Raw genomic sequence first — 115343 nt, 5'->3', positions numbered from 1 at the left:
ATTCAAGCAGGACGAACAGGTTGAGCTTGTCATCAAGACCTTTCCCAACCCGGACAATATTCTGTCCTCTGTCATGGATAAATTCAGCGAGCGATTGCCCGCCGCCGCACCGATAACAATCCTTGACGATCATTATACTTCCGAACAAATGCTGGCGCTTTATCGCACAGCTTCGCTGGTTGCCGCACCCAGCAGAGGGGAAGGCTTCGGCCTGCCTCTGGCCGAGGCGATGCGGCTTGATATACCGGTCGTTACCACTGCCTATAGTGGACAGGTGGACTTTTGTACGCCGGAGACCGCCTGGATGGTAGACTACCAGATGGCGCCCTCACAGACCCATGTCTCCGGACCCTTAAGCATTTGGGCTGACCCTTCAGTTGAACATCTTGGCGCACAGATGCGTGCAGCCCTGACAAACAGGGAAGAGGCGCGTTCGCGCAGTAAAACCGCACAGAGGCTTCTGGTTGATCACCTGAGCTGGGATGCCGTTGCGGGACGCGTGCTAGCATCCATCGCCAAAGCCAGGAAGACGACTGCCACAGCACGTAAACCATGGAGCCTTGATCTGGTTTCATCCTGGCACCAGCAGTGCGGTATCGCCACCTATTCCGAGCATCTCTATTCCACCCCGGCCTTTGCCGACAGATTTTCACACATCTATGCAAGGCGCCTGCTCAATGATGAATTGCCGCCTTCTGCGCAGGCAAAACAGGCTTCTTTGGCCGATGTTGTTTCCCGTTCCTGGGGCTATGATCTGACCTCACTGACAAGGTTTGTCTCGGAGATCGAAAGTGCCCGCGGCGATGTATTGTGGATACAGCATCATCCCGGACATTTCTCCACACCGGATATGGAACTCATCAACAATACGCTGGCCAATACCCGGCACAAGCTGCGCGTCATCACGATGCATAGTGTCAAGGAAGTTCTTCGGCACGGTCATCTCGAATGGACCAAGCTGTTCGATATTGTATTCGTGCACTCTGCCGAGGATGCGGGCCTGCTGGCAAAAGCCGGACATCCCAACCCTGTGGTCATGCCCCATGGCGTGATCCCGATACCGGAAGACGGCATCCGGCCGGATCCATCGGTCTTTACCATCGGATCATTCGGCTTTCTGACACGGCACAAGAATATTGACCTGCTGACACAGGCCTTTGCACGGGCGCGGGTCTTTGAACCGCGCCTGCGCCTGAAGCTTCTCAATTGCATGCTTCCCAATGATGAATCGCGCGAGGTCAGGGTCATCGTTGAGAATCTGCTCTCCCACTTCGATCTGCATGATGTCGCTTCTGCACGATTTGATTTCGTGGAACAGGATGAGCTTACCCAGGAACTGGCGCAGTCCGATCTTCTGGCCTTCCTTTATGGTCACTCGAATGAAACGGCGACGGGGGCGGCCCGTATCGCAATGAGCGCAGACCGGCCATTGCTGTGCTCACGCTCGCCGGTTCTGCGCGACATGTGGCCGATAAGCCATGTCGTTCGCTCCGTGGATATTGATTGCGTGGCCGAGGCCATGATCAGCCTTGCACAAAATCCTGTTCTGCTTGGGCTTAGAGATCCCGACAGGCGACAGGCGGTGCAATGGAACTCCTACCCGCGCGTAGCAGCAAGACACGCTGCCCTTATCGAACAGATGCTGGATCAGAAACATGACAATCGCCGAGCTGCATAAAATCCCGCTTCAGTCCGTACCGAAGGATGTCTTTTCCCTGTCCGGCGAAGCCTTCGTCGATGCCTGGGCAACGGCTTTCAACCTATCTGTTGATGAACTGAGCGATGAAGAAAGGCAAAATCTCGTGAAAGCCATTCGCAATGGTACGAACCGCCTCAAGGTCGTTGACGCCTTGCGCGCTGCCTCATCTGATGGTGGTGAGAAACCAGTCGACTATGAGGCACAGGTACTGCGTCGCACACCGGACCAGTTTGCCATCATCGAAAGTTTTACACGCTTCGCACCGGATAATAACGTCGCCTTCCTGCGCTATACGTTTGACAAGATCTGCGGTCGCGACCCGACCGACAAGGAACGCCTGACCATGGAGTTCGATCTGCGGCGCAATGTGACGACGCGCGAAGATATCGTCAAACGGGTGGTCTCAATCGCACGCCGCGATGGGCATGTTTCGCTTTGGGATACATTGGAACAACCGATGGCTCAACAGCAAGACAAAAAGCCGGTTGATCCAAGCTCCGCCCGCTCCCTGCCGGCTGGCCTCTCCTATGACATGGATGGCAACCAGACATTGATCTTTGTTCGCGAAGTGCCAGGCGAAGGCTGGATGATCGGTCCGGACCTGCTTCACCAGCCTGTCAATGTTGTTGATGGCGGATGGAGTGTTTCGCCAGGCTGGTTGATCACCGGCCCCAAACGCAGCCTTGAAGCTGGCAGCTGGATGGTTTGCCTTGATCTGGTGCAAGATCCCGCAGCCAGAATTGCTGTACAGATCAGCGCCAATTCCGGACTGGACACATTGCAGGAATTGATCATTGCCGGCTCGTTCGTCGGAAGCCTGTGCGTGGATATCCGCAACGAGCACAGATTTGTTGAGCTCCGGCTCAAAATACTCGATACGCTCGATACAACGCCCTGGATCAAACTGCGTGATGTCTCCATGATCCGGAGCAAGCAGCGGATGGAAAACGCATGATCAAGTTGCCTTTCTCTAACCGCACGCGGCGTATGGCAGTACAGCTTGCTGCGGTGACAGACAGCTCGACCAGCCCCAGAAGCCTCTCCCAGCAGGCCGACGCCGCGCGCGACAAAGGCGACTGGGCAGAAGCTGCGGCGCTCTACACCAAAGCTATTGCCGCCGACCCCGCACGCACGGGGTTGCTTGTGCAATTGGGACATGCCGAAAAGGAACTCGGCAATTATGACCGTGCCGAAACAGCATACCGGAAGTTTGTCGGCATGAACCCTGACAATGCGGATGTGCACTTACAGCTTGGACATCTTTTCAGCCGGATGGGGGAACCCCTGAAGGCTCTCGAATGGTACGAGAAGGGGTTGGAACGGGCACCTGCCGATGAGGAACTGATCCGCCACACAAATATGGCCCGCAACCGCTCCGGCAAGCCGGGTGTCGAGCTCAAGCGCGTCGAAGCAATGAAATGTGTCGAAAACCAGGACTGGTCTCGCGCACGCCATCTGCTGCGCGAACTTGTTACCGAGGACAATGAGCGGGACATGATTGCCGTCTACGCGAATATAACCAAAGAGGATGGTGATTTTGACGAAGCCAAGAAACTCTATGGCGAGTACCGTGACTATGCAGAAGCCTTTGACCAGAACAGTCTGGAAGACGTAGAGCTCCAGCTCGGACATCTGCATAAATTGACCGGTGATTACAAAACAGCGCTGTCCCACTATATCCTGGCACGTAATGTGAGAGCGCAACGGTCCGGATATATTGACCGGACAGGGTCGATAGAGAACGAAATTCAAGCTTGCATCAGCGAGATTTACACCTGCTTTGCTACTGCCTGAGCGATTTGTAAAACTCAACTGTCATGATCACGGATCGCGGTCAGAAGTAGCCAGCCAAGCAAATATCCGACCGACGTAACAAGGAAGACGATCGCGATATTCTTCAAGGCAAGCGGAAGCTCGGCCTGATCAGGCAAGTTGGGTGTGACGACCACTTCCAGATAAAGCTGCTGCCGGCGAGCATCGGCGCGTGCCGTTTTTAAAGAATCCAATGCCGACAGGAGTGCCTTGTTGGAAAACTCCCTTTGCAGCATCAAGGCTTCATAATCTGCTATTCGCGGTGCAATCGAACCATCCTCACCTGCCACTTTGCTCCGCTCCATGACCAACTGCTTTTCCAGCGCATCAATGCGGCTGGTCATGAAAGGAATTGAACTTGAATCGGGAGCCGTGGATCTTGTTTCTGCAAGATTGGCGCGGGAAACAGCCAGTTCCGAACTGATCCGGCTCATAAGTTCTACCATGGAGACAGAGTTCAGCTTGGGATCAATCATAAGCTCCTTGTTGCGAAAGAGCGTTATGTTCTTCTGAGCCTCGATCATCCGTTGCTCTGCGCTCTCAACTTCCGCAGTAGCAAAACGGACCGCATCTCCCCTCGCGCGTTCATTCATCTTGATCAAACGCGCATTACCGATATCCAGCAATTTCTTGTTCAGGGCAAGAGCGTCCTGCGGCAAGAAGGCCGAGGTTCGCAGAACTGTTATGCCTGTTGTGTCATTATGCACGATCTGCACACGTTTGCTGTAATAGCGGAAGAGTTCCTCGAACAGACCGCTCTCCCAAGGAGCCGGGAAACGTGCCAGCACATCTCCGTGCTCACTGTCAAAGTAGCTTCGCAACGGCAAAGCATCCTGCACGACGGTGAGCGCGTCACGGGAGCGGATATATTCCTGAACGGAAAAAGTATCATCCTGGGATCGCGTGATACCGCTGTTCTGCAGCATGGAGCCAAAGCTTGATGAGGATGGCGGTGCAGCCATGCGCACCACAAAGGACGACTCCGACACAAACATGGGCGATGCGATGAAAATATAATAGAGGCTGACCAGCAAAGTGGGCAAGCCAATGAAAAGAATGGCAATCAAGCGCGGCACAAATTTTGCGCGCGCATAGATGGGCCGGGGCGCAGCTGCTGGCGTAAACAGACCTGGAGCAAGACTATTAATGGCACTATCCCTTCATGCACGCGACAATACAATACTAGATTTAACTATTATTGCACGATTTGAGCTTATCTATAGTTAATAGATAAGTTTTTACTCTAAGCTCTATTGTATAATACTTTATTGCGTATATATTCGTCAATGAACTCCTCTTGTTAATACCAAGGCGACAGAATGGAAGCTGCTCCGGCAAAACCCACTACGAAAACGACCGTCCTGACGGGCATACGCGCGCAATTGCGCGTCATCGGTGCCCTTGTCATGCGTGAGATGATTACGCGTTACGGCCGCGAGAATGTCGGGTTTTTGTGGCTGATCCTCGAACCCATGATCCTGACGCTCGGCGTCATGACAATGTGGACGCTGCTGCAACACGAGTCGCATGGTCTTGGCATTATCGCATTCGTTTTGAGCGGATATATGCCACTGACCCTTTGGCGTCACGTTTCGTCCCAGCTGGTTTCCTGCCTGAAGCATAATCTGCCCCTGATGTATCATCGCCAAATCCGTATGGCGGATACGCTGATGGCACGCGCCTTGCTGGAGATTGGCGGCACCACACTCGCTTTGGTTATCGTTTACACCGGCACACGTTTGGCGGGCCTCATGGAGCCCTATCACGATCTCGGACTGGTAATGGCAGGCTGGTTTTTCATGGCATGGTTTGCCTTCGGCGTCGGCCTGATACTGGCGGCATTGGCGGAGTTCTTCGAATTTGTCGAGAAGCTCATTGCGCCTTTGCAATATCTGACTCTGCCCATCTCCGGCATGTTCTTCATGGTTTCGTGGTTGCCTTCCGACATCCAGAAACTGGCGCTTTATGTGCCGCTCGTCCATTGTTTCGAGATGTTCCGGTCCGGAACGTTCGGCGATACAATCGTCGCTCATTACGACATATCGTATATTTTCTCCTGCTGCCTGATCACCACCGCCATAGGCTTTTACCTCATCGAACGGGTGCGCGATCACATCAAGTTCGAATAGCATTGTCTTCCGAATCTTTGATAGTGTCAGTTGCATCCCATCTCCTACAATGACGCGTAGATGTCGAAGGCAAACTTTACATCACTGAACACCTTGCCCCGCCCATTCTTGAGCACGAGCGCGGATGAACAATGTTCGGCAATAATATCCAGGCTGTGGCCGACAATGATCATTGCCCGATCCCGGCGCTTCACGAACAGCTCTTCGAACGATTTGCGCTGAAACCGCTGATCGCCCACCGCCACAACCTCATCAATCAGATAGCAATCAAAATCGATGGCAAGCGAGAGCCCGAACGCCAGACGTGCGCGCATGCCTGAGGAATAGGTTTTGATGGGCATGCGCAGATATTTGCCCAGATCACTGAATGTCTCCACACAATCGCGGATTTCGTCGACGGGCCTGTTATAGACACGCGACAGAAACCGCATGCAGTCTATGCCGGTCATGGACCCGCCAAATCCGCCGCTCAATGCGATGGGCCAGGACAGGGACATGGTTCTGGTAATTTCACCGGAGGTCGGAGGCTCCATCCCCGCAATGAGCCTGACAAGCGTCGATTTCCCGGCACCATTGTGCCCAAGAACAGCAATTTTCTCGCCCGCCTTCACCTCAAAACTGATGTCATCAAGCACACGGCGTGTGCCGCCATTCATTGGGTAATCCTTGATGACATTGCGCACCGAGACAGCACCTGTCTTGGCAGGTCCGCCCGCGACCAATGAGGGCGGAAGTCCGCCCTTTCCACCCTCGAACTTGATTGTGCCGTCGATGCTCATGTCTCTGAATGATCGTAAATCTGGTTGCGGAAAAAACGAACAATCCAGAATGCAGCGAAACACAGGGCAAATATCATCAGGATTGACTTAATGCGCTTGGGATACATCGCGTAATCCGGGCGGTTTGGATTGACGATGCGCTCGAGATAAAGTTGCTGTCTCTGCGCCTCGAGTTTGGCGTTCTCAAGCGAGGTTGCTGAAGATTCCAGCATCCGCATTCCCAGCTCGCGTTGCAACAGCAATTGCTCATACTCGGCAATAAGCGGGGCCATGGAAGCGTCGTCGCCAACGATCCTGGAGCGTTCCTCAATGATCTGCTGTTCCTTGGCATCAATGGAACTGCGCATCGCCTGTATCTGAGGACTCTGCGGCGTCTGCTGCAACAGTGATGCAAGCTGCGCCTTGCTTTGCGCAACGTCATCCGACAGCTTTGCAATCATCTCAAACATGGCAGTGGATTGCTTGCTCGGATCCACCATCGCGACCTTGTTGCGGAAATCCGTCAGGGATTTTTGCAGATCGCCAAGCCGCCTCTCACTGTCAGCAACCTCAATTTGCGCGAAGCGCACAGCATCCTTGCGCGCACGATCATTAAGCCGGTTAATAAGAGTTTCAGCGCGATCCAGCAGCGCTTGCGCCAACATTTGCGCATCTTCAGGCCGGAATGCACGGACCCGCAATGTCGTGACCCCGCCACCAGAATCTGTCTCGATGGTCACGAAATCAAGATAGTGCTCGTAAAGCGCCTCATCGGTCGGTTGACCCCAGAGCGAAGGAAAACGGGCAAGAAAGTCAGCTTCCGGGCGCGCCAATATTTCCCGCAATCCGTTGTGCTGTGCCAGATCACCTGAAGCTGCACGCGATTCAATAAATTCCATGACGACATAGCTGTCATCCTGAGCACGCACAAAGCCAGTGCTTTGAAGGAAGCCGCTGAGTAGCCCGGCTGCATTTCTATTAGGACTGCGCACGACGAACCGTGTTTCGGAAACATATTGCTCAGATGCAATCGCACCATAATAAATGGTTGCCAGGCCGGTCGGCAGCGCAACCATGATCAGAACAAGAATGTGATTTCGAACCCAAAAAAGTGCACGCTCAGCGACAGACTTCTTTTCAGGCAGGACGTTGCCAGCATGAATATCCACCAACGTCAGATAGTCGGTAAACTCATCATTTGTACTAACGCGTGTCATACCGCGTAGAACCGCTGTCTAGAGGATATCCAAGCCAAATTACGCTCCAACATATGCACTAAAGACGTGCGTCATCGGCACTAAACCAAAGTGCAGCATATAATGAAAAAACATTAGTCGCAATTATAAACCACTGTAAACACTTATATAAAGATAAATAAGTAAATAGATTTGAGAATAAAAACCATACTAGATAATTTTAATGGGTAATTGGCGTTTTTTTACTTGTTCTGGCGTAATTAGTATGGCGCGCAATGGTTCTGGATGAAATAACTCTCTGAAAATGCATCATTTTTATGCTCTGAGTAGAGTTTTGACCCAGAGTAAGCGTTGTAAAGGGGCTTGAAGACCTGTGGGGCATAGAATCGGACGCCATGAATCCGACCGGTTGGGTATGATCGTTTCATTTCCGGAGCGCACAGGCCACGCACAGCCCGCACAAAAACCTCTTATTCTTCTTCTGCAAGGTCCTGTTGGTCCCTTTTTCCGCGTTCTTTCCACGGAACTCGAAGCCGAGGGGTATGACGTTCTCAAAGTCAATTTCAACGGCGGGGACTGGTCCTATTTCCGCGGATCGCAAACGCTGCATTTTTCGGGCACGACCGAGGCATGGAGCGATTGGCTCGGTGATTTTATCCGCGGCCGGAAACCGGAAGCAATTGTTCTTTTCGGCGACAGCCGTCCCTATCACCGCCAGGCAATCAGGGTCGCCCAGCAGGCAGGCATTCCGGTCGCTTCATTTGAGGAGGGATATGTTCGCCCCAACTTCATCACGCTGGAGTGGGGTGGCAACAATGCAATGTCGCCGCTGCGCGCACACACGCCGCGTCTTCTTGCGCGTGGCCCCGCCATGCCTCCAGAGCCAGTCAAAGGCAACCTCTTCCGGGCGATGACCTTCCTTGCCATCCGTTATTATTTGGCAAAGACAGCGGGAGCCGTATTCTTCCGGGGCAATGCGCACCACCGCAGCCGCGGCATCATTTCCGAATCCATTCTATGGACACGCAACTTCTATCGAAAGCTCCGTTATTACCCGGCAAATAATGAACTGATGCTCAACCTCATCGAGAACCTTGAGGGTCAGTATTTTGTCGTCGCACTTCAGGTTCATGACGACCAGCAACTGCTCCGGCACGGTCGCGGCTGGACCATGGAAAGGTTGATCACTGAAAGCCTGCGCTCGTTCGAGCGTCATGCGCCAAGCAATCATCACCTTGTTATCAAGATTCATCCTATGGACCGCGGCCACAAGAGCTACCGGCCCTTTGCGATGGCCCTTGCCCGCATTGCCGGTTGCCAAGACCGTGTTCACATCGTCGATGACGGGTCCATTGGCCTGCTTATCCGCCATTCGCTTGGGCTGGTAACTGTCAACAGCACATCGGGTCTTCTGGCGCTGAACCACGGCAAGCCGCTTTTGGCATTGGGAGACGCCGTTTATAGCGGACAGGGACTGTCATTGGTACATGACCCCCAAAAGAGTGCTGCCGAGAGCAGCCTGGATGCATTCTGGACATCGCCGGAAGCTCCGGACAAAACGACGGTAAATGCTTTCAACGCAAGAATGCACGATGAAAGTCTCGTCAATGGCAGCTTCTATCTCCGCAATCTGCTGGAGGCGACCGCCAAAAGAGTTGTGAAACGAATCCAGCTGGAACTGAAGATCGTCCCCATCGATGAAGCTTCCTCTCTGGTGAACATGTCTTCCACCGCACATGACAAGTCCACTGCGAAATCAGAAGCAGAAACCGTCGGCGCTTCGCTTTCGGCAGATGCGGTCAATTGATGCCATGAGCGTAATCCCGCCACCTCCAATTGCACATTCTGCTCCGGTGGCTCTGGATGACTTTCGAATGCCCGAAGTGAGGCCGCAATGGCTGCCGGGGGAAAATGCACGGCTTTTGGCTTTCGCGCCGACGCGATTGCGGTTTCCCTTGATCGGCGCTGCATTGAACACATCCCGCATGCGCAGTGCCGAGTTTGCGGCCAGAGCGGCTGATGGCGTTGTTGGCTGGGGGGAGAAGCCCTTGGCACGCGCGGCCCAGCGGTTGGCAAGGTTGCGTGGACTGCCCTATTGGACGCTTGAAGATGGTTTTCTGCGCTCTGTTGGACTTGGCAAAGCGGGCGCACCGGGGGTCGCGATCGTCGCTGATGACATGGGCATATATTTCAACGCCGCAAAGCCATCCCGGCTGGAGCTTCTGATACAGGCCGGTATCGGAGATAATGACCGTTGCAGAAGCCGCGCCATACAACAGCAAATTATTGAACACAGGCTGACCAAATATAACCATCTCCCCGATTATCCATATTCCCTTGCGCCAACCGTCGGCCGGAGAATTCTGCTGATCGATCAGGTCAGGGGAGATCATTCGGTTGCCGGTGCCGGCGCGGATGAACACACTTTCCACCAGATGTTGCAGGAGGCACTGGCTGTTCCGGGTGCGACCGTTCTGATCAAAAGCCACCCGGACATTGTTGGAGGATTCGCCAGCGGCTATCTTACGCATCTGGCCGGTGACGCCAATGTGCACGTCATCAGCGATAATATTTCTCCCCACGCCCTGCTTGATGTCGTCGATGAGGTCTGGACGGTTTCGAGTCAGTTCGGCTTCGATGCATTGATCCGTTCTGTTCCCGTCAAGACATTTGGCGTTCCCTTCTATGCAGGGTGGGGGCTGACCACCGATTGGGCTGATGGGCCGGTTGCGCGCGCAGCCTTCTCGCGCCGGACAAGTCGGCCGGATCGCGATAGCTTTATTGCAGCAGCATTGCTGCATTATTCCCGTTACGTCGACCCGGTCAGCGAGAAAGCAACAACAGCGGAGAACGCAATCGAGCGGCTTGTCGCCTGGCGACACCATGCTTTGGCGCGACGTGGCAACTATCTCTGCGTCGGTTTTTCCAAACACAAGCACCGCAGCGTGAGACGCTTTCTTTCCGGCCCTTGGTCGACCGTCCGGTTCGCCAATTCACAGCCAGATGCCAAAGAGCTTGCGCGGGCAGACTATATCGTATGCTGGGGCCAACAGGATCAAGCTCCTCCTATCCCTAACGAGATTGCCCGGTCGGTACCTGTCCTGCGGATGGAAGACGGCTTCATCCGTTCCGTCGGGCTTGGTTCGCATCTGGTCCCGGCCTCATCGCTTTGCCTTGACAAAGACGGCATTTATTTCGATGCAACGCGGGAAAGCGGCCTTGAACGGTTGCTGCTGAATACCGATTTCACACCGGCCTTGCTTGGTCGCGCTGCCCGGCTGCGCCAGAGTATCGTGCAGCACAACATCACCAAGTATAATCTTCACAATACACCCGCTCCGAACTACCGTCATCTGGCGGCTGGCAGACCTGTCGTCCTCGTCGCGGGACAGGTTCCGGGCGATGCATCGCTGCGGTTTGGTTTAGCCAACAACATCTCCAGCATTGATCTGCTTAAAGCTGTTCGCGCCCAGCGTCCGGATGCTTTCATCATATTCAAGGAGCATCCAGACATGCTTGCGGGAAAGCGCGGCATGGCCTCAGACCCTGCTCTGCTTGCACAGTTCTCGGATCTGGTCGTCGGCAATGTATCGGTTGATCATTTGCTTTACGCCTGTGACGAGGTCCACGTTGCCACATCCCTGATAGGATTTGAAGCACTGATGCGGGGGCGTCAGGTCTGGTGCCACGGGCTGCCTTTTTATGCCGGCTGGGGCCTGACACATGATTGTGTGTCACCCTTGCGGCCGCGCAAACACCTGACACTTGATGCTTTGATTGCCGCTGCCCTGATCCTTTACCCGCTTTATTTTTCCGCTCGCACGAACCTGCTTTGCGAGGTGGAGGACGTGATTGAAGAACTACATGGCGAGACGCCAACAGAGCCGTCTTTATTGAAGACTGCTCTGCGCATGATGGGATGGTCATGATGAATGCAATTGCGATGGATATTTCCCGGCTGATCGACAGATCGCATTTTTCGACCCCCACCGGCATTGATCGATTCGAGCTTCAATATGCCAACTGGGCGAAGGCTCGCAGTTCCTATTTCATTGAAATGGGAAGGACAAAGCCGATCGAGATAAACCGGGGTCGCGCGAGTGGACTGATTTCCGAGTTAGAGCAGAGGTGGTCAACAACCGCTTTGAGCCAATCGCAATCTGCCGAACTGGAACGGATCTATGCCGCAATAGATGGCCGCTTATCCTGGTCACAGATAAGAAGCGTGGCACCGCCCAGGAACAAATCCAAACTGCAACAGTGGAGTATGAATGCAGGCAAAGTGTTGCGCACCATACTACCTATGAGCCGCATGGCTACCAACGCCCCTTTTGTGCATGTGTCACACACCAATCTGCATCGTCCTGCTGCCTTCTCCTGGCTTGATGCCCAACGCAGCAACGGCATATTCTATGTTCACGATCTTATCCCGCTCACCCATCCGGAGTTTGTGCGCAAGAGCGAGCCGCAGCGGCACTTACGGCGCATGGAGACAGTGCTGAAACATGCAGGGCTGGTCCTTTGCAACTCGCAGACCACCGCCCGTTCCTTCGAAGCCTTTGCCGAAGAGAAAGGCCACACAGTTCCCCCGATTGCCATTCTCCCGCCCGGTGTAGAGCACAGCTTCAACGTTGCCAGCAAGGCCGCACCCCGTTCGAAACGTCCTTACTTTTTGATGGTCGGGACCATCGAGCCGCGCAAAAACCACGTCATGATCCTGCAACTTTGGCGCACATTGGTCGAAAAATACGGCAAGGATACACCGCGCCTGGTCATCGCCGGGAAACGCGGCTGGGAGAACGCGCAAGTCTTCGCCACGCTCGAACGTTGCCCTCAATTGCGCGATATCGTCATCGAGGCCCCAGATCTTGGAGATGCAGCACTTGCCGATCTTATGGCAGGCGCGACCGCCCTGCTCGCCCCCTCATTCGCAGAAGGCTATGGAATGCCCTTGGCGGAAGCCATGGCGACAGGCACAACCATCATCGCTTCCAATATTCCATCGCATAAGGAAATTGCCGGGGAGCACGCAATCTTCCTCGACCCCCTGGACGGCCCCGGATGGCGCGAGGCGATTGAGACACATGCCGCAGAGCATCGTCGTCGCATACCGCTTACCCTGCAAAAGTGGGACAATCATTTTGATCAACTTGATACGTTGCTCAATGCGGCAGCGAAAAAACAATCCGACAACAAGCCGATACCAGCTATTCCGTGAAATGAGTGAAAGCGTAATGACGAGCTATAACGACATTCTTAATTCGTACAAATATATCCTCGGGCGTGACGTCAACGTCGAGGAAACCCGTATCATTTCTGAAAACCTGTTCAGCATTTCAGAAATGCCGCTGACAGAGCATCGAAGACGATTCATGAGTTCGGCCGAATTTCACCAGAGGCACGCCGAACTTCTCTTCAATAATTTCGTGCCCAAGAGCATTGAGGTTCTGTACGAGACCAAGGATGGATTCAAAATCTATCTTGATCTGCGCCAGTACCACATGACATTCGGTATTTTCAGCGGCGGCTATGAGAAGTTTGATATTGATATCATCAAGGCAATCACACCGGACAATGGCACGTTCTTCGACGTCGGCGGCAATGTAGGCTACTATTCGCTTTCGGTTGCTACAAAGCCAGGTTTTTCCGGCAAGGTCGTGGCATTCGAGCCTCTCCCCCATTTGTGGACGCTTTTCAGCAAATCGATCAAAGAGAACAAGCTTTCAAAAACAATCACCGTTCACCAGCTTGCCCTCGCAGACGTTCCGGGCACGATGGAGCTCAACAAAGCGGACGAAACCGTCAATGCGGGTGCAACCAGTCTCGTCGCCGGATCACAAAACAGGCATTCAGACCGCAGTGTCAGGGTTGAAACGCTCGATGCCATCGCCAAACGTATCAAACCGGATACGATAAAGGTTGATATTGAAGGGGCGGAAGGCATGTTCTTCATGGGCGCTGCCCACACGATCCAATCGTCCCACCCGACAATGCTTGTTGAGATTAACCGGGACGTGCTCTGGAATCTGTCTCGCGTTACACCAGGTAAAATTTGCGACGTTCTGACGAACTGGGGCTATGGGGTGTGGGAGGTGGACACCGATTCTATCGCGCCTCTCAAAAATGCTGCTGAAGTCGACGCCGCCTTTCCTTCAGGCAGAGTGGCCAATATTCTCGCGGTTCACCCGGACCGCAAGAAAGATGTGCAGAAAAGGCTGAAAACCATCGGCCTTTCACTCTAAAGGAAAAAGCCGGCGCTGAGCACCGGCTTTTTTTCTGATCAATCAAGGTAGCCCTTGTTTTTCAGCCAGGCTTTGAACCCTTCCTTGCTGTCGGGCTGGACCTGGCGGGCAAAGCCATCATTGCGCATCGTGTGGCCTGCCGCCGGATCATACCATAATATATGATAAGTCATGGGCGCATTGGGATCGACCCTCTTCGGCGGAGCCCACCACTTGTTCCCGTCCCAGTACATGGAAGTCTGCGAGTCTTCGTAGCGCTTTTCCTGAGCGTCGTATTTTATATTCGGATACTTCGCCAGATCTACCTTTGCCGGATCGAAAGGCAATTGCAGATATTGAAGATCGTCTTGCGTATCCTTCAGCTTGTGGTCGTCATTGGTCGTCATGTTGCGAATGGTCTCGGACACTTCTTTGGCCTGTTCCGGTGTCCAACTATTGAACAACTGGCCAAGCCGGGCCCGATTGTAATCAAGATCGCCATAGGTGCTGGTCAGGACATTATTTGCACTGCGCGTGCCTTCATCTCCACCCATCAAATGTTCATCGCCCGGGAATACGGTCTGAAGGATGCCCATAAGACCTTCGTCCAGAAGATCATTATGCTCGGCCAGCATTTCCGCTGTCTTGCGATCCTTGACGCCATAGAGAACCTGAATGGCATCGGCGTCCGCCTTGTCATAGGTATGGGCCGCATTGTAAGCGCCGCGACCGCCAACGATACCGGCACCGGCAACCTGCAGCACAGCAGCGATGCCCGAGATTTTAAGCGGGCCGAGCTTGACAAGAAGCCGGGACAGTCCGGTCTCACTTCTGGCAAGGAGTGCTGCATCGGCACCGCGCGCAGTCACAGTGGCAAACAATGCATCGCTGATCGTTGCCGTGCCGTAGCCGAAAGCTTTGACACCATCCTGCTTGGTACCGAGTATCCCGAAGCCATTCATGACCGCATTGCTGAGGTCAGCAGCAACATAGGCGGAATCAATCCCGCCTCCCCGAATGCCATCGAGTAAATTGAGACTGCTCTTCCATTTTGTTTTCTGAGCGTCCGACAATGTATCGTTTGCAGCTACCCTCTTTTGAACGTCCTCAATCTTCAACCGGGCTGGAGTATTGTGTTCCGCGCCCTTGTTCAGGAATATCTGCCCTGACTGCGGTAACAGGGCCGTTTGTGCAGCACTGAGCATCATGAGGGTGTGCGGCACATAGTAAACGAGATCGGCAGGCGAACCATCAAGAGCACCGATATTGCGACCGAAGAGGACGGCGCTTCCACCACCTGAAATCCTGTTTACAGCGTTCAGACCAAAGCGCAGCCCACTCAGATTTGAAAGCTGCTTTCTTTCGGCATCGGTAGGCGTGGACTTTCCGTCAACAATGTCATTGAACCTTGCCTCGCCAAGGGCGGCTTTCGCATTGCGGATATAGGTATCAGCATCGGGACTGAGAGTTTTGACGTCCTTCATGGCCTTGCGCTCGGCATTTGTCGCGATAGCCCCGTCGGTCAGGATAGCCTGATAGCGCTGCTCGCCAAGAGCAACATTGATATCCTTGATCCCGCCCTTGAGGCTTTCAGTTACCGCTTGCGTTGCAAGGGCGCGCGTGGCTCTTTGAACCCAAATTGTACCCGGCGTTGCCGGCTGACCATTCCCATCGACACCCGTATAGGGATCTTCGGACTTCGGCCGCTCCGGCAGGTCCGACATCGCTTCCTTGATCGACTTGGATTCGGTCATCATGATGCCCGTGCCGAACAACATCGGTATGGGCGCTTCTGTATCCTGCCCGTCCACCTTCTTGTTGTCATTGCTGTACAGCTTGACGCCAAGCTCAATGCTTTCCTGCAGTTCCCACTGGTCCTGCTTTGTATTGCCCAGCTTGACCAGCTCTTCGGACTTCTGCTTGTTTTCCGGCGACATATTGTCGATTGCTTCCATGTCCCGGGCAAGCTGTGCTGCGGCAGGAACGCCGGTGTCGGCTTTAACATTGGCGCCCCAGCCTTCGAGACCGTGGTAGAGCTCATTGTATTTTACATTCAGGTCTTCATCGAGCGCTTTGGAGGCCGTGCCAAAGTTCTCAATGCTGCGTCGGGTCGCCCATTGCGCATTGGAATTGATCCCCTGAAAGCTATTATCGTAGTCTTTGAGTGATTCAGTCTTGTCCTTCTGCTTGTCAGCTTCAACGGCGGTATATGCCGAGGTCGCCGAAAGCAGCGATGTGCCGCGTCCTTGCAAATCCTCGCGGCTGGCAATGCTGAAAAACTTATTCTGGCTGAAAACGTTCAAATGATCGCCCGGCAAGTCCGTGCGCATTTTATCGATCACATATTTCGCAACGTGATCGACGACTTCCTTGCCTTTGCCGGGTTTGTCGCCATCATTGTAAAGAATATTCTGGCTGGCCTCCGCCAGATCAACAACAGCCTCTGTTTTTGCCTTCATGTCACCGTCGCGCGGGCCGGCACCGGCGATCGCATCGATTGACTTATCGATCATGGATATGACCCGGGGATCCGAAGCCAGAAGCGAGCCGCTTCCCGGAAGCGTATTCTTCGTGCCGGTTTGCTCGTTCAGTTTGGCCATGAATGCCTGAGCGCCGCCAAGGTCACCCTTGCCGAATGCCTTGGTCAATTCATCGACCTTACGGTCAACGCGAATTTCCTTGATCGCCTGTTCTGCACCAGTCTGGAGTGCTGCCTGATATTTTTCAGGATCGCCTGCACTGAAATTCATGTAAATATTGGCGCGGTTGGACAGGGCCGTTATCTGTTCGGCCTCGGTGGGGCCAGCCGCGAGTGCAAGGTCAACCAATTGCTTCTTGGTTTCGCTCGTTACCTTGTCATAATCCTTGGCATCGCCTGCTTTGGCAATGGCGCCGATCTGATCATCCGTCCGACCGTCTGCCTTCCATTTCGTTTCCTTCAGTTCCTTGGCCTGATTGAAAGCCTCAACGAAGACCGGATCATTTGGCGCGCGTTCAAGGATTGGCTTGGTAACATCGCTTGCTTCAGTAACATCGACTTTCTTGTCATTGTTCTTGTCAGTGCCGAGCTTGGGTGCGCCTTGTCCCACCGTAGCCAGCTCTATTTCATCTGCGATTGCGACCGTAAGATCATCTTTTGCTTTGTCGCGCTCGATCTGCGTTTTTGATGGATCACTCGCAGTCGCCAAAGCTGTACGCTGTGCTTCCAACAGTTTCAGCCGCTCGGGGCTCAGAACATTGATCGTATCGCAATTCTCCAAGGCTCTGTCTGCATCGGCCGGTGCGGCAGGCCGATTGCCGAAGGCTTTGGGGTCCAGTTGCGGCGTTGCAACCAGTTGGTCGTGCAACGCCTTGTTGTTTGTCGGATCAATGCCCGCCCTGTCATAGATGCGAAACGGCCAAAGACCGGGTTCAGTACGGTGCTGGGAAATCCCTGCGGGCGCCTCATTCCACCCGTGCGGTGCAACAGGTGGTTTTGGCGCTACTGCAGGAGCAGGAGCTGCCTTGGCGCTTTGGGTAAGCGCAGTATCAAACTTGTTGTCGCCATTGACAGGCTGGGGCCGCCAGCGCTGAAAAATATTATTCGCACCAAAAGACATCTCATTTCCTCCCGAAATCGGACATTGCAGCCCGTTGTCTTCAACGAATAGTTGTAAGATTACGCCCGCTAACTGGGTCGGACCTCAACGATTCCACTTCGTTGGATCAACATCGATATTGTACTTGTTCTTCGCGTGCTCGCCGATCACCTTGTCCATGCTCTTGTCGTTAAATCTCTCGGAAACCCAATGGTGTTCGACCAGGCTGTCAAAGATTTTTTTCTTGGTATCATTGTCCTTGGAAGGCTCCACGAGAACATCAAGAATCTCCTGACGTTTGGCTGTCCTCACTTTTTCTTCGCCATAGTCCTGATTTGGATCGAGCAGCTCAATTGCCGCCTTGGTGCGGTCCTCTACACTGCCACTATGCCCATCCAGATAGGTTGCTATTGCCGCCTTCCGTTGCTCTGAACTCGCACTGGGGTTTTTCAGCGTATCGATGGCGTTCTGCTTTTTGACACTATCTGTTTGACCCGCTGGTTCATCCGATGGAGGAACTGGCCCATCCGGGTTTTTGTTCGAAATGGGCTTATCAACTTTAGGCTCGACAGGAACCGTGACAAAATCAGGGTTGAGATCGCCTTCGTGATAGGTGTGTATCAGATCAGGATTAGCAAACTGCACATTGCCTTTGACCATCACCTGTGCGCCTTCGGGACCGATGCCAAACTGTTCCGCAATCTTGTACTGTGAATCACCAGCGTTTGGCACTGTCACCACATAGGTTTCCAGTAGTTCAGACGTGTTTTTGAAGCCCTGCATTTTGGCTTGCTTGTCCAGGGCTACCTGCCAGGATTGCGACTGCGCAGGAGTAACATTATAGGTTTGAGAGCCATCTGCACTTTTCAGGCTAAAACCTTTTCCATCCAGTTTCACGACAAATGCCATTGTATTGCCTCCTTACAAAACAACTACTTTTGTTCCAATTTTGACACGGCGATAGAGATCGACGACGTCTTCGTTCGTCATGCGAAAGCATCCTGACGAGGATGATTGACCGACACTTTCAGGCTCGTTCGAGCCATGTATCCGGTAAAGCGTATCCCCCAGATAAAGCGCGCGTGCGCCAAGCGGATTGTCTGGTCCACCAGCCATATGGCGCGGCAGGTCCGGCCGCCGGGCAAGCATGTCGGATGGGGGGCGCCAGTCCGGCCACTCTTTTTTGCTCGATACAAGCTCGGTACCGCGCCAGCCATAACCTTCCCGGCCCACACCGACAGAGTAACGCAATGCCCGGCCATCGCCCTGCACCAGATAAAGCGAGCGGTTTTCTGTCTCTATAATGATTGTGCCGGGCTTTTCATGTGTCTCGTAGCGCACAAGGCTGCGCGGCACGGCAGGCTGGAGCCTGTCAATCACCACAGCGCCGTGACGGGTGCGCTGCGGTGGATAGCTTTCCGGTTCCATCAGGAAATCCAGATAGCCTTGCTGAACCCAAACCTTGTGGTTCTTCTTGTCGAGCACAGGGGGCGATGGTTCGGTTGACACTATTCTCTCTCCGGCAGAGACGCTGCCCAGACAAGCCAGAATGAGTATCAATGCTCCGATGCCGGACTTCAGGGTTACCATGAAAAACATACCTCCATTGAGAGCAGCCTGTGCTTTGGCTGCGCAATATCCTGAACCATTCAAATCAACCCCGCTGCGACAAGAGCATTGGCGACAGGCTGGAAGGCGCGTTCGGGAACCGGATTGCCTATGCTGGCGGTCTTGGCGATCTGACGGGCAAGGTCGCCATCCAACGATACAGGAATCCCGAGATCACCTGCCTGCTGGCTCATCTGCATGGCGCTGGCGCCAGACGAGCGGCAAACGACGATGGGAACGGGGGTTTCACCGCGCACATAGCGGATACCCACAATTGTATCGCCGGGGTCGCCAATGAGCAGGACCGCGCTTTTCAGTCCGCTCTTGCCACCGGTTACAGCCTGACGCTGGCGGTGGCGCTCCTGCTTGATCAGTGGATCACCTTCCATATCCTTATGCTCGCGCTTGCTCTCCGTCTTCGTCATCCGCATTTCGCGCAAGAACAGCCAGCGTTGCAGGAAGATGTCGCAAAACCCGAGGATCAGGAATGCACCCACGGCAATTGCGGCCAATGGCTTCAACATGGCAAAGAAGGTCGCCTGCATGCATAGGCCGCCACAGGATGGCGACTCGAACAATGCCTTCAGCCCGGCATGAAAGACGAAGACAAAAGCTGTCGTCACGGCAATAATCTTGAACAGCGCCTTGCAGAACTCCACGACGCTTTTGAGTGAGAATATGCGCTTCAGGCCCGTCATGGGATTGATACGTTCAAAGTCTGGCTCAATAGGCTTGGCGGAAAAGACAAATCCGCGCGTAACCGCAACGTTGGTAATCAGAATTGCAAACATGGTGATGACGAGAATGGGAATCGTTGCCGTCAGCAGGCTTTGAACAGAAATCGTCATCAACCGGTACCAGACTTCGGCAAAGGGACGGTCGTAAATATGCGAGGCTTCTTCGAGCAGCGCACCAACCTTCACGCGCAGAACCGGAGCGATGTAGATGAGGAATAAAGTGCACGAGAGAATGATCACGCCGGAAACCATGTCAGGGCTATGCAGCACCTGACCCTTCTTGCGTGCGTCCTCTATCTTCTTGTCTGACGCTGGAAGTGTTTTTTCTTCGCTGGTCTGGCTCACATCTTTCGTCCTTGATTACGCCGAAGCGAGCAGGCCAATTGCCTGTGCCCGTTTCGCCGGATCCTCAATCGAACGTAGTTTCGCGGCTTTCGCCAAAATCTGATTCTTCTGGTTTGCAGGCAGGTCAGGCACGTCGATTGCACGCGCCCCGGCAGAATCGCCCGACATGCTGAGAATAATCATGTAGTTGATAAAGTGACGCTTTTCCGCGAGCGGCGATGTCACAACACTATTCATGCTCGTTGATGCGTCGGGTAGCTTGTTGGACAGAGCCTGTGCCAATGCCAGATTGGTTTTGGTGTCGAGGTTTCCCGGTTGCAGCGCGAGCGCTTTGGTAAAGGCTCCTTCTGCCCCGGCACCATCGCCGCTAAGGACCCTGGCAGTCCCAAGCTTGTTATAGGCCGAGACAGTATTGACCGCTGGTGCGGCCGCCGCCAGAATTCTGGCGGCAGAACTGGCATCACCGCTTTGCAACTGGATTGTTCCCAATCCAAGCATGGCTTTGGCATCTTGCGGGTTGATCTGAAGTGCTGACCGATATGCTTGCTCGGCCCCCTCCGGATCACCAGCTTTCATCCTGGCATTTCCAAGCCGGACATGGACGGTTGAATCATTCTCGGACATTTCGGCGGCACGCTCGTAGAGCGCCAAAGCTGTGCCGCTCTCGCCCTTTGCGTCAATATCCCTGGCAATCTTCATCAATCTGGATTGTTCGCTGACGGGCCTCTTTGCAGCGGCTTGTTCCGCCGAGCCGGACATGCAACCCGTAACCATCAGTCCCAAGGATAGAACAGGAAAAATACCGCCGACAAAATGCTTTATGATCATGCCGATTATCCTCATTGGGTTGACTGGCTCGTCTCATCCGCCGGACGGCGGCGGCGCCTGATCTCAGGGTCAGTTCCCTCAATATAATTCTGTGCAGCGCGCGCCACTGGTGCAGCCATGGCGGGTCCCATCTCGCGGCCATGCATCAGGTCCTGCTTCTTGGCTGCCATGTGCTGCAAATTGAGATTGTTTGCGCAACCCGACGGTAAGTACATCGGGTATTCACCCGTATCCGGTGTGATACAGGCATCGGGAACGAGCATGGCGGCGCGTTCGCTGTCATAGCCCTTCCTGACCACACCCGGCCGCGAGGTGCCGCCTGTGTCAATATAGCTGTAGTTTGGCGAATAGGGCTGTATCTTGGTGCCCATGCAACCGGAAAGCGTTGCCGCGCCAATCACGGCCAGAAGCTTGAAGCCCAAACGGACCGGGAAAACAGGGTTATTAATCAACATAGAAGCCATACCCCTGATTGACGACCTTCTTGGACTTTTTGCGCGGCGAAGAAATTGCACCTGACGGGCTGTCCAGCGGTGTTTTGAGATTGCGGGAGGATGTGGGTGTGACGAGATAGGGCGTGATCAGAATGACAAGCTCTGTCTCGTTACGCTGGAAACGCTTCGACTTGAAAAGCTCTCCAAGAATAGGCACATCACCAACGACCGGCGTCTTGTTGATCGATTGTGTTTCCTGTCGCTGGAACAGACCGGCGATGGCGAATGTCTGGCCGCTTCCGACTTCCACTGTTGTATCGGCGCGTCTGATACGCAGGGACGGGACAACCAATCCGCCAATGGACACCACGCTGTCCTGCGAAACGCTGCTGACTTCCGGTCTCACTTGCAGGGCAATACGATCATTGGGCAAAAGTGTCGGTGTGAACTGCAAAGACACACCGAACTGTTTGTACTCAATACCGATCTGGTCGTTTCCAACCGGGATCGGAACCGGGATTTCACCACCGGCAAGAAAGCTTGCCGTTTGTCCGGTGACGGCGGTGATATTGGGTTCTGCAAGGATCGTCAGGACGCCATTGTCCTTCAATGCATCCAGAAGGACGCCGACATTGACGTGGCGGCTGTTGACACCGATCGAAGTTGCACCGTCCCGGCTGGGAACATTCCCGCCTCGCACAAGACCAAAGGAGAACGAGCCGCTATTGACGACCGCACTCCAATCGACACCGTAGCGCGCAAGCTCATTGCGTGCCACTTCGGCAAAGCGCACGCGGATATTGACCTGATTGGGACCCGAAATTGTTGTATTGTTGAGCGCGGGCTTGTCCGGTTTGGAATAGCTTTGAAGCACATTGTCCGTGTCCAGCGCCTCGCCCACATTGTTCGTCTGGCCCTTGCCGACATATTGCTCGCCAAAGAGGGTAATATCCACTGTAGAGGTGGGCTGGAGCACCTTGGCCGATTGCTGTGCCTCTTTCGGATTGCCGACGACGCGTATCTGGACAGTGCCGCGGGTACCCTGATCAGGGCTGAGCGCGATCAGATTGGTGTTGCCGATTTTTGTCCCGTAAATATAGACCGCTCCGGGAGACACGACGCGAACATCGGCGATGGTCGTATCGGCCAGAAACACCGATTCCACGGGCTGATCAAAACGCAAGATCTGCCCCTGCCCCACGCTGAGCTTGAGCACCTGTCCCGCAGTGGCATCAACTTTGACCTGAGCGGAGGCTGGGTAAAGGCAGGCAAGAAAAGACAACAGCACAGTGAGCATAAATACCGCCCATAGCAAACGTGCTGGCCGGGCCGTCCCAAAAGAATTCAGTATGAGCATAGGGTAATTGTCCACCATATTCTAATGTTGCTGGTTACGGAAACTGACTGAACGCTTACTCATTTGCCCCTGCCCCGATCTGCCGCATCTGGCCGGAAGCCGGTAGCGAGATATAACCAAGGGACTGCACACTGAATTCCGGCGAGATTTCCTGATAGGAAAGAACCGGCAGATTGATATCGTTTCGTATCAGGAGATTTCTGATAGGACGACGAATATCCATTGTTGTCAGCACTGTTCTGACAATATCCGTATCCCTGCCATTGAAACGGCTTTTCAACTGTTCGATGATCGGACGGGAGATATCTTCCGGAATATTGATCGAAGGATTGCCCGGCCCTTGATTCACGCTGGCGCGGACGGCATCTTCGGTTTCCCTCGTCAGCAGATAGGCTGAGACAATCCGGTTCATTTCAGAATGCCGGTGACAAATCTGCCTTGCCAATCCGATCCTTGCATACTCAGCCAGCACGTAAGGGCTTTGTATCTGCGGGCCCCATTCCACTATGGCCTGCAGGATGACACGCAGATTGGTAATCGGAATATCCTCTTCAACCAGCCTGCGAAGAACCTCGGAGATTTTCTGCAGGGATGAAATCCCAACAGCTTCCTTGACCAGATCGCCATAATCATCTTCAACCTGCGACAGAAGAAAACGGACTTCCTGCACATCAATGAAGTCGGATGCATAACGGCGCACCGAGCGTGCCAGAACCTCCATCAAAACCGCAACAGGCTCATGAAATGTTATGCCCGCGTGTTCGAGTGTCTGCCTGTGGCTCTGTTCGACCCACACTGAATCATTTCGCCCGATGAGAACGGGGCGAACCTGATAGGGAATGGACATGAGTTCGAGATGGACAGTTTCATCTGTCACCAGAATCTGGTCGATAAAGATTATGCCGTCCGTGACCGGCACGCCTTCAAGATCGATGCGGAACTGGTCAGGCTCCAGCATAGAATCAGTACGGATACCGATTTGCGGGACGCGAACACCGATATCGGTGAAAAGGTTGGTGCGGACTTGCTCAATATTCTCTTGCAGCACGGACAGCGCAGCCGTCTCCGCCAAATGCGATCCAAGGCATAGCACCAGACGTTGCGATCCGGGAAGGAGCCCGGTCTGTCCGTCTGCCAAAGCCAGCGGCGGATTGGTTATGTTGCCGATCTGAACCATATTGCCGGTATCACCGTCGGCGCCTTCATCTTGCTGGCCGGCCCTCTTGAGCACGACATAGGCAAGCCCGCCTGCCAATGCCGATAATGTCCAGAATACGAATGTAGGGAACCCCGGCACAAGACCAAAGCCAAAAAGGATGACCGCAGCCAAGGCCAGTGCGCGATGGTTGGCACCCAGTTGGCCGATGATCTCGGTTCCAAGATCTTCGTTCCGGTCTGAGGTGACCCGCGTCACCACCATGCCTGCAGCGACTGCCATCATCAGCGCAGGTATTTGGGAAATCAGACCATCGCCCACAGTCAAAAGCGAATAGGTATGCGCTGCCTCGCTGAACGGCATGCCATGTTGCAATGAGCCAATGGCAAGGCCGCCGATCAGATTGATCGCGATGATGATCAGTCCGGCAACCGCATCGCCCTTGACGAATTTCATGGCACCATCCATGGCACCATAGAACTGGCTCTCGCGCTCCAGACCCTGACGACGGCTCTTTGCTTCAGCCTGATCGATATCTCCGCTGCGCGCCTCGCTATCGATGCTCATCTGTTTGCCGGGCATGGCATCAAGGGCAAAGCGTGCGCCCACTTCGGCCACACGTTCCGCGCCCTTTGTAATCACAACAAACTGGGCAATGGTGATGATCAGGAAAACAACGAGGCCAATAACAACTTCACCGCCGACAACGAAATCACCAAAGGCAGCGACGATCTGGCCGGCGTCGGCCTGGAGCAGAATCAATCGCGTTGTGGTGATGGACAGTGACAGGCGAAAAAGCGTTCCAAGCAGGATAATGGAAGGCAGGGCCGAAAACTGCACCGGCTTCGAGATATAGAAGGCCACAACGAAAATAAGCAGGCTGAAAGCGATGTTCATGCCAATCAGCATGTCGACAAGAAATGTCGGCAGCGGAATGATCATCATGATGATGGCAATGAGCATAAAAGCTGCGATGACAATGTCGGAGCGCTTGGAAGCCGCCCGCGCAAAGCGGTTCAACGGGGCGAGGATATTCATACCGAGCGCCTCCGGTCTATATAGTCCTGAAAAGTTTCGCGTGCTCGATCATGTTCACCGCGAAGCCACTGCGCCCTGCTCTTGAGAAGGGAAAGACCTGGGGCAACCGTGCCCTCAATATCTTCGATTCGGTCAATCGCTGTCAGTGCGCGTGTGGCCGATTCGGTTTCGACAAAGACTGCCGCCAGCGATTTGAGGATTGATGTTTCATGCGGGGCAATTTTTGCGGCCAGCAGCAGAAATACCAATCCCCGCTCAGGCTGACCTGCCCTGCAATAGAGGTAACCGAGCCCATGAAGAAATTCTACACTGTCCCGGCGCTGCTGTGTCACTGGCCCAATGCCTGATTTTGCGCAAGGCTGAGCCGCTCCTGCAATTCGCGCCTGCTGTCAATTTCTTCCGTCAGCATTGATGCGGTGATTGCAGCGATTTCTTCATCAATATCCAGTTCCGGCAACAGATCATTGATGAGATAGTCCAGAATCTCCTGCGACCGCGCTAGATCGAACACGCCGGGATTTGCCAGCTTTGGCTTTCGCAGCCTTCCAATCTGGCCGATAAACGGTTCTTTGGCGCGCCTTGCCGCCTGCTCGGAGCGAGCCAGGGATGCGTCAAACGCCTTGGATTGGGCTTGCTCGACCCGTGTGACATCCGGACGCGCGGAAACAGACCCGAGCTGTGCCCGAATCCGGTCCTCCTGCCGACGAACGTCAAGTGCCATTCATATCCCCCATTACTGCGCATTTGTCTCCATATACAAAAGACGCAGCAACTATTAATCCGGCGCATAAGTCCTTCCAAAAATCGAATACAATTCCTGGGGTTATGCGCATTGAGCCAGAACTTAGAACGTCAGAACAAACTCTTCTCCCTGGCGGGCTGCGGTGAGGCTGCCGTCGCGAATGTCCTTGATGATCCAGCCATCTTCGAGCGCAGCCCCCTTATAGAGCCGCGTTCCATCCGAGCTGATGGCGTAGGGCGCATCCCCAAACCAGACAGCCTGTAAATTAAACTTTGGTTGAACCTTCGGCGCCATGGCACCGACCATGCTGGTCAGCACATAGGTTCCGCCATAGGTGCGATCGAACCAACTCTGGATAGTGGCCCAGGCCTTGCTGTCATCTGCCGTCAGTTCGCCCGACACTGTCAAACGCGTCCCGTCTGCCTCAACCTTGAGACCGGAAAGCCCGTTTTCCGCAAGCCTGGTCTTGAGCGATGCCGCGACCGGCGCATCGGCGACCGGAGCCTGAACGCTCTCGGTGACCAGACCATGCTTGGCGGAATAATGGGAAATGGCCGTATTGTTGGAGCCAAGGAAATCACCGACACCTGCCTGCACTGCCGCAATTGTCAACAGCGTCAGCGCGCCGCCGCCAATGGCGATCCAGCTGGCTCTTGGCATTTTCCGCAAGCCGTCACCTTCAGGCACCGGCGAGGAAAGCTCAATGGTTGCACCGCCGATCTGAAACTCGAAAGGCAAGGGGGAACGCACGCCATGACCGGCCGGAACAAGCGTATCGCCATCAATGACAACATCGCCATCGATAGCCTCGATCAGGACATTCGATCCTTGAAGCTGGAGCGTCATATGATGGGCGCCGACATCGCAGTCACTCAGCGTCAGATCACAATCTGCCGCCGATCCCAAGCGATAGGAGCTACCTTCAAGAGGAAGCAGAACACCATCATGAACACCCGCAGTTACCCGGAGCAACAATGCTGTTTTCGGTTCTTGAAATCGAACGATGGAACCCATGACGTTTGCCTCGTTTGCAAAGTATTTGAAGTATTCGCATGCGTCTTTACATCGGGCTCAAACTGGCAAAAGGCGCCCGACCGGCAATAGAGATTTGCGCAGATGGCACTGCACCATCTGCGCAAATCTTAAAAATCAGTTGTTTGGACGCTGCTTGGCAGCATCAAGTGCGACCTTCTTTTCGGTCGTGATTTCAGTGATCTTGGCTGACTTCTCAATCGCCTTGTCAAATGCTGCTTCCATCTTGCCGATTGAAGCATCCGAGCCCGTTGCTCCACCACCAACACCTTGAACAGCCATGCTATTTCTCCTTTGAGATTGACACTCATCTATAGAAATTGAACCGATCCACACTGTCTCGGCGCCAGCCGGGGCATATGATTTAACAAACTGGCTAGTAATCGGTGATAGTATGAAAAAATAGAGAAGGCAATTTAACGAAGTTCAGTTCATATTACAAACTGTAACGATAGTTGATAATGGAATCGTATCAGTACAATCTTGTGCAATGCAAGATCAAAATTAATTCAAAATTTGAACTATTTGAGATATATAATGCTACTACTGACAAAAAATGTCAGTAGGGTCAAATTACATTTCGTTTATAGTTGCGTTGCATATGATTCATTGCTGTTATAGAGATAAATGTGACACTTCGCATTAGAGGGTGCTTTCGCATGACTTTTCCGATGACCGTTGGGCATTTGCGAACGCTTGTTGTGTCGATGGCTACAGCTGGCTTCGTTTTGACGTCCGCCGGTCCGGCAGTTGCAGCAGCGCCCGACTGGTTCGACAAGCGATATTCCTATGTTCTTATCAATCAGGACATTCGCGATGCCCTGAAGGAATTCGGTCGCAACCTCGGTGTGCCTGTTGCGCTTTCCGACAAGATACGCGGGCAGGTCCGGGGCGAAGTCCGTGCCGATACAGCCGGTGCTTTTTTGACGAGGATTGCCGAAGCCAACGGATTGATCTGGTATTATGACGGGTCAATACTTCATATGAATTCAAGCGAGGAATTTGCAACGCAGATCATTGATCTTGGCCGTGCAAATGGCGGGATGGTTGTTGATGAGGTTCAGCGTCTTGATCTCATGGATGATCGCTTCTCGATCAAGTCCACCCCGAATGCCCCCGCGCTGCGCGTATCTGGTCCTCCCGCCTTCATCGCCATGGTTCAGCAGGTTGTTTCAACTGTTCAGCCACCACCCCAGGCAACGGCAGATGATCCTCGCGTGCGCGTGTTTCGCGGCGGCCAGAGAAACGAAGTCGTCGAAGAAATCGCCCAATCCGACCCCCGGAATAATGGACAAAACAGCGCGCGCAAACAAATATCAGCGGGTAGCGAACAGCAGACAGGAGAGCAGTAATGGCAACCCCATCAATTTCGAATGTTACTCAGCAGCCAGCCAATCAGCCGACCCCTTCGGAACAACAGCAACAGTTTGAAGAAGCGCTGAACCAGGCTTTGGTAGGTGGCGGCGTATCATTGATCGGTCAGGAAATGATGAAGCTCGCCAATGAAATGTTGAATGAAGCCATGTCCGACGAATAAGGATCATTCCTGAAAGTCCGGATCAGATGGAGAATTTATCATGACAGCAGTTTCGGCAGCCGTAGCCGCTACAGTGCCCGCAGATGCAACAGCGACCCAGTCCATTGCCTCGCAGAATCTTTTCGAGCATATGTCCCGGAATATTCAGACGCTTCCCCAAGGCGCAAGCCCGGCAGATCTTGGGCGCTCCCTCGTCAACGACCTGAAAGGGTTCGTCGAGCGCAGCGGAAAATTTGTCAACCGCAGCAACGAGACTGAAAAGAGCACGCCGCAGTCGTTCACCAATCCAGCGTTAAGCGGAAGCAAGTCGGCCAAGGTTGAGGGCGATGCGATTGACCGGGTCGTGCAGGAATTAGGCACTGTGTTTGACCATTCGATCGAGACCCAGATGGTCGTACGCGGCACGACGCAAATAACCGGCGCAGCCAATACACTTGTCAAAGGTCAGTAAGCGTCGCATGGAGATAAGCCCGGTACAACGATGCCTCATCGTAGCAACGATTTGCCTCGCCCTACAGGCATGTAAAGAGGATCTTTATACCAATCTTGAAGAGCGGGAGGCCAATGCCATGGTCGCCACCCTGCTTCAGAAGGGTATTCCGGCAGGTCGTGTGCTGCAAAAGAACGGCAAACTGTCCGTCACTGTCGATGAAGACCAGTTTGCGCAAGCGGTTACAGTTCTCAATGAAGCCGGGTTGCCCAAGACGCAATTTGCAACGATGGGCAGCGTTTTCAAACAGGAGGGACTTGTTGCATCTCCTGTTCAGGAAAGAGCGCAGATGATCTTTGCGCTGAGCGAAGAATTGTCCCGTACTGTTTCGGAGATTGATGGTGTCGTTTCCGCCCGGGTCCATGTCGTTCTGCCTGACAATGATCCGCTGCAACGCAATGCGGTTCCCGCATCGGCCTCGGTTTTTATCCGGCACGAAGCCAATCTCGATATAAACACGCTGATTCCGCAGATCAAAACCCTTGTGGCCAATGGTATTGCAGGACTCACTTATGAAAAAGTGTCCGTTATACCTGTGGTTGCCATGACAAGCCCCACTGTGGGCACCAATACTGAACTCACCTCATTCCTTGGCATATGGATGCTCCCCGCCAGTGCAGCCAAAGCCAAATGGCTTTTCGGCATATTGTTCATCGCGGTGCTCGGTCTTGGTGGGGCGCTTGGCTATCTCTTCTGGCAGAAGAAGCGCAGACGGGTCTATCCGCTTGTACCCGTAGGACCTGCCAAGTGAGCGAGGGACCAGGTACGGCGAGCGAAGCAGCGCAGGCTTCGTCCGGGCAGCCGGATTGGAGTGCCCTTATTTCCAATCCAGCAAAGCTTGTCCACCCGGAGCGTGTTGTTGCCTGTTATGACGGTGTGATTTCACCAGAGGTGGCATCACAACTTCAGGCATCAAGCAGGGTGCAAAGGCAGCTTAAATCATTGCTGATGGATCGTTTTGCGTTGCCGGACTTGCCTGCATCAATGAGCGTTGACCCGGCCGATGTGCATCTGCTGGCGAGTCCAGCCGATCAGATAGCGACTTTAATCCCTCTTGCAGGCGCAGTCTTCTGGGCGCAATTTCTAGCCAGTGAAATCCGCACGAACGAGGTAACCGAGATAAAGCGGCGCATTGGTGAAGCCGCCTTTCAGGCAGCGCTTGCCAACCGCGACCTGGCAGGCAATCTTCCTCCGCCGGAAAGTCTCGATGCTTTGGAAGCCAGCCTTGAAGCTGATGGCTATCGGTGCCTTGCAAGCTGGCAAGCAGCGTTGCCGGCGGCAATCGGCGCTTGGGCCCGCCTGAAACATGCCAATGACCGTTCCCTCACCCCCTTTCCGGATGCCAAACACCGTGCCTTGGGCGCGGCGATCATGCGAAGGCTTGCGGTAAGTCCAGACTCTTCATTGATGCAAGAGGACGTGTGATGAACGAGTTGCCGACGATGCCCGGGTCAAAGATTATCCGCGAGCAGGATGTTCAGCACTGGATCGACGGCTTTGCTTTTATCGAAGCAACAAGAGCCGAAGCTGTCGCCCAGATGGAAAATATCCATGGGATCCGGGAGGCAAGCCGCAAGGAAGGGTATCAGGCAGGATTCCAGCAGGGAGCGCTTGAGGCCTCGGCTTTGCTGACAACAACAACAGCACGTGTCAACGACTATGTTGCCGGGCTTGACCAGCAACTTGTTGATCTCAGCCTTTCCATTATTTCGAGGATTTTGGGCAAGTTGGATGATGCGGAACTGGTTGCAAAACTTGCACAACATGCTTTGCAGGGATTTCAACGTGAACGGGACATCACAATCACTGTTGCTCCGGACATTGCCGAAGACGTCGCCAAGCGGATCGCCTCTGACTATGTCAATCCTTCGCTGAATATCACGGTTCTTCCCGACCCTCGTTTGAGCGGGACCAAATGCGTACTTTCAAACGCAATAGCGGTCATCGATGCGGGACTGGAAACACAACTCGCCGCCATCCGTGAGGCCCTTGTCGCACCCAAGCGACAGGATGGAGCGGCTGAATGAAGCGAGAGTTCAATCCGCCTGATCTCAGCCAACTCATGGGTCGGTTGCAGGACACTGCAGCCAAGGCTGATACGCGTCCTGTCAGAGGCCGTATTCGCAAGATCACAGGTATTATTGTCCATGCAACGGTTTCGATGGTGCGGATCGGTGAGTATTGTCATCTGCGTGATCCGGTGTCGGGTAAGATTGTCCCTGCCGAGGTCGTGGGCTTTCATGATGAAGAGGCCATTTTGACGCCAATCGGTGATCTGGATGGCATGTCAACACGGGCAGAGGTGATTCCGACAGGACATACGCTACAGATTCCCGTTGGACCAGAATTGCTGGGCTGTGTTCTGAACCCGCTTGGCGAGGTTCTCAGCCGCACGGGCCTGCCCACTGCCCTGCATACCGGCACCTATTATCCGACACACAATGTTCCCCTCCAGCCATTGCAACGCGACCTTATCCAATATCCGCTGCAACTTGGTGTAAAGGCCATTGATGGCCTTCTGACGGTAGCACGCGGACAGCGCATCGGCATATTCGGTGAAGCTGGCGTAGGTAAATCATCGCTGCTTTCAAGCATCGTGCGCGGTACACAGGCAGATGTCATTGTAATCGCGCTGATCGGCGAACGCGGCCGCGAGGTGCGGGAATTCATTGATATTCAGCTCGGCGAAGAAGGGCGAAGGCGTTCCGTTGTTGTCGTCGCGACCTCCGACCGCCCTGCCATTGAGCGTGTCAAAGCGGCCTATGGCGCAACCGCGATTGCGGAATATTTCAGAGATCAGGGACAGCATGTGCTGCTCCTGATGGACAGCGTGACCCGATTTGCCCGCGCCCAGCGCGAAATCGGCCTTGCGGCAGGAGAGCCCCCGACAAGACGCGGTTTTCCCCCTTCCCTGTTTGCCGCATTGCCGCGTTTGCTCGAGCGTGCCGGTCCGGGTCTTGGAGGATCCATCACGGGTCTTTACACGGTTTTGACCGAAGGCGACGGCACGCTTGATCCTGTGGCCGAAGAAACAAAAGCCATTCTTGATGGACATATTGTCTTGAGCAGTGAACTTGCCCAGCGCAATCACTTCCCTGCGATTGACGTTTTGCGAAGCCGCAGTCGCCTGATGGATGCGGTGGCCAGCAAAACCCACCGTGCAAGCGCTTCAAAAGTCCGCGATCTCATGGCGCGCTATGAGGACATCGAATTATTGCTGCGCGTCGGGGAATATAAGCGTGGAGCAGACCCGCGATCGGACGAAGCGCTGGATCGGCATGTACAGATCGAGCAGTTTCTTCGGCAAACCGGCGATGAACATTTCGGGTTTGCCGAGACGGAACTGCAATTGCAGGGACTTCTCGCATGAGCCAGGAAAAGAACCTGAAAAAGCTCATGGAGCTGCGCAAGATGCGTACGAGACTTGCTGAAGAGGCTTACCTTCGCCAGCAAAATGCCGAGAACGCTGCTTCGATGGCGGTGGACGCAGCCGCAGAGCGCATCATCCAGAATGATGAGAGCAGGCTGAGCCGCGAGACCGCCATGTATGAACAGATGTCCGGTGGTTTGCTCGGCCGTCAGGCACTGGATGACTATCAGGATGCTCTGTCTGCATTGACCTATCAGGCCGCCCATCTCCAGCAGATGGAGGCGCAAGCGAAAGTCAAACTGCTCGAAGAAGCAGACAAGGCCCGTGAAAAAGCCGCCGAACATCTTTCCCGGCTCCGACAGCATGACAAGCTCAAACTCCTTCTTGAGAAGCAGGGCATCAAGAAAGACAAGCGTGCAGATCTGATGACAGAACTTGAGGATGAGGACCAGCAGAGACCCGCATCATCCGTTCACAAGGGACTTTGAGGGTGAATATGCTCGCAGAGACGCAGACATTTTCAAACAACCAGCCCGCTGATGGCAAAGACCCGCTCGACTGGCTTCCTTCGGTCAACCCGGATCATATTGCCATTTTGAATATGTTTCCCAAGGAGACTGTTTCCGTTCAGTTGACCAATAGCGGACCCGCAATCGGTCTTTATCTGGCCGATAAAGCATCACTTCTTTTGAATCCTGTTGCGGTACCGGTCGCGATAGGACCCTGGGCATGCAAACTGGTGCTCTCAGCAGGCACCCTTGAGCGGCTTGTGCAGGGATTCGGCATCACCAAAATGATCGCCAGCCTTGCACCACGCCAGCGCAGTATTCTGGTCGAACATGTTCTTTCGGAACAACTGAACCGGCTTGAAGAAATTATCGGATACTCCATTCGCTTCGGCGATCAAGAAGAAGCGGCAGATTACGACATCATACTGCCGTGGGTTCTTGATTTTGATGATTATCCTCGTAACGCCGAATTGCACCTGACCCGTGACGCGGCACAGCTCCTCGGCAGTGCGCTCAACCAATCGGAATCACAAGGCGCGGCGGGGCTGCTTTCGAGTATCGGTTTTCCAGTGCAGCTTTGCGCGGGAACACAAATCCTGACGGTGGCGGAACTGCGCGGTCTTAAAGCAGGTGATGTGATCCTGCGCAAAGAATCATCCGAGGCCGATCCCGTTGCCATTCTTTCCAGGCGCTTTGTTGCTTCAATTACGCCTGACGGACAAAAATACAGAATGACCAGCAGGTGGAGCCTACCTGCTAAAAATGGGGAGAACTCGACGATGTCGCAATCCTACACCAAACCTTCCGGATCAGCAGGGTTCGAACAAGTTGACGACCTTCCCGTGGAGCTGGTCTTTGAGATCGGCCGCTGCGAATTGCCGTTGAGTGAAATTCGCAAGCTCGGCGAAGGCAGTGTTTTGCCGGTTGCGGCCAGCACGACAAATGCCGTGAACATATTGGCCAATGGTCGTTTGGTCGGCAGCGGCGAACTGGTAAAAATCGGTGCGGGACTTGGCGTAAGGGTCGTTCGGCTTGGGTGAGTATCAGACCAATCTCATCCCGATTATCATTGTTGTCTCGGTTATCGGGCTGATCCCGCTTGCCGTTGTTACAATGACGGGATTCCTCAAAATATCTATCGTGCTGTTTCTCATTCGCAATGCTTTGGGTATCCAGCAATCGCCACCCAATCTGGTCTTATATGGCATCGCATTGATCCTGACGGTCTATGTAACAACGCCGCTTGTGGGCGAGATGTACCGCATTCTTGAGGCACAGCAGGTGGACACGCAGTCCATGGACAGTATGAGAGCCGCCGCCGAGGCATTGCGACCGCCTTTGCAGGCTCATCTTTCCAAGTTCACCAATGAAAATGAGCGGCAGTTCTTCATGCAGGCAACCGAGAACGTGTGGTCGCCGGAAGCGCGCGCTGATCTGAAGCCAGACAGTCTGCTTGTGCTTATTCCAGCTTTCGTAAGCTCGGAACTTACCCGCGCTTTCGAGATCGGGTTTCTGCTTTATCTGCCATTTCTGGTTATCGATCTGATTGTTTCGAATGTGTTGATGGCGATGGGCATGATGATGGTGTCGCCGACACTGATCTCGATACCGTTGAAGATCTTTCTGTTTGTGGCAGTCGACGGCTGGTCCCGCCTGATGCATGGACTCATATTAAGTTATGGAGGCACGTAGCTGTGGGTCAGACCGCTTTTCTTGCACAGATGCAGAATGCACTTTTGACAGTTCTGATCGCCTCGGCACCCGTATTGGGGATAGCCATTGTCATTGGCATCAGCGTGGGACTCATACAGGCGCTGACGCAAATCCAGGATCAGACATTGCCACAGGCGGTAAAGCTTGTTGCCGTCATGCTGACTCTCATTGTGCTTGGACCGACACTCGCCGTGCAGGTCGCAAATCTGGCAAGCCACGTGCTTGACAGTTTCCCGGCGATGACGCGTTAGCGAAATATGGACGCTATCTCAAGCACATCGTCTTTTCTTGCCCTCGCCTATCCCTTGCTCGTTGCAATGGCCATAAGCGTTGCCCGCGCGCTGGGCATGATCATGGTCACGCCCGCCTTCATCCGGCTTGGACTGACCGGAATGATCCGCTCCTGCGTTGCCATTGCAATCTGCATCCCGGCAGTTCCGGGTGTGCTCAATGCAATTCTTGCCGAAGGGCAGCTCGGCAGCCTGCTCATCACCGGATTGCTGGTTAAGGAGCTGATTGTCGGCATGATCATCGGCATCGCCTTCGGCATCCCGTTTTGGGGCGCGGAGGTTGCGGGCGATCTGGTCGATTTGCAACGTGGCTCCACATCGGCGCAGTTGATTGATCCTTTGCAGGTCAGCGAGACCAGCATCGCCGGAACCCTTTTTGTCTTCGCCCTGCTTGCGCTCTTCTTTATGTCAGGCGGCTTTCTTCTGCTCGTCGATGGCTTTTACAAAAGCTATGAATTGTGGCCCGCGATCAAATTCGCGCCGGTGATCAATGTCAACGCCATTCCGGCGCTGCTCGGGGTTTTGGACCGCATCATGCAAATTGCGATCATCCTGATCGCGCCTGTTGTTCTGGCCCTGCTGCTCACCGATTTGATGCTGGCATATCTTTCCCGTATGTCGCCACAGCTGCATGTTTTCGATTTGTCGCTTGCCATCAAAAACATGCTTTTTGCCGTGCTGATGGTGCTCTACATCTCCTATCTCGTGCCCTATATGATGTCCGAGTTAAAGGACCTCCGAGGAACATCGGACATCATGCGTTCGCTCGTAACTGGCGAACCACAAAAAGCACCTTGAGGTTCAAGCCACCGATATACCCAGCTGGCGGAGTGTGGCGTCAATCTGTACGACCGATTGAGGATCCGCATTGCCGTCATCAATCTTGTCGGCCAGACTAGGGCGCGATACCGCCGCCCTGCCCGAGGCACTTTGGGTCCGATGATTTAACTTCTGCGGATCAGTGTAATTTGCATCTCCTTCGGACGTCGCCGGAAATCTGGAAACGTCGCCATTCAGGCCGTCGAGCGTATGGTGCAGATTATCCCGGAGCGTGGCGAGCTTGTCCTGGGGTATGGCATTGAGCCAGTTGACGAATTTTTGAAGGTCTGCGGGCTGGTCGAGATTGTAGCCCTTCAGCTGTGCATATTTAACCAATAGCGGAACGGGACTGAACCCCTCGCCGCTTTGATCGACCAGTGCCTTCGCAGTTTCTTGCGACAATTGGGCGTGCTGCAAAAACCGCATTGAGGTGTCCGTCATATAGAGGTTCGATTCCCTTGTATTGGTAAGAAGCATCTGGCCAATGACCGCAGCGCCGACAATGACCAGACCGACTGGCCCTGCCATCGACCCGGTCCCGAAAGCGGCCAAGATCCCTCCTGCACCGGCGGCGGCTTGCAGCGTACCCATCTGCCAGTCACCGCCCATGTAGGAGCGCGTCGCCAGCACCAGATCGAAGCTTGCACCAACCGATCCCAACCATTTTGCGGCGGTTGTGCTGCTGCTGCCGAAGTGTTTCACGGCCATTGAGTCGGGGTTGATCTTTTGAAAACCGTTGAGCAATTCGATTGAACGCTGCCCCACACCGGCAGCATCAATGAAAACCTTGAACTTCATCAACGGGTCCTGACCGGTTCGGCTCAATGTCGAAGCCAACCCCACGCCAACGGCTGCAAGGCCAATCAAGCGCAGCATCTGTCCGGGAACTGTCGTGTTTTTGAACGACTTCATTCCATTATTGGTGTCAGTCAGCCTGGCATCGAGGTTTTTCAACTTCTGTACCATTTGGGCTTCGGTATCGCCTGCTGCTGGAAGCGACTCTTCGACCGCCTTCAGCGCCTTCTGGAATTCATCCTCCGGTATGCCAAGCAATTTGGCGGCAGGACTATTCTGCAAGGAGGCTATCCCTGCCTTGGCCCGCTCAATGCTTGCAGGGTCATTCGGATTGAGATTTCCAAATGACGGCAAAACAGTCCGGCGCACGATCTGCGTCATTGCTTCTTCTGCAAGTTTCCGGCCACGGTCTGTCAGACGTGCCTGATGGGTTAGCAGGGAAACAACAGCGGGTTTATCCAGAAGCGTCGGATCATTCTTGAGCGCGACCTGCATTGCCATGACAGATTTGTCGTCAGAAAGGATTTCCTTGATTTTTTCATCGGCGGCGCCCTGTTGAGCGGAGAGCTCCGGCGACAGATTTCCCAGTTGACTCAACTGATTGAGGAGTTGATTGCCCTTTGCCGCAACGTCATTTTCCAGTGCCAGCTTCTGATCTTTCCAGCCCTGACCCTTTTCCGCTTCATAATCGGTGATGGCTTTCTCGAGCTGTTCCGGCGTCATCGTGGCGCCGTGGTTTGCAATTAGCCATTGCACCTCCTGCATATGGGCGGAGTACTTATCGACACTGCCATTTACAGAGCCTTTGGAAAACTCAACGACGCTTGGGAGGATCGTGTTTTCCAGATAGCCACTTGAGGGAGAAGTCGCAGCCCGTGCCAGCGGAAAATCAAGTCCTGAACCTGAAATGATCGCCATACGCATCGATTCAGCATTGCCCATATGCATATTTATAAAGCGGTCGAGGACGATCTGACCTGTTGGCGTTTCGCCAATGCGGCCCATAATGATATTGAGGTTTTGCTGGCCTTCCAGACCAATGAGGTCACCGCCGATCTTCTCCTGCTTGCGTGCGTTCGCAGCCTCTATGGTCGGCAAAGCATCAAGCATCAATTGCGCTGCCAGTTTTGGATCGGCATCTTTGGTCAGAGCCTCCAGCTTGCGCATGGACTCTGCACTATCGCCCTGATCGCTGACCGCTTTTTCAGGATCATAATTCTTGAGCCTTTCTGTCGCCCAGGCGGCCGTATTGCTTATGAGCTCTTTGGCATCTGCATTGCCGTCAATTGCGGCCTGAACTTCTGCTGGAGCTTTGTCATAAGAGGCTTTCAGGGCGTTGAACACCTCGTCCGGTTTGCCTGCGGCATTCGCCTCGTCGATAATCTGCCGTGCCTCAGACTCTATTTGCGATCCATGATGGGTTGAAGGTCGCAGCGATATGCCAAGCTCTTTGGCTGTGTTTTCCAGCGCAACCTGCGATGGCCCCGCATCGGTCCAGTCCCGATCGTAGAGCGCCTGAAGGGATTTGGCTCGCTCGCCTTCGGGTATGCCTTGAAGATAGTCTTTTACATCCGCCGCGATATTTGCGGTTCCTGCTTTATAATCGGTATTGGGATTGTCGGAATATTGCAGCTTGTTGCCTGTTGCATAGATTTCCTTGGCAAAGGCTTCCTGGGGATCGGCAATCAACTGCCTCTCTTTGGCAGCGCCCTCTATGGCGCTCAGCGCCGGGCTTGCATCCTGCCAATCGCTCTTGTGTCCAATGAGCCTCGAAACGGCAGCCTGCCGTTCGCTTGCCGGAAGCCCATCGAGATAGGCCCCGACATCCTCTTGTATGCCTTTGGTTTCAGCAGGAAAGTCTGTCTTGGATGGATCATCTGCATATTGCAGATTATTCCCGCGCTCATAGAGTTCGTTCTGGAAAGCAGCTTCTCCAGCAGGCACGCCCTCTTTGTCCTTGACCGTGCCTGCGGCCAGATCAGGCGCAATATGGGGAATAATGATGACATCATCCGGTTTGACCAGATCGATTTGATTGTCATGGAGGCCTTTGTTTGCCTCCACCACATCGCCAAACCGGACATTGTTGTCCTTGGCAATTTCCCAAAGACTATCCCCCGGCTGAACCACAATCAGCTTTTCTTTATCAGGATCGAAGGCGTTCGGCCCGCCTGCCTGGGCGCGTTCGCGTACAGCCTGCCTGATCTGCTCGACGAAGAGTTGCTGTTGTTGTGTAGAAGTCAGCGGTATCTTGTTACCGTTGGCATCAAAGCGGCTTTTGCCATCTATATCTATACGAAAAGACATCGCGTTCTCCTGCCTGATCTGAAAATCGGGACGTTCCTGCAACGCGAAAGGACGCGTGGGACTCACCGGCAACGGCAGGGTGAAACATGGAAGATATGCCTCACAGTTTTATGACAGGGAACAATTCCAATGACGGTGTGACAGAATATATTTGCCAATCGGATAGGTTCCCGTCATCATCCCAGCAGCGGAGACAAGACGTTCAAGACGTAACTATCCAGAAAGGACGGTTCCTTGGTTCAGTCCATCAACAATACAAGCTCGCAACAGGCGCTCGAAAGCAGTTGGAATGATGAGAACGCCATGCGAAAATTCGAGCGCGCGGCTGAGGGCGCTACGCGTCAACGCAAACACGAAATTCTCGATACCAAGCAACGGCCAAATTCGGTAGAGCTGGGTGCCAGTCCGAAATCAATCGAGCAGAACCCTCTTCCCATTGTACCTCAAGCCTCGTTGCTACCCGACGGTCTCTCCTCGGCGGACACGCCTTCCAATGCAATGCCCGCCGCAAGACACGCAGCCGCCCAACCGGCCCCAACCGGCAAAGCACGCTACGTCATTGCAGCAACATTGATGATACTCATTGCCGTCATTGCCAGCGTGATTTATTTCGCGTGAGGGTTATCGACCGGTAGAGTCCTGCCTCAGTGCAATATCTGGCTCAAGAATAATTTGCTCCGCTCATTTTGCGGATTGTCGAAGAATTCGAGCGGCTTGCCCTCTTCGATGATCCGCCCGCGATCCATGAATATAACGCGGTCTGCGACCTGTTTGGCAAATCCCATCTCATGGGTGACGCAGACCATCGTCATTCCCTCTTTTGCAAGGGAAACCATCGTATCAAGGACTTCCTTGACCATTTCCGGATCAAGCGCCGAAGTCGGTTCGTCAAAAAGCATGACTTTTGGCGTCATGCAGAGTGCACGGGCGATTGCTACCCGTTGCTGTTGTCCGCCTGAAAGCTGCGCGGGAAATTTGTCTGCCTGCTCGGGAATACGCACGCGATCCAAAAAATGCATTGCCGTTTCAATGGCCTGTTTCTTTGGAATCTTGCGTACCCACATGGGAGCAAGGATGCAGTTTTGCAGGATCGTTAAATGCGGGAAAAGATTGAAATGCTGGAAGACCATGCCGACTTCGCGGCGAACTTCATCAATCTGGTCCTCATCTTCGGTCAGTTCTATTCCGCCAACAATGATCCTGCCTTGCTCATGCGATTCAAGACGGTTGATGCAACGGATCAGCGTCGACTTTCCTGAACCGGAAGGGCCGCAGATCACAACTTTCTCCTGCGGTGCAATGACAAGATTGATATCGTCCAGCGCATGGAAACTGCCGAACCATTTATGGACGCCATTGAGTTCAATTTCGCCGGCTGAGACTATGGATTGCGTCATGGCATTTCCTTCAGATGAGGACATCAGCGTTTCAGTGACCTACCGAAACGCTCCTCGATGCGGGCTTGGACGATTTCCAGCCCTATGGACAAAATCCAGTAGATCATCGATGCCGTGATCAGCATTTCAATGTGACGGAACTCTTTCTGGCCCATTGTACGAGCGAGATACATGATCTCCCAAACACCCACGACGGACACGAGCGAAGAATCTTTCAACATTGCAATGAACTGGTTGCCGGTGGGCGGAATGATTACCCGCATGGCTTGCGGCAGAATGACCAGAAACATCGTATGATTAGGCCGCAGGCCAAGCGCTGTTGCGCCTTCGCTCTGCCCGCGCGGTATGCTTTCGATACCAGCGCGGAAAATCTCCGTCATATAAGCGCCATAGCACAGCGACAACGCCAGAATGCCTGCGGGGATAGCGCCGATGACATAGCCAACCTGCGGCAGACCCAGATAGATAATGTAGATCTGCATCAGCAGTGGCAGACCACGAAAAAGCGACGTGTAGAAGCTGGCAAGGCCATAGACGACGCCGTTTTTGGACAGTTTCGCGATCGCCCCAACCAAGGCAATCGCTGTCGCGATGAAAATCGAAATGACCGAGATATAGAGCGTCGTCACAACACCTTGTGTGATGAGAAAGCTGATCTTTTTGGCAATAAAGGTGAAACTCAGATCAAAGGAGTAAAAGAATAAAAGCAGCAAACCAAACAGTTCTGCCCAAACAGCGCCGATTTGATAGGTACGGGGCAACAGACCCAGAAGTTTCCAGTTAATGGCGATCAGCACCGCAAAAATGACTGCGGCAATTGCGCGTGTGGTTTGAGGTGATGCTTCCATGCCCGGAGCCAACGAGGGAAAGATGCCACCAACCCAGGCTCCGCCCACACCCATCCAGTAAAGTAACACGGCAACCACCAATATGGCGAAGGTAGCACCAATGCGTTTCGCGGCTTTCGGGTGTGACAGGATGAGTGTGGCAATCATATCAATTCCCCAATTCAAAAGGCTATAATTCTATGCCTGGCGCTCGCGCCACCAATCCTGCGCTTGCAGCTTCCAATAAGTCAGTTGAGCAACGGAAAGTCCGGCCAGTCCGCCGGCCCATACCAGACCAAATGGCTGGAAAAGCCTGTAGCGCTCCGATTGACCAAGAACTGCTTCAGCAATGACCTTGCCGCCCATGGCAGTGGTGTTCAGTCCGTGGCCACCAAAGGCAGTGCAATACCAGACGCCTTGTTGCAATTGGCCGATCTGGGGCATCAAATGGCGGGCATATGACATCAGTCCCGACCAGGAAATTTCGGTCTTGAGTTCCGCCAGCTGCGGATATGTGCCGACCATTTCCCTGCGAAGCTCCACGGCAACGGCAGCAGAGGATGCTGCTTTGGTGGTGATGCGCCCACCCCAAAGCAGGCGCTTTCCGCCTTCGACAACGCGGTAATAGTCCCCCGCCCTGCGATTGTCGCCAACCGCATCTGTTGTCTGGATAGCAGTGCGGATCAGATCCGGCGCTTCTTCCGACAACATGACATAGGTGGCTATCGGCAGGTAACTCCGCTTGAGCCTGCCAATCAGACCGGATGTATAGCCGCCGGTCGTGATAACGACATTGCGCGCTTTGACCTTGCCATTGTCAGTGCTGACAATCTTCTCCACCTTGGAAAGATCGGTTGAGGTTGCAGCGCTGGATTCAAAGATTTTGCCTCCCAGCCGCTCGATTTCCCGTGCCAGGGCGCGCAGGTAATTAAGGGGATGCATGTGAAAGGCTTGCGGATCCCGCAGTGCCTGGAAATATCGCTCCGAGCGGAGTTTTGCCTGCACCTGTTCCCGGCTCATATATTCAACGGTGTAATCGAACTCCCGTTGAAGATATTCGGCACGCTGTTTCATGGCCTGTTCGTCGCTGTAGCGAAGGACACTCATGATCCCATTGACAGGCGCAGCAGATGCAATGTTCAACTCGCGGATTGTATCGCGAACAAATTGTACGCCTTCAATCGATAGCGCGTGCAGCTTTCTTGCATTCTCGGCACCCGCCGTCCGTGCGATCGCTTCCCCATCATTGGCAAAACCGGGACTGACGAAGCCGCCATTGCGGCCTGATGCACCCCATCCAATACGCTGCGCTTCAAGCACCACAACAGACTGACCTGCACGCGCAAGTTGCAGCGCGGTTGTCAAGCCCGCCAGTCCTCCACCTATAATGCAGGTGTCGCACTCGACAGGGCCGGACAAAACAGGAAAGGATTTATCATCGGCGATGGTTCGCCGATAAAAAGTGTCGATATAGTCCATTGGGTTCTCGTTATTTGACCAAGCAGGGAGGGCAACGCCGCCTTTCGGCGGCGCGTAATATACGCACCTTAGTTGGCGCTATAGTCCTTGCCGTACCACTTGGTCGTCAAGGTCGCGAGCGTACCGTCAGAACGCATGGCAGTGATGATTTCACCGACCTTTGCAGTCCACTCCGGATCACCTTTTTCTGCAATAACGACGAGTGGTTCGCGGAAGGCATAGCCCCCTTCAAGGATACGGACAGGATAGCCGTTCTTCACCGCATTTTGCGCTGTCTGTTCCGGTGCGATGACAGCATCGAGACGCAGGCCATCACCGAGGCGCAGATCATCAAACGGCAGCATGGAATCGGCAAAAGTTCGAATTTCGCCCGGTTCAATCTTGTATTCGACCGGTGGCAATCCTGGCGCATCAATCTCAAGCTGGCGGCGGATAAAGTCCTCGGAAGTCGTCGCCGTCTCAACGCCGATGACCTTCCCGTTCAGATCATCGACAGACTTGGCCTTGCTGTCCTTGTGCACCACATAGACATAGGGGCTATAGTAATAGACCGATGCGAAATCGATAACCTGCGCACGCGCTTTGGTTGGCGTCACGGAGCCCACACCGACATCGTAGCGGCCCTGCCATCGCCCGCCGGTCAACGTTGCCCAATCCGGCGTCTGAAAGGAAACTTCCACACCAAGACGTTTACCGATTTCTTTGGCCATGTCGATATCAAAACCGACCATTTCATTGTTATCGTCAAGATAGCTCTGCGGTGGCCAGCTGCTATTGGTTGCGACAACCATAGCCTTCTTTTCCATAACGCGATCAAGCGTTGCGCCAGCTTGCGCGGCGGTGGATGTTGCCAGAACCAAGGCACCAAAGATCATGCTTTTAAGAACGTTGTTCACACTATTCCTCCTTAGGTGATTGAGCTGTCTTACCCCCATATTTTTGTTGATTATCCAAGACAGCAGGGGGCAGAATGTGCGCCCCTTATGCAGCTTAAGCAATAGGTATTGCCCAGCCAGTTGCCCTTGCCGCATCGAAACTTATTGCAATTTTGTTATAGGGTGATGCGGTCATCACATCGGCGATGTGTAGCACAGGTCTATATACCAGAAGCCACCGATTTACATGCGCACGGCTATGCAGTCCAAAGAATGACGTTTGAACTCGGCGCAGGCGTTTCTTGCTGCTTGCACATTGTCAAATCCGCCAAAGCGCACACGATAGATTGTTCGTCCAGATTTTGTGAACGGCTCGATAAAGCCTCCGATGCCGGATGATACCGAACGGGCCACGCCACCAGCTCTGGTCAATAGCCTGTCAGCCGCAAGGCGGCTATCGACCGCACCAATCTGTATGTTCCAGGCGGCAACATTGGTCAGGGGCATGACGCCGCCATCGCCCTGTTCAATAAGCGACTCGTCAATCAGACTTGCAACGCTAGGGGGGCTTCGCGCTATTTTCACTTGCCTCTGGGCTGAGCGTGGAGTTGGCACCGCCGGCACGACAGGCGCTGCCTGACTTTCTTTCCCTGTATTGTTCCTGGCAATCAGCGTATTACTGGAAACGGCAGCAAGAGGACTATATTTTCTCAGGAGACCCGCCATTTCGTTATCTCGGGACCGCGCCGTTTTACCGCCCAGTATGACACCCACGATTCGCCGGTTGTTTTCCCTCAGCGAAGAGGCGAGATTGAATCCCGAAGCATCCGTGTATCCGGTTTTGAGCCCATCAACTCCGGCATAGCGATACATAAGATTATTATGCCCCTTGATTGTCTTCCCGCGAAACGTAAACGAGGGTTGGGCAAAAAGCGGGTATTCTTGTGGAAAATCGCGCATCAATGCAACAGCCAGCACAGCCATGTCATAAGCCGTTGTTGACTGGCCTTTCTGCGTCATGCCCCAGGGATTTCGAAAAACGGTACTTTTCATGCCCAGCTGCCGTGCACGCAGTGTCATCTGCTTTGCAAAGCGAGCTTCGGTCTTTCCAAGATGTTCGGCTATTGCCGTTGCGGCATCATTTGCAGAGCGGACTATCATTCCATTGACAGCCTCGCGCACGGTAATCGTCGATCCCGGCTTTAGCCAAAGTTTGAGAGGGATTTTTTGCGACGCATTCTTCGAAACGACAATCGCATCGTTCCAGCGCAACTTACCTTTTTTCAAGGCTTCGAATGTCAGATAAACAGTCATCATCTTGGCAAGCGATGCTGGTCCATGAGGACTGTTAGCCTTGTCTTGCCCCAGTACTTTTTCGGTTGAAACGTCAAGCACGACCCATGAAGGGTCGGCACTTGCCGGACTGGACAGGATGGCAGCAATACAAACCAGCAGCGATGCTATGATCATTTTCATTCGACATGCATCCTTGAAAAGGGATTGCAGGATCGCTTTCCCGCGGCAACTTGCTGAATGTTTCAATCCATACCGCAAGAGGTCATTTCATACCATCTGTAAAGTGCCGTCGAGAAAGGGCAAACCGTAGATAAAGATCGAACTGGTTATCAAAGTGTAAACCAGTTTCACACCGATAATTGCGTGTTGCGGGAGTTAAATCGATGCAACAAACTCAGAATCGGGAAATTTCTTCCAGACACAGTTCGAAAGTAATGCAGACGGGATTTTCACCTCGCGCAAGGAACCCTCGTGTGATTGCGCCATTGGTATCGACCATTGCGATTTCCACGCGGGTCGCGTTGGAATCGCTGCTCACCACCCCGTGGAGAACAAACACTTCCGTGGCAATATCGTCAACAGTGCTTCCATCGATATAATGGGCACCAATGAGGCTGCCGATACTGCCCCGGACCGCAGCGTTTTCAATGCCGTGCTTCCGGCATATGGCTTCCAGGGTTTCGATGATGTCCTCATTGGGGGCAACGCGCGCAAAAACCATGCGCGAGCCCCGAGCATTCCGCGCGCTCCGCTGCACTGGATGGAACAGTGTAAATCCGGTTTCGGCATCCGGCTCGGAAACCATCGCAATAGTATCGACACCCCAAGCTGTCGCTCGGATCGGCTTACTGACAATTGTTTCATGCGGAAGGATGTGGCCGGCATTGCGGCTGCCATCAACCTCGTTCCAAATCGCATGACAGTGAATAAATGCTGCCCCATCGCGTTCGCCAAAGGTGACATTACCGCGCTCAAGTTGCGTTTCACCGGCAGGCGAATAATGGTCGCTATACCATGCAGCATGAACACCGTCGGTCGACAGAGCCGGCATCAGATAATGCAATGGCGCAAATGTGCCGCCCTCAATTGTGAGCGCCGCTGCACGGAAATTCTGCGCGAGCAAAGGGCGTGCGATAGCTTCGTTGATACTTATCCCGGGAGTAAGAATGAACTCAAACTTGCGTCCCTCACTCTCAAAACTCTCAAACCGCTGTGTTGCGATTGGGCCCGGCTGTATCAGGCTTCGTTTAGACACCTGCAACCGCCGAACAGCTTTGCCCGCCATCAACGGGGAGGCATACGCCTGTTATAAACCGCGCTTCATCCGATGCGAGAAAGACTGCTGCATTGGCCACGTCAAAAGCCGTTCCCATATGACCCATGGGTACAAGACGGTTTCGCTCACTCACCATCGCATCTATCGAATCGTAATTGCCTGAAATCTGCTTGTAGATCAGCGGTGTATCGATCAACCCGGGCATGATGCAATTGGCACGAATGCCATGTTTTGCATATTGCATGGCGAGCGCCACTGTTGCCTGATTGACGGCACCTTTGGCTGTATAATAGGCGAAATATGGATATCCGGTCCAACGTATCCCGGCGAGTGACGATATGTTGATGATCGCGCCGGTTTTCCTCTCCATCATATGGGGCAAGACAGCCTTTGCCGTACGGAAAACCGAACCGACATTGATATCGAGCGATGCCCGAAAGGCCTCCTCCTCAAGTTCTTCCGGGCCTCCCGCTGTCACAACGCCAACATTATTATGGAGAATATCAATGCGGCCGTGCTGCTGGATGGCTGTTTCGACGACTTCGGTCACAGAACGGCTATCGGTGACATCGACTGCAATTGCGATACCTGCCAGTCCTTCGCCTGAAATGACATCTGCCGTCTCTTTCGCAGAATCGATGCTCAAGTCAGCACAAAAAACCGTAGCACCTTCCCGGGCATAAGCCACAGCCGTGGCTTTGCCGTTGCTCCAGCCTTCACCCGAGGAACCGGCACCGAAAACAATTGCGATCTTGTCTTTCAATCGGTCTGTCATCAGAGGAATCCAATCGAAATCCAGGGTATGGCAGCAACCAGAATGGTGCCGACCACAAGCGCAGCAAGATAACCCCAGATTGGTCTCATTCCTTCATCCGGATTGACTCGGCCAATGGCGCAGGCCGCATAATAGCCCACACCGAATGGTGGTGCGAAAAGGCCAATGCCCATGGAGAGAATGACCACCATCGCATAGTGAACCTCATGCACACCAACCTGTTGCGCAATGGGAAACAGGAGCGGGCCGAAAAGGACGATTGCAGGAATACCTTCAAGCACGCTGCCAAGGATGATGAAGGCAACAATCGAAACAGCGAGGAACGTCGTAGGCCCTCCGGGCAATGCGCTCATGACCACCGCCAGATCACGGGAAAAGCCAGATTGCGTTAAAGCCCAGGCCATGGCTGTCGCCGCGCCGATGATCAGAAGGATTGCGCCGGACAATGAAGCCGTATCGACAAGCATCGGCTTCAAGCGCTTCCAATCGAATTGCCGGTAGATCAGCAGGCCCGCCAGAACAGCATAGACAATGCCGATGGTCGACACTTCTGTTGCGGTTGCCACACCTTCAACAACAGCTGCACGGATGATAAATGGCAAGGCCAGCGCCGGCAAGGCAATCAGGAACGCGCGGCCAATCTGGCTGCCAGTTGCTTTGGTTACGTGGGAAAGGTCTTCTTTGCGATAACGGTGCCTGACGACAAAGCACAGCATGATTGCAAGGACCACCCCCGGCAGCAATCCACCCGTAAACAATGCAGCAATTGAAACACCGGTCACCGAACCGATTGTAATCAGCACAAGGCTTGGTGGTATGGTTTCGGTCTGAGCCCCTGTTGCAGAGAGAAGCGCGACAAGTTCACCCGGCTTTGCGCCGCGTGCTTTCATTTCCGGAAACAATACGGGCGCAACGGCTGCCATGTCCGCCGCCTTCGCACCGGAAATACCGGAGACGAGATACATGGCACCGATGAGCACATAGGACAGGCCACCCCGGACATGCCCGAGCAGGCTGGCAAGAAACTGCACCATGGCGCGCGCCATTCCGGTCATTTCAATAAGCACACCGAGAAAAACGAAAAGCGGCACGGCCAGCAAAATGAGGTGTGACATGCCCTCATCCATGCGCCCGACAACAACCAGCATCGGGACATTTGTTGTCAATGACAGGTAACCAAACGTCGCCAAGCCAAAGGAGAAGGCAATCGGCACACCGCTCAATACGAGAGCAGCAACGATGCCTACGAAAAATATCAGCAGATTGAGATTGCCAAGCACCTTCAACGATGGACCAAGTAACCACAAGACAAACGCAATGGCACCGATGAGAAGGACAGCGGTGATGACATTGCGGAGATTGGAAACCTGCAGAAGCTTGATCAATGAGGAGACGATCATGAGTGCCGCACCGACCGGCAATGCCGCGGCGCGCCAGGCATTGGCAATCTCCAGTGCGGGCGTGGTTATGTAGGTTTCTTCATGGGCATAGTCATAGGCCGGATAAATGATCAACAGGAGAAAAGCCAGCGCACCGACCACCGCAACCACGTCGAAGAAAGCCCGACGCGCCGGGCTCATCATCCCAACGAGCGCGGTCATACGCATATGTTCGCCCCGGCGAAAGGCAACCACTGCGCCAAGCATCGCAAGCCAAAGGAAAAGGATCGACGCCAATTCGTCTGACCAGATCAACGGGCGATGCAAAACATAGCGTGCGACGATCCCGGCGAAGAGAATGACCACTTCCGCTATCACCAGAACAGCGACCGGATATTCGACCAGATGGCCAAGAAACCGGTCGCATTTTGAGAGGAAAGACCCGTCACCGCGTTGTGCGGGAGACAGGATGCTTTCTTCTCCTACAGTGACCGCACCTTCGGTTATTTTGATCCCGGCCATCGTCTGCGGCCTTTCAATCAAGCCAACTGCCCGACGACTTCTTCGAGAAGTCCCCAAGCCTCGTCGCCATACTTGCCCTTCCACTCGGAATAGAATCCGGCGCTGCGCAACGCCTCGCGGAAGGGTGCAGGGTCTGGCGTATTGAATTCGAGATTGTTGGCCTTCAAATCAGCCTGCAAAGTTTCGGTCAGTTTGGCGACATCGTCGCGCTCGGCCAGACCGGCAGCATTGATGTTTTTGGAAACGCTTTCCTTGATATCGTCGGGCAGTGCCTCCCAGGCACGGCGGTTCGACAGGAACCAGAACCCGTCCCACATATGGCTGGTCAAGGAGCAATATTTCTGAACTTCGTAAAGTTTTGCTGTCGAAATGATGGCGAGCGGATTTTCCTGCCCGTCCACCACTTTCGTTTGCAGCGACGAATAGACTTCATTGAAATTGATGCTGGCAGGCGATGACTGGAAAGCCGTGAACATGGAGGTCCACAAGGGGCTGACTGGCACACGAATCTTGAAATTCTTCAGATCGTCAGGCGTTACGATTGGCTTCGTGCTTGACGTGATGTGGCGGAATCCATTGTCCCAAATCTTGTCCATGGCGACAAGGTTGGACTTTTCGATTTGCGCGCGCACATAGGCCCCCAGATCGCCATCCATAGCCTTCCAGACCGTTGCACTGTCCGGGAAGGCAAAGCCGATACCGTTGATTGATGCGGCTGGGACCAGGGTGGAAAGAATAAGCCCGGAAAGGGTGAAAAACTCGACTGCACCCGACCGCAACTGGCTCAATGTATCCGTGTCAGAACCGAGCTGGCTTGAAGGAAAGATCGACAATTCAAACCGGCCACCCGTCTCTTCCTTGATCTTGTCGGCCGCCTCTTGGGCTCGAACGTTCATCGGATGCGAAACGGGCAGATTGTTGGCATATTTATAAGAGAACTCGGCAGCCATAGCCGGACGTCTCATAATAAACGGGCTGGCAACCAGCGTTGAGCCAGCAGCCAGCAAGATCTGGCGACGTGAAAAATTGTTCATTGAATTTCCTCCCGGGTATCCCTTGCAGTTCTGCGAACCTGCCGGATATGGCAACCTCCTTGCCATATCGACACTGCGATCCATATTATAGAATGCGCCCTCTCCTCGTTCTTGGAAAATCATAAACAAACAAAGCGGTCTTGCAATCATTTTTATGGCATTGTCTTATAAGATTAAATCTTGATCCACATTATGGACCTTTTGGGAAATGTAAATGGAACAGCGTTCCGCATCGACATCCGGCCTTAGCGGTGCACAAAGCGTAGACAGAGCACTCAGCCTGCTCAGCCTCGTCAGTTATTTCGGGGATCAGGGCGCCACCCTGAGCGAGCTTGTTGAACAAGGTGGTCTGAACAAGCCGACGACACGCCGACTGCTTCTTGCACTGATGCGTTCGGGCATGCTGGAGCAAGACAGCGTGACACGGCGTTATTTTCTCGGTGAGGAGGCGTATATTCTTGGCACATTGGCTTCGCGCCGCTATGGCTTGCTGCAAATTTCACGCGACAGCCTGACGACGCTGTCGGCCAAGACGGAAGACACGAGTTTCCTTTCGATTCAGCGGGAAACATCGTCCGTATGCCTGCATCGCGAGGAAGGAACGTACCAAATTCGCACCCATGCCTTGCAGGCGGGCTACCGGCATCCTCTTGGCGTTGGCGCAGGTTCGCTGGCCATTCTGTCAGCTTTGCCGGACGAAGAAATCGAAGTCATTCTGGAAGCAAACGATCCTGTGCTGCAAGCCGAATACCCCAATCTCGGCCAGTCTCAAATTCGAGAGGACATTGCCACGACACGGAAAACGGGCTTTGCGCTCAACCCGGGGCGAATTCTTGCAAACTCCTGGGCGATCGGCCTTGCGATACACCACCCTGATGGGCGACCTGCGGGTGCTTTGAGCATCGCCGCCATCGACAGCCGGATGCAGCCGGCACGTCAGATCGAGCTTGTCGCACTTATGCAAGTCGAGGCCAAAAAGATCGAGGCGAGGCTTGCACACCTCCAACCTTTGAATGGACGGACAAAACGCCCCGTCAATCCAGCAAGGCTGGGAACAAAGGTCGAGGGAGCAAACTGATGGCGCAGGCGGGGGGTTTGGCTATTGTGCCCATGAGCAAGCGTGTCATGAACCTTGCCAACTTTCTGAGTGAAACGGCGCGCCGCTTTTCCAATGAAATCGGGTTTGTCTGGGGAAGTGAACCGTGGACCTGGTCGCAGATCGATCAGCGCGTTAATGCGATGGCTACAGCTTTGCAGAGCAAATTTGGTGTTGCCAAGGGCGACCGGATTCTCATCCAGTCGCAAAACTGCAACCAGATGTTTGAATCGATGTTTGCCTGCTTCAGGCTTGGAGCCGTATGGGTACCGGCAAATTTCCGGCAAACCCCCGATGAGGTCGCCTATCTCGCAAGCGCCAGCGGCGCAAAGGGCATGATATGCGCAAACGCCTTTCCTGACCACGCCGCCGCATGCCGTGCTGCAAGCAAGGAGCTTGAATTCGTCATCAGTATTGGGGTCAGCAATTTTGGCGACGAATATGATAATCTGGTCGATGCATTTTCCGGCCAGACGATGGCAATGGCACAGGTTATCCACGATGACCCCTGCTGGTTGTTCTTTACGTCCGGCACGACCGGCAGACCGAAAGCCGCTATTTTAACGCATGGGCAGATGGCCTTCGTCATCACCAATCATCTTTGCGACCTTATGCCCGGAACAACCCACAAGGATGCCTCGCTCGTCGTTGCTCCTTTGTCTCATGGCGCAGGTATCCATCAGCTGACGCAGGTTGCGCGCGGTGCAAAAACCATTTTGCTGCCCACGGAAAAGTTCGACGCGGCGGAAGCCTGGCGACTGGTGGAAAAATGGCGGGTGACCAACATGTTCACCGTCCCGACAATTCTCAAGATTCTTACCGAAAACCCCTCTGTTGCAACCTATGATCATTCGTCGTTGCGTTATGTAATTTATGCTGGCGCTCCAATGTATCGTACGGACCAGATTCACGCACTGAAGACCATCGGGCCGGTCCTCGTTCAATATTTTGGCCTCGGCGAAGTAACAGGAAACATCACTGTTTTGCCTCCCGCATATCATTTTGCAGAAGACAATGCGGAGACAAAACCTGGCACTTGCGGCTTTGCCCGCACCGGGATGCAGATATCCATTCAGGATGATAATGGAAGCGAACAGCCTGCAGGTATAACGGGCGAAATCTGTGTCATAGGTCCGGCGGTATTTGCGGGCTATTACAACAATCCTGAAGCCAACGAGAAAGCGTTCCGCAATGGCTGGTTCCGCACTGGCGACCTTGGCCATCTCGACGATGAAGGCTTTCTTTTCATCACCGGCCGCGCTTCCGATATGTATATTTCTGGTGGTTCCAATGTTTACCCCCGGGAGATCGAAGAAAAAATCCTCACTCATCCGGACATAAGCGAAGTTGCCGTGATTGGTACTCCTGATCCTGTCTGGGGTGAGGTCGGGCTCGCAATCTGCGTCGCAAAATCCGGCGTAACACCCGACGGCGCGGCCATTATTGATTGGCTTGGAAACAAAATGGCCCGGTACAAACTGCCCAAGCGCATTGTATTCTGGCCGGAAATGCCAAAGTCCGCATATGGAAAAATTGCCAAGAAGCTGATACGGGACGAGCTCATCAGGCGAAACGAACTCGACGCCTGACCCCTTCAAATTTGGGCAGGCTGCGTGTGGAAACAAAAGAGATCGCGATTATCGGGGGTGGCCCCGCCGGTCTGGCAGCAGCAGAGGCAATGTCTCTCTCCGGCCACTCAATAACTGTCTATGACAGCATGCCAACGCTTAGCCGGAAGTTTCTTCTGGCTGGAAAATCTGGGCTGAATCTCACCCATGCGGAAGACTATGCGCAATTTGTGACGCGCTTTGGCTCGGCGTCAGATCGTTTGCGCCCTGCCCTTGATGCCTTCAGTCCCGAGGCCGTTCGCATATGGGCAGAAGAACTTGGCGTTGAAACCTTCATTGGCACTTCCAGGCGGGTCTTTCCAAAAGCAATGAAAGCTTCGCCTCTCCTGCGCTCATGGTTAAAACGGCTGGAATCACGAGGTGTAAAAATTCGCACACGTCATCGATGGATCGGGTTTTCAGGGAAAGATTCTCTGTTTGATACGCCGGAAGGTCAGGTGACGATCCGGCCCGACGCGGCACTCCTCGCACTGGGTGGCGCGAGTTGGCCACGCCTTGGGTCTGATGCCAATTGGGTGCCATGGCTGCAAAATGCCGGTGTTAATGTTGATAGCTTTCAACCGGCAAATTGCGGTTTTGATGTCGTATGGGATGAGATATTTCAAGAACGTTTCGCCGGAGCGCCCGTCAAATCCGTTACAGCGACGTCTGATGCGGGAACCATTCCCGGCGAGTTTGTCATTTCCCGCCATGGTATTGAAGGCAGTCTCGTTTACGCACATGCAGCGAGCCTTCGTGATCGACTTGCAACCCATGGAAAGGCCGCGCTTGTTGTGGACCTGATGCCGGGACGAACATTGGAGCGCTTGAATCAGGATTTGGCAAGGCAAGGTGGCAAGGCGAGCTTTTCGAACCGCCTACGCAAAGGTGCAGGGATTGACGGAGTGAAACTGGCTTTGCTGCGTCATTTCGCTAGCGAAACCGATCTGGCCAATCCGGAACGTATTGCGGGACTCATCAAGCATTTGCCCATCTCAGTTTCAAAGCCGCGCCCAATCGCAGAGGCAATATCCTCCGCAGGCGGTATTCGTTGGGACAGTGTTGACGAAAACTACATGCTCAAAGCAATCCCCGGTCTTTTCGCTGCCGGAGAAATGCTTGATTGGGAAGCGCCGACAGGGGGATATCTGCTCACGGCCTGCTTGGCCACAGGCCGCGCAGCAGGGCGCGGCATTGCCGAATGGCTAAAGCGCTAACCATTTTTTTATGCCAATTGCCGACAGAAAGTCTTCATCATGGCTAACGATAAGCAGTGCACCGCCATAAGCATTTAAGGCCGTTTCGATCGCTTCAATCGACATAAGGTCAAGATGGTTGGTAGGCTCATCAAGGATGAGCAAATCAGGAGGCGAATTGCCGCCGAGCACGCAGGCCAGCCCGGCGCGTAGCATCTCTCCCCCGCTTAAGGAGGAGACCAGCCGCAGTGCACTATCGGCGCGGAAAAGAAACCGCGCCAATGCAGCGCGGCAATCATTGTCTGTGCTGGCAGGATTCAGGCGTTTGAAATTTTCAAGGATCATGCTTGCAGGATCAAGCAGGCTCACATTCTGGTCCAGCATGGCGAATGGCCCCGAGCGCTGAATTCTTCCGCTCGTTGGAAGAAGCTCGCCCATTGCCAGGCGAAGGAGTGTGGTTTTGCCTGAACCATTAGGGCCGGTAATGGCCATACGCTCACGGCCGGTCATGGTAAAAGAAAGCTGGTTGATTATCGGGTTGCCTTCACCCGGCCCGCCAGTCACCTCGTCAAACACGATCACGGTTTTTCCACAAGCTATCGTGGAGGCGCCGATCTCGAAAGTGAACGACTTCATCCGCTCAATGTTCGACGTGGCCGATTGCAATTCCTGCTCTGCCTTTTGGCGTTGCCGGTCCGCCAGTTTCTTGCCACGTCCCGAGGTTTTCTGCGCGCGATCTTCTCTTGCATCCAGAATGAGTTTGCTAAGGCCTGCTTTGCCGCGTGAACGTTTTCCGGCGAAATCCTTTTTTGCCTTGCGCTCTGCCACGATCTGTATTCTGGAAGCAAGCTCCGCAGCATTGCGTTCGGCAACAACCATCTCACGCTCTGCTGCTTCTATTTCCCGGTCTTTCTGCTCTTTATAGGCATCCCAATTGCCGCCATAAGTTTTTACACCAAGACCGGACAGCTCGATAATCCGATCCATTTGACGAAGTATCTGCCTGTCATGGCTGACAACCAATGCTCCGCCTTTCCAGTGCAAAAGGAAATCTGCAACGGCCTCCCTGCCCTCATGATCAAGATTGTTGGTGGGTTCATCAAGCAGGATCAGGTCCGGCTTGCTGAATATCAGGGCGGCAAGTGCCACTCTGGTTCTTTGCCCCCCACTCAACGTCGATAGATCGCGCATGGGATCGCAGTCTTGCAATCCCACTTGCGCCAAGGCACCGGTCAATCGCGATTCCAGAGTCCAGTCCGCTTCTTCAGGATCAGCAGGAGCACCATTGCCAGCCACTATACGCTGTATCGTTTGGTATGCGCCAGCGACGCCCAGCGCTTCGATAATCGTTCTGCCCCCTGAAGCTTGAACAGATTGTTCCAGAACGCCAATCGAGCACGATCGGCTGATTGTGCCGGTTTGCGGTACATGGTGACCCATGATGAGTTTTAGAAGGGTAGATTTGCCTGCACCATTGCGCCCGACAAGGCCGGTGCGCGTATGATCGAGGCTTAGATCCAGCGATTTAAAAAGTTCGCGGCCTTCAGCCGTAGTGTAGGAGACATTCTGTAAAACAAGGAGAGATGACATTACCAACCGATATTTCCATTGCGAATAGGGCGAATGAAGTTTCGGTTGTCATTTTCACTGTCGTAAGCTCCTGCGTATGTCCGTACAGGTAAGTGCCGAATTTTGCAAAATCAAGGCAATGATTTCAATGGCCTGTCATTGATCTGTCTGCTGGCGGGAAATATTCATCTCGGTGCGCTCTCTTGCCATGGCGGTAACGGCGGAACGAAGACCCGGATAACGCGATGCGAAAACATTGAAATCCCTGCGATCCAGGACAAGGAACTGGCAGAAGTCGATAGCCACGACATCCGCAGTGCGCCGCCCGCCGCTCAAGAGTGCCATTTCGCCAAAAAATGCACCGGCTTTCAACGGAACATCACCACTGTCCAGCCGAACTTCCACAGCACCGGAGACGATGAAATACATGCCGTCACCCCGATCGCCAACGCGAATAACGCGCTCGCCGGGAGATGCTGATTTGGGCCGGAACAGCAGGAACAACTCTTCGCGCGATGTCTTGTCGAGCTGTGAGAAAAGGGGAAATGTCTCAATAAGCTGTTTCAATTCCTGCTGGTGTTTCTTGTCGCGTTCCTCACCCACAGCCCTGATGGTTGCGAGTTCGCGCTCCAGCCGCTCGTGCCTGATTTTCCCATGCCGGTCACACCAGATCGGCCACTTTGCAAAGGCCGTCTTTTTCAGCTTCTCGGCGGTGGCAAAAATCAACGGGTTGAGTGTAATCGAAAGGATCGCGCCCGCCAGAATAAGGTCCTGCCCCTCTTTGGGCAGAAGTTTCAGCGAAACTCCCAGTCCTGCGAGGATGAAGGAGAATTCGCCAATCTGCGCAAGTCCTGCCGCAACAGTCAGCCCCATGCCAACCGGATAACGCAGAGCCAGCATGATCCCCAGAGCAATGACGGATTTTCCAAGGATAATGATCAGCAAAGTTCCTATGACTGCCAATGGTTCGCGCAAGAGGATGGATGGATCAAACAACATCCCGACTGATATGAAAAACAGAACCGAGAACGCGTTCTGAAGCGGCAGTGAATCCGCAGCAGCTCTGTGGCTGAGATTTGATTCACTCATGACCACGCCTGCAAAGAAGGCGCCCAAGGCAAATGACACACCAAAGACTTCAGCAGAACCGAATGCGATTCCCAATGCGATGGCCAGGACAGAAAGGGTGAACAATTCGCGCGAGCCGGTGCGGGCGATCAGTGTGAGAAGCCACGGAACCACCTTGGGACCAAGATAGGCTGCCATTACTGCAAAGGCCGTAACTTTAAGCAGCGTAATCACAAGGTTCGACGCAAGCTGCGTTCCGCTAATGCCTGTGCCGGAGGCTCCAAGAACTTCAGCCAATGCCGGAAGCAGAACCAACGCCAGGACCATGCCCAGATCTTCTACGATCAGCCAGCCGACCGCGACCCGGCCACTGGCGCTGTTTACAAGATTGCGCTCTTCCAGCGCCTTGAGAAGCACAACCGTACTTGCCACAGAAAGGCTAAGCCCGAAAACAACACCGGCCCCGATGCCCCATCCGAAAAAAGAACTAAGGCCGATACCCAACAGACTGGCAAGGAGGATTTGGATGACCGCCCCTGGCACAGCAATGTTACGAACGGCCAGAAGTTCTGAAGCTGAAAAATGCAATCCCACGCCGAACATGAGCAGAATGACACCCATTTCGGAAAGCTGGCCTGCAAGATCGCTGTCAGCAATAAAGCCGGGCGTAAAAGGCCCCAGAAGAATGCCTGCGAAAAGATATCCCACCAGTGGCGGTAGCCACAATCGATCAGCCAGATAGCCGCAGATTGCTGCGGCGACGAAGCTGACGGCAACTGTCGAGATCAAGGCTACTTCGCTATGCACATCAACCCTTGGTGTTCCAAATTGTCATTGGTGGGTGAAACTATGGAGCACGAGGCCCGGGCTTTTCAGCCCAAAGTTTCGATAAGAACGCTTACCACCAAATGCAACCAGAATCTTGAGTGCCGGGCTGAATGTCGTATCGCACCCTAACGCGTAGGCTTCAATATTCTATCGGTCATGACGGCGTTACTACCCCGGAGACCGGAGCAGCGCCTGCGCCATGCAGTGGATTCCGCCGCCGGTTTTGGAAATCTCGCTCATATCGACTGCCGCAACTTCAAATCCTGTCGCCCTCAGCTTCTCGATCAACGTCTTGCTTGATGTCGGGGCGATGATGCGATCCTTGCCCAGCGACATGAAATTGCATCCAAGATTCATCGTATCCTGAAAAGGCACGTCGATGATCTCGTGTCCCTTTGCTTTGAGCCAATCGACAATGCCAGGTTCCGTACAGGCCAGGCAAACAGCAGTGAGCTTTGGGGCAATCGGCACAACCATCAGGTCAATGTGAACATAGTACTCATCGATGAAGGCCAACCGCGTTTCCCAACCCTCCTTGCGGAACCACTCCTCGACTTGACGCGCACCCTCCTCTTGCGTGCGGGCGCCGCCGCATCCGATCAGGACGCAGCCTTCCTCGATGACGTTAAAATCGCCTCCCTCGAAAGTTCCGGCTGTGACCATATCGTAGATTGGAATACCAAGCCGTTCATAGGTACGGATAGCGGCGTAGTTTTCTCCGCGTCGCCACCAGTTCGCCATGGCGGTGATGATTGCACCATAGGGTGTCATGACGCTGGAATCGCGGGAATAAACCTGCATCGGCAGTTCCGGCTCCGGCTCGTGCCAGTGAATATTAACGCCGAAATGTTCGTAGGCGGCCACCAGCTCTTTATGCTGTGCCTGTGCGGTTTGAATGTTGCATGGTGCTTCCCGCAAGTATTTGCGCGAAAGCGAGCTGGTTGCCATATGGCGCAGGAACGCCGGCGATCCGAGCAGCACATCAGTCAAAGGATCAGTTTCATTGCGAAAACCCCAATTGGCAAGCGGCTTTGTCGCGCCATTGGGGTTACGCCGCCTCAATGTGAAGGCATCCGCATCAAAACCATTTTCGTGACGGGTCATTGCTTTCTCCTCATTATGCGGGGTTTGGTATCCACCATTCGGTTCCGCGCGCTGTTGTTATGTATTCGGGCCAACGGAAATGAATTGGCGGTTCGTAGTCGCATAGCGGCGCGATCCATTTGGAACCGCCGACACCGCCACCTGTCCGTTCGATAAACTCGTCTTTTGCCGCACGACGGGCCTCGCCATCTTCAAGCAAGCGCAATGCCGTCAGGGTTATTGTCTTTGCAGCGCAAACAATCATCGGATCAATCGTTTCGGATATCCCGCCAAGGGCATTCATGACCCAGCCGGGATAGGCTTTCCCCTTTGGCGCTTTCAATGCCGGGCGGGCAACGTAGAAGCGCACTGTCGGCGCATGCCATGTCATGTCAGTATAGTCATCAGAGGTCGAATTAAGCTGTGATGGCGGCAGGTCGTGCCGCAATATGGCTTCAGCATCCTGCGGCGAGATCAACCGTTCGCACGCGTCCAGAAAAGGCTCGGCCATGGCTTCAAAACCGGCATTGACCTGAATTTCCCGCGCGATGGCTTTTGCAGCATCGTCCCATTGCGGAGCACCAACATGACTGAGCGCTTCCCAGGTAATGTTGGCCATTGCGTGATTGGCAAGACCAGGGCGGGATTTGCAAACCCAGTGCCGCTCGACCCTGCAACCGGAAATTGCCGCAGCATGCTCGGCGTTTCGATCCAAGGCGGCGGTGATCTGCTCAGCCATGGCGATAGTCGGAACGCGCATCATGTACTGAATTTCGGCAAGCCCGGCCGGCAGATTGTCCGCCGTCGCCTGCCCCGCGGTAAGGATTGCCTCGCTGATTGACCAGCCGCCCTGATGCGGCAACATGGAATCGCGCAATGCTTTCGACGCCATATACATCATCATCAGCGCGTCATTGGCCCCGGGCGCGCGCACTGCAGAATGCGATTGGGGAATGGGTGCGCCATCGCTTAGCCCCCAAAGCTCGGGTTGATCACAGACAAAGCGATAGATCATCGAATATGCGGCGCCGCAATGCGTATCCCACCGTACTGTGTTGCATAAGGGAAGCATGTAGAACGGATGAAACGAGATCATGCCATCCAATCCGTCATAGTAACCCTTGGCTGCATGGATAGGCTTGGAGCCGCGCACTTTCTCTGCTGGTTCGCCGGTAAATCGCAAGGTTCCGGCAATACCGTGTTTTTCCATTGCGGCCTTTGTGGCCAGCAAGCCTCCGAGAGCAGCGATTCCGAGACCCGAATGCGGGTCCGTATGACCACCAGCATGCTCACTCAGTCCGGAGCGTGGTTGCCTGGCCGTTGAGGCTGCCTGACAATTGCCCGGCACGGCATCATACTCTGCATACATGCCAATGGTTGGCGCATGTCCCGTCGTTCCGGCTTTACTGGTCCAATGCGCGCAAAATGCAGTCGGCATGCCAGCCGAACCGGCCTCTACATCAAAGCCTTCCTGCCGCAGACGCCGGACATACCAATCTGCAGATCGGTATTCGCGCCAGGCGGTTTCTCCGAAATCAAAGATCGTGCGTGCCGATGCCGAGAGATCAGCCTTGTGTTCATCAATGAAATTGAGTGCCGATACAGATGCTTCCGTAACCACGATTATCTCCCGTTGAACGTCAGATAATCATCTGGAAGCAGGGAGAAAAAGTGATATGTTTTCTCAAAACGTGCAAATTCTATTCACCTCTTATCGAGAGCATCGCATGCGAATACCCTCAACTCAGGCACTGCGCGCACTGGAAAGTTTTGCCAGACATGGCAGCGTTTGGCGGTCTGCGGAGGAACTGCACCTGACCCGAAGTGCGGTCAGTCACCAGCTCCGCCTGTTGGAGCGTGATCTTGGATTTGAGCTTTTGCAGCGGGATGGCAAAGGCGTTACCCTTACGCCAAGAGGACGAAAATACGCCAATGATGTGCGCAAGGCGCTCATTGTCATTGACGATGCTGGCGGGCGTCATAGCCCTGCAAGTACCGGCGGAACATTGACCGTGAGCTGCACGTCCGGCTTCGCATCGCTTTGGCTATGCACGCATATTGCGGAGTTTCAGGAGAAGTATCCCGACATCGCTCTGCGCATTGTCACTCCGCGCAAACTTGATGATGTAACAGCGCCTGGCATTGACCTGTTCATTGCTTTCGGTGACGGCAACTGGCCCAACCGAGCTGTTGATTTGCTCTGCGAAATTGAATTTACGCCCCTGTGCAGCCCCGTTCTCCTCAACAAGCTCGGCGGATTGGCCGAACCCAAGGACATATTGCGAGCACCCTTGCTGCATCTGGTTGATTTTGAGGATTGGACGCTCTGGCTGGCGCTGGCAAATGTTGACAATCCCGATTCAGAACGGGGGATTGTGTTCTCGGACATGAATCTTGTGTTTTCGGCGGCAATCACCGCGCAGGGGATAGCAATCGGCGACAAGCTGACATGTCGAAAGGCAATGCGGGGCGGCCAGCTCATTCAGCCTTTCGATCTCGCGATCAAATCACCAAAGTCGTACTTTCTTGTTACAGACTATGCGAGAATGGATCACCCGGCGCAGCTTGCATTCACACAATGGCTGAAGTCCCGGCTTTCCAAAACCCGCAACGCTTAAATCGCATCGTGACACAGACCATAAGGTGGCGTGAATTATTTTCACGTGTCAGGGTAATATAATTCAATTGTCGTAATGGCAGATTGTGCCTAGGCTTCATGCAAAAGAAGGGGAAAGAGGTTCAATCAATGCCTCAAAGCATGCAGCTGGGCGACGCGAAAGCCGCCGAGATCAAGGCTATTTCGATTGGCAAGACATTTGGTGCATTTCATGCGCTCAAAGACCTCTCGCTCGACATAAAGCGAGGTGAGTTCTTAACCCTGCTGGGACCTTCCGGTTCCGGCAAAACCACCTTTCTGATGATACTGGCGGGTTTCCTCGCCCCCACATCAGGCAAGCTTGTGATGGATGGCAAAGATATCACCAGTGTGCCCGCCGAGGATCGCTCTTACGGAATGGTCTTTCAGGGTTATGCCCTCTTCCCGCATCTGACGGTCGAACAAAACATCGCTTTTCCACTCAAGGTGCGCCGCCGCTCTGCTGCCGATATCAAGCGTAGGGTGGGCGAAATGGTTGAGCGGGTAGGCCTTGTCGGCCATGAGAAAAAACTGCCAGCCAAACTTTCCGGTGGCCAGCAGCAACGCGTTGCGCTTGCCCGCGCCCTGGCCTTCGAACCTTCGGTCCTGCTGCTGGACGAGCCTTTTTCAGCTCTCGACAAAAATCTGCGCGAGATGATGCAGGAAGAAGCCAAGCGGCTGCATCAGGAAACGGGTACGACCTTTGTCTTTGTCACACATGATCAATCAGAAGCACTTGCTTTGTCGTCTCGCGTTGCCATCTTCAATCATGGCGAACTCCTGCAAGTTGGCAAACCACAGGATGTTTACGAGCGACCGGCAAACCGCTTTGTGGCCGAGTTTCTTGGCGAGATCAATCTCCTGCCGCTGGATACTGTCCAGCTGGATGGCGAGCGTGCCGCAGGCAGGTTTGAAGACCAGACAATCGTTGTAGACAAATCGGCAGCGCTTGCGGGAAGAGCCGCCCTAGCCGCCGTACGGCCCGAACATATGATCATTTCTCCGGACCGGAACGAGAACTGCAATACCATCACCTGCCGGGTCGAAGGGGCAACATATTTCGGCGCTTCGACCAAGTATCATTTGCGAACGCGCACCGGAACGAGCCTGGCAGTTTCCATGCCAACAGCAACAACATCGCCCATAGCACCCAACACAAATGTGTGGGTGTCATGGCCGGTGCATCAGGGCTTTTTGCTGCCGAATGGGAGTTAGGCTGCATTCAGGAATGTGACAACAACAATCCAGAGGGAAACAGAATGGATAACGCATTTCAAAAAGACTGCCTCGAAATACTTGCCAGCAAAGTCGAGCGGGGCGAGATAAGCCGCAGGCGCTTTACACAGATGGCCGCGATCTTTCTGGCAGGTGCGCCAGCGCTTCTTCGCTCCACCGGTTCATATGCACAGGCCAAGGAGCTTGTGCTGGTCAATTGGGGCGGCGACGCCATGACCGCCTATGACAAGGCCTATGGCCAGCCATTCACCAAGGAAAGCGGTGTAACCGTCAAGATGGATGGCTCAGGCCCAACGGAAGGTGCCATTACTGCCCAGTTCAAAAGCGGCAAACCCAGTTGGGATCTACTCGATATTGATCCCTTCTCCGGTATTTCGCTCGGCAAACAGGGCATGCTTGAGCCAATCGATTATACGATTGTCGACAAGAACAAGATGCGGCCGGGCTTTGGTTGGGACACGGCAGCATCCACCTATTTCTTCTCATACATCATTGCCTATGACTCATCGAAGTTTGGCGATCAGGTGCCGACCGGCATGGCCGATTTCTTCGACGTGAAAAAGTTCCCCGGCGAACGCTCCATGTACAAATGGGGTGCAGCCATGTGGGAAGCAGCTTTGATGGCCGATGGCGTTGCTCCGGAAAAACTTTACCCGCTTGATCTCAAGCGTGCGCACGACAAGATTGCTGCGTTTAAAGAGAATGTGGTGGCCTATTGGGGCGGTGGCGCAGAAAGCCAGTCCGTCTTGATGGATGGTGAGGCGTCCATGGCATTGATCTGGTCGACGCGCGCGCAAATTATCGAGCAGGACTCTGGCGGCACGATCAAGTTCATCTGGGATCAGGGTCTGATCTCACCCGGTGCTTTGGCCGTCATGAAAAACAACCCCGGCGGCAAGGACAATGCGATGAAATTCATCGCCAGTGCCCAAACGCCCGAGCGGCAACTCGAAATGTTCAATCTCCTGGGTCAGGGACCGGCAAACCCGGCGACCGACGCGCTGATCCCGGACGACAAGAAGCGGATAAATTGCGTTGACCCCGCGAACATGGCCAAACAGGTCCCGCTGGACATGGAATGGTATGCAGAAAACTACGGCAAGGCATTCGACGAATATACAAAAGTCATTTCTGCCTGAATGAAATGGCGCGGGGCCGCTGATCTCGCGCCATTCTCGACAGATTGCAACAAGGGACGGTGAATGAGCGGCAAGTCGACAACTTCCAGAAAAATTCTTCTACTGGCACCACTGCTCCTGTTTCTGGGACTCGCCTATGTCGTGCCTTTTCTGGGTGTGGTCCGTTGGAGCTTCACATTGCCGGAAACAGGTCTTGGTCAGTATATGGCCGTGTTTACCGATCCGCTCGTCCAGTCTGTTTTTATTCGCACGCTGCGCATTTGCCTGATTGTAACCGCTGCATCGCTCATCACAGCTTACGCCATTGCCTATGTCTGGGTGCGCGGCAATTCGGTCCAACGCGCTCTTGCCGAGTTCTGTATTCTTGTCCCATTCTGGATTTCCGTGCTTACTCGCGCTTTTGGCTGGCTGGCAATGTTGTCTAACCGTGGTTTGATCAATACATGGTTGCAATCGGCGGGTATTATCAGCGAACCACTGGCCCTGGCGCGCAATGAATTCGGCGTCATTGTCGGCATGACGCATTTCCTCATACCCTTTGCAGTGTTTCCCATCGCATCAGCCATGCGCAGCATTGATGAGCGTGTATTGCTGGCAGCGCGTGGCATGGGCTCATCGAGGGCTCGCACATTCTGGACAGTTTTCGTACCTCTGACCTATGGCGGTCTGATCGGTGCCGCGCTCATTGTCTTCGTGTTTGCACTCGGCTTCTTCATCACACCGGCGATTCTTGGCGGCGGCCGAAGCGTCATGGTGGCGGAACTGGTTTATCTGCGTATATTCCAGAGTCCTGACTGGGGACTTGGTGCTGCAATCAGCGTGGTACTGGTGCTCTTCATCGGCATTTTACTGGCATTGCTGCGGCGTTTCATCAAACCTGCGCATATGGTGGGGTAAGGTCATGCAATCCTCACGCCCCGGGCCCATACTTCTCATTCTCGCTACAGCGGTCGCAATCTTCCTGTTGATGCCGCTGATCGCTGTGATACCAGTGTCATTTACTCCTGCCCGCTTTCTTTCAATGCCATCCGGCACTCTTTCGCTTCGCCACTATCAGGCTCTTGTCGATAATCCGGCGTGGCTCCAAAGCATCCTGCTTAGCCTGCGCATTGGTATAGTTTCAAGCATTGTCGCAACCGCATTGGCGACCATGTTTGGTCTTGGCATCTGGATGTTCCAGCCACGTTTTTCGGCCTTGCTGATTGGCTTTGTCCTGTTGCCGCTGATTGTTCCACCGGTCGTCTCGGCCATGACGCTTTATTTCCTGATGACGACCTTATCGAGCTTTAACGACTGGATCGGATACGACACCTGGCTCGGCGTTGCGCTTGCCCATGCCGTGATGATAACGCCCTTTGCGGTCGTGCTCATTCTTGTGGCCCTGTTTCAGGTCGACCGGCGTATAGACCTTGCGGCTCGCGGCCTTGGTGCCAATCTGGCCACCCGCGCATTCAAAGTCATCATTCCCAATATCAAGTTCGGTATTGCCACAGCAGCGCTTCTTTCCTTTGTCCTGTCTTGGGAGGAAATTGGCGTCACCCTCTTCATTACCAGTGTCAATGCAATCACCCTTCCCCGGCTGATGTGGATGGGCCTGCGCGACAATATTGATCCATCCATTGCCGCGATATCGGTTGTTCTGATCCTCGTCACCGCCGCCATACTTGCATTGAGAATTCTCATTGACTGGCGCAAGGCGACGGACCCTCAATGATCCCCGAAAATATCCTTGCCAAACTCCAACTCATCGTTGGTGCCAGCAGACTAAAGACCGGAGATGCGCTTGCGCTGATCCATCCGGGTTCCGACGAGCGCAATCTCGATGCCGGGGTGATGGTAACACCGCGAACCACCGCGGAGGTTTCTGCTGTCCTTCGTCTGTGCAACGAACAGCGGCTTGCCGTCATTCCCCATGGCGGGCGGACGGGATTGGTGGATGGGACTATATCCATAAGTGGGCAGATCATCCTCTCCCTATCATCATTGAATCGTATCGAGATGGTGTCTGCATCTGCCGGGACAGCCATCGTCGAAAGTGGTGTCACATTGTTTGCGCTACAGGAAGCGGCTGCGCGCCATCATCTTTCCACAGGCATAGATATTGCCTCGCGGGGCAGTGCCACAATAGGCGGAATGATCTCGACCAATGCCGGCGGCATGGAAGCTTTCCGGCATGGTGTCATGCGTCAGCGTGTGCTCGGTCTTGAAGTGGTGCTCGCCGATGGGCGCGTCATGAGTGACATGGCTCAGGTGCCGAAATCGAATGAAGGATACGATCTCAAACAATTGTTCATCGGTGCGGAAGGCACGCTTGGCATCGTAACGCGTGCAGTGATCAAACTTGAGCCTCCCGACGCATTGACAGCAACTGCACTCGTGGCCTGCCAATCGGCGACGGCAGCGGTTTCATTGTTCCATCAATTGCAGGCGAAACATGACGTGCATTTGCTGCGCGCCGAATTCATGGCACATGACTATTTCGCCGTGGCAGTCGATAATCTCGGGCCGCCCTCACTTGCTGCTATCGCTGCTGCTCCCATTTACCTGATTATAGAAACCGATGCCGCCGATCAGGCATCGGCGCAACGCGCTGTGGAAAATGCACTGACACTGGCCATAGAAGGCGGGTTAGCGCTTGATGCAATTCTTGCGCAGAGCGAGAAAGAGCGCCATGAAATCTGGAACATCCGCGAGGACAGCAGCGTCATTGATCGTGCCCATCCAAACGCTCACTGGTTTGACATTTCCGTTCCGCTCCAGCATCTGGAATTTTGGCTGAAGCAATTTGACGAAGGGATCGCGGCGCTCGGACCGAGTATCCACGGTTTTGCTTTTGGCCATCTTGGAGACGGAAATCTGCATGTCGGAGTTGCTGGAGTTACCGACAAACACACGATCAAATCTCTGATCTACGCCAATCTGCGGGAGATGGGCGGTTCATTTTCAGCAGAACACGGAATTGGTCTGGACAAGAAAGCAGAATTGGCCACGCTTGTTGATCCGGTCAAGCTGGATCTGATGCATTCGCTCAAATCCCTGCTCGACCCCAACGGTATCATGAATCCAGGCAAGGTGATTTGATTATACCAGCTTGGCCGATCCGTTATCCCGAATCGGCCAATCTCATTGTTCTTGTTATCTACTGAAACAAGCTCAGATCAATGGAGTCGGCCATAGCCTTATAACCTTTCGCGTTTGGATGGAGGTGGTCTCCTTCATCAAATTCCGTCCGAAGCTTTGTCGGGTTTGCCGGATCGCGAACGGCAGCATCGAAGTCGATCACTGCATCACAACCCTTGCTGGTCCTAATCCAATCATTGACAGCCTGACGCTTTTCTTCGCCTTCCGATTTATAGTAGTTGGCGAAAACAGTCCCTTCATAGGGCGTTAATGTTGCACAATAGGCCTTTGCTCCATGACCTTTAATTCTGCTGACAAGCTGTTTCAGCCCGCCAATAATCTCGTCTGACGTGACGCTCTGTTCCGATAGTCCGGCAGAGGTAGAATGGCCGATATCGTTAATACCTTCCATGATTACGACCCAGCGTAGATTGGGTACAGACAGGACATCACGATCAAGGCGCGAAAGCGCACTCGGGCCAAACATCGCTTCCGGCTGGTCATGCAGGATCCGGTTGCCGCTGATACCGGCATTGACGACGCCGACCTTTTCTCCATCAACTTTGCCAAGCCGCTCAGCCAGAACATCCGGCCAGCGCATATTCGCGTCTACCCCGGAACTGTACCCGTCTGTGATCGAGTCTCCGAGCGTTACCAGCGTACCGCCCTGCCCGACCACTTCAACTCTCGAAAGTACAAATCGCATAGTAGAGGTTTGTGCATCTGGTAGTTCAGATGCTTCCGTACTGTCGCCCGCCTCAGATAGATAAGCTGTTTGCTCCCCGAGCGGATGGACGACTGAAGGTCCCGTCCAGCGTGAGAGAAACAGGCTGACTGCCAGTGTGTCGAACGGCGCAACACTAAGGTCCACGGGATCAGAAATTGCAGGGGCACCAGCCGGTATGGTTATTGAGTTCTCCCCGCCAAAGGTCAATGCTTTACTGCTGGCAGGATCAATGGACCCTGGTGCATTGCCGGGGCGTGCCACACGCGCCGCACCTATGACGAGCGGCTGTGTACCAGTTTCATTAGAGAACCGGAAACGGACTTTGGAACCGCCAGCGCTCATGCGAATATATTGCCGTATGGTGGAATTATTCAATTCTGGCCCAACAGGAAAGGCGGGACTGGCACCCCAGCTCCCTTGCCAACTCTCTTGCGCCTGAACGGCCTGAATGGATGCGGACCCTGCAACCAGACAAATAGCAAGAAGCAATAAACCTGCTTTCTTGAGGCGTTTCATTTTTCTCTCCCTGAGTTTACGTTGAATTACGGAAGCTACTTTCTCTAACTGGTTGTTTAGGATACATTTTTCTGCTTGGAATAATCTTCCGGTTTAAGTTTCTCACCAATCACTTTAAGTAGACACGCGACTGATTCAAAGTCTCGTCTTCGCCAGTTGTTTTTCATTTTATCTCGGGAACTAAATTGTGAGCAGCGCTTTGATCTTGGCCTTGACTTCGCTCATTGTCTGACTTGAAACTTTGCCTTTATGAAGTGCGTTCCGGGCGCGCCAGTCGAGACTTTTGATTTGATCTGCCAAGACGACACTCGGCGGATCTTGCGACACGACAACCTCAAACACGTAACCCTTTATCCTTGAGGACATTGGGCAGCAGATCATCATTCCACGAATGGCATTATAACGAGACGGGGACAGAACCAAAGCAGGCCTATGTCCTGCCTGCTCGTGCCCTGCCTGCGGATTGAATTGCAGCCATACAATATCACCCACCTCCGGTATGTACTTGGCTGGCACTACCAGATTTCCTTACCGACTGCGGGACCAAAATCGGCGTCCTCGGGAAATGTTTCTGCATCCATTTTGTCGAGCAGATTATCAAGCTGGTAGACAGGCATTTTGACGGGTTCAATAATTATGCGACCCTCATCATCGCTACGCACCTCAACCTCTTGTTCAAGGTGTAAAGCGGCCGCAGCCATGACCTTTGCGGGAATCCGAACAGAGGCGCTATTGCCCCATTTCTTAATCTGAACTGTCATGATTATCTCCCGTATCTACTTATGTAGAAACTAACGATATTGCGAGTTTGTGTCAACATTCGTCGATACGCTCTAGAAATCCCAATCCTCGTCTTCCGTCGCAATCGCTTTGCCTATGACGTAGGAAGAACCGGAACCCGAAAAGAAGTCATGATTTTCATCGGCATTCGGGGATAGCGCTGAAAGGATGGCCGGATTGACCTTGCAGGCTTCGGCAGGAAAGAGAGCCTCATAGCCGAGGTTCATCAGTGCTTTATTGGCATTATAATGAAGGAATTTCTTGACGTCTTCACTCAGGCCAACGCCGTCATAAAGTGTCTCGGTGTATTTCGCCTCATTGTCGTAGAGTTCCAGAAGAAGGTCGAACGCGAAATCCTTGATTTCCGCACGCCGCTCCTCGCCAAGCCGCTCCAACCCGCGTTGGAACTTGTACCCAATAAAATAGCCATGCACGGCTTCATCCCGGATGATAAGGCGGATCATATCGGCGGTATTGGTCAACTTTGCGCGGCTTGACCAGAACATTGGCAAATAGAAGCCGGAATAGAACAGAAAACTTTCAAGGAACACACTGGCAATCTTACGCTTGAGCGGATCGGGATTGCGGTATTGTTCAAGGATCAGCGCAGACTTCCTCTGCAAATGTTCATTTTCCTCTGACCAGCGATAGGCATCGTCAACGTCAGGTGTCGAGCATAAGGTCGAGAAGATGGAAGAGTAGGAACGGGCATGCACGGCCTCCATGAAGGAGATGTTTGAATAGACTGCTTCCTCATGGGGAGTGATCGCGTCTTCCATGAGCTTTGGCGCGCCTATACTGGTCTGGATTGTATCGAGCAGCGTCAGCCCCGTGAACACGCGAATGGTAAGTTGCTGCTCCTCTGACTTGAGTGCAGCCCAGGACGGTATATCGTTTGACAGCGGCACTTTTTCCGGCAGCCAGAAATTGCCTGTGAGGCGGTTCCAGACTTCCAGATCCTTATCATCCTCAATGCGGTTCCAGTTGATGGCGCGCACTGATGCAGGGAGCTTTGCAGCTTTGTTCTTGACTTGAATGTTCATTTATTTCCCCTGAATATCAAAGCGTGCAGGATACGCAGCCCTGCACTTCCGTGCCGGACAGAGCCATTTGACGAAGACGGATATAGTAGATTGTCTTGATGCCCTTCTTCCAGGCATAGATCTGCGCCTTGTTGATATCGCGGGTTGTTGCGGTATCGCGGAAGAACAATGTCAGCGAAAGGCCCTGATCGACATGCTGCGTTGCGGCAGCATAGGTATCGATGATCTTTTCCGGCCCGATCTCATAGGCATCCTGATAGTAATCGAGATTGTCGTTGGTCAGAAATGCAGCCGGATAGTAAACGCGGCCGATCTTGCCTTCTTTACGGATTTCAATCTTCGACACGATCGGATGGATCGATGAGGTTGAATGATTGATATAGGAGATGGAACCGGTCGGCGGGACTGCCTGCAGGTTCTGATTGTAAAGACCGGATGTCATCACGGCCTCTTTCAGCGCCAGCCAGTCGTCTTGCGTCGGGATTGCAATGCCCGCGGCTTCGAATAATTCCCGTACGCGCTCGGTTTTTGGCAACCATTCCTGCCCGGTATATTTGTCGAAATACTCGCCGGACGCGTATTTCGAGTGTTCAAAGCCCTTGAAGCTTTGGCTCCGCTCAACCGCCAAACGGTTTGAGGCGCGGACAGCATGATAGGTCACGGTGTAGAAATAGATGTTGGTAAAATCGATCCCTTCCTCCGAGCCATAGTAGATGCGTTCGCGGGCTAGGTAACCATGCAGATTCATCTGGCCAAGGCCGATGGCATGGCTGTCATCATTGCCTTTTTCAACCGAAGGGACCGAAGAGATGTGGCTCATATCAGAGACGGCGCTTAGTGACCTTATTGCCGTTTCGATGGTTTTACCAAAATCGCCAGAATCCATGGCGGCGGCAATGTTCAACGAGCCGAGATTACATGAAATATCCTTGCCCATATGGCTGTAGGACAGATCGGCATTATACTCGCTCGCCTCGCTGACCTGAAGGATTTCAGAGCACAGATTGCTCATGGTGATGCGCCCGGCAATCGGGTTGGCGCGGTTCACCGTGTCCTCGAACATAATGTAAGGATAGCCACTTTCGAACTGGATTTCGGCCAAAACCTGAAAGAAGTCGCGAGCCTTGATCTTCTTCTTGCGGATACGGGAATCCGCAACCATTTCGCGATATTTTTCTGTCACCGAAATTTCGGTAAATGCTACTCCGTAAACGCGCTCCACGTCATAAGGCGAAAACAGATACATATCCTCGTTGTTCTTCGCCAGTTCGAAGGTGATATCGGGCACGACAACACCGAGCGACAATGTCTTGATCCGGATTTTCTCATCCGCATTTTCCCGCTTGGTGTCGAGAAAGCGCATGATGTCGGGGTGGTGGGCATTTAGATAAACGGCTCCGGCACCCTGTCTTGCACCAAGCTGGTTGGCGTAGGAAAAACTATCCTCCAGCAATTTCATGACCGGAATAATGCCGGATGACTGGTTTTCAATCTGCTTTATCGGGGCGCCTGCTTCGCGGATATTGGTGAGCGACAATGCAACGCCGCCGCCACGCTTGGAGAGTTGCAGCGCCGAGTTAATACCCCGCGCAATCGACTCCATATTATCTTCCATCCTGAGCAGAAAACATGAAACCAACTCGCCGCGCTGTTTCTTTCCAGCATTGAGAAAAGTGGGGGTTGCGGGCTGGAACCGCCCGGAAATGATCTCGTCAACCATGTCCCGCGCCAGAGCCTCATTGCCTTGTGCCAATGTCAGCGCCACCATGCAGATGCGGTCTTCGTAGCGCTCAAGATAGCGTTTTCCATCGAAGGTCTTCAGCGTGTAGCTGGTGTAATATTTGAAAGCGCCAAGAAATGTTGGAAACCTGAACTTCTTCCCATAGGCGTAGTCGAACAGGTCGCGCACGAAATTGAAGGAATATTGGTCAAGCACCTCGCGCTCATAATAACCCTCAGTCACCAGATAATCGAGCTTCTCGCGCAAATTATGAAAGAACACCGTATTCTGGTTCACATGCTGCAGAAAATACTGCTTGGCCGCCATACGATCCTGATCGAGCTGGATGTAGCCCTCCTCATCATAGAGGTTCAGCATCGCGTTAAGCGCGTGGTAATCCAGTACTGGTTCGTTGGTTTTCACTGGTCGTTCGAGCGTGAGCGTGTCCAAAATCGTTCCAATCCATCTTTGACATTTGCGACATCCTGCTCCGTGCCGATCAGCTCGAACCTGTAAAGGTAAGGTACCCGGCATTTGGCGGAGATGATGTCGCCAGCGATCCCGAAGGTCGCTCCGAAGTTACTGTTACCCGCAGAAATGACGCCGCGGAGGTTTGAACGGTTTTCCGCCTCGTTGAGAAAGCGGATCACCTGTTTTGGAACGGCACCCTTGCCGCCATCGCCGCTATATGTCGGCACAATCAGAACATAGGGCTTGTCCACCCTCAATTCTTCGCGGGAGCTGATTGGTATCCGCTTTGAGACAAAGCCGAGCTTGCAGACGAAACGGTGGGTATTTTCCGATTTGCTGGAAAAATAAACGATCCCACCCATAACACCCGGTCCGTGTCAGCTCAGTGCGCTGATCATATCCGGACGGAAGCCGGCCCAATGCTGTTCGCCGGCAATCACGACAGGAACCTGGCGGTATCCGAGGCTTTGAACCAGGTCAAAAGCAACCGGATCGCTCGATACATCGATAACGTCATACTCCATGCCTTGGCGATCCAAAGCGCGTGTCGTTGCGGTACATTGAACACAAGCGGGCTTGCTATAAACGATAATGCTCATGATTTTCCTCACAGGATCTTGGCCGCGGAAACAAGCACCGGCACGCCTGTTACTGCCAATTTGGATGGTTTGATAAAGTTGGGGTGAGCGTCCAGACACCGGACAGATTCCGGCACAACAGGCGAATTCAATACACTGGAAAGGCCACACATATACTTCACCTATCGCTCGCTATGGAGGGGTTAGGGGAAGCGGCACGCTCGGACAGCATTGCCCGACATCATGTTCGCGACCTTGCCGGCACCCCGCCGGTGGACTCGTTCGCTCAAGGCAGGTCTCCTGGCTCGCAGATCGCCGCACTTATTCTCGCCTTCCCGTTGCCTTTGGCCACAGTGGCATTATCGAACACGTGCTAGCTGCTTACAGTTGCGGGGGCAGCTTCGGCTTTGCAGCGCTTCAACAGGCACCACTCACCGTATTCCCGTCTTAGCTTCCCATTCTCACGAATCGGAAGAACCTTGAACACTATATATAGTAGTGGCTGTTAAAAATCCGTCAACAGCTAGACTAACTCAAACTGAAACTATGCACACCCGCCCAACAAATCTCGCAGTATCACGAATAATGAAATGAGTGAGGGAGGAGCTAGACGTCCTGATTGTCAGCCCGACGGTTTAGGCTAAGTGCGATAAGCGTGCAGACAGCACCGGAGAGCAGATAGCCGCCAGCGGCTATCAGGCCGAAATGACTGGATAGTAGCAGGGCCACCAAGGGAGCAAAACCCGCGCCGAACAGCCATGCCATATCGCTTGTCAATGCCGAGCCGGTATAGCGGAACTTCTTCGAGAACCGCGAGGCAACCGAACCGGATGACTGTCCGAAGGATAGGCCAAGCAGTATAAACCCAAGGATCATAAAAATCAGTTCGCCAACGTCACCACCATCAAGCAATTGCGGAGCGAACCCACTGAACACGGCAATGGCGATGGCGGTACCGCCAAGCAGATTTCGGCGTCCTACGCGGTCGGCAATTGTACCCGATGCAAAGACGGCAACGACGCCGACAGCCGCACCAAACGCCTCAATCAAGAGGAACCGGGCCGGGCCCTGGTCCGTGAACAGGAAAACCCATGACAGCGGAAATACTGTTACCATGTGAAAGAGTGCAAAACTCGCCAGCGGTGCAAAAGCACCAATCACCACGTGGCGACCTTCATGCTGTAATGTGTTGGCTACTGTGGTTGGCTGCAGCTCTCTGCTTTCATATAATTTTGCATATTGTGGGGTCACGACCATTCGCAGACGGGCAAAAAGGGCAACCACATTGATGGCGAAAGCAACAAAGAACGGATAGCGCCAGCCCCAGCCGAGAAAGTCCTCCGCAGAAAGATTGGCCACGAAAAATGCGAACAGCCCCGCCGCAACCATAAGCCCCAGTGGCGCGCCAAGCTGCGGTATCATTGCATACCACCCACGGCGTTGCTTGGGAGCATTGAGTGCCAACAGCGATGCGAGACCATCCCACTCACCGCCCAGCGCCAGCCCCTGCCCGATCCGGAATAATGCAAGAAGCGCAGCAGATGCCCAGCCGACCTGCGCATAACCGGGTAAGAATGCCACCGCGACAGTCGAACTGCCAAGCAGGAACAGGGCAATCGTCAATTTCACGCCACGGCCATAGGTGCGATCGATCTGCATAAAGATAACTGTGCCGACAGGCCGTGCGATAAAGGCCAGCGCGAAGATGCCAAACGAATAAATCGTACCCGTCAGGGCATCAACATAGGGAAACACCAGTTTCGGAAAAACCAGCACAGAGGCAATGGCATAGACGAAGAAGTCAAAGAATTCGGACGTCCTGCCGATAATCACGCCGATGGCAATCTCACCGACATTAACGTCGTCATGGCGCGAGTGAAGGCGCTGTGCGTCCTGCTCAAGCGTTGTCGAAGACGCCGCTCCTGTTTTCGCGCTCATTGCCCGGTGCGCTCCTCGATCAATATTGAAACGTTCAGATCCACCTGTTTGCGGTGACTGCTGGCGTATCCCTTATCATTGTGACACAGTACGGGAGGATTGGGCAAATTGTCCAATGTCGTTCTGACTATGGTGCAGCTAGTGATGGCGCAACTAGGCGCTGTTTCCATTGACAGGAAATCTCTTGAACCGTTTTTTTGCCATCGCCCTGCTTCCACTGCTTGCGTCGCTTACCGCGTGCAATGCTGTTGTCATGAGCCCGTCAGGCGACGTAGCCGTGCAGCAGCGCGACCTGATCATTGTTTCCACCATACTCATGCTCATCATCATCATTCCCGTGATGGTGCTCACCGTGTTTTTCGCCTGGAAGTACCGCCACTCGAATACGGACGCCCCTTATGACCCTGAATGGGATCATTCCACTCAGCTGGAACTGATCATCTGGGCCGCACCGCTGCTGATCATCATCTGTCTTGGTGCGGTGACCTGGATGGCGACACATTTGCTCGATCCGTATCGCCCGCTCGGGCGCATTTCCCCCGGAAAAGCAGTTTCCGAAACGGTAAAGCCATTGCAGGTCGAGGTCGTCGCGCTGGATTGGAAATGGCTCTTCATCTATCCTGAATATGGCATTGCCAGCGTCAACGAAATGGCCGCTCCGGTTGACCGTCCCATAGCTTTCCGGTTGACATCCTCTGCGGTTATGAACTCGTTCTACATTCCAGCTTTGGCCGGCCAGATTTACACTATGCCAGGCATGCAGACAAAGCTGAGCGCCGTCATCAATCATCCCGGCGAATATGAGGGCTTTTCGGCCAATTATAGCGGTGCCGGTTTTTCCGGTATGCGGTTCGCTTTCCACGGCTTGCCGGATGACGGTTTCGATAAGTGGATTGCCGACGTGAAGTCAAAAGGCACCACTCTCGATCGCATGACCTATCTGCAACTGGAACAGCCCAGCGAAAAAGTTCCGGTACAGCATTATGCAAGCGTTGATCCGGAACTGTTCAGCGCAGTCCTCAACCGATGTGTGGAACGCGGCAAGATGTGCATGAGCGAGATGGATGAAATCGATGCCAAGGGCGGCCTTGGCATGGCTGGTATCTATAATACCCGTTCGCTGGAGTATGATAAGTACACAAGACGCGGTGGTGCTGTCTTTGGCCCTGATCCTGCCTTTGTTGTCGGCATCTGCACCACGGAAGAAGCCTTGCAGGCCAGTATGAACCCGCAGTCACTACCGCCCCTGAATACCTCTCCGTTTGTTGGTGCGGGCCTGCCCCGCCCCTCGCCAACCCAACTGTTCGGTCTACTACGCCGACCATCGAATAGCTGAACGAAACGAGCCTGATATGTTTGATAATCCCGAACTTATAAAGCTGGTTTTCGGCAGGCTTACACTGGAATCGTTCCCGCTGCACGAACCTATCCTTGTTGTGACATTTATAGTCGTCGCACTGGGAGGTATCGCGGTGGTGGGGGGGCTCACGTATTTCCGTCTTTGGGGCTATCTCTGGCGTGAGTGGTTCACAACAGTTGACCACAAGCGCATCGGCATAATGTACATGATCCTCGGCATCATTATGTTGCTGAGAGGCTTTGCTGACGCCATCATGATCCGCCTGCAACAGGCAATGGCGTTCAATGGTTCCGAAGGATATCTCAACGCCCATCATTTCGATCAGATATTCACCGCACACGGTGTGATCATGATTTTCTTCGTGGCAATGCCACTGGTCACCGGGTTGATGAACTTCGTGGTTCCATTACAGATCGGGGCGCGGGACGTATCCTTTCCGTTTCTCAACAATTTCAGCTTCTGGATGACTGCCGCCGGTGCAGCGCTTGTAATGATGTCGCTATTTGTGGGTGAGTTTGCCAGGACCGGCTGGCTGGCCTATCCGCCTCTTTCGGGTATCGGATACAGTCCAGACGCCGGGATGGATTACTATATATGGGCGCTGCAGATAGCCGGCATAGGTACGCTGCTATCGGGTGTCAATCTGCTCGCGACCATCGTCAAGATGCGCGCGCCCGGCATGACCATGATGAAGCTCCCAATCTTCACATGGACTGCTCTTTGCACCAACGTTCTCATTGTTGCCGCCTTCCCCGTCCTGACGGCAGTGCTGGCTTTGCTCACTCTCGATCGCTATGTCGGAACAAACTTCTTTACCAATGATTTTGGCGGCAATCCGATGATGTATGTCAATCTCATCTGGATATGGGGCCATCCGGAAGTCTATATTCTCATTCTGCCCGCTTTTGGCATATTCTCCGAAGTGACATCGACCTTCGCCAGCAAGCGTCTCTTTGGCTATACCTCAATGGTTTACGCTACAATCGTTATCACCATTCTTGCTTATCTCGTTTGGCTTCATCACTTCTTCACCATGGGTTCGGGCGCGAGCGTGAACTCGTTCTTTGGCATCACCACGATGATCATTTCGATCCCAACCGGGGCGAAAATATTCAACTGGCTCTTTACGATGTATCGCGGGCGCATTCGATTTGAACTGCCTATGATGTGGACGATCGCCTTTATGCTTACCTTTGTCATTGGCGGCATGACAGGCGTTCTGCTCGCCGTGCCTCCGGCAGACTTTGTACTGCATAACAGCCTGTTTCTCGTCGCGCATTTCCACAACGTGATCATCGGCGGCGTTTTGTTCGGCCTGTTTGCCGGTATCTATTACTGGTTTCCGAAAGCTTTTGGTTTCAGGCTTGACCCATTTTGGGGTAAGATGTCCTTCTGGTTCTGGGTGGTCGGTTTCTACTTCGCCTTCATGCCGCTTTACATACTGGGCCTGATGGGCGTGACACGACGCCTGCGCACATTCGAGGATCCGTCCTTGCAAATCTGGTTCATGATAGCTGGTTTTGGCGCATTTCTCGTTGCCATCGGTATTTTGTCCTTCCTCATCCAGATCTTTGTCAGCATCCGCAATCGTGAAGCGCTACGGGATTTGACCGGCGATCCCTGGGATGGGCGCACACTGGAATGGTCCACGGCCTCGCCACCTCCAGCCTATAACTTTGCTTTCACGCCAGTCATTCATGATCTCGACAGTTGGTACGACATGAAGAAACGCGGATACAAGCGCCCTGAAAAAGGTTTCCGCGCCATCCATATGCCAAGCAATACGGGCACTGGAATAATCCTGGCCGGGATAAGCATCGTTTTTGGATTTGCCATGATCTGGTACATCTGGTGGCTTGCGGCGGTAACGGCCGTCGCTTTGGTGGCAGTGTCGATAGGGCATACCTTCAACTACAAGCGCGATTTCCATATACCGGCAGATACCGTTGTCCTGAGTGAAAATGCCCGTACTGAACTTCTGGCTGCAGGGCTGAAATCATGAGCAGAGCAGCCGCCCCCGCGACCACTGAAGTTCCTGTGTTTTATCTGACTGATGAACATGATCATGCCGAAGGCGGCAGCACCATGTTCGGCTTTTGGATTTACCTGATGAGTGATTGTCTCATCTTTGCCGTGCTGTTTGCGACCTATGGCGTTTTGGGCGGCAATTATGCTGCAGGTCCCGCACCAAAAGATTTGTTTGATTTGCCACTGGTTGCAGTCAATACGTCCATGCTGCTCTTCTCATCGATTACCTATGGTTTTGCCATGCTTGCCATGGCAAAAGGCCGGGTGGGTGCTACCCAAGCCTGGCTTGGTCTGACCGGCCTGTTTGGTGCCGCATTCCTTTGCATCGAACTTTATGAGTTTGCCCACATGATTCATGAGGGTGCAACGCCCCAGCGCAGTGCGTTTCTCTCTTCCTTTTTTACATTGGTGGGAACCCACGGGCTTCACGTGACCATCGGCTTGATATGGCTAGTTACCTTGATGGTACAAGTGGCTCGCTATGGGTTGATCCAGGCGAATATGCGGCGCCTGATGTGTCTGAGTATGTTCTGGCACTTCCTCGATGTCATCTGGATTGGTGTCTTCACCTTCGTTTACCTGATGGGAATGCTACGATGAGCACAAAGGCGAAGGCTGGTCACGACAGCCACAATCACGATGAAGCTCATGCCCATGGCTCACTGAAATCCTATTTGATTGGTTTTGGCCTTTCAGTGATCCTGACTGCTGTTCCTTTCTGGCTTGTCATGAGTGGAGCGCTCGATTCCAAACAAGCCACTGGTCTTGTCATCATGGCATTTGCCGTCGTGCAGATTGTGGTTCACATGATTTTCTTCCTTCATATGAACGTCCGTTCCGAGAATGGCTGGACAATGCTGGCACTGATCTTCACGCTTGTTCTTGTGATTATCACACTCACCGGTTCGCTTTGGGTCATGTATCATCTGGACACCAATATGATGCCCAGCATGGATATGAGCCAGATACCATGAAACCGGCCCTGACCGCGCGCGAACTTGCCACAGGCGGCGAGCGGGCCAGGGGGTTAAATAATTCCCGGGAAGACGATCAGCACCTGCCCCCAGCCAAACTCATATGGATCGGGAGCCTTGTACTTTTCTGCATTATCGCACTTACCAGCCTCGGCGTCTGGCAACTGGAACGCCGTTTGTGGAAGCTTGATCTGATTAGCCAGGTCGAGCAAAGAGTGCATGCTCCGCCTATACCGGCACCCGGTCCCGATATGTGGACCAGAATCGATGCCAAGGATTTTGCATATCGCCACATCACGACGAGCGGAAAATTTCTGAACAAGCCCGCTACGCTTGTACAAGCGGTAACGGCGCGCGGCAGCGGATTTTGGGTGCTGAGCCCTTTTCAAAGCACCGATGGATTTACCGTTTTTATCAATCGCGGTTTTGTTCCAACCGAAAAGTCACGAGATGAATGGCGGCCGAACCATCAGCAGACAATCACCATAACCGGATTGTTGCGGGTAACGGAGCCCGATGGAGGTTTCCTGCGCAGCAATGATCCGGCAGGCGATCGCTGGTATTCCCGTGATGTCACAGCCATCGCGGCAACTCAAAATATCGGCCCTGTTGCTCCATACTTTATCGATGCCGATGCATATCAAGATCCAAACCAGCTACCAGTCGGCGGCTTGACAGTCATTAGATTTGCCAACAACCATCTGGTTTATGCTCTAACGTGGTTTGGCATGGCGCTCTTGCTGGGCGCTGCCACTATCATTGTTGGCCGAAACGAATGGCGGGCTCGGCGGCGGTTGAAGGTATAGATCGGGAACGATGAATCAGACCAAAACGGCTTCCATCACCACACTGCCAGACCAATCCCATATCAGTGCTCCTGTTTTCCCTCCCGCTGATCACACGGCAAACTGGAAAAACATGGCGTTGCTGGTCCAGCTGCGCTGGATCGCTGTGATCGGCCAAATCGTTACCATCACTGTTGTGCATTCGGGTATGAAAATTGCCCTGCCTGTTACCCCGATGGTTGTTGTTCTATGCGCCTTGGTTATCCTCAATCTTGCAAGCATGTTGTGGCTGCGCCAGCGCAGAAGCGTCACGGCAGCAACATTGTTTGTTGCTTTGGTTCTGGACGTTGCAGCCCTTACCGTGCAGCTCTACTTGAGCGGCGGTGCAACCAATCCGTTCATATTTCTCTACCTTCTTCAGGTAACGCTCGGCGCAATGCTGCTAGATGCAAGACTGACATCTGCCATCGTAGCCATCGCCAGTGCAAGCTTTGCCGGTCTGATAATATTCTACAGGCCACTGCTCTTGCCCGGTCATGCGCCCGATGAGTTGTTTCGTCTCCATATACTTGGCATGCTTCTCTGTTTCATTCTCGATGCGGCGCTTCTGGTTGTCTTTATCGCCCGCATCAGTCGTAACCTGCGTGAGCGGGACGCTAACCTTGCTGCGCTCAAACAACATGCTGCCGAGGAAGACCATATTGTGCGCATGGGGCTTCTGGCATCAGGTGCAGCGCACGAGCTGGGCACTCCCCTGTCTTCTTTATCTGTCATACTGGGTGACTGGAGACGTATGCCGACCCTGTCCCGCGACCCATCAATGTTGCAGGAGATAGACGAGATGCAGGCTGAGGTTCAGCGTTGCAAGGCAATTGTAACGGGCATCCTTCTGTCTGCCGGAGAGGCGCGCGGTGAATCTCCCAAAATCACGACGGTAAATACTTTTCTCGATGAACTTGTCAGTGAATGGCGCGCAGCGAGATCTGGAGCAAAACTGTCTTATGGCAACGCTTTCGGGCTTGATATTGCCATTGTGTCCGACTCCGCATTGAAACAGGTTATCTATAACATTCTTGACAATGCCTTCGACGCCTCCCCCGATTGGATAGGTTTCATGGCGGAACGTGACGCCGATACACTCGTGCTACGCATCAGCGATGCCGGGCCTGGTTTTGCTCCCGAAATGCTGGCACAATTTGGCAAGCCTTATCAATCAAGCAAGGGCAGGCTTGGCGGAGGACTTGGCCTTTTCCTCGTGGTCAATGCGGTGCGGAAGCTGGGCGGCGTGGTATATGCCAAAAACCTCCCTCAAGGAGGTGCTGCGGTGACAATAAATCTGCCCCTCGCCTCGCTTGCAATTGGAGCGCGTTCTCATGTCGGATAGACGTCTGCTGATTATCGTGGAGGATGACATTGCGTTTGCAAAGACGTTGAAGCGTTCTTTCGAGCGGCGCGACTATGATGTCCTGCTGGCGTCGAGTCTGGAGGAACTTGATGAGACTTTAAAAGAGAATTCTCCAGGTTATGCGGTTGTCGATTTGAAATTGGCAGGTGCTTCTGGTCTTGCTTGTGTCGAGGCATTGCATGCACATAACCCATCCATGCTGATCGTTGTTCTGACCGGGTTCGCCAGTATTGCGACTGCTGTGGAGGCGATCAAGCTGGGTGCATGTCACTATCTCGCCAAGCCCTCCAATACAGATGATATTGAGGAAGCATTCAGCAAGGCGGCTGGAAACATCGATATAGCACTTACCGCCCGTCCGACTTCGATCAAGACGCTGGAATGGGAACGAATCCATCAAATGCTGGTCGAAACGGACTTTAATATTTCTGAAACGGCCAGACGGTTAGGTATGCATCGACGAACCTTGGCCCGGAAGCTGGAAAAACGACGCGTGACCTGAATTGCGGTCAGCAACTTTTTTGCAATATCGCGAAAAAAATTTTGTAGCTTTGTCGAATCGGACTTCCGCCAAACGATTAGGGGTGTTCAACAACCTAACTGAAGGAAATCAGATTATGCGATACGCCTGTCTCATCTATTACAATGCAAAAACACTCTTTAGCGGAAGCCCTGAAGCCAATGCAGCACTTTCCGAGTGCGCCGACTATGACGAGAAACTAAAAGAAAGCGGCCATTTCGTCATGGGCGAGGCCCTTGAACTGCCTGAAAACGCCATGACTTTACAGGTACGTGATGGCAAGATGTCTGCGGTCGACGGCCCATTCATGGAAACCAGAGAAATGCTGGGCGGGATTATCCTGATCGAAGCCAACGATCTTAATGATGCTGTGCGGGCCGCATCGGGACATCCCTTGGCAAAGATTGGCTCGATCGAAGTCCGGCCGGTTGTCGACTTCAGCACGCCGCCGCCGGAACTGTGAACCGGCACGGTGCAGACGCCGCCTTTGAAGCAATCTATCGTTCCGAAAAGCGCCGCGTCCTTGCAACATTGATCCGTCTTCTTGGCGGATTTGAAGCGGCGGAGGAGGCCTTGCAAGAGGCCTTCACCGCTGCTGCGGAACGTTGGCCGCGCGAGGGTATTCCGCAAAATCCCTATGCCTGGCTCGTCTCCACCGGACGTTTCAAAGCAATTGATCGCTGGCGCAAACAGGCGCGGCTCGCCGCCGCCATACCCGAGCTTACTGTCCTTGCAGAGCAACTGTATGAACCTGCAGTGCCAGAAGATATCAGCGATGATGAGCTACGGCTGATCTTCACCTGTTGTTATCCGGCACTTGCCGCCGACGCACGTATCGCCCTCACCTTGCGCGAAGTTGCCGGACTGACGACGGAAGAGATTGCCCGGGCATATATCGCTCCCGCCCCGACCATCGCCCAGCGTATTGTCAGGGCGAAGACAAAAATTCGTGAGGACGCCATTCCCTATGAAGTGCCGGACCATGCCCAGCTCCCAGAACGCCTCGAAAGTGTTTTGCGGGTTATTTATCTCATCTTCAATGAGGGTTATGCCACTACTGAAGGGCCGGAACTGACAAGGGCTGACCTTTGCGCCGAAGCAATTCGATTAGGCCGACTGATGGTTGGTTTGCTGCGGGAGCCAGAAGCAATGGGACTGCTGGCGCTGATGCTCCTGCACGAAGGGCGGCGCCACACCCGTATCGACCAGGTCGGGGACATTGTATTGTTGGAAGATCAGGACCGGTCACTTTGGAACCGCCATCTGATTGATGAAGCCGGCACACTGGTAGAGCAGGCATTCGCCGCTCGCAATATCGGTCCTTATGTTCTTCAGGCTGCTATCGCCAGCGTCCACGCCAATGCATCGACCACCCAGGACACCGACTGGGCCCAGATCGTTACGCTGTATGATATCCTCTTGCGCGTGGACCCATCCCCTGTCGTGGCTTTAAACCGAGCCGCAGCACTTTCGCAACGTGATGGGGCACAAGCCGGGCTTGCTGCAATCGAAATAATTATCCAGCAAGGGAACCTCGAAAACTATCCATTGGCCCATGCAGCCCGTGCCGATATGCAACGGCAACTTGGAATGACCGAGGCTGCCGTGAGCTCTTACCGGCGAGCCATAGCACTGACACGTCAACCGGCAGAGTTGCGCTTTCTTAAATCGCGCCTGGCTGCTCTGTCATCGTGATAGCTTCAAAAACCAAAGGATTGCTGTGCCGCCGGTGGAGCGCCAAGATGGACGCCCTCCAGTTCAAGCATACGGGCCTTGGCAACTGAACCACCGGGCGCAGAGAAGCCCCCGACCTTGCCTCCCGCGGCCAGAACCCGATGACATGGGATAATCAAAGGTATGGGATTTTTGGCCATGGCCTGCCCGACATCTCTCGCGGCTTCGGGGCCTGCTCCCAGTTCTTTTGCGATCGTGCCATACGTCGTCGTGTCGCCCCAGCCAAGGCGTCTCGCTTGCGCATAGATTTGCTCGAAAAACGGCTCCTGATCGCCAATGTCTACTGCAACACCGGAGAAATCTATTTCTTCTCCATCAAAGTAACGCTTTGCAGCGGCAATTACTTTTACTACTTCCGCTGTCGGTTCGCTAAGTAGTGCTTTGGGCAAACGGCGAAGCAGAACGCGTTCCGTCGCCTCTGCACTCTTTGTCGGCAATTGGAACCGCGTAATACCGATATTGTTCCAGGCGACACCGCAGAATCCCCCTGCGGTATCGAAAACACAATAGTGATGTATTGTCTCGCTCATGAGGCAGCCTCAGATTTCAACCTGCCTTTAAAATCGTGAACTCTGACAGAAAATTCAATCCGATTCTTGCAATTGTTGTCAGTAGACTCGATCAATCAGCAACGGATATAACAATATCGCACAGACCTTTGCGCACAACCTTTTCCGATGTGACCTGCCCCTGTTGGATGTTGAACATGGCATCAACGCGTGTGCCAGCACCCTTCTTGCGCGCCACTATCCGTAAGGTTTGTTCCCGCCCGGAACCAGACGTCTCCTGATAAGCGTCAATTGCACCAAGAGATTTGTTGACCTGTATTCCTGAAAAACCTTCCGCGGCTACCGCCTGAGCAAGTGTTTTCAAAACCTGATCTGCTTTAGCCTTTGGAAAAACATATGAGGTCTTGTAGTTCATTGCCGTTATTAAGGGCACTCCAGTCACCTTGAAGTTACTTTCGCAAGTTTGCGCGTAACCCGCCGAAACACCGGCAACGGCAAACAGTAAAGCCAGAACAACTTGGTTTCTCAATGGTATGACTCCCCCGAGTTTGATGAAAAAAACCTGCCAATCTCAATCTGAGAATTTTTTACTAAAGTAAAGAAGCTTCTTCATCATTACACCAGGAAAGCAAAAATCTGGATTGCTTCCCTGGTGTCTCTTTGGATTTGACCGCCGGTTATCAGCTTGGAGACGTGCAGACGCTCTGATCGCTCATGCCGCTTTGCGCGTAAGTTTCAGAGCATCGTCAAAACTGACATGCCCTGCAAAGCCACCAGCAGAGACTGCCGGTTCTTCGTGCTCAATCGCATAGGCGAACCTTACCCCTGCATCAGCTTCCAATCTTTGGTGAAGCGCGTTTAAACCAGCATAGTCAGCGTAACTTGCTGTCTTGTGGAAATCGCTCCAACGGGCGATTCCCATGTAGTAAGCATCTGCCAATGTCGGGTTATCACCCAACAGCCATTGCTGACTTCCAAGCAGAAGTTCCAAATCCTCATGAGCCTTGGCTACCTTGGTCTTGCCATAACCAATCAGCACCTCCCTTTCGTTCCCGTCACTTGCATGTTCAAGCGCGTACCAAAGCGATGCATATGCGTTGAAAAAAGTGGTGTTCAAGAATGCCAGCATCTGGTTCAGACGATCAAAATCTTTGGTGCCTTGCCTGAAGGCTATTCCCTGTTCAATGGCCCCGGTTCCGATATGGTTGAGGATAGCCATGCTTTCGCTGATAAACTCGCCCGTTGTCGTCCGTAATGTAGGTGTCTCCCCGACAGCATTGATCTGCCGATAGGCCTCGCTGGTCACAGTTTCCGGCATCGCGATGCGTGAGAGCAGATAGGGTTGCCTGGACCACTCCAGCGCAACAATTGAACCGAAAGAGCAGCCTTCAGGCACGCCATAGAAAAGTATCTGGGTCATTGTGATTTCCTTATTTCTTCATTCAAGGCTCTTCCGCCTTCACAATTATTAGTTAGTATAATTGGACGATCTTCTGGTACACAGCAATTTTGCAACCTATCGTCCACATATATGGACTATGAGGGAACGCTGATGATGAATCTCAATGATCTTTATCTTTTTGTTCAGGCCGTCGACGGTGGGAGCTTTTCAGAGGCGGGGCGCCGACTCGGCATCCCCAAATCGACAATCAGCAAGCGCATAGCCGAGCTGGAAGCAGAACTCGGCGTTCGCCTCATCCATCGTACATCGCGCAGCTTTTCATTGTCAGACGTTGGGCGTGACTTCTTCAATCATGCACGCGGTGCATTGGTTGAAGCGGAAGCGGCCGAAAATATCGTTCGCAGCCGGATGGCCGAGCCGAGCGGCACTGTAAGACTGACGGCCTCCATTCCCACAACACAATTTTATCTGGCAGACTGCCTGCCGGTCATTGCCAGCAAGTACCCCAAGATAAATCTGGAAATGCATGCAAGCGACCGGTTTGTCGATCTCGTCCAGGAAGGCTACGACCTCGCGATCCGCAGTCATTTTGCACCCTTGCCAGATTCGGATCTTGTCCAAAGACAATTGATGGTCGAACCGATATTTGTCGTTGCATCTCCCGGATATCTTTCTGCACAGGGAGAGCCCGCCTCTCCGCACGAGCTGATCAACCATTTTGGTTTGTTAACTGCTCCTGGCGCGGAAAACTGGCATCTTGTTTCGGACACTGGCGCGGTCGTGACGGCAAAGCCGATCCGGAGAATGATGGCGAACGAATCCATCGCCCTGATCAAAGCGGCCATTGCCGGGCTGGGAATGACATGTCTGCCATCGTCAATCTGTGCAAGTGCAATTCGTCGTGGAGATTTGCTCCGCGTTTTGCCCGGCTGGTCAGCAGGTACTGTGACAACGACCCTGCTTATGCCTCACCGTCGCGGACAATTGCCCAGCGTGCGAGCCGTCGTGGAATTTTTATCGAACCAGCTGCCGAAAAACGTCGATTGAGAGCACTCCGGTTTATAACGGATTTGCAATTGTTTCAGCGTACACAACAGAAGATTGCCAGATTGCAGACTTCGGTTTGAGATCCCGGCCTTATATGATTGCGTTGAGTACACTATCCATGTCCGTGCCCAGACCCGGCAAATCAGAACAAAGAGAACAAGACCGCAAGCGAACGAGATTGCGCTCCGGCAAACTTGTGACTTTGGACGGACAGTTTCTCACAGAGTGCCATTTTCAGGATCTCGCCGAAGGCGGAGCTCGGATACGGATGATTGGTCAGTGCGATGTCCCCGACCGTTTCTGGCTGTTTGACGATCAACATTGCGGCGCTCTCATTGCGCGGATTGTCTGGCGCAAGGATCTGGATGTCGGGGTGCGGTTTGCGCCGGATGCAAGCGTCGCTCCATTGAGCGAAAGAGTGCTTCATGCATTGTCCGGCAAGTATTATTCGCTGGGCTGAAAGATCCGGGCAGATCGGGTCAACCGCGACTGATACCCTTGGTGTTTTGGTCGCGAATTTCTTTGGATGAAATGTAGTTGAATTGCTGAACCAAAAGGTCCTTGACGAGAGGCTCGGGGAAACGTGCATTGACGCCATCGATAACAGCCTGTTTTACGTCATCGAACTTGACCGTCTGCACGTCCTTCACGTCGGAGTAATGGCCGTAGAACTGCTGAAATATCTCGTCATTGATGAAGAATGATACCGGTAATTTGACAGAGGCTTTCACAGCACTGTCAATCGTATAGACAAGCTGGGTCACAACGTAGCCCTGAACAGCGCCGTCGATGATAATCGGAACACTGAAGACTTCCGTCTTGCCATCATCCAGCGGCTGAGGATTGTGAGAAGCCACCGCAGCACCCGCTGAATTCTGCTGAACGGCAAAATAAAGTGAACCGAGAGCAACAATACATATCCACAATCCGATGATGACGATGCGTATCATGCGCCCATGCCATCGCGCATTTGCCGCGCCGTATAGGTGCCGTCAGCTTCATGTGTTTCAAGCGCGTCACGGATTATGCCTGTCAGTTCGCTGACGGCCCGCAAGTGTAATTTCAAGGCTTCACAATTACGCTCAAGCTTGAGCCTCAGATTATCAAGCACAGGCTGAAGCGTTTTGAGTGCCGGATTGTCGACCGATTTCACGGCCTTTCCCAGTGCCTTGTTGAAATCACGCAACCCGCGGCTCTTGCTGGCATTGATCTCGGCAAGATCAACAGCACCACCTTCCATGAGAATATCTGTCTCATGTTCAATTACACCTTCCAATCGCCGGATGGCGATAAGAACAGGATCGAGGGCAGGATCAAGGCCGATTTTCTGCTTGTCGTCGTTAACGGTTACCATTTTCATGAATCCTGCTCTTTGGTATGAATGGCCGTAGCGGCGTCGAGAGACTCAACCGCTTCGTTTTTAATTCGTTTGGCACTCTGCTCTTCCAGCATGCGTGCAATTCCAACTCCGCCAACCTCTGCCATCTGATTGGCAATGGCTTCGGACATCATCGACTTCCAGTATTCCCCTGCAATACCTTCACCGTAGACTGCCTGATTCTCACCCGCGAACATTGATTCAACGAAAGACTGCAGCATAAAGGCTTCAAACTTTTTGAAAGCAGGGTTTGAAACAGGCGTGTTTGAAGGCGCGCCCGCAGAGTGGGTTCCTTCTGTCCGAAATCGCGCAAAATTCTCGCTTGATAACGGCCCTTGTGCCGTAACCCGGTCGGCAGCCATGGTCCGCAATCTTTCCATCGATGCCCGCATGGTCTGCGGGTCAGCAGCCTTGGCCACATCCAACACCAGATCGGAAGGAGGATTAACCGACATAAAAGACCGTCCCAAACTGTTTCATGTTTATGACATTAACTGCTCAAACTTGACTGAGGCTTGAGCCTTGCACATTTAGTTCGCAGCTTTCCCGAGCAACTGGCTGATATATTCATCGATTTCCATAGAGGCATCCTGGCGCTGTTGTTCGCTTTCATGGGACCGTAACCGGTCGCCCAGGACATCCAGCGTCCTAGAAATCTTCAACAGGTGCTTGCGTTGAGCCGCCGCCTGATCCGCCAGATGACTTGCTCTCATTCTGTTCGCCTCCAGTCGTTTTATGATAAGGTCCGGAGGAACCAGATCAGCACCGGGATTGAATCTGTCATCCTGCATTTTGAACAGCGCCTCGCTCTCGTCAGCAATCGCCAAGACCTGCATATTAAGATTGGCAATCGCCATTTCAGCGCGCGTTTTCTCCAGTTTTTGCAACCGGATCAAACCGAGATACGAAGCGTGTTTGCCGGTCGCCATCAAAATGTCCGCAGATAGGAGCCAGCTTCGCTTGTGAAAAGCCTTAGCAGGTCCGGCATGGCGAAGTAGAGCAGCATGAGACCACCAGCCAGCACGAATGGCATGGAAATGAAGTAGACCGGGATAGCCGGGGTTAGCTTGTTAATCAGCCCGACAGCGATATTCACGACAACTGCAAAAACGATGAATGGTGCAGCTATTCGTATGGTGCTCATGAATGCTTTTGACAGGGTATCCGTCAGATTGACCAAGGCCGTGCCCGGCTGGAAAATACCATCAACCGGGATAGCTGTGTAGGAGGACAGGAGCGCGCGAAACACCTCCAGATGCAAATCTGTGATGAAGAAAAGGCAAAGCGCTGTGAGAGTCACAAAGCTGGCGATTGCGGCTTGCGGCTCCTCCCCTTCGATCGATCCTGCCGGTGCACCGGAATAACCAACAGACATCGCAATAGTATTGGCCATGAACTGCAAGGCCCAGAAATACATGCGGGCCAGCACGCCGATCAACCCGCCGACAAGAATTTCCACCACGATGATCCGCATCAAAACAAGCGGTGCGGTTTTCGCTGCCGGAGCCACTTGAGCGAGCACCAATGGGACCACCATCAACGAACATGCCAGCGCCAGAAAAAGCCGTATCTGTGCAGGAATGCGCGGGCTGGAAATGCCCGGCATGATCAGCAGGCAGGCCCCCACGCGTGCGAACACCAGAAGTCCGGCAAGTGCCGTGTCACCCAGGGCAAGCATTCAGGTCCTGCTCACGAAATTGTTCCAAGGGAACGAACTTCAACGCCTCGCGCTATCTCCACATGAGACAGAACGGAAAGCGTTGTGAACAAGCGCTCGATGATCATCCGGATATAGGGCCGGGCTTCGGGCGAAGCAACCAGAACAAACCGCTCTCCAGCATCGAGATGCTTGCGGATCGCACTCGTTGCTTCCGTTCCGAATTGCTCAAGCAGACGCGGATCAATGTCGAATTCCGTAACTTCACCCTTGGCATCCCGCTTGAGACTTTGATGGAAAACCAGATCCCAGCGATTGCCCAGACGCAACACAGAAAGCACGCTATTGTCGGCAAGATCGCCGCAAATCTGTTGTGCCATGCGCATACGCACATGCTCAACGATCATCTCCGACCGCCGGACATGCGGTGCGACTTCAGCGATCGCTTCAAGGATCAAATGGAGATTGCGGATCGAAACACGTTCCGAGAGCAAAAGCTTCAGAACCGCCTGCAAACCGGAATAAGACAGGTTGGCTGGACAAATATCATCAAGCAGCTTCTTGTATTCCGGGCCAAGCCGATCAAGCAGCGCCCGCATATCCTTGTAGGACAGCAGTTGCGAAAGATTATTGCGAACGATCTCGCTTAAATGAGTGAGCAGGACCGAAAGATTGTCGACGGTCATATAGTTGTCGCGCTTAAGCTCTGCGGCAAATGTTTCGGGAACTGAATAAGCCTTCATCCCGAAAGCCGGTTCTCTTACTTCTTCGCCGGGAACATGTGGCGGTGGCCGGTCTCCGGGGATGACGAGAATCTCGCCGACACGAAGTTCATGCGAAGCCACCACGGTGCCATGAATCTTGATGCGGTAAGTCTTTGGCGGCAGCAGGAAGTCGTCCGTAACCTTGATTTCGGGTACGACGAATCCATATTCCACCGCAAATTTCTTGCGCATTTTGTTGACGCGGTGCGCCAGCTCCAGCTGTGAGGACATCAGTCGCGAAGACAATTGCTTGCCAAGGCAAAGCTCGATCTGCGTCGTTTCAAGCGATGCTTTGACAGAGTTGCGATCCTCATCCTCTGCAGTCTTCTGCTTCATCACCAATTCGGCTTGTGCTGCAGCGGCAATCCTGGCCAGTTTGCGCGGCACAGAAATGCCGATCGCGGTCAAGCCGATCCCGAGTACAAAGAAAGGAAAGGCAGGCAGGCCCGGCAATATGCCAAGAACAAACAGCAGCAGGGCGGCGATGAAAAGGGCTTTTGGATAGGCTCCCAACTGTCCGAACACCGCTTTGTCAGTCGATCCCCGTGTGCCGCCCTTGGAGACCAGCAGACCTGCCGCCAGCGAAACAATCAAAGCAGGTATTTGTGTAACCAGGCCATCGCCAACTGACAGCTTGGTAAACACGTCGGCTGCTTCGCCGACTTCCATACCGTGCCGGGTCACACCGATTATAATACCACCAAAAATATTGACGGCGGTGATGATCAACCCGGCAATCGCGTCGCCTCGTACGAACTTGGAGGCACCATCCATCGACCCGAAGAACGCACTTTCTTCCTCCAGTTCACGGCGGCGGTGCTGAGCTTCTTTCTCATCAATGAGACCGGAGGATAAATCTGCGTCAATCGCCATCTGTTTGCCCGGTATCGCATCGAGCGTGAAGCGTGCACCGACTTCTGCAATACGCGTTGCACCCTTGGTGATGACCAGAAAATTGACAATGATCAGAATTGCGAAGACCACCAGCCCGATGACGAAGTCGCCCCCCATGACGAATTGTGAGAAGCCGTGAATGACCTGCCCAGCCGCGGCATAGCCCTCATCGCCGTGAGTCAGGATAACGCGTGTCGTTGCGATGTTAAGCGAAAGGCGCATCATGGTTGCGATCAGCAGCACGGTCGGAAATGCAGAGAAATCCAGCGGGCGTTGAATCCACAGCGAGACCATGAGTATCAAAACGGAGAGGGCAATGGAAAAGGCAAGCCCGATATCCAGAACCATCGGGGAAACCGGCAGGAACAGGACTGTCAGAATGATGACAATTCCGAGCGCAAGACCGACATCGCTGCCAGTCAGATAACCTTTATCGCCCAGTCGTTTTACTGCTGCCTGCTGCACGGCATTCTCCTATTTCAAAAAGACAATAGGAGATGAAGCTTACGCGAAGCCCGCGCGTCACACTCTTAGATCAAAAACCCTTTTCAATCCGCGAATAGGTCAGCAGCGTCAGTGTATTGATCTGCGAGCCAACAAAGGGAGCGGTCAAGGCAAGAACTGCCAGAATAACCAGTATCTTAGGAACAAACGTTAGTGTGACTTCCTGGATCTGTGTCAGCGCCTGAAACAGGGCAATGCCGACACCGGCAAGCATTGCTGCACCGACTGCTGGACCGGCGGCAACAATAACCGTCCAGATCGCCTGATTGACGATGTCGAGTGCATCAGCCTCATTCATGATCAGCTGATGACAATACCGGGAGTAATGATCATTTCTTCACCACCCTTGAGCTTGGCAACCATGCCGTCGCTATAGATGCGTACAGATTCGACCACCCCTGAGACCTTGCCGTCCGCGCTCGTTACGGTTCGTCCGATGATACCATCTGCCTGTGACAATGACGAACTGGCCAGCAATTGTTCAAGCTTGGCATTCATCTGAACAGCTTGTTCGACGCTGGAGAATTGCGCCAACTGCGTCACCTGTTGCGTTGCATCCATGGGCTTTGTCGGGTCCTGATTTTTCATCTGGGCCACGAGCAGCTTCAGAAAAGTCTGGTAGTCGGCACCGGCAACAGCTTTCGGCGAGTTGGACTGGTTTGTTTGTTCCGTGCCTATGGGCGGAATTGTGGTCATGCTATCGCCTCCGGCCTTATCTGGCCCGCTTGCGCAGGAATGGTAGTGTCGGAACCCGACATGATCTGTGCTTCCAGCGCATAAAGCGAACGGATCGATTTCAGTGCTTCGAATATCCGGCCGTTACAGACCATTTCATCTACCAGCTTCAGCTCTTTCAGCATTTGCTGGTTGGAAAACGTGCCGAGAAGCGCTGCCAGCATACGCTTGAAAGCCAGGTTTGCCTCATTCTTTGCCGATGGGTTGATCAGCATGATTTGCGCCGCAAAATAGAGCTGCCTGAGCGGTGTCGTTGTCTGGTCGGCCTGAAGCACATGGCTTTCCAGAAGGAAGCTCACATCGTTCATGAATTCGAGCGCAACTTTGCGATCAGCGCGCAAGACAGCCCCGTTCACATATATCTTTTCACCGGAACGCAGTGAGACTTTCATGGCGTTCATATCCCGTCGCGAATGGTTTTTGTGATATCGATAATACTGTCATAATCGACCGATCTTTCCTGACGGATCGCTTCCAGTTCCTTCAGGATGAATATGCCTATGGATATCAATGAAGCGCGTAGGTCCTGTGGCAACTGGTTTGCCGTATCACCCAGGTCTTCCATCACGATCATCCACAGGCGGGACGTGAACTCGATGGCTTCAATTCCCTTGAATGAATAACCGCCCTCATCACGTGCCGCTTCAAGCATCATGATCGATTGATCGAATAGTGACCGCTCCCGCTCTTTGGCGCTCGTAGCCCCATCATTGATAATATCGTCGTATCGAGCCTGGTACATTGTCTTCTCAAAGTTTCGATGCGTGCGGATTGCACACAAGGTCATGTTTATTTCAGGTAATTCAGCAAGCTCAGGCTTTGCATCTTCACAGTCAGCGCATAGGACGCATCAATCTGCGTTCGCAAAGCCTCCACCCTGTTGGCGGCTTCATAGGGGTCGACCCCTTCAAGACCGATCACCGAGCTGTTCAGCACTTTCAACTGCACTTCCAAACGATCCGTTGCGTCTTTCGTTCGCGCCTGGGCCATGCCAAGAACGGATTGCACCCCGGGAAGCGTTCCATTGGCTTGAGTCGTTGTCTCGATCGCCTTTGTTATCACCGCATCAAAAGCGCCCTGGTTCAAACCGATATTGGCGAATTCGGCGACCATCGTGTAGCTCATGATCATCTTGCGGAACCCGGCATTGTTTGCACTCACCGAGGTCTCGGCCAGCTCGGTAGGAGCGATGCGGCTTTTTATGAGCGTATCGGAGGCCGACGACCAATTGTCGGACCATGAACCCGCGTCAAACTCCGATGAGAATGGCCCGTCCAGATATGCCTTCATATCATTGGCTGTGATCGTCGATACCTGTGGGTCCGTAACCGAAAACCCGAAATGGTCTTCAAAGGATTGCAAAACTGCTGCGCGTGCAGGATTGCCTGCAGCCTCATAGTCACCAAGCGGCTTCACGTCGGTGTTGACACCGGCAAAAACATACTCGCCGTTAAAACTGGTATTGACCAGGGATGTCGCCGTCTGCAGCAGGCCTTTTGCCGCATTTGCCGCAACTTCATGACCCTGGCTGCTGCCACGCATGGCAATGATTGTTCCCAGAAAATCCTGCGAACCCTTCATGGCGTTGCTCAAGGCGTTTTGCGACGTTGTCATGCGTTCAGCCAGCAATTTATTTGAACCCGTGAGAACCGACAGCCGGTCATGCTCCTTGCGCAACGACAAGGACTGCCCCGTACGGCTTCCAAGGGCCAGACCTGTATCGAAAACGAGGCCGGTCGTTGCTTCCTGTTGCGCCTTGACCAAATCGGCTTGCGCCTTGGAGATGATACTCCGGGTTGCGTTTGCAAGGACGTATGAAGAGACCGATTGTGTTTTCATGTTTATGATGCCGCCCGGAAGAGTTCTTGGAACATGGCATCCACCGTTGACAAGATACGGGCCGACGCCTGATAGGAGTGCTCAAGGTCCAGCAATGACTGCATCTCGGTATCGATGTTGACGCCGCTGACATTGGAAATCGCATCACTCGCTCTGGACGAGAGAATTTTGTTATAGTCGTTCGTATCCGTCACGGATTTCCGCTTTTCCTCAAGCGAACTGATCGAAGCGGCCGAAAAGTCGAGAAGACTCTTGTTGTTGCCCGCGGCCGCATCCGGATCATAAGTGCGTGAAGCTCCGATTGCCCCCATCAGGCTCTGCAAGCGATCGGAATAGCCAGCCGATCCATCCGGATTTTGGACATAGGGTGTTCCTGCTGGCCCGCCGTCCCGCAATAGCGCAGGATTGCCGCCTTCCGACAGGACATAGGCGGACGACACCTTCAGTGATCCGGCAATGCCCGGAAGGATCGTGGCATCCGCTGGCATGGCAGGTGCGCCGGAATAGGTAAACAGGCCGGGTACCGTCGGTACTCCCGTGCCTTGTTCCGCAAACATGCTGACCAGGCTGCGGGCAATTTCATCCAGTTGCTTTTGATAGGCCGGTGCGGTCTGGTCGCGCAGTTGCAACAGGCCGCTCAGTCGCCCTGTTCCATAGGGTTGGTCAAATGTGCCATGTGACAGTGGCACCCCATCAACATAGACTTCATTGCCGCCGGTACCGGCGCTGAACGCGCTTGTCGGATTGAACGTCACGGCACGCGCAGACCTTTCAAAAAGGGTCACACCCGACTCGGCAAAAATGACCATATCATTGTCATCACGCTTCAATGTCGTGATACCGATCTCGCTTGAAATCTGCTTCAGCAGGCCGTCTCGCTCATCAAGATCGTCCGATATATCAGATCCGGCCCTCGTGCCGCTGACCACGCGATTATTAACCGCTTCGAACTTAACCAGCAGGTCGTTGATATTATTCACCGAGTCCGCAATGTCGTTGTCGGCATCCTGCCGAAGCTTCTGCGTTTCCTGGGTTCCCCGGTTAAGCGCATTGGCAAGCGAAATGGCCTTGGAAACAGCGGATTCTCCAACAGATGCATTGCCCGGTTGCGAGGCGTAAAGCTGGAGTGAATCCCGCAGATCTCCCAGAAGGGCTCGCGGTGAATCAGAGGCATTACTGGCCGAATAAATGCCCGAAAGGCGGTCTAGACCGCCCTTCAAAGTATCGGACGCTCCCAGAAAGCTGTTGGCTTCCACGAACTTGGAAAGAAGGGCCTCATCTGCCGAACGTTTCACTGACATATAGGTCAAGCCACCGGCTCCACTCACCACAGACCCTATGCGCCGCGTGAAATTCGGATCGTTGGCACCCGCAATATTGCGGGAGACGACTGCGGTCTGCTTTGAGACAGTATTGAGAGCACTCTGAGCAGTAAGGAGCGCTGAGGTTAGTGACATGCCCTTTGTCCAATTCCCATTGTAAGTTCAGCTATCGTTTCAGATTGACCAGCACGTCCATCAAGTCCGCACCGGTCTGAAAGACTTTGGAGTTTGCCGTATAGTTTCTCTGCGCTTCGATCATTTCTGTAAGATCCTGCGCGATATCTGCGTTGGATTCCTCAAGAGCTCCAGCCGTGATGCTGCCCAAGCTTCCCTTGCCGGCAAAACCGACCTGGACCTCACCGGAATCGGCACTGGTCGAAAACACATTACCTGACAGAACCTGAAGGTTGTCGGGGCTGGGAACGTCTGCCAGCGCAATCTGATAGATCGGGCGGGTCGTGCCGTTCTTGTAGTTTGCAACCACAATACCGTCGGCACCGATTGTTACATCTTCAATCGGGCTGGGGGAATTGCCATCAATCTTGACCTGAATGGGATTGTAATCACCAGCCAGTTGCTTGGTACCGGAAAAGTCAATTTCGAGCGGCTGGCCGTTGGGAACAACAACGGAAATTGACTTGTCCGCTGATGTGAGTTTGCCGGTGACAGCATCGAAATCGAAGGTTTCAGTCGTCAAAGGCGCTGCCGGTGCATAGGGAAATCCCCCGGACGCCGAAGCGTTTGCCTTGTTGTAGACCGCAGCTTCCCACTGGTTGTCCGCCGTCTTGGTGTAGTAGATATCCAGCACAACAACATTACCGAGATTATCATAGGTTTGAACCGAGGATTTGGCGGTAAATTTTGCTGTCGCCGTCGTATTTGCCGGCGGCCTGTCTGCAGCCGGTACAATCTCTGCGCCCGCTGGCAAATTTGCCGTAAAGATGCCATTGCGGCTCGGATCAGCAATCAGGTCGTTCTGTGAAAGATTAATCTTTTCCAGCCCCTGATAGCCATTTGCCACCGGATTTACGTTGCCGTTGGTGATGGGATAGCCCATCAGGTACAATCCAGCAGTATTGACAAGATTTCCGGCAGCGTCAGGAACAAACGATCCGGCCCGTGTCAGGTACGGCGTACCATTGGCATTGCTGACAATGAAGAAGCCTCTGCCCTTCAAGGCAAGATCGGTGGATGAGGTTGTGAACCGCAGTGGACCATCGTCCGAAATGTGGTGACGTACCGAGGTTTCGACGCCACCCGAATTGTAAGAGCCGCCAGAACTTGGAAGGACAAGCGACGAAAACTCAGTGCTCGCCCGCTTGTAGCCGGTTGTGCTTGAGTTTGCGATATTCTCGGATACCGTGGACAGGCGGTTGGCCTGGCCGTTCATACCCGACACGCCGGTTCGCATCATTCCGTAAAGGCTCATTTCGGTCTCCTAAAGCGCGATTCAGTCCAGAATCGTTATGCCTCGATACTTGTGCGAAGCTGACGTCGGGAATCACTGAGAGAGGCTTGATAATTTCGATCGGTCAGGACCGGCGGCAAGTGCCGGTCTTCAGTCGAGATTTATGCAGTAGCCAAGGAAGCGTTTGGAATCGATCGGATCATATCCAAGCTGCTCGCGCAGTTTTTTGCGCAGTTTGCTGATGTGACTCTCGACAACACTTTCTTCGACTTCACTATCGAAAATCCCGTAGATCGCATTGAATATCTGAGCCTTGTTCAGCCGCCGCCCGCGGTTGGCAATCAAATATTCAAGGATGCGTCGTTCCCGGCGTGGCAAAGAAAAATCGACACCATTGACCTGCGGATCACGCCCGTCAGAAAATATCATGATTGGGCCGACCCGGGTTCCGCTGTTGCCATTGCCGTAACGTCTGCGAATTGCATTGATGCGTGCCAGTATCTCACGGACATGCATCGGCTTGCGCACAACATCATCGACACCAGCCTGGAAAAGCTCCAGCGTGTTCTCCAATGATTGCGTGTCGTTGACAGCAATCACAGGAGCCGAGCAACGTTCACGGATTTTGTGTGGAAACTGGCTTCGGTTGGCGCATTCCCCAATCAGAAATGCTTCCACAGCCATGATATCATGCTCCTGAACAGTGGCGACCCACTCACCAAAATCGTTCGGAGAAAATCCTGTTGTTGTTATGCCCTCCCGGGCGAACCACGCAGAATACCCACTCGTCACCAGACTTCGTTCGTCGACGACTACAATCACAACCCCACCTTCCGAATCAGTAACTTAACCCCAAGCACGACACTCGTAGCGGGGGGAAGGAGCTGTCGACAATCCCCAACTAATTGTTCCTAATTAATTGGGAGTCGCACAGAGGTGGTGCGATAGCTGATCGGGGGAGAAAAGGTCGATGCACTGACTGCGGTAACCTGATGCAATAGCTTTAACAAATTGCTAACGGAAAATGAAATTCACGTTTTATTACCGTGTATTAACGTGGTCGCTTATTGCAGAAGATTCACGCAGCCGCGGGCCCAGTTTCTGAGCCGCCGGTGATCGTATTTTTCATTATCCGGCAAAGCTTATTTTTCTATGCAGCGCATTGTTCGGCCCTGCATGATTTCTTGCGGCTGTGATGGTCCGGTTCCGTGTTGGTTTCCGATGGGTATATTTTACTTCATCAAAGCTCGGCGCATGTATCGCTCAGCGGCATTGTCAGTGTCGACAATCTCTGCGAACCCGGCAGGAACTAAACGACAAGCCCACGCGAAGAATTCATCTGGGTGCCTGGCCTTGCCAGCGTCTCGGCATGGTCATCCGGTGCTGATTCCCCGAAACCGTTTTGATGAAACGACCGATCTTCCGGCATATTCTGGAAACCGGATTGACCCTGACTATCAGCGCGTGCGCCGAGCTGTTGCGGATCTTGCCCGTTAAGATTTTGCTGTCCAGGCTGAGGACTTCCCGCGCCTGCAGACGAGCGATCTACAATTGAGATTGTGACATTGGATGCATCCTCTGTCACGCCAGCCCGGTGCAGTGCTTTGCCGAGCGCTTCACGGTCATTCGACAGATGTTCTGCCATTGCGGCGTTTGCCACAGCAATCTGTATGTGCATCCCATCGGAAGTCAGGCGGAGTCTGGCAGTGACGCTACCAAGCTCGACGGGCTGCAACTGAATCACCAGCGTCCTTGCAGCTCCGGTGGTCCGGTCTGAAATGATCTGTATGTCAGCAACAGCCGGTTGATTGGCCGGTGCTGCAACCATCGCGATACTTCCGGCGAAAGGCTTCGCCATAGCTTGTGGCAGCGAAGGAGCTGCCTGTTGAAATGTGCTCTTATCAGGAGCCTCAAAGACATCTTGCCAAGACTTCGCGACTGGCTCGGAAACACGTTTCTCCAGTTTTACCTCATTTGACGAAAAAGCGGGGCCGACGGCTTCAATCTTCTGCTGCTCTGTAACAACAGGAGCCTGCGGAACAGGCCCAGATGCGGTTTGTCCCGGCACAGGTGACGCGGAAGAGTTGGAAGGTCTGGCAGGACGCTCTGCTGCCTGCTCCGGCTCTTGTTTGTTCTTGGCGGGTACGCCTTCTGCATCTATCTGTCGCTCAATGTCATTGTCACCTACCGTGAGCCCGAGATGACCTGAAGCTGTCACGGAAGTTTTTTCTTGCAGGGCTGGATTGTCAATTAGCCCATCAGGCACAGAACCGGTTTCGTCATGTAGCCGTCTATCGAGCATCTGCTCCAACTTAATAACGGGTTGCATAAAGGTGCTTTGTGCAATTGGCATGGAGCCTTCATTCTTGTGGTCAGGCGGGCTTTCCGGCACCGTACTTTTTTCGTCGCCTGGAGAGTGCTTTGGATCACCCTTCTGCTTTGGCTTGACGGCTTGCAACAGTGATCCGAAATCCGTCTGTGGCTCCTTGGTGCCGGACATTTCCCTAAGGTCGCCGGGCGTCTCTTCCTTGCCAGCAGCCCGGACCGGCGATTGCAGTTTCAGCTTGAAGGCCATGTTGGCTCCGATCGTCATTTCCCGGCCTTTCCAAGAATTGCATCGATCGCATCGAGCTTCTTTCGCGCTTCTGTAATCATTGCATCTTCAGTGTTGATGATGGGCGGCTGGCGCGTCTTTTGCGGCGCCTGCGTAAGGGCCTTTGTATTGGAAACAGCTTGAGCCTCGACGGCAGCAGACGTCACGTCGGGCCGCGCCGTTATTTTCCTTGCCATGGCCACAGCAGCTTCAAGCAGTTTTACGTCACGGCCATGCAGGCGTTCTTTTGGCAGAGCGGACAATATTCTGCCTGCTTCCCCGGTCTTGTCGGAACCGACATTGCCAACAGCCAGATAGAGCTTTGCCTGCGTATCATCAGCTTTAAGGGCAGCAGCCAGGTCCGCCGCCTCTTGCGCCGCAAACCGGGCCCGTACCAGATCACCACGAACGACAGAGCCGCGGGCGACACGTAAATAGAATGGCATCCGCGCACCGGGCCAGGTCAATATCGCCAATGTTTTGATTTCCTCGTCACTTACCTTGCTCTTTAGTTTCAACAAGGCATCGACAAGCTGACGATAGAAGTCTTCTGAATATGGTGAGCGTTCAAAGCGTTGAAGATAACTTCTGGCCAGACCAAGCAGCTTGTCTTTCTCGCCAAGATCAGCCGCAATACTCAGACTTCGACGCAGTGCGGCCTCTTCAAGCAGGGTTCCCGGCGCGTTAAGCCGTATATAATCAAGGCGTCCGAGAGCAGTGATCGCATCAATCGAAGCGAGCTGAGACGCCGTTACCAGATAGATTGATGCGTTCAGTTCAGTCGGCAAGTTTGGTGGCAGCTCCTGAAAGTTCTCAACTATTCGAAGAGCATCGCCATCGGCATAGGCCAATGATCCGGCGATAAGTCTCGGATCGACCTGATCCGGCTTCAGCGTGGTGATGACACCGCGAACAACATCAGGGTTGCCGCCGTTGAGCAGATAGATGAAAAGGGCGTAAGCATTGGCCGGTTTGTCCCAAGCCTCTGGCTTTGCCTCTTTAAACTGACGCGAAACATGCGCAAGGACGCGGTTGAGCATCGGCAGCGCTTCCGGCTTTCCGGAGGCCACCTGATCCTGCAGCATACGCATTGAGCGCACCAGAAGATACGGTTCCGGGGCAAGAACATCGGCTCGCGCCGACACCAGCGGAAAACCGAGCAGACCCAGTATCAACGCAAGATGACACCGCCTCACTCTCATCTGACAGCCGTTTTTAGAAAGATATCAATCCGGCGATTCTGCGCTGCATAAGGATCTGATGCAATCTTCGGGTCGCGGTCCGCGTAACCGTCAATTCGAAGAATGCGTTTTGCATCCAAGCCGCTCCGCGTGAGCATATAGTAAGCCATATGGGCCCGCGCAGAGGACAACCGCCAATTATCATAATTATCGCTCTTGAACGGACGCGCATCGGTATGACCGCTGATGACGACATCGCCTTTACGCGAGGCGAGAATCTTGCCAATCTCCTCCAGAACCTGCACCACGCGCTTGTCGGGCTTGGCCGAGCCAATGGCAAACATGCCATAATCAACTTTATCGGTCAGCTGAATCATAACGCCTTCATCCGTTGGGACGACCGTTACATCCGGCGCGTTCTTCTCATCTGCAATGCCGGTCTTTGCGATTTCCGCTGCAAGTTTCCGGGCAATCTCGGTTTGACTGAGATCAGGCTTGCTGTCCCGGCCTGCCGGTTCAGCAGGCTTCATACTCTCTGGCTTTTTTGCAACTTCCGGCTTGATATCCCCCGCACTCAACCGCTGTGCCAGCGATGCCTGTTCGATTTTTGCCGATTCTTCGTTTGCGATATCCTTCGCGACGCTGGCGCTTTTCTCATAGGATGGCGGTGGCACAGGCGGGCTATCCGTCAGGGGAAAAACTTCCTCATCCACCCGGTCAGTCCAATAATTGGGATTGAAGGGATCGCGATAGGCTTCACCACCTTCAGCACCCGTCAGCGGGCCGGCACGATTGATACCACCGGCGCCTGCAACGGACCGGTTTTGAAGGACACCCGAATCTGTAGCGATCTCCGCAAGAACCGCGTAGGGATCTTTAAAAATCTGCCGCTCTTCGCGTTCCGGTTGTGTCTCGGCTTCGCGATCATTTCGGGAGCTTTTGGTTTCCGCATCCGTGGAATCTGGCCGTTCGAAACGAACCTTGCCCTTTTCCTCATCCGAGTCCTGAATGCCTTTTGGTCTTGCGTTGCGATCCATCAATTTTACGGGGTTGAAATAGCTCGCAACGGCGGCTTTTGTTTCCTCGTTGGCTGCATTGATGAGCCACATGACGAGAAAGAATGCCATCATTGCCGTCATGAAGTCAGCATAAGCAATTTTCCATACGCCTCCATGATGGCTGTCCTCGCCATCGCCACGGCCACGTCGCACTATGACAATCTCGCGATGCGTTTCGGGATCGATATTCATCGAATATGGTCTCTCAAACTGTCAATCAAACGACCCAGCCGTGTCTCGACAACCGCATCGTCAAGCCGCAGGGACAGCTCCGCCTGATTTGCCTCCGTCAATGTAAAACGCGTGAGATCAAAACCTGATTGATTGCGTAAAGAATCGAGGAGATGTGGCGGCCCGCTGATATTTGCGGTGATCCCCTCATACCCCTTGGTCAATCGATCTATTTCACTTGCAAACGCACTGACGGCACGCTGCCGCATATCGCCTTCAATCAGTGGCACAAGAACAGCAGTCAGCGAACCGGAAAGATCCGCCGCTATTGCTTTTAGCCCCTCTTCCATCTGCGCTGAAATGTGAGCGCCTGTCTGCTCCAGGAAGGTTACTTCAGCTCCGGCAAGTTGTTCCTGAAATTCCCGCTCCAATCTGACTTTTTCAGCTTCGAACAGAACCGAAGCTTCAACCTGTCCCGACTCCCGCCCAGCTGCGAAGGCTTCCTTGATCTTGAGTTCATAATCAATGAGTTCGACCACCTCTTCAGGTGTGTCATTGGCATCGGCTTTGATCGTTATCCGCTCGCCTGGCGTGGTGAAGACCGTCACGCGATCGGCTGGCACGTGCTGCGGCGTGAAGTCCGTCAGCATGCTGGCAATGGATCTGGTTTGGGTTGCCGTCATGCTGCTTCATGCACCCATTGCTTGAGAATGGCAGCGACACGCTCCTCATCCATGTCGATCATCTGTTCCAGCCTGTTTTGCGCAGGTACGCGCATACGTCGCCTTAGTTCGCTGAGATCATCATAAGGCACACTTTGTTCTGCACTCGCAGTAGCGACGGCGGGGAGATTGCTCGCGGGAGCAAGGCCAGGCACCGCGAGATCTGAGTCATCGGCAAGCTGCAAAGCGTTCTGCTGATTGCTCATTTCGCGCATCAATGGACGCACGCCAAACCAGAGTACCAAACCGACTGCGGCAATCAGCGCCGCGGCGTTGATCAGCGTACCTGTCTGCCGGAAGATCAACTCTGATATGGGTGTTGAAGCCGGTTGCAGCTGCTCGTCAGCCGCCTCCAGAAAGTTCACAGCGGTAACATTGATCACATCGCCGCGTTTCGTATCAAGACCAGAAGCGGTCGCCACCAATTGCGTGATCTTGGCGATCTGCTGGTCGACAAAATTGGCAGGCGGTGGCGTCTCACCCGCTGTGGCGAGCAACCGCGCCTGATCAACAACCACGGCAATGGAAAGACGTTTAATCTGATAGCTGTCGCTTGTCGTCGAAATCGTCTTCGAACTCAGCTCATAATTGGTCAGTTCTTCGCGCTTGTCAGTCTTTTCTGTCGCGCTGTCGCCATTCCTGCTGGCGATCTCTTCCTGCGGAATGTTCTGTTCCACACCCGTCGCATTGTCACTGGTGGAATTTTTCGAATCGCCGCTCTCACGCACCACGCGAACCGAGCGTTCCACGCGCGATTCAGGGTCAAAAACCGTCTCGTTCGTCTGACGCCGATCCGTATCCAGAGCCACCTGAACGCTCGTCTGGAAATGTCCAATACCCAGATAGGGCGCTAAGGCCTTGCGGATATTTTCATCAACGGAGGATGAGACATTCTGCTCAAGCGTGGCCGACATAATGGCCCCCGCATTGGTGCCATCGTCCTTTGATGCCAGAAGCCTGCCATTCGTATCGAGGATCGTTACCTCCGATGCCGTCAATTGAGGGACTGCAGCGGCGACAAGCTGACGAATAGACTGTGCTGATTCAATCGCAAAATCGCCTTCTGTGCGGATGACCACCGAAGCGGAAGGAGCCTGGTCGCCACGACGGAAACTGCCTTTTTCGGGTAGCACAATATGCACGCGCGAAGCCTTGATCCCACGTATCGCCTGAATGGTGCGCGATATTTCCCCTTCGAGTGCACGCACCCGTGTAATTTCCTGCATAAAGGATGTCAGGCCAAGCGAGCCCATATTGTCGAAAAGTTCGTAACCGGCATTGTTGCTTGTTGGAAGGCCCTTCTCGGCAAGATACATGCGTGCTTGATCCGCCTTCCCGAACGGCACCAGCACCGACGTCCCGTCTGACTTGACGTCGAACGGTATGCCTGCTTCGCCCAGGGCCATGCCCATGCGGTTGACGTCATCCCGGCTCAGGCCGACATACAGGGTCTCATACTGCGGGCGATTGAGATAAAAGCTTGAAGCAAGAATGGCTGCAAAAAGTGTGACGCCAATAATGCCCAATGCAACAAGTCGCCGGGCGCCAAGCTTATTCAATGCTGTACCCAACTGCTCGAAAGTCTGTCTTACGTTCTTTTCCATCAATTCCCACCGCAACGCCGTGCAGTGACCATAGATGCTGAAGCTTGCGCGAAGTTAGAGTGGCGTTGCTCCAAGCCATTTCCAGAAACAAAAAGGCCACGCGCGAGGCGTGGCCAATTTGAGTCTTGCAGAATTGTTCTTATTAGCCGCGGAAGAGCGACAGGATGCTCTGGTTGCCGGAGTTGGCAATCGAAAGCGCCTGAATGCCGAGCTGCTGCTGAACCTGCAAAGCGGACAGACGGGCTGATTCTGCGTTCATGTCGGCATCGACGAGCTGGCCAACACCGCGATCAATCGCATCCATCAGCGAGCTGGTGAAGCTTACCTGTGTATCGATGCGGGTCTTCGCAGAACCGAGAGCGGCGGCGGCTGCCTTCATGGTGTCGATGGCTGTGCCGACTGTTGCAGAAGTCGTAGCCGTTGTCAGAGCGGCTTCGAGATCGAATGCGTCAACTGCCATTGTTGTCACGCCAGTACCGGCTTCGTAACCGGTAACGATGTTCTGAGCAGTGCCGCCAGTCGCGAGCAGGTTAACGCCCTGGAAGGTCGCGCCTTTTGCCATTTCAACGATCTGAGCCTTGAACTGGGCAATGTCGGCATCGATGATCGCACCGTCTGTGCCCGGGGTTTCCTTGGCAACATACTTCGCCTGAATCTTCTGAGCGAGATCAATTGCCTTCGTCAGTGACGTGTAAGCGGTGTCGACGATGGAAGCACCAAGACCAAGACCGTCTTTAACAGCTGTAAGAGCCGAGTTCTGCGTGCGCATGCCGGTTGCAATTGACCAGTATGCAGCATTGTCGGAAGCTGTCGAAACACGTTGACCGGTAGCAATACGGTCCTGCGTTGTTGCAAGGTTCTTGTTTGTTGCGGAAAGTGTCTGAAGCGCAGTCATTGCTGATGCGTTTGTAAGAATGCTAGCCATTGGATGAAGTCCCTGGTGAAATACGGATTGGGACATACCGGATCGACCGGTATAACGGAGCGGCATCATGCCTGTTGTCGTTGTGACAACCCGTTATATGCGTGATGAGTATGCTAAAAATGTTACAGTTTCAATAACGCTCATGATTAATTTTTCCAAATTGGTCAGCGCGCCTGTATCCGGCTAAGAATAGGAACGGATCAGACTGCCAACAAGAATGTTCCAGCCATCGATCAAGACGAAAAAAAGGATCTTGAATGGTAGCGACAGCACGGTTGGCGGCAGCATCATCATGCCCATTGACATGGTGAGCGTTGCCACGATCAGATCAATCACCAGGAATGGCAGAACGATCAAAAACCCGATTTCAAATCCGCGGCGCAGCTCTGAGATCATGAAAGCCGGTACAAGGATGCGCAGATCGACAACTTGATCGGCCTGCGTACGAAATGATTCGTCAGCCAGATCCTCGAACAATCGCAAGTCCTTGTCGCGGACCTGCCGCAGCATGAATTCGCGGAAAGGCGTGGTGATTTCATTGATCGCCACATCCTGAGTGATCTGATTGTTAACCAGTGGCTGCACGCCATTTTGCCAGGCACGGTCAAACACGGGTGCCATGACATAAAATGTCATAAACAAAGCAAGGCTGATCATCACCAGATTGGCCGGTGTGGTTTGCAGTCCAAGCCCGGCCCGCAACATGGAAAACGCAATGGCAAATCGCGTAAAGCTCGTGACCATGATGAGAATGCCCGGTGCAATCGACAGAACAGTCAATGCCGCCAGCATCTGGATGATCTGCCCGCTTGATGATGCACTGCCTTGCGGTATCAAGCCTTCAAGCAAAGACGTTTGTTGAGCCAAGGCCGATCCACCAAGACCAAAGAATAATCCCGCCAAAAGCACCGGCGTCAGAAGACGTCTTTTCATTCCATCACCAGCGCCCAGATATAAACCTTATCGACCTTGCCCTCTGTGCGCATACGTGCGCGTTCCTGCAGATCCGTTCTCAAATATTCAAGTCCGGCTGATCCTCGCAATTGCATCAGGTTCACCGTACGCAGGAACGCCATGAAGTCGGCAGCAACCGCAGTTTTCATTTCATCGGAAATTGTTTCTCCCGGCCGGACAATCAGTCCTGCCTCCAGTCTGATCCAGACATCCTGAGGGATTTTCACATTGGTGAGGATCGGCTTCAATACAACGACGCTGCCGTCAGGCATCGCCTCCACTGACAGAGTTTTTTCTCCTTCCGTGCCAGAAGCAGCCAAAGGTACCGTCAGACCCAATTGACCACCCAGAAACCAGCCTCCGGCGGCCGCCACCAGCGTTAATATGACAATAACAATGGCCAAGGCAGCGACTGAAGGCGCTTTGCGTGTTGGTCCGGAGTCTGTGACAGCGCTCATGATCAGGCTCTAAATCGGCGAAACCGCGTCCAGGACCTGCTGGCCCCATGGCGGCTGTTGCACTTCGCTTTGGCGGCCACGACCGCCGTAGGAAATGCGTGCTTCTGCAATTTTCTCGTAGGAAATCGTATTGTATCCGGAAATATCACGCGGCCTTACGACGCCCGCCACGTTGAGCACACGAAGCTCGTTGTTGACGCGGATTTCCTGCGACCCGCGAATGATGAGATTACCGTTGGGCAAAATGTTCGTGACGATTGCAGCGACCGAAAGATCGATTTTTTCTGATCTTTCAATCTTGCCTTCACCCTTTGTGCGGCTGTCAGAATCATAATCGAAATTGCCGCCAATATTGCTCACCGAGATGCCACTGCCGCCCAGATCCGCCTTTGCACCGTAAATGCCCGAAGCAACGCGTGAGCGATCAGACTTATTATCGAGCTTTGCACGATCATCAATCGAAATGACGACCGTCAGCACATCGCCCGGATTGGTCGCACGCGGATCGCGAAAGAAGCTGGCCTGCCTGTCCTGCCACAGGGAGTACTTCTGCGGGCGAGGTTGTACCGGGTAGTTTGATGGGTCGCTAACGGTAAAATTATGGCCCACGCCTGTGCCGACCGGCGTCATTTCCGGTGGGCGATTGAAGTCACGCGGGTTCATTGCGCAGCCGGAAACCAGAAGTGCGCATGCGAAGGCGATTGGCATTGCCGCTTTTTTCATTGTGCGGTTCTTTCTTTTGTCGACACTACCCGCGAGCCAACAATCACCCGCGCCAGCTTGGATGATTTCTCCGGAGGCATCTCGTTGAGAATGACGCTGGAAACCCGTGGGTTGAGTTTCAGAAGCAGGGCAGCACCAGCCTCATCCCCGAGCAGTGCCATTTGCGCAGCGGCAGCGTCGGGCCGCATCTTCGAGATGATGCTGACAAGCGAATCTTCGGCCTTGTCGATGAATTCGTCACGACGTTTCAGCCAGACTTCATATTCCTGACGCTTGGCGTCTAAAAGCTCGATGCGACTGTCGATATCTTCGCGCAACTGTTGAAGCTCGCGCGTCTGCATCGCATAGCGGGCATCGGCTGCCTTGTCGGTGATATTGGAGCAATACCGGTCAATTTCCTGTCCGGTGTCATCCTGCGTTCTGGCCGTTTCCTGAGAGAAACCGTAAGCCGCCGGCAAAAGCAGAGCCAGTGCAAAGGCAAGAGCCGCAACAGACGTTTTGAGAAGTTGAGGCATAATCATTGGACCACCAGTTCGGCATGAAGAGCACCGGCCGTCTTGATGCCTTGCAGGATCGCGATGATACCCTGAGGCTTAACACCAATCTGGTTCAGCCCTTTGACAAGGCTTTCCAGATCAGTGCCACCAAGCAGCCCGATCTTTGACGTCTGGTTTATGTCGATCTCGGTGTTTGGCTCTACCGCAGTTTCTCCATCTGAAAATGGTTCAGGCTGGACAATTGTCGGTCGTTCGGTCACCCGCACGGACAGGCTGCCATGGCTGATTGCAACACGGGAGATGCGCACTTTTTCGCCAATGACAACGGTCCCCGTCCGCTCATCGACCACCACACGCGCGACTTCATCCGTGACGACCGGCAGGCCTTCAATTTCAGCAAGAAAGCGTGTCGCCGAAATGCTGGCAGGCTTTCGCAGGCGGATCGATTTGGAATCCCGCTCTTTGGCGACGGCCTGTTTGTAACGACGCTTTGCAAAGGCATTGATGGTATCGGTAATACGCACGGCCGTGGTGAAATCGGGCTCGCGCAACTCGACAACGAGTTCGTCATGGCCGAAATTGCCTGTAACTTCTTTTTCGACCAGCGCACCATTGGGAATACGGCCGCTCGTCGGCACACCTTGCGTTATGGTTTCCGCCTGACCTGATGCCGTAAACCCGGAAACGATCATGTTACCTTGTGCAACGGCATAAGTCTGGCCATCGGCGGCGGCAAGCGGTGTCATAACCAGCGTACCACCTGCCAGAGACGTAGCGTCGCCGAATGACGAGACAGTGATATCGATCCGCGAGCCACGTCCGGCAAAAGGCGGCAGATTGGCGGTAACAATCACAGCGGCAATGTTTTTGGTACGTGAGGCACCGGCGGGTGGGCTGATGCCAAGATTATCCAGCATGGCGCGCATCGACTGTTCGGTGAAGGGCGCGCTGCGCAAGCTGTCACCCGTGCCGTTCAAGCCGATGACGAGACCATAACCGACAAGCTGGTTTTCGCGCACACCCTGGATATTGGCTATGTCTTTCAGGCGGGCGATGGCTCCGCCTTCGCCAAGCTGTGATGAGACACCGCCCCAACGGCCATCATCGAGCTCCTTTTGAAAGGCTGTTCGTGCTTGTCCCGGCGTTTTGTAATCCTTGGCATTGGCTGAAGGCTCAGCCGCATGGCCAGCGGGAGATGCTGCAAGCATCAAACCGATAAATGCCATGACGATACGCAGGGGCTTCATTGCATACCGACCTGAATGCTACCGTTAGCAAGCACCGTTCCGGTTACGATAATGCCACTGTCAATATTGCGCACCTTGACGAAATCACCGGAACGTCCTGCCTCCATTGGTATGCCTTTGGCAGTGATAACCAGCGCACCCGTGTCATAGACAATTGGAACTGCCACTCCACGCTGAACAAGATCGGGTTCGTTCACGGCTGTAACCAAAATGGGTTTGCCCGGCAGGAGCGTCTTGCGCGCGACCTTGCCTATCAGTTGATCGGCGGACAGGATATAACTCCCAGCCGCACTGGACTTGATCGTGAACATCTTCTCTTGCAGCTCGTTGCCGCCAATGGCCTGTCCGGGATAGATGATGTGCGATGGAACGATAAAAGCGATGCGGTCTGCCAAAGCCGACGACGCAACGAAGAAGGCAGCAGCAAAAGCGCTTGCCCGCAAAAAACTTTTGATCGTTCCAGTGCCCGTCATCATCACTCTCAGCGCAGGTTCTTCGAAACGACCGAAGCCATTTCATCGGCAGCCTGAATGACTTTGGAGTTCATCTCATAGGCGCGCTGCGCCGTGATAAGATCAGTGATTTCCTTCACCGGATCGACGTTGGAGCTTTCGAGGTAATTTTGCTTCAACGTTGCAAAGCCCGGATCACCCGGAACACCCACGACCGGATCACCGGAAGCATCTGTCTGACGAAACAGATTGTTCCCAAGCGGCTCGAGCCCGGCTTCGTTGGCAAAGTTTGCGATTTGCAGCTGCCCCAGATTAACAAGCTGGGTCTGGTCCGCCATTTTAGCGAACACCTGGCCACTTTCCGTAATCTTCACTTCAATCGCATCGGTCGGAACAACGATGTTCGGTTCAACGAGATTGCCGTCGAGGGTCACAAGCTGGCCGGTACCATTGATGTTGAATGCTCCAGCGCGGCTGTACAAGGTATCGCCTGCCGGGTTCTGTATCTGGAACCAGCCACGGCCAATAAGCGCCACGTCATAAGGGTTGCCCGTCTGGTTGAGCGGCCCCTGTATATGAAGATTGCGCACCGCCGCCGTTTGCACACCAAGCCCAACCATGGCTCCTTCGGGAACGATGCTCTGATTTGCAGCATTAGGCACGCCTGCACTCCGCTCTGCCTGGTACAGCAGATCGGAGAATTCAGCCTTTGCACGCTTGTACCCGGTCGTATTGATATTGGCGATATTGTTCGCAATGACTTCCAGATTAAGCTGCTGGGCGTTCATGCCTGTGGCTGCGATTGTGAGCGCTTTCATTGGGATTCCTTATCCAGCTAAATCGGCATGCGGCTGATTTCGAGGTAAGCCTGAACGATCTTGTCGCGGATTGCGATCGCCGTTTGCAGCGATTGCTCCGCGTCCATGACCGCATTGACGACATCGCGGGTTGGCACATCTCCCGTCATGCTTTTCATCGATACGGCTTCTGCGTTCTGCAGCTTTCCGCTCACCGAATTGGCAAGTTGCGAAAGCACATTGTCAAATGATGGCTGACCGGCGGCGGCTGTCGCCGCTCCGGCAGCAGGACCCTGATTGACCGTTTCGGTCAGTTTGGAAAGGGCATTGCGGGTGGAAACGCTGAGCAGCTGGTCTATCATCAGGAGTTCCTTAAAAGATCGACAGTCATGGCAATCAGCTCGCGCGCTTGCTTGACCACCTGGAGATTGGCTTCATAGGAGCGATTGGCTTCCCGCATATCCGCCATTTCAACGACCATGCTGACATTCGGATATTTGACATAGCCGCGGCTGTCGGCGGCGGGATGGCTCGGCTCATATTCTTCGACGAAGGCGGATGTATCCTTGCCGACTTCGGCAATTTTGACTGTTTCAACGCCTGTTGTGCGATCAAGTTCGGTTGCAAAAGATACGGTCTTGCGCCGGTAAGGATCACTGCCAGCGGTCTTGCCAGTCGATTGTGCATTGGCAAGATTTTCAGAAATAATGCGCAGGCGTGTCGATTGGGCGGAAAGGCCGGATGCAGCGACCTTGAGAGCTGCTTGCAGCGGATCACTCATGCACTTATGCCTTCACGGATGACATCATCATGCGGTGAAACGCCTTGACGATGCTGGTGTTGAGCGCGAACTCGCGGTTGATCTCGCCGGATTTCACCATCTCCATTTCGAGGTTGACGGTGTTTTTGGAGTGGTTTTGTTCGGTCACTGCATCCTTGCGCAGGGCAGTTGCCGCAATGCCTGAGGCATCGATTTCCAGATGTTTCGAATTGGTCGCGGCCATTGTTAGTTGCGACTGGGCAAGTACGTCATGGAACGGTTCGACATCGCGAGCCTTGAATCCTGGCGTATTTGCATTGGCAACATTTCCTGAAACCGCTGCCTGTCTTACTGACAGCCACTCAGCCTGACGCGATGCCAGATCGAACAGATGAATTCCCTGCATGTGCTCCCCGCAGCCGAACCGATTAACCCGTTCTTAATACATACGCAGCCAGGCTTGCGTGAGACTTGCGGCGGCGTCAGCTTCAGCCAATTTGCTCTAGAATGTCCTGTCGATAACATCCCCGTCGGAAGTCTTGATGTTCCAACTTCCGGGCGCTGTTCCCCGCTGTATGGCCACCAATGTGCTTCCGTCCGGCAGGGGCGAGCCTTTCTCGACGAACCAGTAACCTGTTTCGTCCTCTATCATCACCAGTCCGCCCACAACCTCACGAACAAGAAATTGTGGTTTTCCTGGAAAAGGCTGTTCGCTTGCATCCTTGATCTTGGAGAGCCTGTCAGCTGTCAGCTCTGACGTTGTGGCCGTTGTCATCGGGTCAAGCTCTTCGCTCGAACTGGGTAATGTGGAGGTGCCCTTTCCCCGTGTCTCGCGTACAACCTTCTGGTTTGTTCGGTTGAGTGGATCACGCACCTGGATACCGGAAGCTTCGGGCTTGGCACGCGCATCAAGGACATCGTAGTACATGACGAATGGCAGGACGAAGGACACCACCGCCAACACAAAACCCGCCATTTTCAGATAACCGTCGAAGCGCTTGTCGCGTTGCTTCGGTAAAGGCGTCTCAAGATCAATCGGTGCGGAATTTGCCGTGTTCGGTTGTTGTTTTGTCATGGTTGCTCCGTTGGCCGCAAGGCCGTAGCAAGGTCGCTATAGGGATCCTGAGACAGCGGTGAGGCTGGCGTCTGCTGCATTGTTCCGTAAATAAGCGGCACAAGATGAACGGCCTGATCAATCTGCGGGTCGCTGCCAGCCTGATAGGCGCCGATCATGCGAAGATCGCGCGTTTCCTCAAACCTTGAGATCAGACCGCGCAAGCTGGTTGCAAGCTTTGCCTGATCCGGAGTCCAATTATGGTGCGCCAGACGTGATATCGATCCCAGAATATCGACTGCCGGAAACCGCCCTTGGGCCGCTATGGCTCGATCGAGCACGATATGGCCGTCCAGTGTGCCACGAATGGCATCTGAAATGGGATCGTTATGGTCGTCGCCATCGACAAGAACAGCATAAAGGCCGGTAATCGTGCCGTGGCCTTGCAAACCCGGCCCTGCCCGCTCAAGGAGCCGCGGCAACTGGCTGAAAACGCTCGGCGGATAACCGCGCGACACTGGCGGTTCACCCGCAGCAATAGCGATTTCCCGTGCCGCATGGGCAAAGCGCGTAATCGAATCCACGATCAGTAGCACATTATCGCCGCGATCACGGAAGTATTCGGCAATCGCAGTAGCGGTGTTGGGCGCAAGTCGCCGCATCATCGGGCTTTCATCGCCTGTGGCAATGACGGCAATGGTTTTGTCCAGTTTGCCAGCCATTGTGTCTTCAAGCATGTCGCGCACTTCGCGCCCACGCTCACCGGTCAGTGCAAGAACAACTGTGTCAAAATCGGCGGCTTTGGTCATCATCGCAAGCAGTGTGGATTTACCGACGCCGGAACCAGCGAAAACACCCATACGCTGGCCAAAACACATGGGCACAAAGACGTCGACGACATTGACGCCGCTGCGCAAGCCTTTTTCCACGCGGTTCCTGTTCATCGCAGAAGGCGCCGCACAGTCGACGGGCACTGCTTCAGGGCCAGCGGTCATCAATCCCTTTCCGTCGAGCGGTTTACCCAATGCATTGATAACCCTGCCTTTCCAATCGGGTGCAGGTGCGATGCGAAATTGGCCTTCAGGAAACACCGGACTGCCCAGCGATGGCGTAATCCGGTCGTCAAATGGTTTGATCAATGTTTGAGTTTGCTCAAGCCGCACGACTTCCGCAGGATGAAGCTGCTGATCACATCGGATCATCACGAGATCGCCGAGCTGCACCTTGTCCGAGATACCCCTCACCCCGATTGCCGATCGCGATACTTCGCTGACATATCCGCCAACAGCAATAGATTTGCACGCCTGGTTTGCCTGTGACATCAGGCGCGACAGACTGTCGAGCTTCATTGCCCCGGTATTCATAGTCTGTAGAGCATTCTCAAGCGCAGTCATGAAACGCAGGACATCAAGACGATGATCCGAGGGTTTTGATAGCGCTCGTGAATGTCGCTTCACTACCGCTGAGCAATGCATTCACACGTTCGAATGCCCGGGTAACGTTCATCAGCCGGGTCATTTCGCTGATAGCATCAACATTGGAGCCTTCAACCGCGCCCTGGATGACACCGGCATCTGGATTATCAATCACAGGCTGGGCGGCAACACTCGGTATGATTGAAGAATTATCGAAATAGCTAAGCTTTGCACCAGGATCGATCGTGAACAATCCAATGGCACCAAGCTGACGGCCATTCTGATAAACCGCACCATCCGAAGATATTTCCGGTGGACCGCCATTGGGATCAATGATCAGCGGCTGCCCTCCGGCGTCGAGTATGGGATATCCCCTGACCGATTGCAGCTCTCCGATTGTCGACATCTTCATTCTGCCGTCACGGGTAAACACTTGCCCCGCAGGTGTCTGCAGCGAAAACCAGACATTTCCCTTGGCAGCAACGTCGAGCGGATTGCCAGTCTGATTGATCGGTCCCGCTTCAGTCTTGATGAAGCTTTCACCAGCGCTGACGAAGCTGGAGTTCTTGGCCGCCTTTGACACCATCGCATCGAACTTCATGCCGGTTGCCCTAAATCCGGGTGTCGACATGTTTGCCACATTATGTGCCAGCACATCCAGCCGGCGTTCCAGCGATATCTGTGACGAAAGGCCTACATAAATGGAATTTTCCATCAGCGCCCTCCAAGTTTGAATGATTGCAGGGTTGCAAGAATGCTGGGCGATATACCGATTTCCGCCGCCCCGCCAAACAATTGCACTGAGGGAGCCATATTCGTGCTGGGATTGGCCATGTCATACATGGCTGTAAACCGGACAAGAAGTTTCTCGACCTTCGCTGGATCCTTCAAATCCTTGAGATCAAGTTTCTCCTCGACCATCTTGGCCTGACGATCAATATCAAGTGCGGATGTCTGTTTGGGGATGTTGAAGGTTGTCTGGAAGACCGCAAGCAGACGCTTGTCGCCAAGTATCTCATAGGCATTGGTGATGGATGAAGCCTTGCGGGAAAAATAAAGCGCCAGACGTGCGCCGTCGCTTTGCTTGCCAGTTTCCTGTTCAAGCGTCATCTGAACATAACTATCAACAACGCGCTGCAAAACAGCAGGGTTTTCGGTCGTCTTGTCGCCCAGTTTGGCGAAATCGAAAGCTGTGGCAAATTCCTTGTAGCGGGTATCGGTCAGCTTGTTGGCAAAACTTTCCCTGTTCTCGACACCTTCAGTCAAAACTTTTTTGATGAATGCTTTGGCATAGGCCATATCTTCCAGCCCGAAGGCTTTCAATGCATAATTATATAGCTTGGTATCCTTCATCAGATCATCGATGGTTTTCACCTTGCCGATGTTTTTCAAATAGTAGTCGCTGTCGCGCTGTACCATTGGCTCTTTGGCAATGCGCGCAAGTGAGCGCGGCAGGTCCGCAGCAATCAAACGGTAGCTCGTCATCGTACTGGTCATGATGCGCCTTTCAGGAAGCTCTTGCCTGTTTGTCGCAAATCAAGCTTGTCTGAAACTGTTGGAGTTGACTGCAGTTGAACTGGTGCGTGGTTCGACAAGCTCACCATGAGGGAGATTTGTGGATTGCAGGGAGCCATATTCTGAAGCCCTGAAGGTTATCTGTGCAGTTCACCGACTTCCCTCATGGTGAGCTTGTCGAGCCACGCATTGACCTCAACGCAATCAACTCACCTCCCTCATCCTGAGCTTGTCGAAGGGCGCACTTGGTTTGTGCAAATCAGGCTTCCAAAAACAATCACCAAAAACAATCACCAAAAACTTATCCAACAGTTCCCGCGCTGAATTATTCTGCTCGTGTCCTTCCCGCGGGAAACAGCTTCCGGAGCCGTTCGAAGTTTGGGGAAGGATGGGCGCCTCCGATGGCGGGTTACGGACCCGCTATCCGGGGAAGTTCTGTCCAAGGGTTCCCCTGCCGTTACCAGGAACGGCGCGTGCTGGACGAGCACTTTAAGGGGCGCAAGGCGAACGCATGGCGTGCCGCAAATGGCATTTCATGATTAGCCCGAAGCCTCCCAAGCGGAACGGGCAGAATGCAAAATCGCCGGACGGGCGGTCTTCGGATCGCTTGAATTACTACAAAGACGCGCTTCGATGACCGCCCGTCTTTCCCACCACAAGCAATAGCCAGACGCGAAAGCGGGCGTGGCAAGGAGAGGCCTCACCTGTTCTTTGAAAATCAGACTCCATTCCGGCTGCAAGGTTCACGCAAGCCGGCCTTGATAGCTCTGGAACACTGGCGAACATGCAGGAGCAGGTTTTGGGTATTCTGATTGGACTGGTCGTAACAATGGGTTGCCTGCTTGGCGGCTTTATCGCCATGGGCGGGCACGTTGGAGTTCTGATACAGCCATGGGAATTCGTCATTATCGGCGGTTCTGCACTTGGCACTTTCCTGGTGGCCAATCCTTTTTCAGCAGTTAAAGATTCCGGGCGTGCCTGCATGGAGGCCTTCACCGATAAAGTACCCAAGCAGCGCGATTATCTCGATGTGCTTGGCGTACTTTATGCCCTGATGCGCGAACTACGCGCAAAGTCGCGCAATGAGGTTGAAGTTCACATCGACAATCCGAATGAATCGACCATCTTCCAGACGTTTCCCAGTGTTCTTAAAAACCACGACCTGACGCATTTCATTTGTGACTACTGTCGCCTGATCATCATCGGTAATGCACGTTCGCATGAGATTGAGGCTCTGATGGA

The 115343-nt window shown here is 53.6% G+C and carries 116 protein-coding genes and 1 riboswitch (2 of these 117 cut by a window edge); of the genes, 42 read left to right on the top strand and 74 right to left on the bottom strand.

Annotated elements, in window-relative coordinates; genetic code table 11:
- The 3 genes in view from ACYJL1_RS25590 to ACYJL1_RS25580 are tightly spaced (each overlapping or abutting the next) and all read left to right on the top strand, a layout consistent with a single transcriptional unit that may run on beyond the window.
- On the top strand, positions 1–1678 hold the 3' portion of the coding sequence (locus ACYJL1_RS25590) for a glycosyltransferase family 4 protein (RefSeq protein WP_460899892.1). The gene continues 641 nt to the left of window position 1, outside the view; only the last 1678 of its 2319 coding nucleotides appear in the window; its start codon lies off the left edge, out of view; its stop codon occupies positions 1676–1678.
- Positions 1656–2654, top strand: coding sequence for a hypothetical protein (locus ACYJL1_RS25585; protein WP_460899891.1), 999 nt, complete (start codon positions 1656–1658; stop codon positions 2652–2654). The genes ACYJL1_RS25590 and ACYJL1_RS25585 overlap by 23 nt, the downstream gene beginning before the upstream one ends.
- Positions 2651–3493: a tetratricopeptide repeat protein gene (locus ACYJL1_RS25580; RefSeq protein ID WP_460899890.1), complete on the top strand. Its 843-nt coding sequence runs from the start codon at positions 2651–2653 to the stop codon at positions 3491–3493. The genes ACYJL1_RS25585 and ACYJL1_RS25580 overlap by 4 nt, the downstream gene beginning before the upstream one ends.
- A gap of 14 nt (positions 3494–3507) precedes the next feature.
- Here the strand turns inward: ACYJL1_RS25580 and ACYJL1_RS25575 are convergent, their stop codons facing one another.
- On the bottom strand, positions 3508–4587 hold the full coding sequence (locus tag ACYJL1_RS25575; RefSeq protein WP_460899889.1) for a capsule biosynthesis protein: 1080 nt from the start codon (positions 4585–4587) through the stop codon (positions 3508–3510).
- Between the two features lie 243 nt (positions 4588–4830).
- Between ACYJL1_RS25575 and ACYJL1_RS25570 the strand changes: the two genes are divergently transcribed.
- On the top strand, positions 4831–5640 hold the full coding sequence (locus ACYJL1_RS25570) for an ABC transporter permease (RefSeq protein ID WP_460899888.1): 810 nt from the start codon (positions 4831–4833) through the stop codon (positions 5638–5640).
- Positions 5641–5684: 44 nt separating this feature from the next.
- On the opposite strand, the gene ACYJL1_RS25565 is transcribed toward ACYJL1_RS25570, so the two are convergent.
- Together ACYJL1_RS25565 and ACYJL1_RS25560 are read right to left on the bottom strand one after the other, a co-directional pair.
- Positions 5685–6296 (bottom strand): ABC transporter ATP-binding protein, encoded by a 612-nt coding sequence (locus tag ACYJL1_RS25565; protein WP_460900012.1) that lies wholly within the window; start codon positions 6294–6296, stop codon positions 5685–5687.
- Positions 6297–6415: 119 nt separating this feature from the next.
- On the bottom strand, positions 6416–7615 hold the full coding sequence (locus ACYJL1_RS25560; protein WP_460899887.1) for a capsule biosynthesis protein: 1200 nt from the start codon (positions 7613–7615) through the stop codon (positions 6416–6418).
- A gap of 352 nt (positions 7616–7967) precedes the next feature.
- On the opposite strand from ACYJL1_RS25560, the gene ACYJL1_RS25555 reads away from it, so the two are divergent.
- From ACYJL1_RS25555 to ACYJL1_RS25540, 4 genes are all read left to right on the top strand, one after another.
- The gene (locus ACYJL1_RS25555) at positions 7968–9401 is read left to right on the top strand and encodes a capsular polysaccharide export protein, LipB/KpsS family (protein WP_460899886.1); all 1434 of its coding nucleotides are present in this window, start codon (positions 7968–7970) and stop codon (positions 9399–9401) included.
- Between the two features lie 67 nt (positions 9402–9468).
- Complete coding sequence (locus ACYJL1_RS25550) at positions 9469–11523, top strand: capsular polysaccharide biosynthesis protein (RefSeq protein ID WP_460899885.1); 2055 nt, start codon at positions 9469–9471, stop codon at positions 11521–11523.
- Positions 11520–12812 carry a glycosyltransferase family 4 protein gene (locus tag ACYJL1_RS25545; protein WP_460899884.1) on the top strand — a complete coding sequence of 431 codons (1293 nt, stop codon included), beginning with the start codon at positions 11520–11522 and terminating at the stop codon, positions 12810–12812. The genes ACYJL1_RS25550 and ACYJL1_RS25545 overlap by 4 nt, the downstream gene beginning before the upstream one ends.
- 16 nt (positions 12813–12828) lie before the next feature.
- Positions 12829–13836: an FkbM family methyltransferase gene (locus ACYJL1_RS25540; protein WP_460899883.1), complete on the top strand. Its 1008-nt coding sequence runs from the start codon at positions 12829–12831 to the stop codon at positions 13834–13836.
- A gap of 38 nt (positions 13837–13874) precedes the next feature.
- On the opposite strand, the gene ACYJL1_RS25535 is transcribed toward ACYJL1_RS25540, so the two are convergent.
- The 12 genes from ACYJL1_RS25535 to ACYJL1_RS25480 all read right to left on the bottom strand — a co-directional run bounded on the left by ACYJL1_RS25535 (position 13875) and on the right by ACYJL1_RS25480 (position 26952).
- Entirely contained in the window at positions 13875–17414 is a 3540-nt protein-coding gene (locus tag ACYJL1_RS25535; RefSeq protein ID WP_460899882.1) for a hypothetical protein, read from the bottom strand.
- Between the two features lie 84 nt (positions 17415–17498).
- Positions 17499–18302, bottom strand: a complete 804-nt coding sequence (locus tag ACYJL1_RS25530) for a hypothetical protein (RefSeq protein ID WP_460899881.1) — start codon at positions 18300–18302, stop codon at positions 17499–17501.
- 12 nt (positions 18303–18314) lie between these two features.
- Entirely contained in the window at positions 18315–18983 is a 669-nt protein-coding gene (locus ACYJL1_RS25525; protein WP_460899880.1) for a L,D-transpeptidase, read from the bottom strand.
- Between the two features lie 59 nt (positions 18984–19042).
- Positions 19043–20083 (bottom strand): EscU/YscU/HrcU family type III secretion system export apparatus switch protein, encoded by a 1041-nt coding sequence (locus ACYJL1_RS25520; protein ID WP_460899879.1) that lies wholly within the window; start codon positions 20081–20083, stop codon positions 19043–19045.
- A gap of 15 nt (positions 20084–20098) precedes the next feature.
- On the bottom strand, positions 20099–20911 hold the full coding sequence (locus tag ACYJL1_RS25515) for a tetratricopeptide repeat protein (RefSeq protein WP_460899878.1): 813 nt from the start codon (positions 20909–20911) through the stop codon (positions 20099–20101).
- Positions 20912–20922: 11 nt separating this feature from the next.
- The gene (locus ACYJL1_RS25510; RefSeq protein ID WP_460899877.1) at positions 20923–21366 is read right to left on the bottom strand and encodes a hypothetical protein; all 444 of its coding nucleotides are present in this window, start codon (positions 21364–21366) and stop codon (positions 20923–20925) included.
- Complete coding sequence (locus tag ACYJL1_RS25505) at positions 21356–22642, bottom strand: type II and III secretion system protein family protein (RefSeq protein ID WP_460899876.1); 1287 nt, start codon at positions 22640–22642, stop codon at positions 21356–21358. The genes ACYJL1_RS25510 and ACYJL1_RS25505 overlap by 11 nt, the downstream gene beginning before the upstream one ends.
- Positions 22643–22757: 115 nt before the next feature.
- On the bottom strand, positions 22758–24896 hold the full coding sequence (sctV, locus tag ACYJL1_RS25500; RefSeq protein WP_460899875.1) for a type III secretion system export apparatus subunit SctV: 2139 nt from the start codon (positions 24894–24896) through the stop codon (positions 22758–22760).
- Positions 24893–25228, bottom strand: coding sequence for a tetratricopeptide repeat protein (locus tag ACYJL1_RS25495; RefSeq protein ID WP_460899874.1), 336 nt, complete (start codon positions 25226–25228; stop codon positions 24893–24895). The genes sctV and ACYJL1_RS25495 overlap by 4 nt, the downstream gene beginning before the upstream one ends.
- Positions 25225–25617, bottom strand: coding sequence for a hypothetical protein (locus ACYJL1_RS25490; protein WP_460899873.1), 393 nt, complete (start codon positions 25615–25617; stop codon positions 25225–25227). The genes ACYJL1_RS25495 and ACYJL1_RS25490 overlap by 4 nt, the downstream gene beginning before the upstream one ends.
- A 123-nt stretch (positions 25618–25740) precedes the next feature.
- Positions 25741–26652 (bottom strand): SctD/MshK family protein, encoded by a 912-nt coding sequence (locus tag ACYJL1_RS25485; RefSeq protein ID WP_460899872.1) that lies wholly within the window; start codon positions 26650–26652, stop codon positions 25741–25743.
- A 135-nt stretch (positions 26653–26787) separates the two neighbouring features.
- Complete coding sequence (locus ACYJL1_RS25480) at positions 26788–26952, bottom strand: hypothetical protein (RefSeq protein ID WP_460899871.1); 165 nt, start codon at positions 26950–26952, stop codon at positions 26788–26790.
- Positions 26953–27329: 377 nt separating this feature from the next.
- Here ACYJL1_RS25480 and ACYJL1_RS25475 point away from each other — a divergent pair, with 377 nt between their 5' ends.
- The 12 genes from ACYJL1_RS25475 to sctT are packed head-to-tail and all read left to right on the top strand — an operon-like array spanning position 27330 to position 35377.
- A complete protein-coding gene (locus ACYJL1_RS25475) occupies positions 27330–28022 on the top strand; it encodes a type III secretion protein (protein WP_460899870.1) in 693 nt (230 codons plus the stop codon).
- Positions 28022–28207 (top strand): hypothetical protein, encoded by a 186-nt coding sequence (locus ACYJL1_RS25470; protein ID WP_460899869.1) that lies wholly within the window; start codon positions 28022–28024, stop codon positions 28205–28207. The genes ACYJL1_RS25475 and ACYJL1_RS25470 overlap by 1 nt, the downstream gene beginning before the upstream one ends.
- Before the next feature lie 40 nt (positions 28208–28247).
- On the top strand, positions 28248–28658 hold the full coding sequence (locus ACYJL1_RS25465; RefSeq protein ID WP_460899868.1) for a hypothetical protein: 411 nt from the start codon (positions 28248–28250) through the stop codon (positions 28656–28658).
- 7 nt (positions 28659–28665) lie between these two features.
- Positions 28666–29448, top strand: a complete 783-nt coding sequence (sctJ, locus tag ACYJL1_RS25460; RefSeq protein ID WP_460899867.1) for a type III secretion system inner membrane ring lipoprotein SctJ — start codon at positions 28666–28668, stop codon at positions 29446–29448.
- Entirely contained in the window at positions 29445–30122 is a 678-nt protein-coding gene (locus tag ACYJL1_RS25455; protein WP_460899866.1) for a type III secretion protein, read from the top strand. The genes sctJ and ACYJL1_RS25455 overlap by 4 nt, the downstream gene beginning before the upstream one ends.
- Positions 30122–30724, top strand: coding sequence for a FliH/SctL family protein (locus tag ACYJL1_RS25450; RefSeq protein WP_460899865.1), 603 nt, complete (start codon positions 30122–30124; stop codon positions 30722–30724). Before ACYJL1_RS25455 ends, ACYJL1_RS25450 begins: the two co-directional genes overlap by 1 nt.
- Complete coding sequence (locus ACYJL1_RS25445) at positions 30721–32067, top strand: FliI/YscN family ATPase (RefSeq protein ID WP_460899864.1); 1347 nt, start codon at positions 30721–30723, stop codon at positions 32065–32067. The genes ACYJL1_RS25450 and ACYJL1_RS25445 overlap by 4 nt, the downstream gene beginning before the upstream one ends.
- Positions 32064–32555 (top strand): type III secretion system stalk subunit SctO, encoded by a 492-nt coding sequence (gene sctO, locus ACYJL1_RS25440; RefSeq protein ID WP_460899863.1) that lies wholly within the window; start codon positions 32064–32066, stop codon positions 32553–32555. The genes ACYJL1_RS25445 and sctO overlap by 4 nt, the downstream gene beginning before the upstream one ends.
- Positions 32556–32563: 8 nt before the next feature.
- On the top strand, positions 32564–33616 hold the full coding sequence (gene sctQ / locus ACYJL1_RS25435; protein WP_460899862.1) for a type III secretion system cytoplasmic ring protein SctQ: 1053 nt from the start codon (positions 32564–32566) through the stop codon (positions 33614–33616).
- Positions 33609–34268: a type III secretion system export apparatus subunit SctR gene (gene sctR / locus ACYJL1_RS25430; protein ID WP_460899861.1), complete on the top strand. Its 660-nt coding sequence runs from the start codon at positions 33609–33611 to the stop codon at positions 34266–34268. The genes sctQ and sctR overlap by 8 nt, the downstream gene beginning before the upstream one ends.
- 2 nt (positions 34269–34270) lie before the next feature.
- Positions 34271–34540: an EscS/YscS/HrcS family type III secretion system export apparatus protein gene (locus ACYJL1_RS25425; protein WP_460899860.1), complete on the top strand. Its 270-nt coding sequence runs from the start codon at positions 34271–34273 to the stop codon at positions 34538–34540.
- A gap of 6 nt (positions 34541–34546) precedes the next feature.
- Positions 34547–35377, top strand: a complete 831-nt coding sequence (gene sctT / locus ACYJL1_RS25420; RefSeq protein WP_460899859.1) for a type III secretion system export apparatus subunit SctT — start codon at positions 34547–34549, stop codon at positions 35375–35377.
- A gap of 3 nt (positions 35378–35380) precedes the next feature.
- On the opposite strand, the gene ACYJL1_RS25415 is transcribed toward sctT, so the two are convergent.
- Complete coding sequence (locus ACYJL1_RS25415) at positions 35381–38500, bottom strand: LysM peptidoglycan-binding domain-containing protein (protein WP_460899858.1); 3120 nt, start codon at positions 38498–38500, stop codon at positions 35381–35383.
- Between the two features lie 234 nt (positions 38501–38734).
- Here ACYJL1_RS25415 and ACYJL1_RS25410 point away from each other — a divergent pair, with 234 nt between their 5' ends.
- The gene (locus ACYJL1_RS25410; protein WP_460899857.1) at positions 38735–39118 is read left to right on the top strand and encodes a hypothetical protein; all 384 of its coding nucleotides are present in this window, start codon (positions 38735–38737) and stop codon (positions 39116–39118) included.
- A 26-nt stretch (positions 39119–39144) separates the two neighbouring features.
- Here ACYJL1_RS25410 and ACYJL1_RS25405 read toward each other — a convergent pair whose 3' ends face one another.
- From ACYJL1_RS25405 to ACYJL1_RS25365, 9 genes are all read right to left on the bottom strand, one after another.
- Positions 39145–39897 carry an amino acid ABC transporter ATP-binding protein gene (locus ACYJL1_RS25405; RefSeq protein WP_460899856.1) on the bottom strand — a complete coding sequence of 251 codons (753 nt, stop codon included), beginning with the start codon at positions 39895–39897 and terminating at the stop codon, positions 39145–39147.
- A 23-nt stretch (positions 39898–39920) separates the two neighbouring features.
- A complete protein-coding gene (locus ACYJL1_RS25400) occupies positions 39921–40892 on the bottom strand; it encodes an amino acid ABC transporter permease (protein WP_460899855.1) in 972 nt (323 codons plus the stop codon).
- 30 nt (positions 40893–40922) lie between these two features.
- Positions 40923–42203: an NAD(P)/FAD-dependent oxidoreductase gene (locus tag ACYJL1_RS25395; RefSeq protein WP_460899854.1), complete on the bottom strand. Its 1281-nt coding sequence runs from the start codon at positions 42201–42203 to the stop codon at positions 40923–40925.
- A 68-nt stretch (positions 42204–42271) separates the two neighbouring features.
- The gene (locus tag ACYJL1_RS25390) at positions 42272–43078 is read right to left on the bottom strand and encodes a transporter substrate-binding domain-containing protein (RefSeq protein ID WP_460900011.1); all 807 of its coding nucleotides are present in this window, start codon (positions 43076–43078) and stop codon (positions 42272–42274) included.
- A 243-nt stretch (positions 43079–43321) separates the two neighbouring features.
- A complete protein-coding gene (locus ACYJL1_RS25385) occupies positions 43322–44554 on the bottom strand; it encodes a serine hydrolase (RefSeq protein ID WP_460899853.1) in 1233 nt (410 codons plus the stop codon).
- 214 nt (positions 44555–44768) lie between these two features.
- Positions 44769–45629 carry a PCC domain-containing protein gene (locus ACYJL1_RS25380; protein ID WP_460899852.1) on the bottom strand — a complete coding sequence of 287 codons (861 nt, stop codon included), beginning with the start codon at positions 45627–45629 and terminating at the stop codon, positions 44769–44771.
- Positions 45622–46425 carry an SDR family NAD(P)-dependent oxidoreductase gene (locus ACYJL1_RS25375; protein ID WP_460899851.1) on the bottom strand — a complete coding sequence of 268 codons (804 nt, stop codon included), beginning with the start codon at positions 46423–46425 and terminating at the stop codon, positions 45622–45624. Before ACYJL1_RS25375 ends, ACYJL1_RS25380 begins: the two co-directional genes overlap by 8 nt.
- A complete protein-coding gene (locus ACYJL1_RS25370) occupies positions 46425–48326 on the bottom strand; it encodes a TRAP transporter large permease (RefSeq protein ID WP_460899850.1) in 1902 nt (633 codons plus the stop codon). Before ACYJL1_RS25370 ends, ACYJL1_RS25375 begins: the two co-directional genes overlap by 1 nt.
- A gap of 17 nt (positions 48327–48343) precedes the next feature.
- Positions 48344–49360: a TRAP transporter substrate-binding protein gene (locus tag ACYJL1_RS25365; protein ID WP_460899849.1), complete on the bottom strand. Its 1017-nt coding sequence runs from the start codon at positions 49358–49360 to the stop codon at positions 48344–48346.
- A 214-nt stretch (positions 49361–49574) separates the two neighbouring features.
- Here ACYJL1_RS25365 and ACYJL1_RS25360 point away from each other — a divergent pair, with 214 nt between their 5' ends.
- The 3 genes from ACYJL1_RS25360 to ACYJL1_RS25350 are packed head-to-tail and all read left to right on the top strand — an operon-like array spanning position 49575 to position 53280.
- Entirely contained in the window at positions 49575–50438 is an 864-nt protein-coding gene (locus ACYJL1_RS25360) for an IclR family transcriptional regulator (RefSeq protein WP_460899848.1), read from the top strand.
- Positions 50438–52045: an acyl-CoA synthetase gene (locus tag ACYJL1_RS25355; RefSeq protein ID WP_460899847.1), complete on the top strand. Its 1608-nt coding sequence runs from the start codon at positions 50438–50440 to the stop codon at positions 52043–52045. Before ACYJL1_RS25360 ends, ACYJL1_RS25355 begins: the two co-directional genes overlap by 1 nt.
- A gap of 26 nt (positions 52046–52071) precedes the next feature.
- Positions 52072–53280, top strand: coding sequence for a TIGR03862 family flavoprotein (locus ACYJL1_RS25350; protein ID WP_460899846.1), 1209 nt, complete (start codon positions 52072–52074; stop codon positions 53278–53280).
- Here the strand turns inward: ACYJL1_RS25350 and ACYJL1_RS25345 are convergent.
- The 4 genes from ACYJL1_RS25345 to ACYJL1_RS25330 all read right to left on the bottom strand — a co-directional run bounded on the left by ACYJL1_RS25345 (position 53269) and on the right by ACYJL1_RS25330 (position 59428).
- The gene (locus ACYJL1_RS25345; protein WP_460899845.1) at positions 53269–54849 is read right to left on the bottom strand and encodes an ABC-F family ATP-binding cassette domain-containing protein; all 1581 of its coding nucleotides are present in this window, start codon (positions 54847–54849) and stop codon (positions 53269–53271) included. The two genes, ACYJL1_RS25350 and ACYJL1_RS25345, sit on opposite strands and share 12 nt — an antisense overlap.
- Before the next feature lie 135 nt (positions 54850–54984).
- A complete protein-coding gene (locus tag ACYJL1_RS25340; protein ID WP_460899844.1) occupies positions 54985–56703 on the bottom strand; it encodes a cation:proton antiporter domain-containing protein in 1719 nt (572 codons plus the stop codon).
- 189 nt (positions 56704–56892) lie between these two features.
- Positions 56893–57828 (bottom strand): dimethylarginine dimethylaminohydrolase family protein, encoded by a 936-nt coding sequence (locus ACYJL1_RS25335; protein WP_460899843.1) that lies wholly within the window; start codon positions 57826–57828, stop codon positions 56893–56895.
- A gap of 13 nt (positions 57829–57841) precedes the next feature.
- Positions 57842–59428 carry a zinc-binding metallopeptidase family protein gene (locus ACYJL1_RS25330; protein ID WP_460899842.1) on the bottom strand — a complete coding sequence of 529 codons (1587 nt, stop codon included), beginning with the start codon at positions 59426–59428 and terminating at the stop codon, positions 57842–57844.
- A gap of 106 nt (positions 59429–59534) precedes the next feature.
- On the opposite strand from ACYJL1_RS25330, the gene ACYJL1_RS25325 reads away from it, so the two are divergent.
- The 6 genes from ACYJL1_RS25325 to ACYJL1_RS25300 all read left to right on the top strand — a co-directional run bounded on the left by ACYJL1_RS25325 (position 59535) and on the right by ACYJL1_RS25300 (position 65898).
- Complete coding sequence (locus tag ACYJL1_RS25325; protein WP_460899841.1) at positions 59535–60425, top strand: LysR substrate-binding domain-containing protein; 891 nt, start codon at positions 59535–59537, stop codon at positions 60423–60425.
- A 128-nt stretch (positions 60426–60553) separates the two neighbouring features.
- Complete coding sequence (locus ACYJL1_RS25320) at positions 60554–61657, top strand: ABC transporter ATP-binding protein (RefSeq protein WP_460899840.1); 1104 nt, start codon at positions 60554–60556, stop codon at positions 61655–61657.
- 44 nt (positions 61658–61701) lie between these two features.
- Positions 61702–62817 (top strand): ABC transporter substrate-binding protein, encoded by a 1116-nt coding sequence (locus tag ACYJL1_RS25315; RefSeq protein WP_460899839.1) that lies wholly within the window; start codon positions 61702–61704, stop codon positions 62815–62817.
- Between the two features lie 63 nt (positions 62818–62880).
- Entirely contained in the window at positions 62881–63714 is an 834-nt protein-coding gene (locus tag ACYJL1_RS25310; RefSeq protein ID WP_460899838.1) for an ABC transporter permease, read from the top strand.
- A gap of 4 nt (positions 63715–63718) precedes the next feature.
- Positions 63719–64531 carry an ABC transporter permease gene (locus ACYJL1_RS25305; RefSeq protein WP_460899837.1) on the top strand — a complete coding sequence of 271 codons (813 nt, stop codon included), beginning with the start codon at positions 63719–63721 and terminating at the stop codon, positions 64529–64531.
- Positions 64528–65898: an FAD-binding oxidoreductase gene (locus tag ACYJL1_RS25300; RefSeq protein ID WP_460899836.1), complete on the top strand. Its 1371-nt coding sequence runs from the start codon at positions 64528–64530 to the stop codon at positions 65896–65898. Before ACYJL1_RS25305 ends, ACYJL1_RS25300 begins: the two co-directional genes overlap by 4 nt.
- Positions 65899–65956: 58 nt before the next feature.
- Here ACYJL1_RS25300 and ACYJL1_RS25295 read toward each other — a convergent pair whose 3' ends face one another.
- The 8 genes from ACYJL1_RS25295 to ACYJL1_RS25260 all read right to left on the bottom strand — a co-directional run bounded on the left by ACYJL1_RS25295 (position 65957) and on the right by ACYJL1_RS25260 (position 73710).
- The gene (locus tag ACYJL1_RS25295; RefSeq protein WP_460899835.1) at positions 65957–67180 is read right to left on the bottom strand and encodes an SGNH/GDSL hydrolase family protein; all 1224 of its coding nucleotides are present in this window, start codon (positions 67178–67180) and stop codon (positions 65957–65959) included.
- Positions 67181–67360: 180 nt separating this feature from the next.
- Positions 67361–67696 (bottom strand): endoribonuclease MazF, encoded by a 336-nt coding sequence (gene mazF, locus ACYJL1_RS25290; RefSeq protein ID WP_460899834.1) that lies wholly within the window; start codon positions 67694–67696, stop codon positions 67361–67363.
- The gene (locus ACYJL1_RS25285) at positions 67696–67941 is read right to left on the bottom strand and encodes an AbrB/MazE/SpoVT family DNA-binding domain-containing protein (RefSeq protein ID WP_460899833.1); all 246 of its coding nucleotides are present in this window, start codon (positions 67939–67941) and stop codon (positions 67696–67698) included. Before ACYJL1_RS25285 ends, mazF begins: the two co-directional genes overlap by 1 nt.
- Before the next feature lie 72 nt (positions 67942–68013).
- Positions 68014–69003 carry a class 1b ribonucleoside-diphosphate reductase subunit beta gene (nrdF, locus tag ACYJL1_RS25280; protein WP_460899832.1) on the bottom strand — a complete coding sequence of 330 codons (990 nt, stop codon included), beginning with the start codon at positions 69001–69003 and terminating at the stop codon, positions 68014–68016.
- 16 nt (positions 69004–69019) lie between these two features.
- Complete coding sequence (gene nrdE, locus ACYJL1_RS25275) at positions 69020–71173, bottom strand: class 1b ribonucleoside-diphosphate reductase subunit alpha (RefSeq protein WP_460899831.1); 2154 nt, start codon at positions 71171–71173, stop codon at positions 69020–69022.
- A complete protein-coding gene (nrdI, locus tag ACYJL1_RS25270) occupies positions 71143–71556 on the bottom strand; it encodes a class Ib ribonucleoside-diphosphate reductase assembly flavoprotein NrdI (RefSeq protein WP_460899830.1) in 414 nt (137 codons plus the stop codon). Before nrdI ends, nrdE begins: the two co-directional genes overlap by 31 nt.
- A gap of 15 nt (positions 71557–71571) precedes the next feature.
- Complete coding sequence (gene nrdH, locus ACYJL1_RS25265; RefSeq protein WP_460899829.1) at positions 71572–71793, bottom strand: glutaredoxin-like protein NrdH; 222 nt, start codon at positions 71791–71793, stop codon at positions 71572–71574.
- A 252-nt stretch (positions 71794–72045) separates the two neighbouring features.
- A riboswitch (cobalamin riboswitch) is annotated at positions 72046–72269 on the bottom strand.
- Positions 72270–72378: 109 nt separating this feature from the next.
- Entirely contained in the window at positions 72379–73710 is a 1332-nt protein-coding gene (locus tag ACYJL1_RS25260) for an MFS transporter (protein ID WP_460899828.1), read from the bottom strand.
- A 184-nt stretch (positions 73711–73894) separates the two neighbouring features.
- Here ACYJL1_RS25260 and cyoA point away from each other — a divergent pair, with 184 nt between their 5' ends.
- The 9 genes from cyoA (at position 73895) to ACYJL1_RS25215 (ending at position 82477) form a co-directional block, all read left to right on the top strand.
- Complete coding sequence (gene cyoA, locus ACYJL1_RS25255) at positions 73895–75046, top strand: ubiquinol oxidase subunit II (RefSeq protein WP_460899827.1); 1152 nt, start codon at positions 73895–73897, stop codon at positions 75044–75046.
- A gap of 16 nt (positions 75047–75062) precedes the next feature.
- Positions 75063–77072: a cytochrome o ubiquinol oxidase subunit I gene (gene cyoB, locus ACYJL1_RS25250; protein ID WP_460899826.1), complete on the top strand. Its 2010-nt coding sequence runs from the start codon at positions 75063–75065 to the stop codon at positions 77070–77072.
- On the top strand, positions 77069–77698 hold the full coding sequence (cyoC, locus tag ACYJL1_RS25245) for a cytochrome o ubiquinol oxidase subunit III (protein ID WP_460899825.1): 630 nt from the start codon (positions 77069–77071) through the stop codon (positions 77696–77698). The genes cyoB and cyoC overlap by 4 nt, the downstream gene beginning before the upstream one ends.
- A complete protein-coding gene (gene cyoD, locus ACYJL1_RS25240) occupies positions 77695–78072 on the top strand; it encodes a cytochrome o ubiquinol oxidase subunit IV (RefSeq protein ID WP_460899824.1) in 378 nt (125 codons plus the stop codon). The genes cyoC and cyoD overlap by 4 nt, the downstream gene beginning before the upstream one ends.
- Positions 78069–78878 carry an SURF1 family protein gene (locus ACYJL1_RS25235; RefSeq protein ID WP_460899823.1) on the top strand — a complete coding sequence of 270 codons (810 nt, stop codon included), beginning with the start codon at positions 78069–78071 and terminating at the stop codon, positions 78876–78878. Before cyoD ends, ACYJL1_RS25235 begins: the two co-directional genes overlap by 4 nt.
- A gap of 10 nt (positions 78879–78888) precedes the next feature.
- A complete protein-coding gene (locus ACYJL1_RS25230) occupies positions 78889–80241 on the top strand; it encodes an ATP-binding protein (RefSeq protein WP_460899822.1) in 1353 nt (450 codons plus the stop codon).
- A complete protein-coding gene (locus tag ACYJL1_RS25225) occupies positions 80231–80764 on the top strand; it encodes a response regulator transcription factor (RefSeq protein WP_460899821.1) in 534 nt (177 codons plus the stop codon). The genes ACYJL1_RS25230 and ACYJL1_RS25225 overlap by 11 nt, the downstream gene beginning before the upstream one ends.
- Before the next feature lie 115 nt (positions 80765–80879).
- A complete protein-coding gene (locus tag ACYJL1_RS25220; protein ID WP_460899820.1) occupies positions 80880–81245 on the top strand; it encodes a YciI family protein in 366 nt (121 codons plus the stop codon).
- Positions 81242–82477 (top strand): RNA polymerase sigma factor, encoded by a 1236-nt coding sequence (locus ACYJL1_RS25215; RefSeq protein WP_460899819.1) that lies wholly within the window; start codon positions 81242–81244, stop codon positions 82475–82477. The genes ACYJL1_RS25220 and ACYJL1_RS25215 overlap by 4 nt, the downstream gene beginning before the upstream one ends.
- Before the next feature lie 5 nt (positions 82478–82482).
- Here the strand turns inward: ACYJL1_RS25215 and ACYJL1_RS25210 are convergent, their stop codons facing one another.
- From ACYJL1_RS25210 to ACYJL1_RS25200, 3 genes are all read right to left on the bottom strand, one after another.
- Positions 82483–83046: a methylated-DNA--[protein]-cysteine S-methyltransferase gene (locus ACYJL1_RS25210; protein WP_460899818.1), complete on the bottom strand. Its 564-nt coding sequence runs from the start codon at positions 83044–83046 to the stop codon at positions 82483–82485.
- A gap of 91 nt (positions 83047–83137) precedes the next feature.
- On the bottom strand, positions 83138–83554 hold the full coding sequence (locus tag ACYJL1_RS25205; RefSeq protein ID WP_460899817.1) for a hypothetical protein: 417 nt from the start codon (positions 83552–83554) through the stop codon (positions 83138–83140).
- 183 nt (positions 83555–83737) lie between these two features.
- Positions 83738–84445, bottom strand: a complete 708-nt coding sequence (locus ACYJL1_RS25200) for a glutathione S-transferase family protein (RefSeq protein WP_460899816.1) — start codon at positions 84443–84445, stop codon at positions 83738–83740.
- Between the two features lie 132 nt (positions 84446–84577).
- Between ACYJL1_RS25200 and ACYJL1_RS25195 the strand changes: the two genes are divergently transcribed.
- Both ACYJL1_RS25195 and ACYJL1_RS25190 read left to right on the top strand, forming a co-directional pair.
- On the top strand, positions 84578–85474 hold the full coding sequence (locus ACYJL1_RS25195) for a LysR substrate-binding domain-containing protein (protein ID WP_460899815.1): 897 nt from the start codon (positions 84578–84580) through the stop codon (positions 85472–85474).
- A gap of 118 nt (positions 85475–85592) precedes the next feature.
- On the top strand, positions 85593–85934 hold the full coding sequence (locus ACYJL1_RS25190; RefSeq protein ID WP_460899814.1) for a PilZ domain-containing protein: 342 nt from the start codon (positions 85593–85595) through the stop codon (positions 85932–85934).
- A 19-nt stretch (positions 85935–85953) separates the two neighbouring features.
- Here ACYJL1_RS25190 and ACYJL1_RS25185 read toward each other — a convergent pair whose 3' ends face one another.
- The 34 genes from ACYJL1_RS25185 to ACYJL1_RS25020 form a co-directional block, all read right to left on the bottom strand.
- Complete coding sequence (locus ACYJL1_RS25185; RefSeq protein WP_460899813.1) at positions 85954–86424, bottom strand: hypothetical protein; 471 nt, start codon at positions 86422–86424, stop codon at positions 85954–85956.
- Positions 86421–86828 (bottom strand): flagellar protein FlgN, encoded by a 408-nt coding sequence (locus tag ACYJL1_RS25180; protein ID WP_460900010.1) that lies wholly within the window; start codon positions 86826–86828, stop codon positions 86421–86423. The genes ACYJL1_RS25185 and ACYJL1_RS25180 overlap by 4 nt, the downstream gene beginning before the upstream one ends.
- Before the next feature lie 2 nt (positions 86829–86830).
- A complete protein-coding gene (locus ACYJL1_RS25175) occupies positions 86831–87307 on the bottom strand; it encodes a rod-binding protein (RefSeq protein WP_460899812.1) in 477 nt (158 codons plus the stop codon).
- A gap of 75 nt (positions 87308–87382) precedes the next feature.
- On the bottom strand, positions 87383–87781 hold the full coding sequence (locus ACYJL1_RS25170; RefSeq protein ID WP_460899811.1) for a hypothetical protein: 399 nt from the start codon (positions 87779–87781) through the stop codon (positions 87383–87385).
- Positions 87781–88530, bottom strand: coding sequence for a flagellar biosynthetic protein FliR (gene fliR, locus ACYJL1_RS25165; protein ID WP_460899810.1), 750 nt, complete (start codon positions 88528–88530; stop codon positions 87781–87783). The genes ACYJL1_RS25170 and fliR overlap by 1 nt, the downstream gene beginning before the upstream one ends.
- 11 nt (positions 88531–88541) lie before the next feature.
- Positions 88542–90632, bottom strand: coding sequence for a flagellar biosynthesis protein FlhA (gene flhA, locus ACYJL1_RS25160; protein WP_460899809.1), 2091 nt, complete (start codon positions 90630–90632; stop codon positions 88542–88544).
- Positions 90633–90702: 70 nt separating this feature from the next.
- The gene (locus tag ACYJL1_RS25155) at positions 90703–90969 is read right to left on the bottom strand and encodes a flagellar biosynthetic protein FliQ (RefSeq protein WP_115054996.1); all 267 of its coding nucleotides are present in this window, start codon (positions 90967–90969) and stop codon (positions 90703–90705) included.
- A 2-nt stretch (positions 90970–90971) separates the two neighbouring features.
- Positions 90972–91367 carry a flagellar hook assembly protein FlgD gene (flgD, locus tag ACYJL1_RS25150; protein WP_460899808.1) on the bottom strand — a complete coding sequence of 132 codons (396 nt, stop codon included), beginning with the start codon at positions 91365–91367 and terminating at the stop codon, positions 90972–90974.
- Positions 91364–91807 (bottom strand): flagellar biosynthesis repressor FlbT, encoded by a 444-nt coding sequence (flbT, locus tag ACYJL1_RS25145; RefSeq protein ID WP_460899807.1) that lies wholly within the window; start codon positions 91805–91807, stop codon positions 91364–91366. Before flbT ends, flgD begins: the two co-directional genes overlap by 4 nt.
- Complete coding sequence (gene flaF / locus ACYJL1_RS25140) at positions 91804–92148, bottom strand: flagellar biosynthesis regulator FlaF (RefSeq protein ID WP_460899806.1); 345 nt, start codon at positions 92146–92148, stop codon at positions 91804–91806. The genes flbT and flaF overlap by 4 nt, the downstream gene beginning before the upstream one ends.
- Positions 92149–92195: 47 nt before the next feature.
- Positions 92196–93245 (bottom strand): flagellar hook-associated family protein, encoded by a 1050-nt coding sequence (locus ACYJL1_RS25135; protein WP_460899805.1) that lies wholly within the window; start codon positions 93243–93245, stop codon positions 92196–92198.
- 2 nt (positions 93246–93247) lie between these two features.
- Complete coding sequence (gene flgK, locus ACYJL1_RS25130; RefSeq protein WP_460899804.1) at positions 93248–94702, bottom strand: flagellar hook-associated protein FlgK; 1455 nt, start codon at positions 94700–94702, stop codon at positions 93248–93250.
- A 31-nt stretch (positions 94703–94733) separates the two neighbouring features.
- Positions 94734–95996: a flagellar hook protein FlgE gene (locus ACYJL1_RS25125; RefSeq protein ID WP_460899803.1), complete on the bottom strand. Its 1263-nt coding sequence runs from the start codon at positions 95994–95996 to the stop codon at positions 94734–94736.
- 129 nt (positions 95997–96125) lie between these two features.
- Positions 96126–96797, bottom strand: a complete 672-nt coding sequence (gene ftcR / locus ACYJL1_RS25120) for a flagellar transcriptional regulator FtcR (RefSeq protein ID WP_460899802.1) — start codon at positions 96795–96797, stop codon at positions 96126–96128.
- Positions 96798–97284: 487 nt separating this feature from the next.
- Complete coding sequence (fliK, locus tag ACYJL1_RS25115) at positions 97285–98568, bottom strand: flagellar hook-length control protein FliK (RefSeq protein WP_460899801.1); 1284 nt, start codon at positions 98566–98568, stop codon at positions 97285–97287.
- Positions 98565–99743 (bottom strand): chemotaxis protein, encoded by a 1179-nt coding sequence (locus ACYJL1_RS25110; protein WP_460899800.1) that lies wholly within the window; start codon positions 99741–99743, stop codon positions 98565–98567. The genes fliK and ACYJL1_RS25110 overlap by 4 nt, the downstream gene beginning before the upstream one ends.
- A gap of 23 nt (positions 99744–99766) precedes the next feature.
- A complete protein-coding gene (locus ACYJL1_RS25105; protein WP_460899799.1) occupies positions 99767–100999 on the bottom strand; it encodes a MotB family protein in 1233 nt (410 codons plus the stop codon).
- A complete protein-coding gene (locus ACYJL1_RS25100) occupies positions 100996–101661 on the bottom strand; it encodes a hypothetical protein (protein ID WP_460899798.1) in 666 nt (221 codons plus the stop codon). The genes ACYJL1_RS25105 and ACYJL1_RS25100 overlap by 4 nt, the downstream gene beginning before the upstream one ends.
- Positions 101658–103304: a flagellar basal-body MS-ring/collar protein FliF gene (gene fliF / locus ACYJL1_RS25095; RefSeq protein WP_460899797.1), complete on the bottom strand. Its 1647-nt coding sequence runs from the start codon at positions 103302–103304 to the stop codon at positions 101658–101660. Before fliF ends, ACYJL1_RS25100 begins: the two co-directional genes overlap by 4 nt.
- A gap of 142 nt (positions 103305–103446) precedes the next feature.
- Positions 103447–104229 carry a flagellin N-terminal helical domain-containing protein gene (locus tag ACYJL1_RS25090; RefSeq protein WP_460899796.1) on the bottom strand — a complete coding sequence of 261 codons (783 nt, stop codon included), beginning with the start codon at positions 104227–104229 and terminating at the stop codon, positions 103447–103449.
- 183 nt (positions 104230–104412) lie between these two features.
- Complete coding sequence (fliP, locus tag ACYJL1_RS25085) at positions 104413–105162, bottom strand: flagellar type III secretion system pore protein FliP (protein WP_460899795.1); 750 nt, start codon at positions 105160–105162, stop codon at positions 104413–104415.
- The gene (locus ACYJL1_RS25080) at positions 105159–105641 is read right to left on the bottom strand and encodes a flagellar basal body-associated FliL family protein (RefSeq protein ID WP_460899794.1); all 483 of its coding nucleotides are present in this window, start codon (positions 105639–105641) and stop codon (positions 105159–105161) included. The genes fliP and ACYJL1_RS25080 overlap by 4 nt, the downstream gene beginning before the upstream one ends.
- Positions 105642–105650: 9 nt before the next feature.
- A complete protein-coding gene (flgH, locus tag ACYJL1_RS25075; protein WP_460899793.1) occupies positions 105651–106364 on the bottom strand; it encodes a flagellar basal body L-ring protein FlgH in 714 nt (237 codons plus the stop codon).
- Entirely contained in the window at positions 106361–106885 is a 525-nt protein-coding gene (locus ACYJL1_RS25070) for a MotE family protein (RefSeq protein WP_460899792.1), read from the bottom strand. The genes flgH and ACYJL1_RS25070 overlap by 4 nt, the downstream gene beginning before the upstream one ends.
- Positions 106882–108108 (bottom strand): flagellar basal body P-ring protein FlgI, encoded by a 1227-nt coding sequence (locus ACYJL1_RS25065; RefSeq protein WP_460899791.1) that lies wholly within the window; start codon positions 108106–108108, stop codon positions 106882–106884. Before ACYJL1_RS25065 ends, ACYJL1_RS25070 begins: the two co-directional genes overlap by 4 nt.
- Positions 108105–108581: a flagellar basal body P-ring formation chaperone FlgA gene (gene flgA, locus ACYJL1_RS25060; RefSeq protein ID WP_460900009.1), complete on the bottom strand. Its 477-nt coding sequence runs from the start codon at positions 108579–108581 to the stop codon at positions 108105–108107. Before flgA ends, ACYJL1_RS25065 begins: the two co-directional genes overlap by 4 nt.
- An 8-nt stretch (positions 108582–108589) precedes the next feature.
- Positions 108590–109378: a flagellar basal-body rod protein FlgG gene (gene flgG / locus ACYJL1_RS25055; protein WP_460899790.1), complete on the bottom strand. Its 789-nt coding sequence runs from the start codon at positions 109376–109378 to the stop codon at positions 108590–108592.
- A gap of 17 nt (positions 109379–109395) precedes the next feature.
- Complete coding sequence (locus ACYJL1_RS25050) at positions 109396–109719, bottom strand: flagellar hook-basal body complex protein FliE (protein ID WP_460899789.1); 324 nt, start codon at positions 109717–109719, stop codon at positions 109396–109398.
- Positions 109719–110138: a flagellar basal body rod protein FlgC gene (gene flgC / locus ACYJL1_RS25045; protein ID WP_460899788.1), complete on the bottom strand. Its 420-nt coding sequence runs from the start codon at positions 110136–110138 to the stop codon at positions 109719–109721. Before flgC ends, ACYJL1_RS25050 begins: the two co-directional genes overlap by 1 nt.
- A 4-nt stretch (positions 110139–110142) precedes the next feature.
- Positions 110143–110523 carry a flagellar basal body rod protein FlgB gene (gene flgB, locus ACYJL1_RS25040; RefSeq protein ID WP_460899787.1) on the bottom strand — a complete coding sequence of 127 codons (381 nt, stop codon included), beginning with the start codon at positions 110521–110523 and terminating at the stop codon, positions 110143–110145.
- Between the two features lie 96 nt (positions 110524–110619).
- The gene (locus ACYJL1_RS25035; RefSeq protein WP_460899786.1) at positions 110620–111192 is read right to left on the bottom strand and encodes a hypothetical protein; all 573 of its coding nucleotides are present in this window, start codon (positions 111190–111192) and stop codon (positions 110620–110622) included.
- The gene (gene fliI, locus ACYJL1_RS25030) at positions 111189–112493 is read right to left on the bottom strand and encodes a flagellar protein export ATPase FliI (RefSeq protein WP_460900008.1); all 1305 of its coding nucleotides are present in this window, start codon (positions 112491–112493) and stop codon (positions 111189–111191) included. Before fliI ends, ACYJL1_RS25035 begins: the two co-directional genes overlap by 4 nt.
- 85 nt (positions 112494–112578) lie before the next feature.
- Positions 112579–113304 carry a flagellar basal-body rod protein FlgF gene (gene flgF / locus ACYJL1_RS25025; RefSeq protein ID WP_460900007.1) on the bottom strand — a complete coding sequence of 242 codons (726 nt, stop codon included), beginning with the start codon at positions 113302–113304 and terminating at the stop codon, positions 112579–112581.
- Positions 113301–114083 carry a DUF1217 domain-containing protein gene (locus tag ACYJL1_RS25020; RefSeq protein WP_460899785.1) on the bottom strand — a complete coding sequence of 261 codons (783 nt, stop codon included), beginning with the start codon at positions 114081–114083 and terminating at the stop codon, positions 113301–113303. The genes flgF and ACYJL1_RS25020 overlap by 4 nt, the downstream gene beginning before the upstream one ends.
- Before the next feature lie 817 nt (positions 114084–114900).
- On the opposite strand from ACYJL1_RS25020, the gene motA reads away from it, so the two are divergent.
- Positions 114901–115343: the 5' portion of a flagellar motor stator protein MotA gene (gene motA, locus ACYJL1_RS25015; protein WP_460899784.1), read on the top strand. 430 nt of this gene lie beyond the right edge of the window; 443 of the gene's 873 nt are visible here — the first part of the coding sequence; its start codon is at positions 114901–114903; the stop codon falls past the right edge of the window.

The organism is Phyllobacterium sp. K27 (assembly GCF_054796155.1).
This window is presented reverse-complemented; position numbering and strand designations above follow the sequence as displayed.

Excerpts from the sequence above, each read along its gene's own strand:
- ACYJL1_RS25300 (WP_460899836.1), top strand. The coding sequence starts at position 64,528 with ATGATCCCCGAAAATATCCTTGCCAAACTCCAACTCATCGTTGGTGCC.
- ACYJL1_RS25415 (WP_460899858.1), bottom strand. The coding sequence starts at position 38,500 with ATGTCTTTTCGTATAGATATAGATGGCAAAAGCCGCTTTGATGCCAAC.
- ACYJL1_RS25355 (WP_460899847.1), top strand. The coding sequence starts at position 50,438 with ATGGCGCAGGCGGGGGGTTTGGCTATTGTGCCCATGAGCAAGCGTGTC.
- ACYJL1_RS25285 (WP_460899833.1), bottom strand. The coding sequence starts at position 67,941 with ATGACAGTTCAGATTAAGAAATGGGGCAATAGCGCCTCTGTTCGGATT.
- ACYJL1_RS25480 (WP_460899871.1), bottom strand. The coding sequence starts at position 26,952 with ATGGCTGTTCAAGGTGTTGGTGGTGGAGCAACGGGCTCGGATGCTTCA.
- ACYJL1_RS25200 (WP_460899816.1), bottom strand. The coding sequence starts at position 84,445 with ATGACCCAGATACTTTTCTATGGCGTGCCTGAAGGCTGCTCTTTCGGT.
- flgG (WP_460899790.1), bottom strand. The coding sequence starts at position 109,378 with ATGAAAGCGCTCACAATCGCAGCCACAGGCATGAACGCCCAGCAGCTT.
- ACYJL1_RS25135 (WP_460899805.1), bottom strand. The coding sequence starts at position 93,245 with ATGAAAACACAATCGGTCTCTTCATACGTCCTTGCAAACGCAACCCGG.
- flgK (WP_460899804.1), bottom strand. The coding sequence starts at position 94,702 with ATGTCACTAACCTCAGCGCTCCTTACTGCTCAGAGTGCTCTCAATACT.
- sctT (WP_460899859.1), top strand. The coding sequence starts at position 34,547 with ATGGACGCTATCTCAAGCACATCGTCTTTTCTTGCCCTCGCCTATCCC.
- ACYJL1_RS25065 (WP_460899791.1), bottom strand. The coding sequence starts at position 108,108 with ATGAAGCCCCTGCGTATCGTCATGGCATTTATCGGTTTGATGCTTGCA.
- ACYJL1_RS25105 (WP_460899799.1), bottom strand. The coding sequence starts at position 100,999 with ATGAATATCGATCCCGAAACGCATCGCGAGATTGTCATAGTGCGACGT.
- ACYJL1_RS25450 (WP_460899865.1), top strand. The coding sequence starts at position 30,122 with ATGAACGAGTTGCCGACGATGCCCGGGTCAAAGATTATCCGCGAGCAG.
- ACYJL1_RS25235 (WP_460899823.1), top strand. The coding sequence starts at position 78,069 with ATGAAACCGGCCCTGACCGCGCGCGAACTTGCCACAGGCGGCGAGCGG.
- fliR (WP_460899810.1), bottom strand. The coding sequence starts at position 88,530 with ATGCTTGCCCTGGGTGACACGGCACTTGCCGGACTTCTGGTGTTCGCA.
- cyoC (WP_460899825.1), top strand. The coding sequence starts at position 77,069 with ATGAGCAGAGCAGCCGCCCCCGCGACCACTGAAGTTCCTGTGTTTTAT.
- ACYJL1_RS25570 (WP_460899888.1), top strand. The coding sequence starts at position 4,831 with ATGGAAGCTGCTCCGGCAAAACCCACTACGAAAACGACCGTCCTGACG.
- ACYJL1_RS25190 (WP_460899814.1), top strand. The coding sequence starts at position 85,593 with ATGTCCGTGCCCAGACCCGGCAAATCAGAACAAAGAGAACAAGACCGC.
- ACYJL1_RS25035 (WP_460899786.1), bottom strand. The coding sequence starts at position 111,192 with ATGACAAAACAACAACCGAACACGGCAAATTCCGCACCGATTGATCTT.
- ACYJL1_RS25315 (WP_460899839.1), top strand. The coding sequence starts at position 61,702 with ATGGATAACGCATTTCAAAAAGACTGCCTCGAAATACTTGCCAGCAAA.
- ACYJL1_RS25560 (WP_460899887.1), bottom strand. The coding sequence starts at position 7,615 with ATGACACGCGTTAGTACAAATGATGAGTTTACCGACTATCTGACGTTG.
- nrdI (WP_460899830.1), bottom strand. The coding sequence starts at position 71,556 with ATGGGTGGGATCGTTTATTTTTCCAGCAAATCGGAAAATACCCACCGT.
- cyoD (WP_460899824.1), top strand. The coding sequence starts at position 77,695 with ATGAGCACAAAGGCGAAGGCTGGTCACGACAGCCACAATCACGATGAA.
- sctV (WP_460899875.1), bottom strand. The coding sequence starts at position 24,896 with ATGAATATCCTCGCCCCGTTGAACCGCTTTGCGCGGGCGGCTTCCAAG.
- ACYJL1_RS25180 (WP_460900010.1), bottom strand. The coding sequence starts at position 86,828 with ATGGTAACCGTTAACGACGACAAGCAGAAAATCGGCCTTGATCCTGCC.
- ACYJL1_RS25545 (WP_460899884.1), top strand. The coding sequence starts at position 11,520 with ATGATGAATGCAATTGCGATGGATATTTCCCGGCTGATCGACAGATCG.
- ACYJL1_RS25070 (WP_460899792.1), bottom strand. The coding sequence starts at position 106,885 with ATGATTATGCCTCAACTTCTCAAAACGTCTGTTGCGGCTCTTGCCTTT.
- ACYJL1_RS25305 (WP_460899837.1), top strand. The coding sequence starts at position 63,719 with ATGCAATCCTCACGCCCCGGGCCCATACTTCTCATTCTCGCTACAGCG.
- ACYJL1_RS25050 (WP_460899789.1), bottom strand. The coding sequence starts at position 109,719 with ATGATAGACCAGCTGCTCAGCGTTTCCACCCGCAATGCCCTTTCCAAA.
- ACYJL1_RS25195 (WP_460899815.1), top strand. The coding sequence starts at position 84,578 with ATGATGAATCTCAATGATCTTTATCTTTTTGTTCAGGCCGTCGACGGT.
- ACYJL1_RS25185 (WP_460899813.1), bottom strand. The coding sequence starts at position 86,424 with ATGATACGCATCGTCATCATCGGATTGTGGATATGTATTGTTGCTCTC.
- ACYJL1_RS25170 (WP_460899811.1), bottom strand. The coding sequence starts at position 87,781 with ATGGCGACCGGCAAACACGCTTCGTATCTCGGTTTGATCCGGTTGCAA.
- ACYJL1_RS25405 (WP_460899856.1), bottom strand. The coding sequence starts at position 39,897 with ATGACGCAATCCATAGTCTCAGCCGGCGAAATTGAACTCAATGGCGTC.
- ACYJL1_RS25540 (WP_460899883.1), top strand. The coding sequence starts at position 12,829 with ATGACGAGCTATAACGACATTCTTAATTCGTACAAATATATCCTCGGG.
- ACYJL1_RS25400 (WP_460899855.1), bottom strand. The coding sequence starts at position 40,892 with ATGATTGCCACACTCATCCTGTCACACCCGAAAGCCGCGAAACGCATT.
- ACYJL1_RS25515 (WP_460899878.1), bottom strand. The coding sequence starts at position 20,911 with ATGATCATAAAGCATTTTGTCGGCGGTATTTTTCCTGTTCTATCCTTG.
- ACYJL1_RS25345 (WP_460899845.1), bottom strand. The coding sequence starts at position 54,849 with ATGTCATCTCTCCTTGTTTTACAGAATGTCTCCTACACTACGGCTGAA.
- ACYJL1_RS25225 (WP_460899821.1), top strand. The coding sequence starts at position 80,231 with ATGTCGGATAGACGTCTGCTGATTATCGTGGAGGATGACATTGCGTTT.
- ACYJL1_RS25565 (WP_460900012.1), bottom strand. The coding sequence starts at position 6,296 with ATGAATGGCGGCACACGCCGTGTGCTTGATGACATCAGTTTTGAGGTG.
- ACYJL1_RS25370 (WP_460899850.1), bottom strand. The coding sequence starts at position 48,326 with ATGGCCGGGATCAAAATAACCGAAGGTGCGGTCACTGTAGGAGAAGAA.
- ACYJL1_RS25335 (WP_460899843.1), bottom strand. The coding sequence starts at position 57,828 with ATGACCCGTCACGAAAATGGTTTTGATGCGGATGCCTTCACATTGAGG.
- flgB (WP_460899787.1), bottom strand. The coding sequence starts at position 110,523 with ATGCAGGGAATTCATCTGTTCGATCTGGCATCGCGTCAGGCTGAGTGG.
- ACYJL1_RS25375 (WP_460899851.1), bottom strand. The coding sequence starts at position 46,425 with ATGACAGACCGATTGAAAGACAAGATCGCAATTGTTTTCGGTGCCGGT.
- ACYJL1_RS25310 (WP_460899838.1), top strand. The coding sequence starts at position 62,881 with ATGAGCGGCAAGTCGACAACTTCCAGAAAAATTCTTCTACTGGCACCA.
- ACYJL1_RS25390 (WP_460900011.1), bottom strand. The coding sequence starts at position 43,078 with ATGATCTTTGGTGCCTTGGTTCTGGCAACATCCACCGCCGCGCAAGCT.
- ACYJL1_RS25365 (WP_460899849.1), bottom strand. The coding sequence starts at position 49,360 with ATGAACAATTTTTCACGTCGCCAGATCTTGCTGGCTGCTGGCTCAACG.
- ACYJL1_RS25260 (WP_460899828.1), bottom strand. The coding sequence starts at position 73,710 with ATGAGCGCGAAAACAGGAGCGGCGTCTTCGACAACGCTTGAGCAGGAC.
- ACYJL1_RS25585 (WP_460899891.1), top strand. The coding sequence starts at position 1,656 with ATGACAATCGCCGAGCTGCATAAAATCCCGCTTCAGTCCGTACCGAAG.
- ACYJL1_RS25530 (WP_460899881.1), bottom strand. The coding sequence starts at position 18,302 with ATGGCATTTGTCGTGAAACTGGATGGAAAAGGTTTTAGCCTGAAAAGT.
- ACYJL1_RS25395 (WP_460899854.1), bottom strand. The coding sequence starts at position 42,203 with ATGGACTATATCGACACTTTTTATCGGCGAACCATCGCCGATGATAAA.
- flgC (WP_460899788.1), bottom strand. The coding sequence starts at position 110,138 with ATGAGTGATCCGCTGCAAGCAGCTCTCAAGGTCGCTGCATCCGGCCTT.
- ACYJL1_RS25485 (WP_460899872.1), bottom strand. The coding sequence starts at position 26,652 with ATGGGTTCCATCGTTCGATTTCAAGAACCGAAAACAGCATTGTTGCTC.
- ACYJL1_RS25230 (WP_460899822.1), top strand. The coding sequence starts at position 78,889 with ATGAATCAGACCAAAACGGCTTCCATCACCACACTGCCAGACCAATCC.
- ACYJL1_RS25510 (WP_460899877.1), bottom strand. The coding sequence starts at position 21,366 with ATGTTGATTAATAACCCTGTTTTCCCGGTCCGTTTGGGCTTCAAGCTT.
- ACYJL1_RS25475 (WP_460899870.1), top strand. The coding sequence starts at position 27,330 with ATGACTTTTCCGATGACCGTTGGGCATTTGCGAACGCTTGTTGTGTCG.
- nrdH (WP_460899829.1), bottom strand. The coding sequence starts at position 71,793 with ATGAGCATTATCGTTTATAGCAAGCCCGCTTGTGTTCAATGTACCGCA.
- fliK (WP_460899801.1), bottom strand. The coding sequence starts at position 98,568 with ATGACGATCGGAGCCAACATGGCCTTCAAGCTGAAACTGCAATCGCCG.
- ACYJL1_RS25100 (WP_460899798.1), bottom strand. The coding sequence starts at position 101,661 with ATGACGGCAACCCAAACCAGATCCATTGCCAGCATGCTGACGGACTTC.
- sctQ (WP_460899862.1), top strand. The coding sequence starts at position 32,564 with ATGCTCGCAGAGACGCAGACATTTTCAAACAACCAGCCCGCTGATGGC.
- ACYJL1_RS25080 (WP_460899794.1), bottom strand. The coding sequence starts at position 105,641 with ATGAGCGCTGTCACAGACTCCGGACCAACACGCAAAGCGCCTTCAGTC.
- ACYJL1_RS25220 (WP_460899820.1), top strand. The coding sequence starts at position 80,880 with ATGCGATACGCCTGTCTCATCTATTACAATGCAAAAACACTCTTTAGC.
- flgD (WP_460899808.1), bottom strand. The coding sequence starts at position 91,367 with ATGACCACAATTCCGCCCATAGGCACGGAACAAACAAACCAGTCCAAC.
- flgA (WP_460900009.1), bottom strand. The coding sequence starts at position 108,581 with ATGACGGGCACTGGAACGATCAAAAGTTTTTTGCGGGCAAGCGCTTTT.
- ACYJL1_RS25360 (WP_460899848.1), top strand. The coding sequence starts at position 49,575 with ATGGAACAGCGTTCCGCATCGACATCCGGCCTTAGCGGTGCACAAAGC.
- ACYJL1_RS25465 (WP_460899868.1), top strand. The coding sequence starts at position 28,248 with ATGACAGCAGTTTCGGCAGCCGTAGCCGCTACAGTGCCCGCAGATGCA.
- ACYJL1_RS25020 (WP_460899785.1), bottom strand. The coding sequence starts at position 114,083 with ATGACCAGTACGATGACGAGCTACCGTTTGATTGCTGCGGACCTGCCG.
- ACYJL1_RS25320 (WP_460899840.1), top strand. The coding sequence starts at position 60,554 with ATGCCTCAAAGCATGCAGCTGGGCGACGCGAAAGCCGCCGAGATCAAG.
- flbT (WP_460899807.1), bottom strand. The coding sequence starts at position 91,807 with ATGAACGCCATGAAAGTCTCACTGCGTTCCGGTGAAAAGATATATGTG.
- ACYJL1_RS25210 (WP_460899818.1), bottom strand. The coding sequence starts at position 83,046 with ATGAGCGAGACAATACATCACTATTGTGTTTTCGATACCGCAGGGGGA.
- flgH (WP_460899793.1), bottom strand. The coding sequence starts at position 106,364 with ATGAAAAAAGCGGCAATGCCAATCGCCTTCGCATGCGCACTTCTGGTT.
- ACYJL1_RS25490 (WP_460899873.1), bottom strand. The coding sequence starts at position 25,617 with ATGGCACTTGACGTTCGTCGGCAGGAGGACCGGATTCGGGCACAGCTC.
- ACYJL1_RS25525 (WP_460899880.1), bottom strand. The coding sequence starts at position 18,983 with ATGGTAACCCTGAAGTCCGGCATCGGAGCATTGATACTCATTCTGGCT.
- ACYJL1_RS25175 (WP_460899812.1), bottom strand. The coding sequence starts at position 87,307 with ATGTCGGTTAATCCTCCTTCCGATCTGGTGTTGGATGTGGCCAAGGCT.
- cyoB (WP_460899826.1), top strand. The coding sequence starts at position 75,063 with ATGTTTGATAATCCCGAACTTATAAAGCTGGTTTTCGGCAGGCTTACA.
- ACYJL1_RS25580 (WP_460899890.1), top strand. The coding sequence starts at position 2,651 with ATGATCAAGTTGCCTTTCTCTAACCGCACGCGGCGTATGGCAGTACAG.
- nrdF (WP_460899832.1), bottom strand. The coding sequence starts at position 69,003 with ATGAACATTCAAGTCAAGAACAAAGCTGCAAAGCTCCCTGCATCAGTG.
- ACYJL1_RS25550 (WP_460899885.1), top strand. The coding sequence starts at position 9,469 with ATGCCCGAAGTGAGGCCGCAATGGCTGCCGGGGGAAAATGCACGGCTT.
- ACYJL1_RS25535 (WP_460899882.1), bottom strand. The coding sequence starts at position 17,414 with ATGTCTTTTGGTGCGAATAATATTTTTCAGCGCTGGCGGCCCCAGCCT.
- ACYJL1_RS25445 (WP_460899864.1), top strand. The coding sequence starts at position 30,721 with ATGAAGCGAGAGTTCAATCCGCCTGATCTCAGCCAACTCATGGGTCGG.
- ACYJL1_RS25155 (WP_115054996.1), bottom strand. The coding sequence starts at position 90,969 with ATGAATGAGGCTGATGCACTCGACATCGTCAATCAGGCGATCTGGACG.
- sctJ (WP_460899867.1), top strand. The coding sequence starts at position 28,666 with ATGGAGATAAGCCCGGTACAACGATGCCTCATCGTAGCAACGATTTGC.
- fliF (WP_460899797.1), bottom strand. The coding sequence starts at position 103,304 with ATGGAAAAGAACGTAAGACAGACTTTCGAGCAGTTGGGTACAGCATTG.
- ACYJL1_RS25325 (WP_460899841.1), top strand. The coding sequence starts at position 59,535 with ATGCGAATACCCTCAACTCAGGCACTGCGCGCACTGGAAAGTTTTGCC.
- ACYJL1_RS25295 (WP_460899835.1), bottom strand. The coding sequence starts at position 67,180 with ATGAAACGCCTCAAGAAAGCAGGTTTATTGCTTCTTGCTATTTGTCTG.
- ACYJL1_RS25385 (WP_460899853.1), bottom strand. The coding sequence starts at position 44,554 with ATGAAAATGATCATAGCATCGCTGCTGGTTTGTATTGCTGCCATCCTG.
- ACYJL1_RS25470 (WP_460899869.1), top strand. The coding sequence starts at position 28,022 with ATGGCAACCCCATCAATTTCGAATGTTACTCAGCAGCCAGCCAATCAG.
- ACYJL1_RS25090 (WP_460899796.1), bottom strand. The coding sequence starts at position 104,229 with ATGGCTAGCATTCTTACAAACGCATCAGCAATGACTGCGCTTCAGACA.
- fliI (WP_460900008.1), bottom strand. The coding sequence starts at position 112,493 with ATGTCACAGGCAAACCAGGCGTGCAAATCTATTGCTGTTGGCGGATAT.
- ACYJL1_RS25505 (WP_460899876.1), bottom strand. The coding sequence starts at position 22,642 with ATGCTCACTGTGCTGTTGTCTTTTCTTGCCTGCCTTTACCCAGCCTCC.
- sctO (WP_460899863.1), top strand. The coding sequence starts at position 32,064 with ATGAGCCAGGAAAAGAACCTGAAAAAGCTCATGGAGCTGCGCAAGATG.
- flaF (WP_460899806.1), bottom strand. The coding sequence starts at position 92,148 with ATGTACCAGGCTCGATACGACGATATTATCAATGATGGGGCTACGAGC.
- ACYJL1_RS25125 (WP_460899803.1), bottom strand. The coding sequence starts at position 95,996 with ATGAGCCTTTACGGAATGATGCGAACCGGCGTGTCGGGTATGAACGGC.
- fliP (WP_460899795.1), bottom strand. The coding sequence starts at position 105,162 with ATGAAAAGACGTCTTCTGACGCCGGTGCTTTTGGCGGGATTATTCTTT.